Below are 115,343 nucleotides of genomic sequence, written 5' to 3' on the forward strand. Positions count from 1 at the left end.
AGCCTCGGGTTTTCTTAATAGAGACTCAGAATCTTATCGATCTGCGCCTCCGGGAGGATCTGCATCTCCATCAGCACCTGGCGCACAGTCTTGCCTTCCTGCTTGGCTTGCTTGGCAATCGCCGCACTTTTCTCATATCCGATGTGGCTTACTAATGCAGTTGCCAGCACAGCAGAGGTTTCTACCAATTCGCGACATCGATCCGCATGAATGACAATCCCACGCACACAGCGGTCTTCGAATAGCCGGACGACATTAGTCAGGATCTCTAAGGATTCCAGAAGCGCATCCGCGATCAGCGGCATAAAAGCGTTAAGCTCTAGCTGTCCAGCTGCAGCCGCCATCGTTACCGCCGTATCATTGGCGATAACACGCATAGCGACAAGTCCGGTCATCTCAGCTATTACTGGATTTACTTTGCCCGGCATAATCGAGGACCCCACCTGCACCGCCGGCAATTCCAGCTCCCCAAAGCCTCCTGTCGGACCACTGGCCAACAGCCGCAGGTCACCGGAAATTTTCAAGAGATTAACGGAAGCGGCCTTCAGCAGACCGGATACTTCAACAAAAACGTCCATATTCTGTGTGGAGTCCATCGGATACTCGCTCCGTGCCAGTCCGTAACCAGTCAAATCTTGCAACAGATCGGTGATATAAAACGTATATTTTTGCGGTGCATTCAGTCCTGTTCCAATGGCAGTAGCCCCAATATTAACTTCCCGCAGACGTTCTTCGACCTTGTATAGTCGCCAACGATCCCGGGCTATCGCTTTGGCGTACGCTCCGAAGCCTTGCCCTGCCGTCATCGGCAAGGCATCCATTAGCTCCGTACGACCCAGCTTAAGAACGTCTGCAAACTCCTGTTCTTTCTCCTGAAAGGCTTCCTGTAGGGAAGCAAAGGCTTGACTTAGCTGCCGAACCCGAGCAATAGCAGCAATTCTTAGTGCGGTTGGGTATACATCATTGGTGGATTGGCAGCAGTTGACGTGATCCAGAGGATTTACCCGTGAATACTCTCCCAAGACTCCACCCATGAGCTCATTCGCACGGTTAGCTATTACCTCGTTCACATTCATATTCGTGGAGGTCCCGGCTCCTCCTTGCAATGCATCCACAGTAAATTGCTCCTTGTAACCGCCTGCCAGAAGTTCATCACAGGCTTGCACGATAGACTGAGCAATTTCTGCTGGATAGGTGTTCAGCTTCAAATGAGCCAGCGCTGCTGCCTTTTTCACCAATACCATACTATGGATGAGATGAGCATTAACAGCTCTACCGCTTACAGGGAAATTGTCCATGGCCCGTGCGGTATGAATACCGTAATAAGCAGCCGCTGGGATATCCTTAGCACCTAACGCATCCTGTTCACTGCGGGAATGATTTCGGGATTCCTCCATAACATGGCCGTCCTCTATAAGCGGATGCACCGCCGATTATTTATACCTCTCCTAAGCTCAAGCCTTCACTTGCAAGACTTCCAGCACACGTGGCAGAATGCCCCGGAAATAAGCGAACGCAATACCATAGTTGGTAATTGGCACACCTTGTTCGCCGGATTTCATCAGGCGCATCATCAGTTGTTTACGATTAAATATACAACCTCCACAGTGAACAATCAGTTTGTACTCGGATATGTTATCAGGGAATTCCGGACCTACAGTCGTAGTTATATTCAGACCGCCACCAGCCATTTCCTGAAGCTTGGCATGAACTAGCACACGGTCAATCTCTCCGTTATGCGGGTGATGAATACAGGCTTCTGACAGCAGAACCTTGTCTCCAGGTTTCAAGCTTGAGATTACTTCGGCACCAGCCACAAAAGTATCCAAGTCGCCTTTGAAGCGCGCCATCAGGATCGCAAAGGTGGTTAGCGGCACATTAGCGGGAATGATCTCGTTCACTTTATCAAATACCTGAGAATCGGTAATGACCAGGTTCGGCAAGCCATTTAAGCGCGTGAGCAATTCTGGCAATTCTTCTTCGGTAACAGACAAGGCTATAGCGTGATGATCGAGCAGATCCCGAAGAATTTGCTGTTGCGAAGCCACCAGTCGATATTTTGGAGCAGGGATCAACTCAGGCATAACCATAAGAACCAAATCCCCATAGTTAACAAGATCACCTACAATACTGGATCTCTCAAATTCAGCCGGAGCAAATTCACCTATGGCGTGGCGCAGACTCCCGAGGTTGGTGTTTCTTTTCACGCTAATCTTGACGATAGGTATGTTCTTCAGTGCTGCCTTTAAAGAATCAATATCAACATAATGATCATCCGTTTTGGCTATGACCCCGATGACAGGGATATTCCGTTTAGTCAGCTCATGAACCCATTCTTTTTCCAGCTTATAGTCATTGGACTCTTCCGAGAAGATCATGATCCCAAGATCGGTTAAATCCATGACTTCTCTGGTCTTCTGAACCCGGAACAGGCCCTGATCTGTATCATCATCAATTCCAGGTGTATCCACGATAATGGTGGGACCTAACTTTTTCGTTTCTAAATATTGGAAGATCGGCTCAGTCGTCGTTCCCGGCTCATCGCTCACCAGTAAGGTTGCCTTCCCAGTGAGTGCATTTATGAGACTCGATTTCCCGGAATTTCTCCGGCCATAAACGGCAATGTGCATCTTGTTCGATTGTGGTGTAAACTGCATAGCGAATCTCTCCTTTAAATTGGATCTTTAGAAATGCAAATCTCGTTCGCCCTTCTCGATGCGCTGCAGCCGATCAATGGTGGCTTTTCTCGCGGCTTCCTTCGGAATATCATTAACACCCTTACGTATGATTTCATCCCCCAGTGTACGGGTCTCTTCATCCGCATAATCTAGCAAGTATTCTTTAAAGGTTAAAAGAGAGTTCGGTTGGCAGATATTATGAATCTGCCCGGATTTAGCCAAACGCATGAAACGGTCACCTGTACGTCCTTCTCGGTAACAAGCTGTACAATAGCTCGGAACATATCCATCCTGGCAAAGTCCCCGAATAATCTCCTCAGGCGAACGATGATCACTGACTTCAAACTGAGGTTTCTCTTTCAACTGCCCAGTGTCAGCTTGTTTGGCCTCCATGTATCCACCGACTCCCGTACTGGAGCCTGCGCTCACTTGAGAAATGCCAAGCTTGATCACCTCGTCACGGAATGACGGTTCTTCGCGGGTGGAAAGAATCATCCCGGCATAGGGCACTGACAAACGCAGGATGGCCACAAGCTTTTTGAAATCTTCATCCTTCACCAAATGGGGATACGTTTCCAGATCCACGCCAGCCGCCTCACGCAATCTGGGAACAGAGACGGTATGGGGTCCAACACCAAACCGCTCCTCCAAGTGTTCCGCATGCATCAGCATCGCGATTGTATCGTACTTATGGTCATATAAGCCGTAGAGCACGCCTACACCAACATCATCGATACCACCCATTTGGGCACGATCCATGGCCGTAGTATGCCAATCGTAATCGCGTTTGGGGCCTTGGTGATGCATAGCTGCATATGTGGGTCTGTGGTAGGTTTCCTGAAATAAAATGTAGGTCCCTACCTCCGCATCCCTCAGCTTCTGGTAATCCTCAATGGAGGTAGCAGCAATGTTAATGTTCACGCGGCGAATGCTGCCATTCTTCACCTTAACGGAATAAATCGTCTTGATCGATTCAATAACATAGTCAATGTCACAGTTTACCGGATCTTCTCCTGCCTCAAGCACAAGTCGTTTGTGACCTAATTCCTGCAGTACACGGACTTCATTCGCTAATTCATCCATCTGCAGCTTCCGCCGCAGAAAATCGGTGTTGGTGTGTTTATATCCACAGTATTCACAATTATTGACGCAATAGTTGCTTATATATAACGGTGCGAACAATACAATGCGGTTTCCGTAAATTTTCTCTTTAATAACCTTCGCAGATCGGTAAATATTATCCAAAATATCTGTATCTGTAACTTCTAGAAGTACCGCTGCCTCCCGGTGGGTTAGTCCCTTGCACTCCCTTGCTTTCTCTAAAATGGACTTCACATAAGCGGGATCACCTGCTTTCACTTTGGCTTCTTCCAGGCTCCATAAGATTTCCTCATCATCGATAAAATCAGCTGCTTCCCAATCCTTTCGCAATTTCGCCAACCTCCTAATAGTAGACAAAGGCATACTGCTTATTAATACTTGGAACGCTTCACGTATCGAGTGTGCAACAGTTCATGCGCTAGGTGACCGTTAGGCTCCCCTAGGAATTCTGCGTAAAGAGCTTTGATATAAGGATTGTTATGCGATTTGCGAATACTTTGCGCCTCATCTTCGCTGTAGATCGCTTTGGCGCGTTCAGCCTTAATATCGATCTGCTCGGAGGTTCGCGCATCTACGATAGGCTGACCACCACCAGTGATACAACCCCCGACGCAGGCCATCACTTCCATGAATTCATAGCTTTTCTCACCACGTTCCATCGCTTCCATCAGCTTGCGCGCATTGCCAAGACCATGCACAACAGCCGTACGAATCTTCTGGCCATTAGGCAGTTCGATGACATTTTCCTTAATACCTTCCATTCCCCGGACAGCCGTGTATTCGATGGTATCCAGTTCCTTTCCAGAGGTGATCTCGAACACGGTACGAAGTGCGGCTTCTGCAACACCGCCAGTGGCCCCAAAAATAACACCGGCCCCAGAGCCCGACCCAATCGGACTATCAAAGGCTTCACCCTTCAGGTTCACAAAATCGATACCCGCTTCTTTAATCATTGCGGCCAGTTCGCGGGTTGTCAGTACCCAATCCACATCCTGCATCCCTTCATGAGATAGCTCGTCACGAGCACCTTCGAACTTCTTCGCGGTACATGGCATAATCGAGACCACAACAATATTTAACGGATCAATCCCCATCTTCTTGGCAAAAAAAGATTTAACCATAGCCCCTTCCATTTCATGCGGTGATTTGCAGGTAGATAAGTTATCCAGCCTATTCGGAAAGTTATGTTCCATAAATTTAACCCAGCCTGGACAGCAGGATGTCATAAGCGGCAGGTTCTCTCCGCTGGCTAGGCGGGAGATTAGCTCGGTACCTTCCTCCATAATCGTCAGGTCCGCAGCAAAGTTGGCGTCGAACACTTTATCAAAGCCAAGCTTCCGCAGTGCAGCAACCATTTTACCGGTGACACGTGTCCCAACGGGTAGGCCAAATTCTTCTCCAAGAGCAACACGTACAGCTGGCGCAGTTTGGACAACAACATATTTGTTTGTATCCGCAAGGGCATTCCATACATCACTGATGTTCTCATGCTCACTAAGAGCGCCTACGGGACAAGCCATAATGCACTGACCACAATTCACACAAGTGGATTCAGCAAGCGATCGACCGAACGCTGTTGAAATCACAGTATCAAAGCCCCGTTTGGCGAAACTGATAGCATTAACCGTTTGCAGAGTTCCGCAAGCTCCAACACAACGTCCGCATAGGATACATTTGGAGGCATCACGAGCGATCGATGGGGAGGTATAGTCCTTCTCTTGACTGGATTTCTCACCAACGTAGGTAACTTTACGAATATTGAGATCATTCGATACCGTTTGCAGTTCACAGCCCCCACTGCGGGAGCAACTGAGACATTCCCGGTCGTGATCAGACAACAGTAGTTCAACGGATGTTCTACGGGCGTCACGAACTTTTTTTGTATTCGTCTGAATCTTCATGCCTTCTTCAGCGATCAGCGTACAGGAAGCAATGAGTCTTGGACCCACTTCAACCACGCAAACACGACAACTCGAAGAATGATTGATGCCTTTCAAATAACACAGAGAAGGGATATGAATGCCCTGCTCACGGGCCGCCTCGAGCACCGTTGTGCCCTTGGCGATTTCTGTCTCGATCCCATCGATCGTAATTTTAATCGTATCCAAGCTTAATCACTCCTATCGTCAGACTATCGCTACGGCTTTGAACTTACAGACATCGAAGCAGACACCACACTTGATGCAGGCCAGCGTGTCGATGACAAACGGTTCCTTCACTTTGCCCGAAATGGCATTGCTAGGGCATTTCCGTGCACAGAGGCTGCAACCCTTGCAGAGATCAGCATCGATCTGATACGAAATCAGAGACTTACAGACACCAGCCGGACATTTTTGATCATGAATATGGGCCATGTACTCATCACGGAAAAATTTAATAGTCGACAATACCGGGTTTGGAGCGGTTTGACCTAAGGCGCATAGGGAGGCATTCTTGATCTGTAGGGAGAGGTTCTCAAGCTTCTCGAGATCCTCCATCGTCGCTTTGCCTTCTGTGATCAGATCGAGCATTTCAAGTAAACGTTTGGTCCCAATACGGCAAGGCGTACATTTACCGCAGGACTCGTCGCGTGTGAAATCCAGATAGAAACGGGCGATATCAACCATACAGGTATCTTCGTCCATGATGATCATCCCGCCGGAACCCATCATTGAACCGAGACTGGTCAGTGTATCAAAATCGATGGTACAATCCAGATGCTCTTCCGTCAGACAACCACCGGAGGGTCCGCCGGTTTGTACAGCCTTGAATTTTTTGCCCCCTGGAATACCGCCACCAATTTCAAAAATGACTTCGCGCAAAGTAATGCCCATTGGAACTTCAACAAGTCCGGTATTCACGACTTTGCCACCCAGCGCAAATACTTTCGTGCCTTTGGATTTCTCCGTTCCGATACTTGCATACCAATCCGCACCGTTAAGCATAATTTGGGCAACGTTAGCCAGTGTTTCTACATTGTTGATGATCGTCGGTTGACCCCACAGACCTTGAACCGCTGGGAAAGGGGGCTTGGGAGTTGGCATCCCTCGGTGGCCTTCAATAGAGTGCATCAAAGCTGTTTCTTCTCCGCAGACGAATGCTCCAGCACCAAGACGCACATCAATGTTAAAAGAAAATCCGGTTCCAAGTACATTGTCACCCAGTAGACCGTACTCGCGAGCTTGGTCAAGCGCTTTCACAAAACGTTGAACCGCGATGGGATATTCCGCACGAACGTAGATAAAGCCTTGGTTGGAACCGATCGCAAAGCCAGCGATCGCCATCGCTTCAATAACAGAGTGCGGGTTGCCTTCCAGGATGGAGCGATCCATAAAGGCTCCGGGATCTCCTTCGTCAGCATTACAAATCACATACTTTTGTTCTTTATCTTGCTTGGCGGCAAATTCCCACTTCAGACCCGTGTTAAATCCACCTCCACCACGTCCCCGAAGCCCGGATTTCTTCATGGTATCGATGACCTGCTGACGACTCATAGTCAAAAGCACTTTGCCGAGGGCTTTGTAGCCATCGCTGGCAATATATTCATTGATATTTTCCGGGTCGATGATTCCGCAATTGCGCAGAGCGATTCGGACTTGTTTTTTATAGAAATCAGTTTCTTCAAAGTTGAGGATTTTGCCATCCAGCTTGGTCTTCTCGTACACTTTTTTCTCGTATGGCTTGCCATTAAGCAAATGTTGTTCAACCAAGTCTGGAATATCTTTAACTTCCACTCGGCTATAGAAAATACCCTCAGGATAAACGATCACGACTGGACCCAGCTCGCATAGGCCGAAGCAGCCTGTACGCACAACCTCCACTTGCTCCTGAATGCCCTGATTGGTAAGTTCCTGATTCAACGCGTCGATGATTCTATTGGAATCTGAAGAGGTGCAGCCCGTACCGCCACACACCATCACGGATCTGAACTGGATGGAATCCGCGGATTGTCCTGTAATCTTGCGGTTCTCCAGACGACCCTGTGTGAGCGTTCTGATTGCATCAAGATCCGTTAACAGCAACATGCTAAACCCTCCCTATTAAAATGCATGTGTTGCGCAAGAGGCTCACTTGTATTCATTCAGAATTTTGGGCACATTATTAGGGGCTAGGCGTCCATGTACTTTCTCGCCAATAGTCATAACCGGTGCAAGACCGCATGCCCCCAGACAACGGGTCGCTTCAAGTGTGAATTTGTTGTCCTCTGTGGTACCTTGTACAGCCACATTAAGTTCAGTACTCAGGCGGTCAAGCACCGTTTGTGCACCCTTGATGTAGCAGGCAGTACCCATGCAGACATGGATAACATGCTCTCCTTTAGGTGTAAGTGAGAAGAAATGATAAAACGATGCCACACCATAAATTTCACTCATGGGCAGATTAAGCTCCGTGGAAACCACCTTCAGTACGGATTCAGGGAGGTAGCCGTAAATATCCTGTATTTCATGTAACACAGGGATCAGAGCGCCTTTAATCATTTTGAACTGCTGTATAGCGGACTGTATCTTTTCCAATTTCTCATCCGCTTCGGCAACGCCCCCACTGCTGTTTGTTTGTTGCTGTTCCATTGATGATTGCTCCTTTCACTTAAGAATTCAGCATCTTTTGCGCAAAACTGGATATAATGTATTGAGAATGATTTTCAATTGAGAAGATATTTCTAGAGCAGTGAGTTTTCGTGTCTAAGCTTTAGACGGCTCCAACGACGCTCGATTTCGGTTTCGAAATTCTGCAGCAGCTCTTCATCCTTCAGCAGATGTTTGGTTTTCCCCATTCCCTTCAACCATTCTACAGCTGGGATACGCTTGCCTTTTTCTTCTGGATTGTAGGTAATATTGGTGATTCCTTGTTCAATTTCATAGAGCGGGAAGAAGCAGGAATCAACGGCTGCTTTCACCAAATCATAGCCATTCTGATCGGCGGTCTTCCAATTCAGCGGGCAGGCGCAGAGAAGTTTGCCGTAGGCTGTACCCACGTTGTTGGCGTACCACTGTGCTTTTGCTGCTTTTTGCAACAGATCCTGTGGATTGCACTCAGCAGCCGTAAATACATATGGGATATTGCAGGCTGCCAGAATTTGCGCCGTATCCTTGTGATGGCCCTTTTTCCCCTTCTGGGTTTTACCAACACCGGATGTGCTGGTCATGTGACCCATTGGCGTGGAGTAGGACAGCTGTGAACCAGTGTTCATGTAACCCTCGTTATCGTACTCAAGGATAATCATTTTATGGTTGCGAAGGGCGGCACCCACTGTTGCTCCCATTCCGATATCCATCCCTCCGTCACCGGAAACCATCACAAAGGTAACATCGTCGGAAACCTGGACTTCACCGCGGCGCTTCAATTCGTAGAAGGCATCAACCATACCCGCTAAGGTAGCGGCACCATTCTGGAACAGGTTGTGCACAAAGCTTTGTTTATGGGATGAGTATGGATAGCTTGCTGTTACAACATACGCACAACCTGTTTGGAAGAGGACAACCATGTCACCTTCGATTCCCTTAAAGAACAGCTCCAGTGCGGAGAGTGCACCGCAACCAGGGCAAGCGCCATGTCCGGGAGCTAAACGATGCGGTTTTACCGTCAATTGACGAAGGGGTGGAAGTTTAACCTTCAGCAGACCGGTATCTTCATTCTGGGTCACTTGGATTAGTCCTGTCTTGAAGGCATCGCCATGCAACGGTTCGATCACCGGAACAAGCGCATCCTTTTCTTCCCCCGGGTAGTAGCCATAATAGTCAAACGGTTTCTCTGCATAGCCTTTTTCAGCGGCGTAGATAGCCAGTTGGAAGAATGCTGCGGCATCGTCAGCATAGAAATCTTTTCCGCCCAGACCAAAGATACGGGAAAGGATGATCGTCTTATTCTCTGGATCTACTTGCAGCGCAGAACGAATCTCGTGAGTCAGATTGCCGCCATCAGCGCCATAAGAATCAGCGCGTTCACCAACAAGCAGTGCCTTGACGTTCCGCAGTGCTTGGCGCAGCTGTTCCGTAGGGAACGGACGAATGATGTTTGGACGCACCAACCCTGCTTTGATGCCTTTGGCGCGAAGAGCGTCAACGGTATCCTTTGCGGATTCACCTGCAGAATTAAGCAGGAACACAGCTACATCAGCGTCATCCATACGGTATAGATCAAGAACCGGATATTCGCGGCCTGACAAAATCGCATATTCCCGAGCGACTTCCGTATATACTTCACCCGCTTTATTCAAAGCTTCTGACAGCTGATAGTGGTTATTCAGGAGGTCATCGCCACCCATATGCGCACCGATGGTTACCGGGCGAGTAGGATCAGATACGTTTGGATAGTTGTGGTTTGGATTTGGACCTACAAAATCCTGAACAACTTGGTTGTCTTTGAAGTATTGCACTTTGCGTTTTTGGTGAGAGGTGAAGAAACCATCATAAGCAACGATGACAGGCAGACGCACTTCAGAGTGCTCTGCAATCTTTAGTGCCATGATGTTCATGTCATATACAGCTTGCGGTGTACTGGCAGTCAGAATAACCCAGCCTACATTAAGGCCATAATACAAGTCTGAGTGATCGCCACGAATATCTAGCGGTCCACTGATGGCGCGGGTAACGAGGTTAAGGACCATCGGGAACCGTGTTCCGGATTGGGTGGGAAGCTGTTCAAGCATATATAAGAAGCCTTGGGAGCTGGTAGCGTTGATCACGCGTGCACCCGCCATTGCTGCACCATAGCAAATCCCGGCAGAACCGTGCTCACCATCTGCTGCAATCAGTTGAATATCATGCAGACCACGCGTTTTCATTTGATCCAGGTATTGAGCAACTTCTGTAGATGGTGTAATTGGGAAGTATCCCATGATGTGATAATTGATTTGCGCCGCAGCTGTGGCCGCCATTTCATTACCGGATTCGAAGTGGGTGACCTGTTCAGCAGGCAATGCCTCTGACAATTGATTTTCACTTACAGACATTTTTCGTTTCCTCCCTCAATTTACTTGAAAACTTGGGTAACACGATGTTGTTCGGCAAAACCAACCTCTTCACGGACACTGCTAAGAGCATCCGTTGGACATACTTCGATGCATTTCAGACAGCCTTTACAATATTGATAATCGATTCCGCGCAGGAACTGCTGCTGCCGTCCACGTTTGTCTTCAGCCGTTTCCCAAACAAAACAATAGTCAGGGCAAACATTGTCGCAAGCCGCGCAACTAATGCACTTCTCGGAATTCAGCACCGGCAGCAAACCTGCACGCGAACCGCTCAAATCCTTCAAGATGCTATTTCCTTGAGCCGAAATAACGCCCCCAGGCAATTGTGTCTTATAACCAAGCAGGGATTGTGCACGTTTGAAGGGCAGCGCTTCAGTACCTGCTGGCACCTCATAGGTTTTGAATTTCACTTCATTGTACCCGCGATCAAACGTACGAATGTTCGGCTCAACCAAGTGTGGGTATTTCTTCTCAAAGGTTCTGCGGATTACCGTACGCATCGCTTCCGGATCCAGAAAGTCACATACGCGGAAAATTGCACCTAGCATCGAGGTATTTACTTTGGTTTTCTCTTCAACGGCAATACCCATGGCATCTACTAAAGCAATCGTTCCATATTCAAGCTTGAGACTTGTGCGAACTTCCTCGAAGTCACGTGTGGTGTTAACCAGAACAACCCCATCGGGTTGCATGCCGCTAACCACGTTGACATTCTTGTACAGTGCCTCGTGAAAAACCGCAACAAGGTGGGGCTCTTCGATTGGACTGTGATCGCGAATTTCCACTTCTGGATCACAAAAGCGAACAAAGGTTTTGATGGGTGTACCCTTTTTCTCGGAGCCGTAAGACGAGAAGTTGGCCGCGTTAAAGCCCAGTTCGATCGCACCTGTCTCGGCAAGCATCTTACCTGCGAGATTGGCCCCAAGTCCACCAATGGATTCAAGGCGGATTTCGAAAAATCCAAGCGCATTCTTCTTCGGTAAAGTAGACATCTGGTTTCCTCCTTTGAAATTACGTGAAATATTTCACTTTCACTATTAAAACGAGTTTCACAGTATAGACCTTTCTAAGTCTTGCGAAGGAAGTTGCAGTGATCCCCGCGACTGAGTTCAATGTTATATCCAGAGGCTGCGATTCTCAGTTCAATACAATTCCGGCAAAGTGCTGCATCGTCGCCCATGCAGATCTTGTTCTCGTAGAGCGCGTATTTCTTGCGAACCTTTAGGGGGGACAGAATAGGCATGACCACATTGGCTCCTGCCGAGAGTGCCTTCTCCCGACCTATTGGGTCCAGTGTACCCATAGCAGTGGTGGCCGGCATTAGAGCATCCGGTACCAATAATCTCGCCATCGCAATCATCACGAGAGTGTCTTGGACTGTTCCACCGACAGCATCTTTAAGTGGAGTTGCACTATGCGGGATGAATGGACCAATTCCGATCATTTCAGGATGGAACTTTTTCAGAAAAAGCAGATCCTCTGCAAGATGCTGGGAGGTTTGACCCGGTAGTCCAACCATAAATCCAGCTCCAACTTGATAGCCGATTCCCCTCAGGATCTGCAGGCAGTTCATGCGGTTATCGTACGACATCCATGGATGCAAAGATTCGTAGAGCGTGCGCGAAGCTGTCTCATGCCGAAGTAAATATCGGTCAGTTCCTGCAGCGTATAGTGCCCGATAAAAAGCTTCGCTACGTTCTCCAATAGACAAGGTAATTGCTGCATCGGGGAAACGTATCTTCATCTTCGTGACCATTCGAATCATGACTTCTTCTGTGAAACGAAAATCTTCTCCACTTTGTAAGACAAATGAACGATAGCCGAGATTATAGCCTTCAGCAGCACACTCCAGGATCTCTTCCTCAGTTAGTCGGTAACGTTCCACATTAGAATTGGATCTGCGCAGACCACAATACATACAATCCTGTTTGCAGAAGTTGGAGAATTCAATTAATCCGCGTAAGAATACGTTTTCATCATAATGCTTCTTGCGGGTCTCTTCCGCTAAGCGAAACAACCGCTTCGTAAGATCTGGAGTCAGATGTTGAAGGAAATAGATGATTTCTTCTTTAGTCAGCTCATTTTGCTCAAATAGTTGGTTGAGCAATCCTTCCATCATCCCTTTTCCTCCTTCACATGACGGTAGATCCAGCGAAGAACCACATTTTTTAAAATATAAGAATTTATATGTTTCACACGACAACTTATCCTTATATTTCTCGAAGAAACGGGTACGCCTCTTTCAGAGGACGACGAGGTCATTTCTTCTTGTATTTTTAGAATATGCTGCGCTATATCCTTAGATGCCGGATTTCATCCTGAATAAATACTTTTAAATGGACAGCAAGTGATAACTTTCAATCTCGCGTAAAAAGAAGAAAAACCCGCAATATATGCGGGTCTCGTTAGGGATTTCATTCTTAATCTTGTGCTCATTCACTTTCTATTTATAATTTCATTAATTCTCACATTGGGATTTGTATATCTTCCTTTATTTTCAGTTGCTTTTCCATATTGAACAGCTTTCACTGGACAATAATGGATGCATGCCAGACAGAGGGTGCAGCGTTCCCCCCACTGTGGTTTCCCATCTACGGTAATGTTATTCCGATTACAAACCTTTTCGCATGTACCACAACCGGTACAATTATCATTGGCATGAAACTTTGTAGGATCAATGGCTTTTTTATTAAACATCGGATTTATAATGCCGGTTAAGAGCCACGGCAAAATCCCTTTTTCCACTCTGAATTCTCCTGTCTCTCTTCGCTCAATAACTTGATTGATATAGCTCAAAGTTTCATCAGCCGCAGTAAGCTTTTGGGTCGCTGCTTCTTTTGAATCAACATCACCCATTATTATAAAATTATTTGGCATGGTGATGGAGAATCCACTGTCCAATTTAATGTCTTTTTTGCTCAAAGTATCCATCATAACTTTCATCGTATTTCCGATGTTACCTCCACAAGTTGCAATAGAAAAGGCGTAATTTCCCTGGTAATTATTCAGCTTCAATTTCTTAATAAATTCAAGCACGATTCTGGGAGGTCCCCACGAATAAATAGGATGTACAAATCCAATAATTTCATTATCCTTCAGAGTATATTCATTACATGTATTCCCTGTATTTTCGGCGGCAGCAATTGAGACCAACTCTTCATTCGTATGCTGGGCAATATTCTTAGCGGCATAAAGCGAGTTTCCTGTTCCTGAAAAGTAAAATATCATGGCTATCCTCTCCATTCTTATATTGTTATTCCTGTGCTTCGTCAAGCGCTTCTTCTTTCATTCCATGTTAACGTCATTCTGGAGGATTAGTCAGACCATTCATTACAAACTCCGCCATGTACTCCAGAATCTGCGGGAAATACTGAAGCCCAATTTCTTCCTTATGTGTATCTATATTAATGATCGCTGTAAAAAAAGCCATGATAAGCTCAATATCGATATCACTTCTTATTTTTCCTTCCGTCTGCCATTGTTGGAACAACTCCACAAAACTGCCATATAAGAAATCCACTTTATTTACTCCGTTCTCTTCACGGTATTGCTGCTCCAGCTTGCTAAAGACGTCTTTGTTATACCATTCTTTTAAGATTGGATTTGAATTCATGCCATTAATGTTTAATGCTATTAATTTATTGAGCAGCCCTAAAGGAGCATCGTTCAGATCAATGGCTTCCATTATGCTCTTTTTAAGTTTCACGTTTTCTTCCAGGAAAATTTCCAGAAACAACGCCTCTTTAGAAGGGAAGTAATTATAAAATGTGCCTACTCCGATCCCGACCACTTTTGTAATGTCAGAGACATTGGTTTTTTTAAATCCTTTGGAACTAAACAATTCTTTCCCGCAATTAAAAATATCCTTTTTTTTATCTTCCACCTTATAATCCTCCGCTCACTTTATACTTGCTCTAATTTATTATAGGCGTTTAGCCATTCGATGGCCCATGAGATCAAACACGTGACCCACTGTTTTTTTAATGAACCCTAAGGAAACCTGATAGTAATAGTCCGATTCAAACCAGCCCTGTTCTTTGTAATGACGGTAATCCAGGTACTTATCATTGAGCGTAGACTTTATAGTTGTGCGGGATATTCGGAACATCATCAGCCTGAAAAAGGAAGGAACCGGTGGCGTTGTGTGCATAAGCTCTTTGTAAAATCTTGCCGAGGCCTTTTTAATTTCCTTCGTAAATTTTTGCTGTGCAGCCTCGCTTCTGGGCTCCAACGTGTTCAGAACACAGCCTTTTGTGACTCGAAATCCGAAATTTTCTCCCATATTACTTAGGTACTTCACGATAGAGTTGCCTCCAAAGATTCCTTGATTGACAATAGCCGTAAAGGTCTTTCCAAAAAAACGCGGTCTATGGAACACAAAGGCGAGCCGATCCAGCAGGTTCTTCATCGGTGCCGATACATGAAAGGCATAATTGGGGGTGGCGAAAATAATTCCGTCAGCATTGCTCATCTTTTCAATCAGCACATCGCGATCATCCGTTAAGGGGCAATATTGCTCTCCTTTGTCAAAACACTGTTTGCAGCCACGGCAATATTCAAGCCGATAGTCTTTCAAGAATAAGTACTCAAAGTCAATTTCACCGTAAGCTTTTAAATTATCCCCAAATTCACAAACTGCCTCGAAGGTGGCATGCTTTTGTTGATTGCCGATAAAGGCAATAACTTTTTTCATTGGAGTCCCTCCATATACAGATCATTTCACTCACTTCAAATCTTATGAATGAATATTATTATATTCATTCATATTGTGATATGCAACTGCTTTTGTCATAATTAATTCCAAATTAAGTGAGTCCGGTAAGTTCATTCAACTTACGATACTAATACAATGGCCCAACTGCGCCGATACAAATTAGGAATACTGCAAATCCATTTAGCTGTAATGGCGTTTGCCATTCTGCTGCATACTTCGCTCTCGTACCTCTTCCTACTCTCCCACCTAGCAGTCGCAGCTTTTTTTTTGCAGTATCTGCCGCCTGCCGCTCTCGCCCCATTTTAAGTTTCATGCGTTCTATTGTTCGTTTCACCCATTGTGACAAAGGCAAACTTGTCGAAAGGCAAGGACGCAAAGCCATAGGGCCTTCTTCGTTTCCACAATGTGGAAGACGAAGGTGGCAGCCGTGCTGCCGGAAAAAAAGGATGTCTGTTCCACTGCGTACGTTTCAGGTGCATGGATTAGATGTTCTGGGGGAAAAGCTTTTTCAACGAATATAAACCGTTTATAAAAAGTTGTTCCTCCTCCGCCCAAACCGGGCGTTACTTTGCGTACCCTAGCAAGGTGATGGCGTTAAGGGATATTTTAACCGAGGAGAGTTAGTTATGAAATCCAAACGCAAAAGATCCGATCGACCTGCCCCCAATTTATCAAGAACAGTTAAACAAATGGCTCCATGCTCCAGTTTTCGTTTGTTCTCCAAATGCATCGCCCTGCTATTAACACTAGTGCTTGCAATCGGCAGCCCGTTCAGCCCCGCCAGTGCAGAATTAGCATCCGCGCAGCCGGTCGCTGAATCTACACCTCAATCCGTTACCGAAAGTGTATATGGAGCTGCTGCTAACAGCCTGCAGGAACCATCCGGCCCAGTTGGCACAGTCTGGACGATTGGTACCCATGACGGAAGCTCCGCCGAATATTCCGACTTCAAGGCAATGTCCACGCCTTACACCGCACCTGTGACGAAAGAGGTTTACAGTGACTGGAAGACATTTCCGAAAGGCATGAAGGCGAGTGTGAATAAAACGCTCACTATCGATTTCACAATGGATGCGCTGCCCACTTATGGCATGGAATTCGACGTGCATATACTGAACGCGTACATGTCTGTGCCACAGATGGCTGTGTACGCGAATGGAAGGCTGGCCGGGCTCATCCAGATTGCGGGTACAGCCGGCAGCGGTGGTGCCTATCCCTACCGTGACCAATACAGATTATATATTCCAAATGAGCTGATAAATATCGGCACGAACGAGCTGAGGCTTGAGGTATATGCCGGCTCCTATGCAAATAGCTCCGGAGATGCAAATCTATGGTACGAGTGGGATGAGTTGTCGTTGACGGCGCTCTCCTCGCCCGCATCTGAACCGCTCCACGGTCGGTATGTAAATCTTGGCACCGCGATCGCCAATTCATTCGATTACAACGACAATGTGACTCGACTTGTTCCAGATTTGACGAAATGGCTCGGCATTGCCTACAGTGGAAATATGATGCGTGCGGGTCTATGGTCCGATACGAAGCCATTATGGCAGGATGGCATAGATTCTTATTTGCAGACGATGAAGGACATGAATCTGCAGCCAGTGGTCGGTATGTTCGGCACAGATTTTATGAACAGCAGTGAGATGCTAGGCGGTCACATGTCCGAAAGCATGAAGACTTATTACCGCCAATTCATGTCCGATTACGGCTCGGATTTCTCTTATCTGGAAATGGATAATGAACCGGGCGTATTCGGACATTCGCAGTCTTCTCTCGTCGAGCTCGGTGAGTTTCTACAGGCAGAAAAAGCGGAAACCCCGTGGCTTAAGATCGTGGCACCCGGCTGGGCATACTGGCCAACCAAGGGTACGCCGTACGGTTGGGAGCGCAATCCTGAAGAGCGGAAACCGATCGAAGTTTTGTCAGATCTGACGAACGGCCACAGTTATGCGTTGACCGGATTGACACAGGCTCGCGGCGGCGCACTGAACGAAAACCTGCTTACCTACAACGGTGGTACGGAAGAAGGGCTGCCCAAGGAAATGATGATGACTGAGGCAGGTGCTAATGATCTGCATGCCGATCCGAGCGGCTTCGGCGCATCAGCCTACAAGTTCGCAGCCGCTTTCGACCGCGAGCTGCGCGCGGATATTGGGTATGCTGACCATATTATGCAGCATACTGCCTTTGATACGTCGAACCCGAATTATGCACTATTTGTCCGCCCAAGCAATTGGAACACGCACCAAGTGTCCGACACGACAGCTTGGGCCGCCAAGCCAGCGGAGGGCGGCGAAACCAGGTTGCGCACGTTCCGTCGTTTGGCTGCGGCCTACGCGACGCATGGTGCACCTCTGCCCTATTCCTTTCTCAGCGGCGACGAGTCGGCTGGCAGAAAAGTATACGTCCGTGCCGTCGATACCCGTGCGCTCGGAGTATCGACAGTCGGCGCGTCGGCGGACAAGCAGATCGTCAGCGTCGTTAACTTCGAGCCGGCCGGAACCAGCGCACGCCATGTGAACGTCCGCGTAACGCTGCCAGACGGCGGTGTCTACCGGGTCGAGCAGTACCGGGATGGTAATACGGCAGGCTCTGCCTATTCAGTAGAGGAGAGAAACGTATCTCCATATCTCGATCTCGACCTCACCGTTGCTGCGGGCGAAGCAGTGCAGCTGTATTTAACCCTCAAGGAAGAGCAAAATCCGGAAAAACCGGTCATGACGGGCGCTGCAATGAGAACTTGGAATACAGCTATGATCGACTGGAACGTAGCGGCGGACAACCACCGGACGACTACTTATCGCCTTTACCGCGACGGCGAGGAACTGGCGCTGCTGCCATCTTCCGTTACGCGTTACATCGATACGACGATCGCTTATGACCGCACCTACTCATACACAGTTCAGGCCAGCGACGACTCCGGTAACGCATCCGTGCCAAGTGAACCCATTCTGCTTGCAGTCCCGGATATGCCGATCACACCGGGTGGTCCAATCTATGAAGCCGAAAAGGGGCAGCTTACAGGCATCGCCAAAACCGGAACGGATTCTGCAGCCTCTGGTGGAGGTTATGTACGGGATATGCACGGGAACGGAGCGAGTATAAGCATCATTAACATCATGCCGGGTGCAGGCAACTATACGCTGCGTTTGGCTTACGCCACTGGAGTAGACGCTACGTTGAATTTGTACGTAAATGGTATGAAAATCAAGAAGCTGACATTCATCTCGACCGGAAAATATACGGGCACGGGTGCGTACAAAAGCATATCGGCGGCGGTAACGCTTGCGGATGGACCCAATACGATCATGCTGCGCCATGACGGCGACAATACCGGTGCGGTGAATCTCGATTATGCGGAACTGACTTCAATACAAACGGTATCGCCGGAGACTGACTGGCACGACTATACATTCGACGACGAAGACATCTATTATTCGCCGGGTATTCTGACGAATATCAACGGAAGCTGGAATGAAACGATGGAACAAGGTGAGGTTGCTTCCTTCGACTTTACGGGAACTGGCGTCCGCTGGCTGTCGAATGTGCAGGGCAATATGGGCAAAGCAGATGTATATATCGACGAAGTGCTGCAGGACACAATTGACCTGACCGCCGCCGATCTCGAAGGCTACAGCAAAGTCGTGTTTGAGAAAAAGAACCTGAAGGACGGCAACCATACCCTACGGATTGAAACCGTGGGTGGCAAAGTGACTTTTAACCGCTATAGCATTTATGGAAATATACAGCGTTAAAGTAACATTCGATGTAAAATCATGAGCCTCAGCCTAATGTTTCAACGGGTTGAGGCTCAATCTATTTAATCTAAACCATGCAGCCGCTTAAACTCCTCGGGTTTCATTCCGGTAACACTCTTAAACACCGCACAGAAATAACTGGCATGATCAAAACCAGCCAACTGCGCGATTTCATATATATTTTTCTCCCGTCCAGTGAACATTAATTGTTTGCTCCGGTTAATGCGCTGCTTATTGATATAGGTCACAGGTCGATCATGCAAGGTTCGCTGAAAAAGACGGCATAAATACTGCGGAGATACGGAAGCCACCTCAGCTAACTCTTTCAACGGTAGTGCTCTGTGCAAGTTGAGTTCAATATGATGAAGAACCGGCTGAATGCGTTCCAGCTCATCATCCTCTTTGGAAGAGGGCAGCATATTACGTTTCAAATCAAGGAGCAGCGTATATAACAGCTTGGAACGTTCGAGGTTGGTTCCCGATTCATTACCGTCTGACATCGTGAGCATTTCTCTTAAAGGTTCCAGCAATAATTCGTCTCTTAATCTTCCTAGACCTGACTCGCGAATCCCCAAGAACAGCAGCATCTGGCTAGCTTCTCTACCATTAAATGAGATCCATGACAGCCTCCACTCGCGGCTGATCGGAGTATACGAGTGAGCGATATGCGGATATAGAAAGAAAACATCCCCGGGGCCTACCAAATACCGTTTATCTTTGATCGTCAACTCACCTTTGCCCTCGAGAATCTGATGTAATTGATAATCTGGAAATCCGGCCGGACGAACTGTTTCCGTCTGATGCTCCCAATAACCGATTGTTGTAGCATACAACGGCAATAATATCGTCTCTTCCGTTTGGCAAAAGATTAATTTGCTCTTCATGCGTCTCCCCCATTTTTTTACTTGATATCCGCTATAAACTTTCATTCTTATCTTAAACAGCCTCTTCCATTCTACTCTGCTTCCAAAGATGTTTCTAGTTTCATATTATATTATATAAGGAGAAAATCCTTCTATATCCCTTGCAAATTACTCATCTTATAATATGAATATACTAATAGTGATGAGGAGATGTTACTCGTGTGCCACAAGCTTGTCTATCAGCCGCCTGCAAACGGCTACCCGGAATGGAACAACAATCCTGAGATATTTCAACTGAATCGGATGGATGCGCATGCCTCCATGATGTCCTATTCAACGGTGTCAGAGGCTTTACAAGGTGATAAAGAAACCTCCGCTAATTACCAAACCCTTAACGGACTCTGGAAATTCGCTTTTTCCGAAACACCAGAGCAGCGGTGCAAGGATTTTTACAAAGCAGATTATGATAATAGCAGTTGGTCCAATATTCCCGTTCCCTCTCACTGGCAGTTCCACGGCTATGACTATCCTCAATATACAAATGTGCGTTATCCCTGGGCAGAGTCCGAACCCGAGTTGAAACCTCCCTTTGCTCCAACGGTGTATAATCCGGTAGGCTCTTACATACGTACCTTCACAGTACCGGTGTCTTGGGAAGGACAGCCTGTATATCTCAGCTTCCAGGGCGTTGAATCGGCCTTTTATGTATGGGTAAACGGAGAATTGGTCGGTTATGGCGAAGATACTTTTACTCCATCTGAGTTTGATATCACCCCCTACTTGAATCCTGGAGAAAACAAGCTAGCCGTAGAGGTGTATCGTTGGTGCGATGCCAGTTGGCTGGAGGATCAGGATTTTTGGCGTCTCAGCGGTATTTTTCGTGATGTTTATTTGTACACAACTCCCCATGTTCACGTTGCTGACTTTTTTGTACGCACGGATCTGGATAAAGATTTCGCAAATGCGGAACTGAACGTGGACATAAAGGTAGAAAATTACTTCAACCGAGATGTAAATGCTCATACGCTCCAAATACAACTCTATAATGGACAGGGCCAACCGGTATGGGCTGCTCCAGTATCCGCGTTTACTTCGTTTGATGAAAAAGGCGTGCAACAACTCCAACTGGCTGCATTTGTCGATCATCCCTATAAATGGAGTGCTGAGAAGCCGTATTTGTATACTCTGGTACTCTCATTAATCGACGATCAAGATCATCTGTTGGAAGCTGTCAGTTGTAAAGTCGGATTCCGCTCCTTCGAGATCAAAGACGGACTCATGAAGATTAACGGTAAAAGAGTAGTGCTCAAAGGTGTTAACCGGCACGAATTCTCCTGCGATACCGGCCGCGCGCTGGCCAAAGCTGATATGTTACGCGATATCCAGTTGATGAAATCCCATAATATTAATGCGGTAAGAACCTCTCATTATCCAAATCAGTCCGTTTGGTATGAGCTCTGCGACGAGTATGGAATCTATGTCATAGATGAGACGAATCTGGAGACACACGGCACTTGGCAGTACGGGCAACAGGAACTACATGAGGGGAACGTCCCCGGTAGTAAACCAGAATGGCGAGCCAATGTGCTGGACCGCTGTAATTCTATGATGCAACGGGACAAGAATCATCCATCTGTTGTGATTTGGTCGCTCGGCAATGAGTCTTTCGGAGGCGATAACTTCATCGCCATGCATGACCAACTGAGACAGGCCGATCCCACGAGACTAGTTCATTATGAAGGTGCCTTCCACTACAAACCTTCAGCAGCAGCCAGTGATATCGAATCTACAATGTACGTTAAACCAGGCGATGTTGAAAAATATGCGCGAAACCATCCGCAGAAGCCTTATATCATCTGCGAATATAGTCATGCTATGGGAAATTCCTGTGGCGGCCTACATTTGTACTGCGATTTATTTGATCAATATGATATTTTTCAAGGTGCATTCATTTGGGATTGGGTAGATCAGGCCATTCGAACCCACACTACAGAGGGAATTGAATACTTGGCTTATGGTGGCGACTTTGGCGAATCTCCGCATGACGGGAATTTTAGCGGTAACGGATTGCTATTTGCTGACCGGTCGGTAACTCCCAAGCTGCTTGAGGTTAAAAAGTGCTATCAAAATATCAAAATAACCGCAGTCGACATCCACAAAGGCCTCTTCTCCTTCCGTAATAATTTCTTATTTACGAATGTAGAAGAGTATGATCTAAAATGGGATATTCGCTTGGACGGAGAAATAGCGCTAGAAGGGGTGCTGAAGTTTGCTGTTCTACCTGGAGAAAGCGCTGAATGTGCTATTCCATATGAACTGAGCTCTTTTGTAAATGACCAAGAAGCCGTCCTAACTTTATCTTTTGTACAGCGGGCAGCAACTTCCTGGTCTGAGGCCCATCATGAAATCGCTTGGGAACAATTTATCGTATCTCCCCGTATGGTTAGCAACACTTCCGAATCACTAGAAGGAGAGCTGCAGGTAACTGAACAAGGAGATGCACTAACCGTTAAGGGCAGTGACTTTGCTCTGACTTTTAATACGACTACAGGAGATTTATTCTCTTACCTTTCTTCTGGAAAAGAACGCTTGCTTGAGCCCGCAAAACCCAATTTCTGGAGAGGGCTAACCGATAATGATCTTGGCAATGGCTTGGAGAAGCGCTGTGCGGTATGGAAGGAAGCTTCTTACAGCCGTAATATAGTCCATTTCTCCTGCCGAGTTGAAGGTAATCGCTGTTTCGTCTCTATTGCTTATCTTTTGGCTACGAAACCTGATTCCATATTGCTGCTCCATTATGAGATTCGTCCCGACGGGTCGATGGCGATTACGCAGGAACTGAATCCGGGGGGCAGTTCTCTCCCAGAAATCCCTGAATTCGGGATGTTGTTCGTGCTTGATGGAAGCCTGGATACCCTTTCCTGGTACGGCAGAGGACCGCATGAGAACTATTGGGACAGACAAACAGGTGCGAAACTGGGACGTTATAGTGGCAAGGTTAGTGAGCAATTCACTCCGTATCTTAGACCTCAGGAGTGCGGCAATAAGACAGATGTCAGATATGCCTCTCTCATAGAGGGAGCGAATGGTTCTGGGCTTTATTTTGAAAGCTCAGCCCCTCTGGAAATTAATGCTCTACCTTGGAGTCCTGAAGAGTTGGAAGCGAGCGATCATGTTTATAAATTGCCCACTTCCCACAAAACAGTGCTGAGAGTCAACTACAAGCAGATGGGTGTCGGCGGCGATGACAGCTGGGGTGCACGAACGCACGAACAGTTCACACTGCTGGCTAACCGACCATACACCTTCCGATTTATCGTATCCCCGCTCTAAACTCATATTTGCAGCAAATGCGAGATCCCGGATTCGGAGATCTCGCATTTTTTTGTACGCCATGGAAACTTATTTTAGATATAATCTTGCAAAGACTACGGAACTGTCATAAAGATATCACAACTGTTTATCAGTCCAGTGAAATAGGATCGCACACCACGTAAAAAAACGGATTCCCTTTTTGTATACCAGAATGCTTACTGGATGATCAGGCTAAAACCCGTCTGGATGAAATTCAGGTTGGGGTTAGCGATATTCCGGGTCGTCAGATTGTTGAAAGTCGCAGATCCATTACCAGTATAGGTATAGATAGCTGAGCCCTTATGTGCTCCCGAGAACCGTGAGGTGGTTACTCCATCAAGACCAGTACCATCAATGGTGATGTTGTTAAATACGATATTTTGAAATCCACCACCATAGCCAAACTGAATAGCATCGCGTTGTGTGTTAATGATATCGATGTTGGTAAACGTTACATTTTTGATCCCGTCGCCAGAAGCTTCCAGATCGATTGCACCGCGTTCACCGTCATAAAGATCCCTACTGGTACCGCTATTAATTATGGTAGTATCCGAAAAAAGAATGCCGGTATTGTTGTTGAAATGGGCTCCAGGGAACGTGGTATTCAATCTGATGCCGGAACCGCCGACAGTGTCGATGATTACGTTGTGGTCAGCCTTATGGCCGCTTCCTCCAAAAAAGGCAATTCCCCCCGCACGCCAGTTATCCTCAACAGTGTTATAAGAGAAAGTATTGTTTACACCATCGGGGGCGCCAAAGGTATTACTCGGCCATACGGCAAGACCATCATCACCGTTATTTCGCACATTGGTATTTCGTACGGTCGAATTACTAGTCCCTTGCGAGAAGTTGATGCCATCAGCCAGGTTATTCCGAATCCGGCTGTTTTCAACTAGCAACCCATTCGCAAAGATCGCCGGAGTATGTGCATAATCCCCTACCCACATCCCGCACTCAAAATGTTCTACCCAGACATTGTGAATTACCGAATTGGTGCCGAAATTGTCCATGAAGCCTTTATAGATTGCATTTTGGTTATACCGCGACCGCAAATTCGAATTCATATACACATTGCTGAAATCAAGCTTGCCTGAAATACGGAGCGAGATCCCGCCGCCCGCTGAATTGGGATTGGTAAACTGGAGGTTCGTATACCAGAAACCCGCACCCGTGACAGTGAAGTTGTTGATCATATTGCTGACAGAACCGATTTGCCACATGCTGCTGAGGTTGAACGTCCCCTCCGGGATATACAAGGTCTTGCCAGATGAAACAGCCGCAGTAACAGTAGCATTAAAAGCAGCAAGGTCATCCACGCCATCGTTCGCAATCGCACCATAATCCGTTACCGAAACTGAGTTAGCCGGACGAGCTATAGCAGCAGGAAGAGGTTCGATTTCGATGAAGTCGACACCATATTCCAGGTTATCCCCATTGTTCTTCTGGATACGGATCGTGTCGCCAGGCTGAAGTGGAGTGTTCAGTTTCCAGTGCACTTCATCAAATCGGAAGAGTGGACGCCCTGCACTAGGAGCATCTCCAGGCTGATCACCCGAGAAATACTGCCAGCTGTAGTAGGATGTCAATGGTACTGTCTTGGTATTAACACCATTGACGTAAACGTCAAGTGAACCATTAAGTCCCATACCGTCGGATGAATCGGGCATTGTAAATCTCATAGTCACACCTGCTCCACCTTCACCCGGTCTAACAGTCCATTGTAGATTGGATCCGTTCGATGGAAGTGCTACATAGCGCTGACCGGAAGCTTCCGATGCAATCAGTGTTTGATCGAATGTCGGTGCAGTCTTCAGAGTGGCCGAACCACCGCGAGTGGCGTCATCAGTATCATATCGGCTATACGGAACGCTCGCTCCTCGTAGGGCATACACAACCAAGCTGGTTGTACTTGCATTGTTTGCTTGCTTAGTTGTGACTTCGTTAGCATCTACTGCAACGGTTGTGTTCACAGTATAGTTGCCGTTTACGGCTGTCCACGTCCCTGGAATAGCGACATTGACAGATGCTCCCTCAGCTATGACACCGCTATAGCTTCCATTAAAGGTTTGAATCGTTGAACCAGCAGAATTCTTAAGAACTACTGTGACTCCATGAGAACCACTTGCCGAAGCAATAGTTCCTTGATTCTTAAGATTTACGGTAAAGCTTACCGTATTATTGGCAACTGGATTACTTGGTGTCCATGATGCAGTTGCTACGAGGTCCGAACTGGAAACTGGAGCGACAACGAGTGAAGATGGGTTCGTGTAGCTGTTGTTCTCATCATTCTGTTCAATGATCGCGTTGCTCTCGTCTACCTTGGTGTTGATCGAGTAAGACGCAGCAGTTTTCGTTCCGACATTCAGTGATACCGTCGTCGAAGCGCCTGCCGCAAGCAATCCTACCGGAGCGAAGCCAGCAAGCTCGTTGTTTAGGTAGAAGTTGACCGTAGTTGCCGCGGAATCGGCATTACCGTTGTTCTTAACGATTGCGTTCAGCCTAATTGCATTTGTCTCAATCGGAGCAGACGGTGACCAAGAGTTGCTTGTAATCGTCAGGTCTGGATTCGGAGCAGGCGTACCGAATACTTGGAACTCAGCAATTTGTCCGGCTGATGCACCAGAGTTCGACGTAATATTTAACTGCAGACGTTTAACCGTCGCCGTAACCGGAATCGTCACCGTGTTGCTGGATGCAGGATTGAATGTGTAAGTTTGCGCCGAAATCAGATTGCTGAAGGTCGTTGTGTTCTGGTTGTGACCGAGTACTTGAATGTTTTGCGTGCGTGTACCCCATGCAGAAGACGGGTTCAGTTTCAGCACGATGGATGTAATGTTATAATTCGCTCCCAGATCGAGCGTCAGTGTGCTTGGATTGCTGCCACCTTCCCAGTACGTATTGATATCGTTATCGTTAGCATTTGTAGCCACGAACGATAATGTGCCTGAAGATGCAGTAATTGATTTGCCAATTGCGATATTGCTGCCAGAAGGGGGCGTCGGTGTCGCCGATGGTGTTACTGTCGGGGTTACCGTAGCCGTTGGTGTTGGTGTAGCAGTCGGTGTTGCTGTTGGAGTGGAGGTCGTCGTCGCTACCGTGATTTGGTCAAGGTTGATGTTGCCGGAATCGCCCGCATCGTATTTGTATGCGATTGTATTGTTTCCGGCATTCAGGCTAAGTGTTTCCAATACGGTACTCCATGTATCCCAGTTTGCCAGATTAGGCAGCGAGGATTGGCGGATTTTCGTGCCATTGACATAGATACTTATGGTCTTCGCACTGCCGCTCGCGTTGGCATATTTCAGCGTTACGCCTCGGTTACCTGCCTCCGTTACATTGACTGTGAAAGTCGTCGATGAACCTTGCGATAAATAACCGTCAACAAAGCCCGTACCTGCATAGCCGGTGTGGTCCGTATTTACTTTGGCTCCACCCGAGAGTGCAGCGGACTCAGCCTGGTACGTACCTGTTGGCGCTGGTGTTGGTGTTGGTGTTGGTGTAGAACCGCTAACGCCATAAATTTCGAATTCTGAGAATTGCGCTGCCGGCCAGACCGTGTTGCCTGTTACGTTCAGCCGAACGTAACGCGTGCTTGTTGCAGCAAAGTTGATCGTAACTGCGTTGGCGGCAACTGACGGATTGAATATATAATCCGCGGATGCGACAATGTTCGTGAACGTTGTACCGTTCGTACTGCCTTGAACGGCCAGTGTTTGCGTTCGAGTTCCCCAGCTCGCAGGTATTTTTAACACAATCTGATCAATATTCGTATTTGCCCCTAAATCGACTTGAAGCCATTGCGGGAACGCGTTGTTCGTGCTTTCCCAATAGGTGTCTTGATTGCTGTCTTTCACATTGTCAGGACTATAAGTTTGAGATTGACCACTCGCCGTTATGCTTTTGCCCAGCGTCAGGTTCGGTCCGCCGGCGGCAAATACAGGAACGAGAGATCCGACTGCCAGGAATAAGCTTGAGATCAGCATGGTTACTATAAGTGACCATACGACATACTTGTTGCGCATTATATTCCTCCTCAATAATGTGTATTGCGAGAAAAGGTGTAAACCTCCGAAAGTACTTCGAATGGTAGCGTTCTCAAGACGTGGTGTCTCATTTTCCAGCGCTTTCCGTATATCCAGTCTGTTCTCACCTTCCTTGCCGATCGTGGAAATGCAGACGTTCCCCCTCTCAAAGTAATACATCCCCATTATAGAGACAGTGCATCGCAAACAATAAGAGGCAATTCTACGGAAAAGGTATGCGATTCCATGATAGTTAACTAAATCTAATGTAGTACAGGGTTGGTAGTGAATTCAGACCTCATTATGTTCCAGATCACAAGAAAATCCCACTGTTCATTATACCAGTGGGATTTTGATTCTTCTGTGGTTTCTTATTGGTAAAAATTCAACATGGTGATCGAACACCACCATTCTGGAGCTTCCATATTTATGTACTTCATTCGCCTAAATCTTTAATATACCAGGCATCACAGGCAAAATGCTCTGAACCTGCAAGTGGTGCCTCTAAAGACTCAAACCCATATTTCGTATAAAAGCGGTTGGCCGCATGCATGTTTTGCAAGGTTTCCAAATAACACTTATTGTAATGGAGTTTGGCGAAGTCCAAGGCTATCTGCAATAGTTCAGCTGCTGCTCCGGTTCCTCTAATCTTCGAGGATAAGTACATTTTCTGCAGTTCACATATGTTACCTGATTCGGTAAAAGGAGCAATACCGCATCCACCCAAAACTTCTCCCTCCGCTTCAATAATCCAGTAAGCACGGTCTTTTCCATTATTATAATAATGATATAGATCAGGCAGACTGTCATCTTCCCAGGCAAGGCCGGCTCTGTTACCGCCAAACTCGATCAAGCAGTTCCTGATGATGTGTTCGATAGATGCATTATCTATAATTTGGATGGGTCTAATATTCATTTAGTGAACTCTGCCTCCTAGTTATTCGAATTTAATCTTTTATAATTATACCTGTTTGAATGCAGACAGCCTAAGCATTTGTGAGGCTTAAATAGTGCAATTTATAAGTAAAACGAATTAATTCGATATTTTTAGGATTTAGTTAGCGTCTATTCACTAGGACAATAAAGGAATATCTGGATGGGGCTCAATGAGTAAAAAACCACCGGTAAAAACCGGTGGACTATTAATAACTCTTTTTCTTCCGCTTAACCAAGTACTAATACTATAACTTCCCACTATCCACTTTAATTTTTTCTCTGGAGAATAACTGATAATTATGCCCAAGTTGTGATAGTTTCAACCGGCAGGCGGTAGGACGGATAGCTCTCTTTGGCTGCTTTTCCTATCGAGATCAACATGACTGGTTGGAACCGGTCTTTGTCCAGTCCAAAAGCTTCGGCGATCTGTTCCTTCTCATAGCCGGCCATCGGGTTGGTGTCATATCCGTGCGCACGGGCAACAAGCATCAGCTGCATCGAAATGAGGCTTGAATCAATCAGGTTCACGTCACGCAGGTCGGATGCGGACATGTTCGCATAATAAGGTTTTACTTGTTTCAATTGCATATCCATGATCTCCTGTGGCATGTATCCAAGTTCTACTGCTTTGCCGAAAATTTCGTCCATATATTCAATGTTATTTGCATCGTAAAATACCGCAATGACAGCCGAAGATGTTAGAGCTTGTGTCTGGTTGAAGGAGGCTAGCGGTGCAAGTTTTTCTTTGCCTTCTGCGCTGTCGATAACAAGGAAACGCCACGGCTGCATGTTAATGGCAGAGGGGGCAAGGGAAGCTTCCGCCAAAATTTCGGTCATTTCCTCCCGGCTGATTTTCACTTCAGGATCATAGACTTTAACGGAATGGCGCTCCAAAACGATTTCATTGAAATCGTTTGTTTTGTGGAATTTACTGGTGAATTTTAATGATGTCATATTATTAGCTCCTTTTTTATATTTGTGAGATCGTGCTGTACTCCACTTTTCTTCACTATGAGGATTGTAAACTATGAAGTATACTTTATAGCAAGAGAAAAAAATGAGGTGATTCATATGAAGATTAGTGAAGTAGCGGAAATGGTTGACCTACCTATATCAACCATCCGTTACTATGAGAAAATAGGCATTATCCCTGATGAATATATATTGAGAGAACAGAATAATTATCGGAATTATGCTTCAGAAATCATTCATCATCTAGATGTTGTTAAAAATTGTTTAGCTGTTGGTTTTTCAATTAATGATATACAATCCATGATCTCGAAAAATGGCATTTCAAAAGATGAACAAACAAGCATTATTAAAGAAAAAATAGCAGGAATCGAAGACGCTCAAAAAAAATTAGAGGATTCCAAACAATCTCTTTACAACATTCTTGAACTGGATATTACGTGTGAGGATGGATTCGGAAAATATTCCGAGCCAGTTTCAGAGGATTAGTTGTCAGTGCTGCTGAACGCGGTGGTTTTATACGAGACTTCTTTTATCTTTCATTCAAAAAAAAGGATTGAACAGATATCTCTGCTCAATCCTTTTTGCTTATGATCGATTAGGGGAAACCCCCATTTTCATTGGAAGCGGAATGGCTAGATTAGCTCTTCCATCAGCCTTTGCATCCAACAGGCTTGTGATTGCGGGCCAAGTCTCAGCGATGATGCGGCCGCTTCGGAACACGAACCGGGGTGACAGGCGCTGGCGGATCAAGTCGCTTGAGTCCTTGGCGTCGAATAAGAGGAACGAGGCTGGAGCTCCATTTCTAAGTTCGCCACCTTGGAAACTATATTCATCCAGACTCATCGCTATTGCTCCGCCTTCTGTTATCATCCCAATCAGGCTTCGCATTTCGGCTCTTCCGCTCATATGGGCCAGATGGGCACCCATGTGGGCGGCATCCAGCGGATTGCCGGTTCCTAGGGGATAGAAGGGTGAACGGATATCATCGTGGGACAACGCGACGTTAATACCCGCCTGCTGAAATTCTTTGATGCGCGTAATCCCTCTTCCCTTGGGGTAGCTATCATAGCGACCTTGCATAACACTGTTAATCAGCGGACAGGCGACGATCGAGAGACCGGATCGTTTGACCAGCCCCATAATCTTCTGGAAGTACGATTCGTTATAATAAGCCGCGGCGTTTGCATGCGCTGCCGTCACCCGAGAACCCATTCCTGTAGATAGAGCCAAGGAGGCGCAAACCTCCAGATATTTGGAATTCTCGTCATCGGCCTCGTCACAGAACACATGAACATATGCACCGCTGCGCTCCGCCAAATCGAACGCCTTACGCAAGGATTGTACTCCCTCCTCGCGTGTATGCTCCAGATGCGGAACCGCAGACACACCGTCCGCGCCCATACGCAGAGCTTCCTTCATCCGCTCTTCATTAGCTGGACAAGACATGATTCCATCCTGGGGAAATGCGGTAACCTGGATATCTATCAGCCCGCGATAGCGCTCCTTGATCTCTAGTATGGCTTCCAGCGCCATCAGCTTAGGATCTCCTATGTCTACCATCGTTCGCAGATGAAGGGCACCGTAACCGAGATACAGTTGAATCGTGCGCTCCGCTCTTGCGATGACATCCTCCCTTGTGAGCATCAGCTTGCGTGAAGACCAGATTTCGATTCCTTCCGCCAGCGTACCGCTTTCGTTCCAGACCGGATTTCCTGCAGTTAGTGCTGTATCCAGATGGACGTGCGGCTCAACGAACGGAGGTACCAATAGTCTACCTTCCGCGTCGATCGTCTCCGCAGCAGTCTCTTCTGCCAACTGGCCTATCCCTGCTATTCTCCCATCCCGTATCCCAATATCAGTATAGGTGTCGTTACCAATTAGCAGGGCATTTCTCACTATCAAATCATAAATCATCTCATCCCCGCCATTCATTTGATGCCCTTGGTCGCTTCAGCAAATCGTGCTACACGAGCGCCCAGCCTGCCTGCCATAATCAACTCTCGCTCATCGGGTGTTTTCGAACTATCTGGACCCGCCAGGGTAGAGGGCCCATAGGGAGAACCGCCGATCGCATCCGCTGTCAAATATTCTGGATTCTGCGAATAGGGGAGACCGACATAAATCAGACCGAAATGAAGCAATGGCACGATAGAGGTGAGAATGGTTGCTTCATGGCCAGTATGGATCGAACCGGCACTCGTCATAACTCCCGTCGGCTTGCCCTCCAATTCTCCACTAGCGCATAGACTGCCTGACATATCAAGGAACGACTTGACCTGAGCTGGCATCGATCCGTAATAGGTAGGAAAGCCCCACACAATGCCGTCTGCCCAGCGCAAATCGTCATGAGACACTTCAGGAACATCCTTTTGCTCTTCCTGTGAGGCCTCATACTTCTCCCATCTTGCACCGACACGGAACTTGCCGGACAGCATATCCTCATCGCGTTCTTGGCTGTGGCTCGGATGGTCAAGCAGTGCCGTTACGTTGTCGGGAGAACGGAACTCCGGTATGCGTCCCAGTCTTACCTCGTGCCCTTCGTCTGAAGCCCCTTTTGCAGCCGCTTCAGCCATCCGGTGAATATGTCCATAAGCGCTGAAATAGACGATCAAGACCTTCGCCATTCTCGCTCCTCCCTCCATCAGGTAAAGAATCGAATGCAGCCGCGATCAGTGCCCCGCACTGACAACTCATTATTTTCCAGGAAGAAACTCGTTCGTGTATGCTTCGTCGATCGGAGCAGTTTTCTTTAGAATACCGATATCGACCAGTTGCTTTTGCAACCCTTCCCAGATTTCCTTGTTCATGTAGCCGACTCCGTTAGTCTCCGCGTCCCCGCCATAGACCAGTGCCTCCTGAGCCTTCGTGCCAAAGGCCATCGCTTCCAGCTTCAGATCCGGGTTTTTTTCCTGCATTACCTTGTTGATTTCTTCAGAATTATCTTTATAGTAATCCCAGCCTTTGATGGAGGCTTCGACGTAGGCTTTGACAATATCCGGGTGGTTCTTAATGTAATCTTCTGTGGTAAACAGGATGTTGCCGTATTGCTTGTAGCCAAGATCATAATTAAGGAAGTAGTCAACATCTACGCCCTCCTGCTGCATCGTGAACGGCTCGGATGTGACATATATTTGGGTGGCGGATTCCGGGTCGGCAACGAAATTTGCAAGAGAACCGGTATATTTCATCTCTTGTACAGTGTCCAGTTTGTAAGCCTTCTTGAGATATTCCCAGAACGCAACACCGCTGCCCACGTAAACCTTATGACCGTTCAACTCAGAGATGTCCTTGTATTTGTCTTTATGGTACATAATGCCTTGGGGGTTTTTTTGAAAGGTTGCCGCGATCGCCACCAGCGGAATACCATTCTCCCGCGCCAGCAGGATCTCATCCGCCTGCCCCATTCCGAATTCGGCTTTGCCGGAAGCCACGATCTGCGACGCAGAGACACCTGGACCGCCTGGCTGGATCGTCATGTCTAGACCCGCGTCTTTGTAAAAGCCCTTCGAGAGCGCTGCATACTGACCGCCATGCTCCGGTTCCGCAAACCAGTTCGTCACCTGTGTGACTTTGGTCAGCTTGACTTCCGCCTGTTGGTTACCTGTCGATTCGCTGCCCTGAGAAACGTCTCCATTCTTGTCGGAACCGCAGGCCGACAGCGCCATGACAGACGTGACTATTAGAGACAGCCCCCATAACCTGAAATGCTTACCTCTTGTAGTTATTGTGAGCATGTTTCTTCCTCCCTTATCCTATTAATGATATCTATATGTGCATCCGCTTTTGGGCGAACAAGCACTCAAGGAAAACTAACTGAGCAGGCTAACGATGGTAGACTAGACACTTAAGACAGAAGTGCTGCAATCGGGTTCGTCCACTGCTGCTTCAGCTCAGACGCATAAATCCAGCGCTTCTTGTTGTACACCCAGCGTGTGGCAGGAAGCTCCTGAAAGAGTTCCTCTCCTGAGCTTGCATCCAGAACTACGAAGCCCACCGGATTGCCGATAGAAATGCCGTACTCCGAAATGCCAGCGATGGCCGCTGGGAGATGCGTCAGCATCCGTAGTATCGTATCCAGATCCACTTCACTAGCCAGATGTGCAGCATAGGCAGTCATAAGTCCAATCTGCAGCATGTCTCCACGTCCGAATGGGTGAAATGGGTCCTGAATGTTGTCGGAGGCCGCCGCAACGGGAACTCCAGCTTTCAATAGCTCTTTGACACGCGTAAGACCTCGTCTTACATTTCCCTGATCGCCGCGACCCTGCAGATACAGATTGACTACGGGAAGAGTGACTGCGCTAATTCCCGCTTCTACCATCTTACCAATTAGCCGGTCAGCTTCCTTCTGAGCCATCGCGGAGAGTGAACATAGATGACCCGCCGTTGCCATTCCGGCATAGCCGTGCAATAGAACTTGGTCGCTATAGAAATCGATCGTCTTGACTTCGGGATTGTCGGATTCATCGCAATGCAGATCAATCGGCCGGTTAAATGCTGTCGCGAGCTGGAGCGCCCAGCGGATTCCTGCTTCCGGGTCAGGTGCCAGATGGGGGGCTCCGCCGACGCCATCGATGCCCATACGCAACGTCTCCTCAGCGAACTCAGTGATTCCTCGGTGGTGGGCGGAATCGTAGAAATACATGGGGAAATACTGAATGTCGACGAAATCCTTCACCATCTCCCTTGCCTCCAAAGCTGCCTCCACCGTACGGAGTGCAATCTCACGTCCAAGATGAAAGGGGACATCAAGATGACTACGAAGCGTGAGACTACCGAAGGAAGCCGCTCGAAGCGCAGATTTAATGATTCGTTCCCTGATCATTTCCTTGCTGAACGTCGGAACGACGGAACGATAATTCTCGATCGCTTCCATGAGTGTTCCCGAGCGATTGCGAACATGAGCGATAGAATATGCTTTGTCCAGATGCATATGGACATCTACAAATCCGGGCAGCAGCACCCGCCCTTGCAGATCGACTTCCTTGGTTGTCCGAAGCTCATCAAAATTCAGCTTGGAGATCGGCAGGTGCCGATCTGAGACAACGAGCCCTTCCTGAGCTTCAATGGAAGACCAGTTCCCATCCTTGATCATTAACTTGAACAAACCGCCTCCCTCTGCAAGGGGCAACCTTGCATTTATGATTTCCAGATCAGCCAGCATGGTCGTCACATCCTTTCGAGTTGTCGTTTCCCTATCCTTCCGACGATTTCATCTCAGATTCATGCCAAGAGCTGAGCATCCACTTGGAGAACGCGTTGACCAGAAGGAAAAAAGTAATACCGAGCAAAGATGCCGAAAATCCGCAGGCGAACAAATATGGGGTTCGGAGACGGGAGGCGGCGACAGTGATTGCATAACCTAAGCCCCCCTGCCCTCCTCCGATGCCAGCGATATATTCGCCTACGATGGCTCCGATGACAGCAAGAGTACAGGAAATCTTGAGTCCGGCAACAATGTAGGGCAGTGCAGACGGTAAACGCAGCCGGAACATGGTTTGAAATGGCGAAGCGTTATACAGGTAGAACAGGTTCTTCATATTGTGATCGGTTGAGTTAAGTCCGATCAGTGTATTGGACAGCATGGGGAAAAATCCGATTAAGAACGCGATAATGACGATTGCATTGACTCCAGCACCAAACCAGATAACGATGATCGGTGCGATGGCAACGATCGGAATCGTTTGCATAATAATGGCATACGGGTAGATGCTTCTCTCGACAAGCTTGGAACTTGCCAGAATGATCGCAAAGCCAACGCCTAACACGACACTTAGCAGAAAGCCGATTACCGATTCGATGATCGTCGTCCATACCGATACCCACAGATTCGCAGCGTTCTCCGATGCAGCCAGAACGATGTCGGACGGCTTGGGCAGCAAATAAGGCTTTATGTCAGCCAGTCGGCAGAACAGTTCCCACCCTCCAACAAATATAACGAACGCTATGATGGGAGGAAGCAGCGTTTTCCACCATGACCACCCGAATTTATATGCTTTCCTCTCCGACGCGACTCTCGGGTTTGTCTCCGATAGAGAGTAAATACCAGGGTCTGCGGCAATAACTTCTTTCCTCATCTCTCATCACTCCTTTATCGTTTCCTGTACAGCGGGAATCTGCAGCTTGCCTGGATTAAGCAGTGAATGTGGGTCGTTCGCTCGCTTGGCTGCAAGCATGGCATCCATTTGTCCTCGTCCACCCATTTCGAGTCTCCAAGTATGAGGATCGTTGATTCCGACGCCAATAGATAGGAAGAACGCGATAATCTCATATAACCGCTCATGAGTCGTATAGCGGATGATAGGCAGCGCGGCTGGGACAATTACGCCCGCCGAACGCATGAATTCGAGGTGCATAAGAACTTCATCACCAAATTCAGCCTTGATCTGTCTGATTTGCCCGGGGAAATCAACCGGATGGAAGCCCGCCTGGAGATAGGTGAGCGATGGGTCTGTCTTTAGAGCCCAGAGGGTGGTATGGTTCCATGTGAAATCAGATAGACCAATGGTGGTATGATATAGATCAGAGGGGATGACATAGCCGATTCGTCCGCCTACCGCTGCGGCATGGGCTGCAAGCGCCTGCTCGGTGCCTTCCTCAGTCTCTAGTAAGCATGCGCTCGCACCTGGCTCAAGGTGCTTCACAATCGGTTTGAAGAATGAAGGTATTGGCCATTCAACGGGCGTGACCAAACGCTTTCGGATGGAGTCGTCCATGGCTACTGCATGAGAGAAACGGAAAGCCGCTTCGAAATCGTCAAATTGCACAACCGTCTGTCTCCAGGCTACCTTCGTTGAGATGGGAATCTTCAGTTCCGTCAGGATGCCGTTGGTTCCGTAATTATGAATGTATGCGACCAGATCCGGCCCACTGACAACAAGTCTTCGGGGAGTCTCCTCCATCGTGTACACGACAGCCTCGAGCACGTTTCCGTCCCACAGGTTCCCCCAGGTGATGGAGCCGATACCACCGGAGCCACCGCAGACAAAGCCGCCTACCGACGCCTTCATGAATGTACTTGGATAAATCCGCAACTCTTTGTCTTGCTCACGAAGAAGCTTCTCCAATGCCCCTAGCCGAACACCTGCCTGAACTCGGGCGTATTCGTCCGTCACTTCCTGTACGATATTTAGTCGGCTGAGATCCAGCACAATACCACCTTCCAGGGGTACCGACTGACCATAATTTCCAGTTCCCGATCCACGCGTCGTGATCGGAATTCCGTGGCGGTATGCGAATCCGAGTACTAAAGGAACCTGTTCCTCTGTCTCCGGAATGACGATAGCATCAGCTCTCTTGTCCCTGAGCAGCGGCTCTAGGACGGGAGAATACCAATAATAATCCTTCGAGAGTTTATCACGCTGATCGAAACCGAGGAGCAGCTCTTCTATCCCGACTAATTCCGTCAATTCCTGTATCCATCCAACTGTCATCAGCTGATCCTCCTCTCCACATATGTTCAAATATAAGATTTTATAGGTTTCACACGATAACTTATCCTTATATTTCTCGAAGAAGCGGGTACCCTCTATAAAAGGATGGCGAAGCCGCTTCTTCTTATATGAGTCAGTAACTCAGTGCTTCAACGCATCTGAAACGGTACGGACAATCTGCCCAAATTCCGGGGTGGTTCGGAAAGATTCGCTCCGTGGAAACGGGACAGGCACGTCAATTACTGCGGCTACCTTTCCAGGTCTAGGCGTCATGACAGCAATTCGTGTAGACAAAAATACGGCTTCGAAAACATTATGCGTGACGAACAATACGGTCATTTCCTGATCTTGGCTCCAGAGGTCGAGCAGCTCAAGCTGAAGTGTCTGCCTCGTAATCTCGTCCAGCGCTCCAAATGGTTCGTCCATTAGAAGCAGCTTAGGCTTGGATATGAGTGCTCTGGCAATTGAGGCCCTCATCTTCATTCCCCCAGACAGCTGTCTGGGCATGGATTTCATATAATCCTTCAGTCCTACTAACTCAAGTACGCGTTCCGCTTCCAACTGACGCTCTTTACGGGATACACCGCGTAACGCCAACGGAAGGGACACATTGTCAATAACGGAGCTCCAGGGCAATAACGTATGGTCCTGAAAGACAAAGGCTGTATCACTCTGCTTGCGGGCCTGCTTGGGAGTGGTTCCCATAACCTCAAGTGTTCCTCCCGTTGGTCCAGACAAGCCGGTGATCATCTTGAAGATCGTCGATTTGCCGCAGCCAGAAGGGCCGACAAAGCTGAGGAACTCGCCTTCGTTAATGGTGAGATTCACGTCCTTAACAGCGACGGTTCCGTCGGGATACACTTTGGACAATTGCCCCATTCGCACCCTTTCTTTTCTTACCGCAGTCACTTCCATATGCTGTTGCATCTCCTCTCCTTATTCCTTCAAAGATTCCATGTCGAATGCGGCAATCTCCAGCAGAGCTTCAGCCAGAAGGGGGCCCGCCTTGTTCAGCATTGCCTCTCCCCGCTCAGGGCTCGCTTTGGTTGCATCGCCGGCGATTCCGCTGAGAGAGATATCTTTCATCACCCAAGCAAAAGATTTGGAACGGAAGGAGAATGAAGTCGACTGAGGAAACCTCGGCATCTCCCGTAGAGCCAGTTCAGGGTGAACCCATTCCGGGCAGACTGCCATAACTAGGGAAGTTTCCACATCTCCCGCGTGAATGCCGCTTGCCTTCTCTTCGTCGTCTGTAAATGAATCGCTGTAATGGACCGAGCCCGGATCAAGACGATACACGGCAAGTCCAGTTGAGATACGGATCTCCCTCGCCATCATGCCGAGTAGGTCAGCGTTTCCGCCATGGGTATTGAACAGCAGCAGCTTCTTAAATCCGCTTCTGGCGACGGATGCGCCGATATCCTGAAGCACCATCATTAAAGTCTGGGCTGACAATGTTAACGTGCCTGGAAATTCTGTGTGTTCGGTACTTTTACCATAATTAATAGAAGGAATCAGCCAGATGGGGGCATCCTCGGGAAGGTGCTTGAATGTTTCCGCGATCAATGCCTCCCCCAGTAGAGTATCCGTGTAGACAGGCATATGAGGTCCATGCTGCTCAATGGCACCTACAGGAAGGACAATTAGCACATCCTCCTTCGGCATCGCTTTAATTTCCTGAGTCGTCAGTCTTGGTAGAAAATGGCGATCAAAAGCATTTCCGTTATATCTGAATACCAAAACACTCACCTCATACTTCAAATTTTATTTATGTTATATAATATAACATAGTAATGCGAAGTCATTCTCCTATTCGGCCGAAAACCGATATTTAAAGCTGCATTTAGGATTTGGAGTCACTTAAAATAACATTTGTATATCATATATATCACACAAACGAAAGCTTGCATAGCATTAATTCACACCAAACGAACATATTTAGTTAAATTTCTTACTGACAAGGGAACATCATAAAGATATAATTGTTAAAAATACCGACAAAAGTGCGATTGTACCGATGTGGGGGAGGAATCATCACATGCTCATGGGAACAAGACAACATGAAATCATGAAATTGCTTGAGCTTAAGCAACAAGTAACGATCATAGAACTTGCAGAGGTATTCAAAGTCTCGCAGATGACCATACGTCGCGATCTGGACCAATTGCAGTCCGAAGGTAGAATTCAGCGTTCCCACGGTGGGGCGGTTAAAGTTAAAAGATTCATGGGCGCTGATTACGATCAACGATCGAACGAAAATAAAGCTGAGAAGCTTGCCATTGCAAGGGAAGCCGTGAACCATATCGAGGATGGGATGAGCATTATTCTGGATGCAGGGACAACGGTCGCGGGGATGGTAGAAGAATTAGAGAAGTTTAAGGGTCTAAAAATCATTACCCGTGATTTACACACGGCTCTACTTCTCTCCAACGAAGAGAGATTTGGCAGTTTCGACGTCTACTGCACGGGGGGCGGCTAAGCAAGTGGGCTTACAGCTTAGACGGCATCTATACGGAGAAGATGCTCGCTTCTTTGACAGTGGATGTGGCATTCCTTACTTGTGAAGCTATTTCACATGCCAAGGGAGCTATGGCTTGGTCGCCCGTGCTCGTAGGTGCCAGACAGAGCGCGATGAACGCAGCAGACAAAAATATTCTGCTGGTCGATTCGACCAAGTTCAGTTATAATTCACTCGCGATCTTCGCCAGTCTTGACTCGTTCGATGAGATTATTACGGAGAGTGGACTCGATGAAGACGAAGCAGAGGTTTATAGGACTGCCGGCTTTCCACTTCGCATCGTGCCCGTCTTGTAGTCGCCCAACAGAAACTACACCCATAAGAAGACTGTAGACAAATAGGGTTTCAGAACTTGACCCTAAGTTCTGAAACCCTATAAACAAAAATGAAAGTGGATACTTGCCTAAAGAAATATTTGACCTCCAATGATAGGACCAATCATTCTTGCTAAAGCACGAATAGATCAGAGCAATGGACGACGGCCATATTTGTCACTCAAAGCTCCAAGTGCGGGGGCCGCAAAGAAACACAGAGATAAGACCGAATATTAAAGCATGTTTATCTACGGTTTGTTCCTTGTCAACAAAATAATAACAATAAAAAGGCAGTTCGTTCTCCATAGAGCCCGGCTGCCTGTGGTTTCATTTTCATTATTCAAATTTATTCCGACTTTATATCCATACCCAGTTTCTTTATTTCTGCATCCAAATGCTTATTATACTTCTCCATGAAGCTAAGCATACTGTCATATTGTTCCACGGTTACTTGCTCGAATACGGCTTTATCCCGCTCTTGAAACTCTTTGTGCAGCTCCTCATGGATTTTATAAATTACTTTCCCTTGCTCAGTAAGTCTAAAATAGATTTCTTTCTTGTTGTCCGGCTTCTGGTAACTTTCTACAAGGCCTTTTTCCATGAGCTTCTTAGTCATTTTACTTATCGCACCGCGAGTCATATAAAAGGTCTCCGCAAGTTTTGTCACATTGGAATCTACATTTCTTTCAATGTATTCGATGCAATGGACTTCAGAAGGCTTATAACCCTTAAGGCTGTCTTCCATCTTATCCTTATTAAGCCAAACCAACTTGTTAAATACGTCTCTGAAACCCATTAAGACCTGTTCTTCTTTGTTCATGGCCTTATCCTCCCACCCGTTGGTGCATTAACAATATTATATTGAATTTTTGTTTCTATTTCAACAATCTTACAAGATCGAAAGCTTAAAGTGAGCATTTACAAAGTTTAAAAAAAGGGTTGGTATTTCAGGTTTAGCGCTATATAGTACATTTATGAGCAAAACTAGTAACTCTACTCTATCTAAGAGGTGTGAAACCATGAAACTGCAATTCAACCTTTTTCCAGGCGGAATGTCCAAAGCACTCACGATGAGCTATGATGACGGACAACATTACGATATCCGACTAGCTGAGATTTTTGACAAGTATGGAATCAAAGGTACCTTCCATCTGAATAGTTCAACGCTGAATGCCCCAGGATTCTTAACGGGGAAGGAAGTAGAGCGTATTTTCAAAAATCACGAAGTGTCCGCTCATTCCGTTACCCATCCGCATTTGGAAAGACTGCCGTTGCCAATGGTTGTCGATGAACTGCTTGAAGACCGTAAACGGCTGGAGCCTTTAGTTGATTATCCAATCCGCGGGATGTCCTATCCTTTTGGAACCTATTCGCCAGCCATTATCGCTCCACTTCAATCCGCAGGGATCGAGTATAGTCGTACCGTCGCCTCTACTTATCAATTTGACCTTCCGCTCCATTTTATGGAATGGCATCCTACCTGCCATCACAGTGAGGATATTCATAATATCTGGGAACGCTTTGTGCTGCAAGGGCCCTCACAGAAACTGAACCTCTGCTATATTTGGGGCCATAGCTTTGAGTTCGAGCGGCAGAATAATTGGGAACTGATCGAAACTTTTTGTCAGAAAGCCGGGGGACACTCGAATATCTGGTATGCGACTAATATTGAGATCTATGATTACGTCACCGCGCTGCATTCCTTGAAGATTAGCGCTGACCATTCCGTGATCCGCAACAACTCGGCTATAGATGTATGGGTTTCCATTGAAGACAAACCAGTTCACATTAAAGGTGGCACCACACATTACGCTCGTCCTTCACAATAGGACAAATAGGCACAAAAAGAGTGAGCATCCATTGTAGATGCTCACTCTTTTTGTGTTTATATTCCGCCGCGGATAAATGGAGCAACCTGATTCTTGTAAAAAGCGCTCAAGCGGTCCATTTCTTCCGCTGTAAAAGTAGGTACATTCAGTGTTGCGAGGTTATCCTCTACCTGCGCTTCATTCTTAAATCCAGGAATTACACAAGTAACTGCAGGATGATCAAGTATCCAGCGCATCGAGGCTCTCGCCATATTGTCGCGTTCATCCGCAATCCACTCCAAATCTCGAGCCAGTTCCACACCTTTAACGAAGGGTAGTCCGGCAAAGGTCTCTCCCACATTGAATTGTTCACCATTTGCGTTAAAGTTTCGATGATCGTTGGCCTGAAACGTGCTGTTTTCCTTGAATTTACCTGTCAATAATCCGCTGGCCAGAGGTAGACGAACGAGTATGCCCACCCCATTAGCCTGTGCCTGAGGCAACAGCACCTCCGCTGGTTGTTGACGGAAAAGGTTGAAGATTACTTGGAGCGCCTTCACCCCTGGAGACTTCATGCATAACAAGCCTTCTTCTATCGTCTCCACACTTACGCCGTAATGGCGGATCTTGCCTTCCTGCTTTAATTTATCCAGCACGGTGAAGATGCTTCCATCCCGCATTATCTCTATAGGTGGGCAGTGAATTTGATACAGATCAATTCGTTCTCTTTGTAAGCGTTTCAAACTTTGTTCGCAATATTCCCTTACCTTTTGCTCTGTATAGTTCTTAGGATCATGAATGTCGCCGAAACGGCAAAATTTAGTGGCAATATGTATGCTGTCCGCTTTACCTTTAGTAGCTTTGGCAAGCAGTTCCTCAGCATGACCAGAGCCGTATACATCCGCAGTATCAAAGAAATTGACACCCTGCTCCATAGCAAGAGCAAGCCCTTTTAATCCGTCCTCATCCCGACTAGTTCCCCAATCACCACCAATGGCCCATGTGCCAAAGCTGACTTCACTTACCTTTAACTCGGTATTGCCCAATTGACGATAGTTCATGTTTCGTATCCTCCTAAATTAGATTTAGCTATTAGTAGTGTAAGCCAGATACTGAGATTCAGCAATCCGGAGAGGAAATTCGTGAAATCACTTCCAAACTGAAGTAATTGCCTTTGCTTCTGAACTATGACCCAAGGGGCTCAAGTGGTATAGATCTTCAATAGTTCGCAGTACACGGTAATGTGTGATCTTGTCGGAATAGGTTCCTGGCTTAATCATTTGCCCTACAAATATTACAGGGATTCTGTTTTCTTTGGTGAAATCGTCTTCGTCCCAGGTGACAATCAGCAAACTGTTATGTTCTTGCGCCCAAGCAGCGTAACCACCCAAATATTTTTTCAGCCATGTATCTGCTTCTTCAATGGTTCCATCATGCATATCATCCTTTACATTCGGAATTACAAAAGAAACGGTTGGCAGTTTGGAAAAATCCTTGGGGAAATCCGTCAACGGACGATTCCACGTTGTTGGAACATTACTAAACTGAGCCCACGGGTTATGCTTTCTTGCGTAGACGTTGGTTGAGCAGCCTGTATAGCCGGTCTTCGGCAGGTTCTCCGAGTATCCGGTGAATGTGAGCCCTGCTTTTTTCAGTTCGCTAGCCAGATTCCCCCCGGAAAAAGGACCTTTGCAGGAATCGTCGGTTACATTCTGAGTGGAACCCGAGAATAAAGCCAAGTAATTCGGCTGACTGGGATGTGTCACTGCATAAGCTTTGGTAAATAAAGCTCCTTGCTTGATCAGGGACTGCATATAGGGAGCTTTGGAGCTTCCAACAATTTTCTTATAGGAATGATTCTCCTCAACCACGACCACGATATGATCCACAGTCTTGACGGGTAATCCTTTTGCCACCTGAACGAAAGTGTTGGATGTATAGTTGGACGTCAGTAAGGGCATGAGCGTAAGATCCTGCACATTTTGAATAGGCGATGGATTCTCTAACAACTCTGCTTGCTTCAAAGCTAGAACGGAATGGCCGCTGAAAAGGACCAAAAATGATAAGAGTACGCCTAACAGTAACTTTCTACTTGTTGTCAATAACCTCTACCCCCTTGTGGTTTCGTTGTAACATCTAGATGTATTAACTATATCGGTAAGAAATTAAGATATAGTTAAACGTCATGATTAAGGAGAAAGGGGATGCTAATTATCAATTGGATACAGCCCGAAGTGATATGTTAGTTGTCGATACGCTGCGGCTGTAGAATCGCCTGCAACTCATTTTTATTCAACAATAAATCTTGCAGCGTATATTCACTAAGTACATTTAAATAAGCATGTAGTGCTCTGGCAAGAACCCCTTTTAGTCCACATACTTGAGAGATCGGACAGCTGTTGGTAGCAGGATTGAAGCATTCGACGAGGTGAAAATCATCTTCCATCCGGCGTATGACCTCCCCGATATTAATCTCTTCAGGTGCATGTGCCAGCCGGATGCCACCTCCCCGTCCCCTAACCGTTTCGATGAACCCGGCTCTGCCGAGTTCATGGGAAACTTTCATCAAATGATTCTTGGAGATATGATACGCCTCTGATATATCCTGTATAGTTGACAGTTCACTTCGCTCTTTTGCCCCGAGATAAAGTAGAATTCGCAAGGAAAAGTCGGTGTACATGGTAAGTCTCATTTCTTCTCTCCACCTATGGCTTTAGTATGTGATCTATATTACATAAAAGAATGTATTATTTGTCTATTTCGTTAAAGTGGTATTTTAAATATATCTTTTAGGTGAAGATAAGTATATATTAAATTATAGTAATGAAAGGAGTGGTTTATATATTATCCCAAGAAAAACGAGATATCGTCAAATCAACCGCACCTGTCTTAGCGGAGCATGGCACAACTATTACAAAAGTGTTCTACCAGAATTTGTTTAACGCTCATCCAGAACTACTCAATATATTTAATCATGCCAACCAGGCACAAGGCCGCCAGCAAGCCGCACTAGCGAATGCAATATACGCAGCGGCTGTCCATATTGATAACCTAGAGAACATTTTACCTGCAGTTGTCCAGATCGCAAATAAGCATGTCAGCCTGGGGATCAAGCCGGAGCATTACCCGATCGTCGGCGAATTTTTACTGAAAGCGATCAAGGAAGTGTTAGGTGATGCTGCAACAGATGAAATTCTTAATGCATGGGAAGAAGCCTACGGCGTTATTGCCGATGCCTTTATCGGCGTCGAAGCAAATATGTACAAAGAAGCGCGGGAACAAGAAAATGGCTGGAACTTCTTCAAACCATTTACCGTTGTATTGAAGAAACAGGAAAGTGACATTATTACCTCATTCTACTTGAAACCGGCAGATGGGTCCAACGTACCAGATTTCAAACCTGGTCAATACATTTCCCTTCGCGTTTCAATTCCAGGTGAGCAATATACAATGATTCGCCAGTACAGCCTGTCACAGGCAACAAGATCGGACGAATTCCGGATCTCCGTGAAACGCGAAGCCGACAATGATCCGAATGGCGTCGTCTCTGTGTTTCTTCATAAGCAGATCCATGAGGGAGACACTGTTGAAGTGAGCGCCCCTGCCGGTGAATTTTTGCTTGATGTAACAAAAACAACACCAGTAGCCTTTATCTCAGCTGGTGTCGGAATCACGCCCATGATGAGCATGCTCGAAACAGTAGCGACCACAACGCCGGACCGGCCAACTGTTTTCCTACACGCTGCGCGGAATGAAGCGCTCGCCGCTTTTCGTGATGATGTTGAAAAGCATGCTGCGAACATGAATAATGCGAAGTACAAAACATTCTATTCGAGTGAACCTAATGGCATTATCACACGTGAAGTGCTGGAAACCTATGTCGATACCACCGGTGATGCCTATGTATGCGGACCCGTTTCTTTTATGGAAGCTATGATTCGCGAATTGCGAACCCTGGGAATGACTGAAGGGCAAATTCACTATGAGTTCTTCGGTCCAGCCATGCAATTAGATAACAACTAATTTTCACAAGACAAGGAACATTATTCATAATAGCAACCAAGAAGAAACGGGTATCGTCCTATATATGGACGATACCCGTTTCTTCGAGAAATATAAGGATAAGTAGTCGTGTGAAAATTCTAATATTTTCATCAAGACGACTTTCAATTCAGTAACGAATCGAAGATCGTCTTTTTGGGGTTGCCAAGATTTCTCCCCTAATACACGGATCAACCTGGCTATTCCCTATAGAGCAAGAGCTTCTTCAGTTATGCGTTTAATATCAATCGAAGAAATCGTTTCTTCATTTACCATATCCGGTAAAACCTGTTCCAGGAAATACTCCACACATTTTAAATCGATATTCTTTATTTTTATTAAAGCATTACGGTACATGACCACAAATTCTTTTTCGGTGTTTCCTCTCTGCAGCTCGGCAAATGCCTCGTAGACCTGATCCATTTTATCGGCGACTTCCAGAATCAGACCTTCCACAGACTCATCTTTTCCTTCACGCAATTGATTGTAAAAGATACTTTTGAACTCTTCGGGAATATGCTCTTCGATGAAATGATTCACCATCCCTTCCTCAACCTGCTGAATCAGCAAACGCAGCTGCATGGAAGAGTGTTTAACCGGAGTCTTAATGTCTCCAATAAAAATCTCACCGTAATCATGACTACTTGTAATTTCATAAAGCTTCTTCCAATCTATAATTGCACCATTTTTCTCTTCGATATCCGCCAATGTCTTTGCATATTGTACTACTTTCCACGAGTGGGCTGCCACGCTATGCTCTTCGAACTTGAACTTTCCCGGACAGCGTATGATTCTTTCCAATTCGTTCAGAGACCGGAAGTACTTGTGGATTCCCATTATGTCAGCCATCCTTTAGCATTCATAGTTTGTTCCACTCTAGTATATAGGCCCTCTGTAAAGCGTGGATTAACTGTTTGTATGGGATTTATCAATCGCAAAGGGGGAAGATTTGAACTCGCACGAGTTGGTAATCCATCGATATGAATCAGATCCATTATCCCTACTGGAATTCCGAACAAGAGAATCTTGTACTTTAGTGATGATACAGTGCAACTTGTCTTCACAGCAGTTCTCCGAATCTCATTCTTTTATACACTTGGATCCCATTCTGCTATGATGAGAATAGAGGCTGTATTACTCAATTCCAGGAGGGACAAAGTATGATTTTTGAAGCTCTTCCGTTTCCCCTGCTCACCCCTGATCCAGGTCAAATAATAGCGATGCAAGCTCTTAAAGGGAGCGAACATTCTTCCGTTTCATTGATTGCTTTGAATAAAAAAGGAGACCTGTGGAAGCTTGATCTGCATTTGGGACGTGCTGTTAAACTCCTGCATGTTGATATTCCCGATTTAAATACCGGACATCCTGTGCAGATTATCGTCTCTCAGGATGAATGTTTTGTTGGAGTCTCTAATATATTCGGCCAGCATGCCGCTCTGTTTGACTTGCATCTGCTTAAAAAGATTATGAATCTTTCGCGTGACAACTATCATTATCAGACCTGCACGTTTCCACTGGCTTTCGCTGATTATAAAGGCCGAACTTTGCTAATCCATGGGACCGAGTGGAATCGCCTAGATCTGCTTGATATACGATCTGGAACACAGATTACAACACGTCAGACTCCCTTATATGATGCATCTAGTGGACGTAGTGAACATTACCTGGACTATTTCTTTGGTAAACTCCATGTATCCAAGGGAAACGAATGGATTGTAAACACGGGTTGGATCTGGCATCCTTATGGTGAACTCCGTTCGTGGAACCTTCCGGCTTGGGTCATGAACAGCTGGGAATCAGAAGATGGTTCTACTGTCCAAACTCCTTTGGATCCTCAGGAGGACTGGGATCAACCAGTAGTTTGGATCAACGAGCACACGATAGCCGTATGGGGAAGACGAGAAATCGGAATGTTAGAGGAGGAAGAATATACGACAGACAATCTTTCGTTCATGCTTGTATTCATCGATGTACAGACGGGAGAGCGACTAAAGGTTTTTACCCAGATGCCAAGTTATAGCACGAAGTCTTCCATGGAAGAGGTCTTTTCTCATCCGCAGGGGAAAATGGCAGCTGTTGGGGAAATGATCATTCTATGGGACCCGGAAAGCGGTCTGAGTATTTGGAATATGGATACTGGTATTATGGAAACCTCTGAAAAAACAGTTTGCCCTGATTTTTTTCACAGTCATTCGGAATTATTTTTAGAAATTGATGAAACAGGACGTTTTTGGGGCCGCCGCTTGATATAAAAGAGATATATCCTGATTTTTTTTATTATACTTGTCTGTTTATGATATGTTTAGTATTATTCAAGTATATTTAGAGTGTGAATTCATGTTGTACATCCAGAATTGCGACATAGATGCTTATATTAAGATCAGGAGAAAAGGATGGATGAGAGATGAAGATCAGTGCCAGAAATCAGTTCGAAGGTAAGGTTATTTCCATTGAAGAGGGACAGGTTAATGCGAAGGTTGTTGTGGAAACTGCTGGTCAGACGTTAACCTCTATTATTTCTATGGAGGCATTACGCGATTTGGAGTTGAAAGAAGGCTCTAGCGTTACTGCTGTAATTAAGGCCTCTTCCGTTCTATTAATGGCGTAGCTAAGTAAAGACTAATCTTGATGTAAATGAAGATGGACCTGATCACCGGGAATGAACCGGGTCAGGTCCTTTTTCCTGAATGAATTAGGTTGTGATACTTATATCTTTTATATTTTCATAAAATGCCAAGGTTTCCTCCCAAGTCGGGAATGCGGCCTGAGCTATTTTATCACTGCCTCCACCTTTTCCATTAAACGCACCCAAATGTGCTTTGAAGAGCGCTCCACAGGAAAACTCAGTGCTGCCGTTATGTGCCAATACCAGCTTATTCTCTGCAGCCGTTGCTAACAGCACGAGGAAATCACTTGCTGCAACCAGCGAAGTGGCCAAGCTTTGCAGATCTTTAAGTGACTTATCCTCGAATACATGCGCAATGATATTTCCATCAGGGTTGGCTAACAGCTCAAGCGTTATATAATGTTCATTCTTTTCTTTAAGAGATGTTAGTTCGATTTGCAGTGCTTTCTGTTCATTCTCCCACTTCTCAATCCGGTCGATAATCTCATCTTTACCCGTGTTGAATTTGGTGGACAGCACACTCAAAATCCTCAGGCTTTCATTAAATTCTTCCAGAGCGCGTGTTCCACATTTAAAATATAACCGGGTATTCCCCTTTTGCTTTTCTGTCTTCAGCAGCTTGATTATGCCAATTTCGCCTGTTGAGGACACATGGGTCCCTCCGCAAGCATTGTATTCCACCTCTTTGATTTCGACGATCCGAATATTCTCCGTCACCTTTGGTTGTTTAACAAGTGGTAGCGAAGCCAATTCTTCACCAGTAACCAAATAACTGACGATGCTGTGGTTCCGGTAAATCTGTCGGTTCACTTCATTTTCAATGGCTGACTGCTGCTCTGGAGCAAGCTCTGGCAGCTCAATATCGATCGTGCAATAATCAATACCTAAATGAAAGCTAACAGTCATGGCCTGCATAAGATCACGGCATACTGCCGAGAGCAGATGCTGGCCGCTATGCTGCTGCATGTGATCAAATCTTCTATTCCAGTCCAGCTGGCAATCTACTGTAGTCTCGTCGGGCAGACGAGCTAGCTTATGTAATACCTCATTTCCTTCAGTGATTACGTCGAGCACCTGATTGCCCTGAATATATCCTGTGTCACACGGTTGTCCACCCCCGCCCGGATAAAAAGCGGACTCACTCAGGATGACATAAACTCCATCTTCCCTTTCAATCATACTACTGATCTCTGTCTTCCATTCACGTAGATAAGCGGAATTGTAATAGAGCTTGTTAGTCATGTTCATTTCCCTTCTGTTCCATCACGATATACATTATTTTGTAAGTATCGTATCCCATATTTGCTTGAGTATCAATAATTGATGCTCGAAAAAGGCCGCTACGGAGCGAAAACGAGCCAGTCTCCGGATTATTGGAGACTGGCTCGTTTTTTAGCTGTTACAGTTTTGAATCTTTACTGATAAGAGTGTTCATTTTCCTGATATTTCTCGTCACTTCTAATCATGTCTTTACGCAAGTCTTTCTTCTTCTGACCCATTTGCTGGGCCTGCTGACTGGTAACGGGTTCCTTCTCAAGATCCTTGACCGTATTAATTAAATTCTTATCCGGCTGTGGTGTATGCTCCAACTCGTACATTCCTCCTTAGTGAATAGCGATCTTTCACGTTATTGTGGCTATGCATTGAGCAGATTATACATTCTTTCATGAAACGTTATTCTTCGGAATCCACATTGTGGTAAACCTGCTGCACATCTTCTAAATCTTCTAGAGCATCTATTAATTTTGCAAATTGAGCTTGGGTGTCCTCTGGAATCGTTATGTAATTCTGTGCAAGCATAGTAAGTTCAGCCACGGTAAAATCATTTATACCTGCATTCTTGAATACTTCCTGCACAGCGTGAAACTGATCGGGTTCAGCGTAAACGATGACTGTGTCATCCTCTTCCAGAACGTCGCGTACATCTACCTCAGCTTCAAACAACAACTCAATGACTTCATCTGAGGTTTTACCCACTAGACCAATAACTGCTGTAGGCTCAAACATATAGGATACCGACCCATTCACACCCATATTTCCACCATTCTTTCCAAAAGCAGAGCGAACTGTGGAGGCGGTCCGGTTGACATTGTTGGTCAGTGCATCTACGATAAGCATTGCGCCGCTAGGCCCAAAACCTTCATATCGAAGCTCTTCAAAGCTCTCTTCTCCATTGCCTCGTGCCTTCTCCAGTGCGCGATCAATGATCGCTTTAGGAACATTGTAGGTTTTGGCACGCTCCAGCACAACCTTCAAAGCACGATTCGCCTCGGGATCAGGCTCGCCCTTCTTTGCCGTTACATAAATTTCAACACCAAACTTGGCATATACACTACTTGTTTTGGCATCTTGAGATGCTTTCTTTTCTTTAATATTATTCCACTTACGACCCATAATGTTCCGCTCACTTTCGCATTAGATATAAACAATCGTTAGTAATTATAACCTTGTTCAAGTTCTCGCGTCTAGAAGCACACCGTATCTATTTTCAAGCTGAACCACAAAAAAAGATCACTCCTGATACTTAGGAGCAATCCATTTTGTGTTAAATCCATATCTCGTTAGCGGTTTCAATAATCAAGCGAATCTTATCCCACTGTTCTTCCTCGGTCAGCATGTTCCCTTCCTCCGTAGAAGCAAACCCGCATTGCGGGCTCAAACATAGCTTCTCGATGTCTACATACTGTGCCGCTTCTTCAATACGCATCGTAAGCAATTCTTTACTTTCGAGACCGCCATGCTTGGTGGTTACCAGTCCTAGTACGACGAACTGATCCCTAATGAACCGTAAGGGTTCAAAGTCTCCAGAGCGCTCATTATCGTATTCCAGGAAAAAAGCATCCACTTTAGCATTGGAGAACAACTCCTCAGCAATGGGTTCATAACCACCGGTAGCAAACCAGGTTGAACGAAAATTCCCCCGGCAAACATGCAGCGCAATCGTCATATCTTGAGGACGTTCGGCAATACTCTCATTAATTAAACGGACATAATCCTTAGCAAGCTGATCCGGATCAATTCCTCTGCTGCGAAGATGGGCGCGATGCCTACCACTGCACAAGCTTCCCCAGGTTGTATCATCTAGCTGAAGATAGCGGCAGCCTACCGCATACAAAGCTTGAATTGCTGCACGGTAAACGGCAATAATATCCTGATAAAGAGTCTCCTGATCTGGATATACCTCATTACCGTTATAGTCCTCCACAAAGTGAAACAGGGCTGGGGAGGGAATTGTCATTTTCGGCGTTCGATCACCAGCCAACCTCAACAGGTCCGTAAATTGTCTAAGCATCGGATGATTGTCAAAAGAAATTTTGTCGACAATACGAAAGGTTTCTGCACGCTGATTGACTTCCGTCCGACCGCCTACAGGGTTCAAGTTAATCTTCTGCGTACCTTTAATACCCAGAAAAAAGTCGAGATGCCACCAGGAACGGCGGAATTCACCATCGGTTACCCCCTGCAGGCCGAGTTCTTTTTCGATCTCCAGAAGATTGGTAATTTCAACGGTCTCCAGATCATATAATTGTCGGGCTGTAATTTCACCGTGATCATATTGCATACGGGCTGCCTTAATTTTGTCTGTGCGGAGGAAACTACCGACGATGTCGTAGCGAAAGGGTGGAGCACTTCTTCGGGTTCCAAGGACTGGACTAATCATACGTTCCTCCTGCCGTTATAGTAAGAAATGATTTAAATCGAAACTGTTCCGAGAAACCAGGTCATTCAAAATCTCTACATAGGCAGAGGCAATCTCACTCGGTCTCCGGTCTTTAAGGGCGATCCAACCAACTGTAAATACTTCTGTGCTGTCAAAAGGAATCGTCTTCAGGTCATCCCCATTTAAGTCGGATACCAAAATACCAGTACCTATCGTGTAACTATCCGTACCCATCAATAAATTGGTCAGGGTCGCTCGGTCATTGACTTTGATGTTCTTCTCAATTTGCACAAAGCTAAGCATCTCTTCCGAAAAGTGTAAAGAGTTGTTCTCTCCCTGTTCGAAGGTGACATAGGCATAAGGAAGAATATCATAAATGGAAAGGCTCTCTCGATGCGCTAGAGGATGCCCACTTCTTATGTACACATGCGGATTGGTAATGAACAATGGTGTGAATTTAAGATTGCCATCGCTAAAAAGCTTGTTCATCAGCTTATAGTTACTCTCGTTGAGATACAGAACTCCCAGATCGCTGCGCAGAGTTCGCACGTCTTCAATGATCTCATAAGTCTGCGTTTCTCTAAGACCGAAATTAAATTCGGACAAATCACGTTGCTTCATCAGCTTAACAAAAGCATCGGTCACAAAGGCATAGTGCTGAGTGGACACGGAAAAATAGATCGGACTGCGTTTTTTTCCAGTATAACGGTTCTCCATCAAATCGGTCTGCTCAATAATCTGGCGGGCATAACCCAGAAACTCCATTCCCTCAACAGAAATGCTGATTCCTCTGTTCGTCCGCTCAAATATCGTAATTCCAAATTCATTCTCAAGCTCTTTAATGGCATTGGACAGACTCGGTTGAGAAACAAAGAGCCTCTTTGCCGCCTCGTTCATGGAGCCGCTACTGGCAATTTCGATAGCGTAGCGGAGCTGCTGCAATGTCAATCCCATTCCCCCTCTTCCAAACCTGCTGTTCCAGCGTAAGTGGACACCAGTTCATACTTGGAGAATATCGTAGCATAGAATCACTTTTCATTCCAAGCAAATCAATCAGACTTGTTGAATAGTTGGCTTACTTCTTCCCTGCGTCAATGTTTGCAGGATCGAGACCTTCCCATATATTGGGGATATCGACCTGTTCAGGATGCTCAAATACCAAAAATGCTGTAGGCAGATACCGTTCACCGTATTGTGAAGAAGGTTTGTTAATAATTGTATTGTCTTTAACAAGCACGGTGGAAGAACCCCCGTCTAAATTTGCGGCAATCACAGCTCCATGTTTAAGCATTATTTGCTGCACATCATACAGGTTTGCGCCAATGCTGTAGCCAGGTTGTCTTCCATCAATAACAACAAATAGGATGGCTCCATCCGCACGTTGGCCCATAGCCGTCCTTGGAGCAATTCCCCAGCCTTCGGCTGCATTTTTAATCAGTCCTTTACCGTTAACGATGATCCGTGGCTGAAAAGAAACGGCCTCTTGTATTCCCAACTTGCTAAGCTCTTCGAGAGTGTAGTTGCCAGCAAGCATTTTCCCTTGTTTGTCAATGCCTACAATCTGCGTGGAGTGATCTCCGCTCAGTCCATTGTAGTATAGCTTTCCTTGGGAAATAACGACTCCAATGGGCTTAAAGCCGTTACCTTTCCAATTGGGATCAGCAAACCCGCCGCCGTTGACCCCGGCAATGGCACCTGTCCGCTCGACCATACTGGATACTTTTTCTCCGGCCCCCTGTTTGTTTGGGATCCCGAGTCGAACCTTCGTCGGATCATTAACGGTCATCACGAACCCTTTATACCCACTGCCGGAGATATTCTCGATTTCAACAAGCGGCTTCGCTTGTTCCTCAGGAGTAACTTTTATGGAGTGGGTATCTTTTTCGTCACCCATATGTGCAAAGCGAGTATTATACTCCGTGACTCTACTCTTCAATTCCGCTTCACCGATAATATATTTAGCCAAATAGCGATGCTGGGTCGTAATCAATGTATCAGCAATGATATAACGAAAACTTTGAGCTGAAGGTGAAAAATACAACCAGCCAGCTGCTGCAAATAGCAGGATTATGAAGAACAAAAATATTCGTGATAATGTGCGAAAGAATCCCCTTTTCTTGCGCTTGCGATTTGGTTTCTTCTTGCGTACAGTGGCACGCTGGGGTAATGATGGAGAGTTCATTTCTTTGGTTCCTCCCTGAATCTTACCGTCAAATTAAAAAGAGTATAACTCTATCTTTTTTATAATAGTCGAAAAACAGAAATGAAAGGTATCATTTTATTCAACTCTACAACTTGGGGAAACGAGATATTTGATCTGCACCATTACAGCTAAGAACGTTAAGGCTATCGTGAAAAGGCTCACCACGAATGCTAAGGTAGTGGGACCGTATTTTTTTATATTAGTGGACGAGGGCAATATGGCAATCGCTTGCTGAGATGCTATTAACACAATAAGGAGGCACTCCATAAGTCATAAATGGCTTTGGGGTACCTCCTTGTTATTAAGCGGTTCAGCAAAGTCTAATGTCTTCCCGCGCCACCACCACTGCTGGCGCTGCCGCCTCCGCCTTTGGAAGAAGAACCTCCACCGCTGCTGCCACCGGAATAACTGCTGCCGCCGGAGGAGCCAGAAGAGCCAGAGGAATGTCGACCTGCTCCACCTCCGCTGCTTGAGCCACCGCCGCCTTCGTTATCATCATGTGAGGAATGTCGGCCTGCTCCACCGCCATTTGTGGAACCGCCACCTCCACTATTCCCGAAGAAGCTATTCTGCGCTGGAGGCGCTGATTGCCTGTGATGATGGCGATTATACCACCGGCTGCCGTAGCCGTAATCTGCTTGACCCTGCCAATTCCCATAACGCCGGATACTGCGACTACTATATGGATTAAGCGGAATTCCGTACAATCCCAAGTATCTGTTGCGACGTGAAGCAGTGATTCCTGCGATTACAAAGATCATAACTAAACCAACAATTATAGCTACACCAATGATAACTGCAGGCATATTGGTTTCAGTGTCACTTTTTGTTGAACCCGATGCACCAATCGCTTGAGAAGAATTCCTTGTATTCACCGAAGTTCCTAGTGGTTGATCCGCCCGAGATAGAAAGAAATTATAAAAGGCATTGGCGGTAGCGGTTGCGCCCGTTCCATAGTCTTTGTTCACAAAAGGTGCTTCGAGGTTGGCATCTAGAATAGTGCTGATATTCTCATTGGTCAGCATTGTATCGATAACCTTACCTTGCAGTACATGGTAGTTGTCTCCACCAATGTCTAACACCAGCATTACATCCTTCGGGCCAGCACCGATTGAAGCAAACTTCTTATAAGTATAGTCCTGCAGGTTTATTTTCCCGGTATTCTTCACCGTAACTACATAAATACCATTTCCGGTTGTAGCCATATAGCGGTTGCTTGCTTCATTCAGATAATCCTTGGTAACTTTTTTGAATACGCCAGCGTTATCAGAGACATAGTTCTTGGCACTGACCTGTTCTGCCCAGGTTCCGCCCAGGCTCTGAATAAATGCTCCGTAGGCTTTACGGGCTCCAGTGCTATAGGCTTTAACTGCGAAATCCGGTTCGAGTGACTGGGATAGAATGCCCGAGATTTTATCGTTGCTTAAGGATGTCTCCAGCCCTTTGCCTTGAACCGCCCAGTAGTCATCATCTTTTATGGAGAGTAATAGCAGCAGACCGTTATTTTTCTCGGCAGAGCCAATTCCCCAGCTATTAAACAGCGAAGTAGCGTACTCCTCGATCGGTGTGCCTCCAGTAGAATCGACTGTGACCAAGACAATCTGTGCTCCGGAGTCCTTGTGCAATCGGACACCATAGTTCACCAGATAATTCTCTGTCTTCTGGTCTATTACATTTGCGAAATCGTTAAGATAGAAGGAGTCCGAAGGACTCGGAACAGCGTCGCTGGCTAAACTGAATGAAGGTAGAAGCAATACTACTAACATTAGAGTAATCAAAGTGATTTTCAGAGTTTTAAAATTCATTAGTACCTCCTAAGCTTTCTAAGAACCTATCTTCTTTATCGGTTACGTGTGGCTGGCAGAATAGTTCCAATTTATAAGGCAGTCAATTCTTCTTCTAGTAAAATTAGATGCATGCTGATAGACAGAATTTTTGATGGTCACCAACTTTGCAATCACCCGTATATTCTGCCAAATACATAAAAAGACTGTAAAACACTTGGCTATTATTACAAAATATAAGCCATGCGATCGAAATCGTCGCATGGCTTTCAATATATGTATTATTAAGGCTCAATACAAAATCAGCAATTGACCGTTTGTGAATGAAGCCGCTACGGGCTAGATGGTTCTTTCGATCGCTGTTAGAGCTCGATTTCCTGAATGTAAAGGGATTATAGGTGGAAATCGGGCTTTAAAGGCGACTACTACCGTTTCTCCAGAATCCCGCCGCCCCTAATTGCCGGCAGTTGGATGTCGCGCCAGCTGCTTACATCGCATTGGCCATATTCATTATCACCTACAGCAACCACTGTGCCGTCCGATTTAAGGCCGAGAGTGTGAGCGCAACCCGCCGCTACTGCCACCATATCGCGCCAGTCACTTACATTGCATTGGCCATGCTCATTCCAACCTACAGCTACCACCGTACCGTCCGCTTTAAGCCCGATGGTATGATTACTACCCGCCGCTACCGCCACCATATCGTTCCAGCCACTTACATTGCATTGGTCACGCTTATTCCAACCTACAGCCGCCACCGTGCCGTCCGCTTTAAGCCCGACGGTATGCAGGTAACCCGCTGCTACCATCACTATATCGCGCCAACTGCTCACATTGCATTGGCCATACCGATTATTACCCACAGCCGCCACTGTTCCGTCCGCTTTAAGCCCTACGGTATGCCAGTCACCCGCTGTTACAGCCACCATATCATTCCAGCCGCTTACATTGCATTGGCCTTCATTGTTTCGACCCACAGCTACCACCATGCCATCCGCTTTTAGCCCGACGGTACGACGCCAACCCGCCGAGACCGCCACTATATCGCACCAGCCACTTACGTCACATTGGTCATGCTTATTCCAACCCACAGCGACTACCGTGCCATCCGTTTTAAGCCCGATGGTATGAGCATTACCCGTGTTCGTCGCCATATGAACATTACCAGCCGCTACCGCTACAATACCGTGCCAGCTGCTTACATTACATTGGCCATATTTATTATCACCCACTGCCGTCACCGTCCCGTCAGATTTAAGACCAACGGTATGACGACGACCCGCCGTTAGGGGTTCTTTAGACCACCTTTTCACAAGTCCTTCCTCCTCGTATTCTTTTCTTTCCATCCGCTTATATTTGATTCGCAGTGGCAAAAGATTCTTATAATTTAAATAGAAACCAGCTAATGCATAACAAGCACCAGCTGGTTTCTATGAATTGAGTTTAACATATATTCCGCATGCGTCTTCAGCGCCTTAGAAATTAAAAGTATCCGGATTCGAACCAAACCGATGGTTTTGATTCAAGGCGTCAATGCTGGCAATCTCTTGAGCTGACAACTCAAAATCAAATACATCCGCATTTTGAATGATGCGTTGCTCATTAGTTGATTTGGGAATGGTTACAATGCCATTTTGCAAATCCCAGCGAATAATGACCTGTGCCAATGATTTATTATGCTTTAGGGCAATTGCTTTGATCACTTCATTATCAAGCAAATGTCCTTGAGCGAGTGGCGCCCAGGCTTCGATCTGTATGCCTTGCTTGATTGAATATTCACGCAGTTCTACTTGACTGAGCAGCGGATGCAATTCCACTTGGTTAACCATCGGTTTAACGCTCGCATCGGCCAGCAGGTCTTCAATATGATGAATTTGGAAATTGGATATCCCTATAGCACGAACTTTGCCCGCGCTGTATAATTTCTCAAGCGCTCTCCAAGTATCTTTATATTTGCCTTTTACCGGCCAATGGACCAGATACAGATCAACATAGTCCAGACCCAGCTTGTTTATACTTTTATCAAATGCAGCAAGTGTAGACTCATAACCTTGGTCGGAATTCCATACTTTGGTTGTGATAAATAGCTCATCCCGCGCAACGCCAGATTCCTGTATAGCTTGTCCTACACCCTCTTCATTCGCATAAAGAGCTGCTGTATCGATACTTCTATAACCAGCTTTAATTGCTGCTTTGACCGAATCGATAACTTCTTGACCTTCCTTCACTTTATATACGCCTAGTCCTAACCAAGGCATCTGTACTCCATTAGCTAATGTAGTTGTTGATTGTAAATGTTCCATCCTAATCTCGCCATCCTCTTCATGAATTTGTTGTCAAATCTAATCGTTAAAATTGAATAGGGGTGTGGACAAATAACGCTCGCCTGTGTCAGGAAGGATCACTACAATAGTCTTCCCTTTGTTCTCCGGACGTTTGGCGATTTGACCAGCGGTATAGACTGCAGCTCCGGAAGAAATGCCAACGAGCAACCCTTCCGTCTTAGCGAGCGCCCGAGCAACAATATAAGCATCTTCATTGCGAACCTGGAATATTTCATCTACATAATCTCTATTGAAATTGTCCGGTATAAAATTAGCACCAATCCCTTGAATCCGATGTCCACCTGGCTGGCCTCCAGAAAGCACTGGGGAATCAAATGGCTCAATGGCGACGATATGTACGGAAGGGTTTCTTTCCTTCAAGACCTGTCCCACGCCTGAAATTGTTCCTCCCGTACCCACGCCTGCGATAAAAATATCGACGATGCCATCCGTATCCCGCCAAATCTCTTCTGCTGTGGTAGTGCGATGAATTCCCGGATTCGCCGGATTACTGAATTGCTGCGGTATGAAGGAATTCGGCGTGGCGGCTGCCAATTCCTCCGCACGCGCTACAGCGCCGCTCATCCCTTCAGCCCCTGAGGTTAAGATGAGCTTAGCACCTAGGGCCAGCATTAATTTGCGGCGTTCAATGCTGAAAGTGTCCGGCAGAACAATAATCAGTTCATACCCAAGACTGGCCGCAGCAAAAGCAAGCCCGATCCCGGTATTCCCGCTTGTCGGCTCGATAATCACGGAATCTTTATTGATGAGTCCCTTCTCTTCAGCATCCTTAAGCATCCCATAACCGATTCGATCCTTTACACTGCCTGCCGGATTGAAATATTCCAGCTTTGCCAGCACTCTAGCTTCGAAGTTTTGAGTTTTGCTATATTTTGAAATCTCCAACAAGGGTGTATTGCCTATCAACTCTGTTAAACTTTGATAAATATTCGCCACAATGTTCTACACCTCATTTCTTTAATTCCCATCTGTTTACTTAGTATAACATGAAGAAACGGCTTTGCTGTCCTTAAAATATGGACGGCACCCGTTTCTTCGAGAAATCTAAGGTTGCTCAAGCTTTTCCTTCACGATCTTTAATATGGATTAGAATAATGCTAATGGGTTCAGTTTCCGTCCACCCTTAATCAGCGTGGATTCCAACAGTTCGCCTTTATTGCCTCCGAAATACAATTGCCAGTACACGCCAAAGCGGATGCTGACATCATTCTTTACCAGCTCAGGCGGAGTGACGATCAGCCATTGGAATTTCAATGCTTTGGAGATTTCAAATACAGGATCGAGTACGTTATTTGAGACCATTTCCCCAAAAGGATTGTCATATAAAAAGACAGTCCAGCCTTTATTTTCACGGTTGACTCGTTTATGTGTCATAATCATCATCGCTACCAGCAGTTGTACCGATTGTCGCTGACCCCCACTGCCGATCGCCTCATCCATAGCTCCACGGTTAATGACTTCCCAATCAGAATAATGGTAATCCTCCGGCTCGGCATATAGGAAGTAGTTCTCCGTAACCGGCTTGTATACCTGTAGAACAGGAAAGCGATTCTGCATAGCGGCATAGACGATCCGGCCATCATTAATGATCTCTTTGATCGCCAGAACTGGTACCTGCTCAATCTTCGGATATTTACCCAGCAGCTCATGCACAGAACGATTGAAGAATTCAGTCACCAACGGCTCAATATCATCAGTTGTTCTAGGCACGTTTATGTTCTTATAATTCAATCTTACCAGCGGGAACGCGAAGTTGTTCTCGTTATGAATGATCATTCTTCGTTCCATGCGCTTCATGATATCAATGATCTGCACGACTCTTTTGGAGGCTCTTCCTACCCATAGCTTGCGGGATAGCTCCATCCCTTCCTTGTCGTTCTGAATGCTGTCAATCTGGTCACGCGAGCTGCGCAGCATCGAATCAAGTACCTGTTGCGCAATAGAAAAATCCTCCCAGTGGATGGTATTCAGACGCTCCTGAATTTTGGTCTCCAGTTCGGAATTCCAGCCACTTTTGGTTAGTCTGCTGCTTAAAGAATTTTTCTCTTCCTTCACTTTTCTGGAGAGATCCGCTCTGATTGCCCGGCTATCCTTAATTTGCAGCAGCCAGTCAGCTACTAGAGGTTCGCAGCCTGCTCGCACGCTTAAACTGATCTCTTCCGGCACATCACGCAGCAACACATACTCTTCGACATGTGTATTCATAATTTTGCTTTGGTTGGATAGGGTCTGAATAAGAACATCGATCCCTGTTATTGCTTGTTTACATTGATTGAGCAGATGCTCGTTCTCCACAGTGCGCTCATTGATATCTTCTTCTTTAGCGTTTAACGAATCCTGCCAAATTTCCACAGCCCGTTCATGCTTTTCTTTGATCGCTTTTTCTGCTTTGCGCAGCTCTTTCTGCAGGTTGTCCAGCTCGGTCTCGCAGCGAATCCAAGAGTCATGGATCCCCTGATAATCCTCTTCAAGTATAACTGTCTCAGATTTCTGGCGAGCTTTGGCAGCCAGCAGGGACTCCGCCGTTTCTGTTGGGTCAGCAGCCTTCCGCCAATGGTCATCTACTTGGTTGAGGCTAACTTCAAGCTCTGTCATATTCTCTCTGGCTGTTTTGATTTGTGCCGCTCGTGTGCGGATTTCCAATTCATTCTCCGTAAGCGACTGCTGCAGACTATCTAGCCTGCTAAGCAGCTGCAGTAGAATATTCTGCTCATTTGGAGCTACTGCTTCTCCGTCCTCAAGGGTAGAGGAGGGAAGATCAACCGGAAAGGCAATCTCGGGAAACCAATGCTGAAGTTTAGGGAAAAGGGTATACTTAACGTCCCCCATCCACGTTTCCCGTTCGCCCTTTAAGCTGTCAATTTGTGCTTTGAACTGCTCGAGCTGTTGTTCCTTACTTACGATCTCTTTATTTAAAAGACTCTTACGCTCGACCGTCTTTTGCTTCTCCTTATAATCCTGCTCTTGTTTCTTTGTCCGCAGCTCCCAATTGCGCAACGCGACTGATTTCTGTTCGTACTCTGCTCGCTTGACCTCGCAATCCGCAAGTGCTCTGCTTAAGCGGCTAAGCTGAGTTTCGTTCTCTTCAATATCCGCATTTAAATCAGCAAGGATCTTCTCCAGCTCATGCTGTTGCTGTATTAGATGGTTTATCTTGGCTTTAAGCACCATGCTGTTGTCCATGTGGAACAAGCGCTCGTATTCGAGTCGCGCTGATTTCAGCTTAGCGAGATAACCCTCGGAATCTTTAAGCTCTTGTTCCTGTTCTTTGAGCTTGGCTTGAATTCCACTTTTCCACTCATGAAACCGATCGGGCTGCAAGACCATTTGTGGTCCTTGATTCGCTAGAATTGTAAAGGATGCTTGATCGGAAACTGCCATCTCTTCACGAATAAAGATCGGTACTGGAGACTTCAGGAGAGCGTTCACCAGCATATCACCTTGAATTTTATCCGCTTCGCGTCTCGTTACGATCAGGCCATAAGGCAGCAGTGGATGACGCTCCAATTCTTCTTCGCGCTCAATATAAGCTAGATCATTTAGATACGAGCTGCCTGGTAGAGAGTTGATCTTAAGGGAGTCAAGTATGTCCTTGACCGTAAGAATATCTGCATTAGGGAGCCAAAAGGACTGATTCTGCAGCTCCACATCCATCAGTTGATGATAATAATCTCTTCTGAGGCGTTTGTTCTGTTGCTCCATATCATCCATTTTGCGGATAAACCGTCCCATAATGGCTTCATGCACTTCAAACAAAGCGGTAGTCCCCAGACGGTTATGTTCCTCATACATTTCCAAAAGCACCACGAGTTGTGACCAGAGCTGTGATTCTTTAGCCGTCTGACCTTCTAGAGAGAGCTTATGCTCATCCATTTCGCGTTCCTGTGCTGCGCGCTGCTCACTTAGCTTGGAATGCTCCTTATGCAGAGTTAGCTTATTGATTTCAGCGCTCTTGCGCTGCTCGTCCAAGCTGGCCATATTATCGATAATGCCCTTGGCGGAAGCCAAGGTACGCTGCAATGCTGAGCCAGGTGCGTTAGCGGCATCCTGTCCGTGCTGGGCAGCGAATAGGCCCATCTCTTCAGTATATTCCCGGATAGACGATGTTAAATCACGGATGACGATATCCAGACCACCCAGCTCAAGCAACAGACTTTCCCTAGTCTTGCGTAGTCCGATCTCTTCATCCATGAAGGAATGCAGATTCGTCCCAAAGCCTGATAGGGTCTGCTGCCAAAGCTGGAAGACGATCTTCCATTGCTGGCGCAGCTCTTCCTTCGCCGTATGAATAACCTCCTGGCGTTCTTTCATTTCCAAGGAGCCTTCTATCGCTTGAATCTCCTTTTGCCATTGCTCCATTTGACGAGTATGAATAATTCGCTTCGCTAAGTAGTGGGACACTTCAAGCTGCTTTTCTCTAAGTCTAGAATCCTCTACCCTTAGCTTGGCTCGACTCTGATGATCACTTATGCGCTTAAATTCTTCTGTCTTGAGATCGGATTCTTCCTTACTGCGCAGATATTTAACATTATCCGTCTCAAAACGCAGCTGCTTGGCCTCCACATGATGCTGAACCAGCTCATTAGCAATCTTATTCCGCTTGGACTCGGCAGTTCGCAGCTCATCGTGGATAACCGTGTACATCTGCCGACCATACAACTCCGTTTCTTGAACTGCTCTGTCGGCGATAGTTCCCTGCTGTACCAGCTCGTACAAAGGAGCGGCAATACCCAGAAATTCAGCATAGGCCTTCTCCCGCTGCTCCAGCATGGGCAGTCGCTCAGCAACAATCGCTGCGTCGATAAACATCCGCTGCAGCGATTGATCATCCTCCTTCAGCCCTTCATTAAGACTTGCTCCAATCTCCGGAATGATCAGCTTTTCGAACAGATTATGATTGGTGAAGGCTTCATTCTTCTTAAAGTAACCTTTAATCCCGCCCTCTTCGCCATTAATCCTTCTCATGTTCCGCCACTCACCAATATGGATATCCCGAGTAGCCAAGAAATCATAATATTTCTTCAAGTCTGGGCTATGACTGCCGAAGACCATGATCTCGTTACGCCGGTCACGTACATATTGTTGAATGGTTTCAAAGGATACCGGTTCATTCTCTACTGGATCATAGAGCGGTAACGTGGATAAGGTAAGCTCAGCCTCCTCACCGTATTCCAGAAGGGTATATAGCAGATAATCTACTTTGATATCCTGCTGATCCAGCGAATTGTGAGCCGTCATGGCGATACAGGTTGTTATGTATTCATTCCGTTCACTATGATCGAGGCGCCATTCAATAGCTACGTGAAAGGTGTAAGGCTTCAGCTGTTTTTTGTGATTATGAAAAAAAGCCTCAACCTGGTTCTCATTGTCTTTACCCCAAGCCGCTTTGGGAATGAGCAATTGAAAGATGGATTGCAAAAGCACACCCTTCCCCCCGCCGTTCATCAGCGTAATCAGCGTGTTGGCCGGACCTTCTTCGTTACAAAGGTCAAGGAGCATATCATCGTACTTTTTAAGCATTTTCTCGTACTTCAGCCCCACAATGCGAATCCGCTCAATCCGTGGCATGAATGACACCCTCTTTCTCTGCTAACGTCCGTCCGATCAGTGCTTTTAGCTCTTTATAACGATCCACATCATGATAGAGGTAGCGCATTCGCTCGTATAACTCGTCGCGTGGGAAGATCCGTTTCTCGTTGTCTGAGATGAAGACCAGATGCTCCTCCTCCAGAATTTTCATGCCTTCATGAATAAGACCGATACGTGAGCCAGCCCCTCTCGATAGAATATCACTCTCTTCCTGGCTTTTGGTCTGCATATATAGACTTGTCCATACCTTATTCATCGCTTGAATATCCAGTTGCCACTGCTTGCTGAAGCGTCCATCCTCGTCCATCTGAATCCATACTTGAAACAGCGAAGATACCTGATCGGCAATTTGAATGTAAGACATACTGTCTTGTCCCGGCTTAAAATGTGTCTCATCCTGATCCATCTCGGCCAGAAAGACCAAGATAATAATATTAATGGTATGTAAGTGCGCTTTACGCTCAATGCGTGAATATTTATTCTTCAGCTGTGTGAAGTTGGTCGCAAAGACCGAGCCCAGTGGATTTACCAGCAAATGAAGCCGTTGGCCGGAATTCATCACGCGGCAGCCGCCTTCTTTGGCGACGTACTGAAGAGCATCATAAGCTCCTGCATCCTGCAGACATTCGGCAGCTGCCGGGTCATCCAGAGATATTACTTTTCTGCGCAGCAGGTCAAAAAATAGCCGTGAGGCTTGCTGTAGTTGTTCTAATGAATAACTCATGCTGTAGGTTCTCCCTCCTCTATGATCGATATCGTAAATGGGCTCATTTGAAGTCCGGGCCAGCGGACGTTTTCCGCCAACTCATCCTCGATGGTTGTACGGAGCCGCTTACTGCGTAAGCTCTCCAACTCCGGATGATCTGCGAGCAGCTGTCCGATTAGCATTTGGCACTCATCCTGTCCGTGAGCCTTGTCTTCAGTCTGCTCCTGCACTGTAATTTCTGTATGAAAAAACTGCACCCACAGGTCAATGGCGTCCGGTGTACGGGCCCATTTATGCTGTTCCTCTTCCGTAAATGCATCTGCCGCAAACGTAAAGCTACCTTTTTCCGCCAGAGCCAGAAATACAGGTCTCCATAGTTCAGTAACGTCTCCCCATGGGATGCCTTTAGGAGTATATTGAACAGATAATGCATCTAAATCGTCTTCCAACTCCTCCATAACCGTCTCCGGCAGAAAGCCGACATCCTGTTCTTCCCAAGCCCAAGGCAGGGGATATACAAAGTCCTGATTAGGTGAGAACAATCCACTGATTAACAGTTCAAGGCTGTCGCCACTGGGCAGACCCTCGTCTTTAACCCATTCCTCCCACACGTGGGTGCGGAAGTTGAAGCCTGCAGCACCCCAAAACAATTCGGGGAAGTTCAGTCGTAGATTCGTTTCTGCCTCAAAGATGCTTAAGACCACTTCAGCTAATTCATCATGCACACGTCTGGAAAGCTCCACCCGTTCAGAGAGCATCCGCAGTTCATTAAAATCAATAACATCCTTCTCATCATTTGCCAGCCGGGCCAGTGCCCGGTGAATATTATCAAAGTGTGTGCGTTCTTCGTCAAACTGTACTTGTATTTCCTCTAACCGCTGATGCCGCATCACCCCGTATTCACTAAAAATATGCTTAGGATTGCGGCGGAGCGCATTGCGGTATTCCTGCTGCTGCTGAGTCATTTTGCGAACCCGCGAGATCAGTTCATTCACATCCTGCAGCGCCCGCGTAACGCGTCCATGCTTGATATGCATCTGGATTTCCAGCAGCTTGATGCTGATCTGGAATTCTTCAATAATCTCATGGCTCATAAAGATAAGCTCCATGGCATATTCAGAGAGTCGGTAGATTGTCGTGCCGCTCTCCTCCCAGCTGTTCCGGGTAGCATCCTCGTCTACTGTAAAATACTTGTATTTCTGCAGCTCCATCTGTCGGCTATGATCATCATAATAAAAGGATTCGAAATCGCCGCCATTCCCGCTCCATAATAGACCATCTACAAGACGTTCCACAGATTCAGGTGTACCGAGCTTGGGAATATTGAAGCGTTCCAGTGAGCTCCAGCACAATTCCACAATGTCGTCTTTGGATCTTCTTTCACTGGATTCCAGCTCCAGATAATAGACCTGCAGCAGGACGCTTAATGCGATCATCTCTTTATAGGGCTGCAGCTCGCCAAGGTTCATGCCTGCACCCAGATTCCACAAGGGATTCAGCCGTTTATTCCGTTCACCAAAATCTGACCAGTTCATGCGTGCGCCAACCTCACCATCACTTCATAATTTACACCTTCACAAAATAACATAAACCCATATCCGCCCCACGTAGGGTTAAATATGGGCTATGTTGCACAATTGTTAATTCTCAATAACAGGGAATATATGTTTCCATTATATCAATTGTTTCATAATTATGCTATAAAATTGGTTGTACTCTAACCCTTAATCAATTGTTATTCCCTTACGCTTGAGCGAAAATGCTGTATTAAATCCAACAATAATTGTTGAATCTACTCCGTTGCTAGTAAATGTTGGATCAAATCCAACTTTGGCTACCTGTGGAGTTCATTTTGAAATGAAATATTGGATTTCATACAACAATTTAACTCTAGTAGGTGCTTTTCGAGAGGAATGTTGTAAAAAATACAGGATTTAGCCAAGATCAGATAACATTCATCTATATTTACTATTCAGCAGATAATGCAAATTCGCCTTCACCGCAGGCCACTCGTTATCCAGTATGCTATAAACTATATTATCCAGAATCGTGCCATCCGATTTGATTCGGTGCTGACGCAAGACACCTTCTTTAGTGGCACCAATCCGTTCGATCGCCTGCTGCGACCTCAGATTATTCCCAACAATAGAGAATTGCACGCGGATCAGCTTCAATTCTTCAAAGCAATAATGAAGCAGGAGATTCTTGGATTCTGTATTTACAGAGGTTCTCCAAAACTTCGGAGAGATCCAGGTACAGCCAATTTCAGCATTTCGATGAACGAGATCCGGATGCATGATACGTGTGGTGCCTATGATTCTGCCCGATGCCTTCTCGATTATAGTAAAAGGAATTTGTGATCCTTGCTTCTTATCGGCTAACGCAGAGATTATTAATTGCTGCAGCTGTTCAGATGAGGTAATTCTTCTCCAGGTGAATTCCCATATTTCCGGATTTCCCAGCACATGAACTAGCTCTGCCGCATGATGCTCTTCCATCGGAACAAGCTTAATTGCTTGACCTTCTAGTACTTTAATCGCATTCGTGTTCAGACTCACCCTGCACAACGCTCCCTTGTGATCATATCGCTAATTTCCTCTACTCGATAGGCAATTTGGTCGGCACCCGCTTGTCGCAGCTCTTCCTCTGATCCATAGCCGAAGGTGACACCAAGTGATTTTAGACCGCAGCCTATAGCTCCAATAATATCATGTTTCCGGTCCCCTATCATCAGCGCTTGTTCAGGATGAATTGCATTCTGGTCGAGCACATACTGAATGACCTCCTGCTTCTTGGAGCGTGTGCCATCCAGATTGCTGCCAACAATATGCTTGAAATAGGAGTCCAGCTTGTATTCTTTAAGAATCTCTTCGGCAAAAACCGTAGGTTTAGAGGTGGCTACATATAAGCTGTAACCCAGATTCTTTAATTCCTCGAGCAATTGCGGAATACCGGCAATCACCTTATTTTCGAACAAGCCTATAGTACTATAACGTTCACGATAGAAAACAACTGCCTGTTGGGCTTGTTCCGCTGAAAAGGCATGTAACTCCATAAAAGAGTCAACTAAGGGCGGTCCAATATACGGAAGTAGCTCATCCAGATGGTCTACCTGAATATCGAATTTATGAAGTGCGAACTCCACGCTTTTGGTGATGCCTTCTTTGGGATCTGTTAATGTTCCATCCAAATCAAATAAAATACTCGTGAATCTCCTAGTCACGCTGCCGTGCTCCCTTCGTTTCTCCATACTTTCCACACACTTTCCACATACTATTCGTCTACTATCGGTGCTGAAGCTATTTTACCATATTGGAGGACTTATTCATGAACATGACGCACTACATGTCTTTGCTTACGGACAATCAGCCTTGGAACTTGATTCTATTTATGGCGATCCCCGTTATCTTCGCAGAGACGATTACTGTTACAGAATTTATAATTCTATTCACCAAAAATCTCAAGGGTCCATTAAGAGCTTTTAACAGAGTTTGCAGTATTCTGGCTGGTTTGTATTTTACAGGGGTTTTCCTCTATTTGCTCTTTACCGCGTTTATCCCTATAACGGCAAATGGTGAATGGCATACATGGGTAGATGTACTCGCCGTATCGTCCTACTTGAGCGGAGTAATCTTTTTATTACCGCTTGCTCTGCTAGATCTTGGTTTAATTGCCCGCAAGCACTCGGATGAGAAGAAGCTGAAGTTGCACTTTATTCTAATCAGCGGATTTTTAGTGGTAGCACATATTGCGATGATTTTTGGTATGGTCAATCCAGAGATTATGGGCAGTATGGGAAGCATGAATCATTAAGGTCCATGAATGATCTGATACAAGAAACAGCGGTAGTCAAGGACTTTATTTCAAGTCCTTGTCCACCGCTGTTTCTTGTTAAATTGTCATCCCTTTATCAAACGGCTGAGGCACCATCTGATTGCGTTCCATCAGCGCCCATAGTTGTTCGACCACTTCCACATCTGTATAGGGCATTGAGTTGGTAATCCACCATTCAATCATTCCGGCGATAGCCGAGGTTAGGAACTGTATCAACATCTCCTTGTTCATGTCCCGATTCATACCGTTCATATCAATTTGTTTGTCGAGACCCCGGAGCAGCGCGGCCTGCAGACGATTTCTGAACGTTGGAACTCCCTTATTTGCCAACACAGCAGCATAGAAAAAAGCATGTTGTCCCAAATATTGAAATGTGTGAAGCAGCGAAGCTTTGGAAGGGAAAATACCAGTGGCTCCGCAGGGCAGGAAGCTCTCAATTAATTCTACCAGATGAGATTTTATACACTGATCCAGCAAATCGAACTTGTCCGTATAATGCAAATAAACAGTACCCCGGCTTACATTGGCCCGCTCAGCAATTTCATTAATCGTTATTTGCTCGAAATTCTTCTCTGCCATCAGCGCTACAAAAGCCTCGACAATGGCTTCCCGCGATTTAAGAATTCGTCTATCCATAGGTTCCTCCTTTTAGGCTTGAATATAACTGAAAACTGATGTTTTCATATTAATGAACAATCAGCGGAAGTTTGTTTACTAATGAACGAATCCTGCTATTTTAGCAATTGAAGCGAGTTCACAGTGCTGGTACGATCATTATATTGAACGAATGTAATTAAATCAACAAGCGTTCAACAAAAGATGTTAGGGGGAACAATTCATGAAAGCAATCGTTATGCAGAATTACGGAGGTCCTGAGGTTTTCGAGGAACAAGATATAGCAGTACCAAATATACAAGAAACCCAGGTGCTCGTGGAAATGTATGCTACTACGGTAAGTTCGGCAGATGAGCTAATCCGTTCAGGGACATTCCAGCATGTATTCTCGGTCCAGTTCCCGCATGTTCTCGGTGTTGAATTGGCGGGTGTGGTGAAAGAAATTGGTGAGAAAGTTACGTATGTGAAGGTGGGAGACCCCGTCATGGGACTGGCTAGAAACGGGGGCGGCTATGCGGATTACGTGGTACTGGATGAGAGCGCACTCACTATTATTCCACCAACTATTTCGTTTCTGGAAGCCGCTGCGCTGACGGCGTCTGCGCTAACTGCCTGGCAGTCGTTGTTTCAGTATGGAAAATTGCAGTCGGGACAGCGCATTCTGATTCATGCTGGTGCGGGGGGAGTGGGACATATTGCGGTTCAATTGGCCAAACAACAGGGTGCCTACGTGATAGCCACTGCGCGTGGACACAATCACGAATTCGTGCGGCAGTTGGGTGCCGATGAGGTCATTGATTACACCACAACTGATTTTGCAGAAGCTATTAGCCCTGTAGATATCGTATTGGATATGGTAAGAGACAAAATTGTCGAGTTGGATACGGGGATCGGAGAAACGGAACGGAAGAACTACACGGTATTAAAAGATAGCGGCAAGCTCATATCCTTGGTAGCCCCGTCGATTGCGGATCATCCAAAGATTCGTGGAATCGAAGCCCACTTTGCCTATATAGTGCCGAACCACAGGGATTTGGCAGCAATTATTCACAGCGTTGAGGAACAAAAGTTGAAGGTTCATGTGGATGGGCTATTCCCTTTTACTGTAGAGGGAATAGCCGATGCGCATCGTCAGAATGAAACCAATCCTAAGAGAGGGAAATTAGTGATTCAGCGAAAACCTCATTGTTAAAGCTTTAAATGAGGACAATGATTGATAATTTCAGCTACATTATCTTCCGGATGTTCAATATCGAAAATCACATAGTGGTAATGCTCATGTTCCTTCAGTTCAATGATGACATGTGGTCCACGATGCTCGTAAGACAAGAAATACCATTCAGCATTGTGGCGAAAAACGCCTTCGTAAATATCAAATCCAGGCAATGCGGTTCCGGGCATCTTGAGCATCCAAAACGGTGCTGCAAAAGATCCAACATGAACTTTTTGGATTGAACTGTAGGGTATGGTTACGTTTCTTTTTAAAGCAGCTACGCTATGTAACCCTGATAAATGTAAATCCAATTCTGTCTGTCTAAACTCGAGGTGCTTGCTCATAACCACCAACTCCTTTATTGTCGCTGAATATCTGGAATCCGTACTTCACAGCGTGTTCCCACTCCAACTCTGCTACTGATTACGATAGTTCCACCGTGTAGTTCCACCAACATTTTAACAATTGAAAGTCCTAGTCCCGTGCCACCATACGCTCTGGAGCGGGATTTCTCCACCCGGTAAAAGCGTTCAAAAATAAACGGGAGCTCCTCAGCAGGAATGCCGATCCCGGAATCTTCGACAATAAACACAGCTGAATCGGCTTCGAAGTTTACCTGGACATTGATCTCACCCGCATCGGTATAGCGGATCGCATTTTCCAGCAGATTCATTACAATCTGTTCCATGCGTTTCCCGTCACCGCGGATCATTTCTGCTGTCCCTCGATGATGAACCTTCAGCTTAATATTTTTTCCCCGGGCCTTCAGTTCAACCTTACGGACGGCCTGATCAGTCATTTGGGCGAAATCAATCCAGTCCAGGCTAAGCGAGATTTTACCTTCTTCCATCTTAGCTAGATCAAAAAGATCATCGACCAAGTGCTGTATCCGGTGCGCTTCCTGATAGATAATATCTAAATACAGATTTTTCTCTTCTTCAGTCTCATAGAGCCCGTCCTTCACTACCTTAGCATAACCCTCCAGATAAGTAATCGGTGTTCGCAGCTCATGCGAGATATTCGCGAAAAATTCTTGGCGCGTATCTCTGTAACGCTGGAGATCTACAGCCAGATCATTAATCGCATCAGCCAGAAATCCGATTTCATCCTTACTGCGGATAGTAAGCCGGGTCTCCAATTCACCAGCGGCAATATTGCGGGTCGCCTTCTGCATCTGTACTAGCGGACGGGACAAGATTTGGGAGATGATCCAAGTGATGCCTAAAGCCAGGATAAAGGCACCAAAACCCGATAGCAGCAAGATATTCCGGACTGCGGAAAGCGATTGTTCCATATTGGTGGTAGAGGACATTAAGTAGAGGGCTGAACCGACGGACTTCCCATCATAAATAGGTTGTGCTGCTACGAAATAGCGATGTCCAGTCGGATCTTTATAAACAAAGCTTTTCTCTTTTCCGGAAAAAATGTCCTTCAAGCTGGAAGTCTGGATGAATGAATGGTCGGCTGAATCGTGTAGACCTGAATGCAGCTTTACACTTCCGTCCCTTGAAACATTAAAGATGCTTACATCTGAAAATTCAGCAAAGGTTCTCATCATTTGTTCAGTTGTCGTGTCAGGTGATTCGGCCATTACGGCAAAATGAGAGGTGAGCTCCTCCGTTTCCGTACGCATCTCACTAGAATAGAAATTGGTGAACATCCGATCGATAGCAATACCAAGCGATAGCAGCACAATCAAAAATACAGACATGATCACCACTCCAAGCTTGAATCCGATCACATTGTTCCTCATTCGCTCTCACCAGGAGGCTGGAATTTATAGCCTAACCCCCATACGGTTTGAATAGGGCTATATTGGAGGCCTGCCTTCTGTAATTTCTCGCGAATATTCTTAATATGGGTATCCACCACACGGGTTTCTCCACCATAATCATTGCCCCATAACCGTTCCACTAGCTCTTCACGTGTAAAGACATGCTGTCCATATTGCGCTAACAGAGACAAAAGATCAAATTCTTTGAGCGTGAAATCAACTGGAACTTCTTGAATAAGTACTTCTCTCGCTTCCAGAACGATTTTTAACTCGGGGTAGGCTAGAATGTGCTGCGTTGGCTTGAAGTTTTGTGTCAGGGTTGAGCGTCGGAGCAGCGAGTAAATGCGCGCTAATAATTCTTCCGGTTCAAAGGGCTTAGTCAGATAGTCGTCCGCGCCGATTCCCAGACCTCGCACCTTGTCCTTAGTTTCAGTGCGGGCTGTAAGCATCAGAATGGGAACGGAATTTGTCTCCCTGATCGCTTGACAGACTTGCCAACCATCCTTATCTGGCATCATGACATCCAGGAGAATCACATCAAAGGTATGCTTTTCTAGCAAACTCAGAGCTTCTTGACCGGTTGATGCTTCTTTCGTGGCAAAGCCTTCTTTCATTAAATAAATGCGCAGCAAATTCCGCATATTCCATTCATCATCTACGATCAGAACCTGAAGTTTAGCCAAGTCGTCCACCTCTTCGTTGCTAGTCTTTCATCTTATTATACCTATTGAGGTCAGCCAGCGGTATTAATGCCCGGAATGAGGATTCTCTCCCGAGGCAGAAGATATTTCCAGCATGTCATCAATTTCACTCTGAGTGCCTGCTGTAATTGAACTGCTATCCCCTGTCAGCCAGGCATGATTATAGGGACCTTCTGCCGGTGAATCCTTGAATTTAGGCTGCAAAGTCATCATGTATTCCATAACGGCATCGGATAATCCGTCTTTTTTCGTAAATATCAGCGGTGCATGTTTCCCTAAATGTGAAAATGGCGCAGCCGCAATGGCCAGCATCGTTGAATCCGTAGTCAGTAGGGAGAGATTATGTCCTGGAGTGGTGATTCCCCAGCCGAATCCGTTGCTGGAATCCTTGAATTTGGCAAAAGAAATTGCATTCTCATAAGCATCATTTCCATAAACACGTGTCACTGATCCGTACTGTTGCAATTGCTGTTCAACAGCTGCTGAGATTATCTTCTTCGGACCGAGGATATAGATCGTGGCCTTGCCACCACGTTCTTTCAAGGCAGCTATTGTTGGAGCTGGAATCTCGTCTTTGGTTACATACAGCAAGGGCTCGGGCATATGGGCGATCCAGTTCACAGCTGGCAGAGTGAACTCGGGACTGTCCATGGAGCCGATAATGACGGCTTGCGGCAACTTGCCGGAGGCTTTTGCATAATAAGCATCAATCGACTGGGCTATAGCTGCCGGCTCGTCCCCTGTAATCTTGTCGACCTTCAACTTAAGGGGCTTTAGCTGTTCTTCGACGTTTGCCGCCATCGGTCCAACGAGCACAACCTGGACCTCATTGTTGCCAGCGGCACCCAACGGGTTCAAGCGCTTGAGCTCTTTCAATGTAGCTTCAGGAATTCCATCTGGTGTGACATAAAGGACTGGACCGTTACTGGGATGATGTATCAGATCAGTACTAGCTGCAGCAATCTGCCAATTGCTAAGATCGGTTAAGACAACACTTGAAGGCGTATTATTCTTCGTCTGGGCTGACCACAGTGTTTGGGAGACCAGAACCGCTGCCTGAATAGGATCAGAGCTATTAATCCGGGTCGTATTTTTGGTTGCAATCCAAGGTATATCAATTGAAGGTTTTGCACTGGAGTCATTTGCAGCGGTAGATGTTTCTTTCCCCGCTTGACAGCCTGTTAGGACGGCACTTAGCAGCAAGGTTAAGGTGCTTGCCAGTAGTATTTTTCTCATCATTAACCCTCCATTGTAGATTTCTCTCGATTTAAGTAACAGTTTAGGATATAAATGTGTAGAAAGAATGAATTGAATCCATAAGAATTGGAGTTAACCGCTATGAGTGATCTAGATGTGAAAGAACTTATTCATGAATACATAACAGATCCACAATCCGTATTTAACAACTGGTTTAATAATTGTCCTGAAAGAACTGATGCTATTTTCACGGTGAGAGACGGGCTAGTCGATATAATTGAGGACATTGAACTTCGTAAGTTCGGCAATGACTACAAAGGCTCCTCACTAGAAACTGTAATCTCATTAATTTCTGCACAAATACAGATTTTCAAGGGGGCTGCTCACGCCTTCTATTGGAAGCCGAAGCTCGGTATTCCTGATATATACGTGAACGAGGAACATCAGCTGGCCTTTGGCCGATTTCTTAGAGCAGTGTCACAGACTGACCAGGAAGAAATAATCATCGAACAAATCAATCTATTGGACAGTTTACGGATCAAGGGTTTGGGGCCTGCTGTGGCTAATATTCTATATTTCCTGCATCCCACCCTATTCCCGCCCTTTAATACGGCAATTGTCAGAGGCTTTAACGGGGTGTTCGGGAAGAAAATAAAGCTTGGCGACTGGCCCGCCTATCTGGAGATGCGCAGAGATTTAATTGAAATGAATCATAAACAGATTCTACTGCTCGACGATGATCTGGGAGCAATAGGTGGTTTCATGTATGAGATGGGCTGCCGGCGGTTTGTCGTCAGTTAAGATCATGATGATCTTAAAATAATCTAAAAAAAACAAAAAGCTGACCGGGATACTTTCTCCGACCAGCTTTTTGCTTTTGCTATTTTTCAGTTTACCAATGCTTCTTAATAAAAGTATCCCGTCCAGACTGCTCACGGTCTTCCTTATAATGCTTGGGATTCTTGATGTGATAATTCTGGTGGTAGTCTTCAGCAGGGTAAAAGGTTGGTGCGGGTAGAATATCAGTCACAACTGGACCTGGGAATCTTTTGCTGATAATCACCTGGCCCTTGGATGCTAGTGCTGCTAAACGTTGTAGTTCATTATAGTAAAATACGGCTGTCCGGTACTGGGTTCCTCTATCCTGAAATTGTCCACCGTTATCCGTAGGATCGATTTGCGGCCAGTATAATTCAAGTAACTTCTCATATGAAAAAAGTGCCGGATCAAAGGTAATTTGCACGACTTCATAGTGTCCTGTCGTTCCAGTCTTGACCTGTTCATAGGTCGGATTCTCTATAGTGCCTCCGGCATAACCAGATACAATACCGTGAATTCCCGGTAATTCTTCAAAAGGGGTGACCATACACCAAAAGCAGCCTCCCGCAAACATTGCTTGTTCCATATCTTCTAATTCCTCTCTCTAAACAAAAGTCTGTGTATACTATTAAACACATCTTTGCCTATTGAGGTCAATACCTACGTCTAAAAACTATTCCGCTCATAAATCAACTTTATCGGGTGCTAGGAATTATAAATGTCCATGACCAGCTGTAAAGCTTTAATTCCTTCCGTACCATTGATCCAAAAATCCCGTCCTGACTTCACATGCTCGTAGAAATCCTCTATAAGCCGGTTATGTCCTGTGCCCCAATAGGATTTACTATTTAAGGCAGTGGAAAAAGGTTCGAATAACAAGGTTTCCTTGCCCTCCTTGAAGAGATACAGACAATCTCTGCGCAGCAGTAATGTTCCTTGCTCAAACACCAGCTCCAACTCTACAGGAGAGTTCACGAGGTAAGCATTGGTGCCGTAGAATAAGGCCCGAACGTTATTTCGGAAAACAATCACAGCATGTGCTGTATCCTCCACCTCAATGACGCCATTCAATACATCTGTCGTAATACTGCCTTGAATGGAAGCAATATCTCCCCCAAACCATTGGAGTAAATCCAGCGTATGTATCGTCTGGTTGATCAGCACACCGCCGCCTTCCGTTTCCCATTTCCCTCTCCAACTACTATTAGTATAGTAAGCATCATTCCGGTTCCAGGTTACGATGCCTTTCATGCAAATCAGCGGTCCTAAGATCCCAGATTCTATCGTCTCCTTCATGCGGATGGAAGGTTCATTATAGCGGTTCTGAAAGACTACACCGAGCTGTCCCGCGCTGCGCTCTGCCGCTTCCAGCATACGCCATGCTGACGGTAAGTTCATAGCTATGGGTTTCTCGGTTAATACATGTTTCCCAGCGTTTAATAAGTCGATTGCCATCTCGGAGTGCAGATAATGCGGAGTGCACAAGTGTACGACATCAATATCTTGTCTATCCAGAATTTCATTATAATCTGTGAACGCCTGGCAACCGTATTCCCGTGCTGCCTCCGCAGCTTTAGAGGGATCTGTATCTACAACTGCGAGGAGAGTTACTCCTTTCAAGGTGGCGATTGCCTCGGCATGCTTCTTGAAAATAGAACCGCAGCCGATGATGGCTGCTCCAAATTCTTTCATCTATTGCACCATCCGATCTTCTTAGTGCGCTCCTTAGCGCTATCTTAATGTAGCTGGTGTAAGATTAACCGCATGGGCTTGTGCGATCAGACAGAGTTCTGCGGCTTTAAAAGCATGCGCTTGCGTCATGGCCAATTCCGTTCGATGCAGACAATCCAGGATCAGCTCTCCAAAGAATGGAAACCCTATTTTGCCAGCCACATGTTCGTAATGCTCTCCTTGTCCATTTACCCAGTACACATGATCCGTTGTGTTCGAACGTCCGATATCCGTGTATTTACGCAATTCGATATAACCTTCAGTTCCCAAAATCATGGTCCGGCCATCGCCCCAGGTTCCCAAGCCATCAGGGGTAAACCAATCCACGCGAAAATATTGGGTAGCACCATTATCCCCCACTAATGTCGCATCACCGAAATCCTCCAATTCAGGGTAGGTGGGATTGTGATAATTGGCCACTTTGCTATGCAGCACAGAAGCCTCTTTACAATCTGCATAATATAGAAACTGCTCGATCTGATGACTGCCAATATCACAGAGAATGCCACCATATTTCTCACGCTGAAAAAACCATTCCGGACGGCTTGGTGCATTTAACCGGTGAGGCCCAAGTCCAATGACCTGCAGCACACGGCCAATTGCGCCCTGCTGAACTAGCTGTCCGGCATATACCGCGCTCTCCACATGTAGACGTTCACTGTAATAAACCATGTACTTTTGTTTACTACTCTCTACTAAAGTGCGGGCCGCTTCCAATTGCGCAAGTGTTGTAAAAGGAGCCTTGTCCGTAAAATAATCCTTACTATGCGCCATTACCGTAAGGCCCAAAGGCCCTCTTTCTGACGGGACAGCTGCTGCTGCAACAAGCCGCACTTCAGGATCTTCTAATATTTCAGCGGCAGAACGGGCTGCTTGTACTCCTGGATAAGTGTTCATGAAAGCCTTAACTTTCTCCTCGTCTGGATCATACACCCATTTTAACTGTGCACCTGCTTCAATAAGTCCATTGCACATCCCATAAATATGTCCATGATCCAGCGCCATTGCAGCAATTACGAATTCACCGGGTCTGACGACTGGTTTAGCTTCATGGGTTGGGGCGTACAGCATTCCATCCTTTCGGTTCATAACAATCCACCTAAATATCGCAGGCTGATCTCCAAGCTCTCAAAAGGATTACGTCTGCAAACATCCTGTTCAACCACATACCATTCCACACCTGTCTCACGACAAACATTAATGATTTCAGGATAGTTCATATTTCCTTCGCCAATTTCAGCAAAAACCTGGGTTCTGTCGATAATCGCCATATCCTTCAGATGCACGACCTGCATTCTGCCGGTAACCTGGCGAATCCAATCGATCGGATGGGCACCACCTGCCTGTATCCAATACAAATCCAGCTCAATCCCAACCGAAGGATCTGTCTCGTTCAGCAGCACGTCCATCCCGGTGATTCCATCAAAACGTTCATATTCAAAATTATGATTATGATAAACGAACTGTAAATCATATTTCTCCTGTAAAGTGAGTGCGATCGCTGAGATCTCTTTGGCAAAGGTCCGGTAACCGTCCAAGCTAGTTCGGTACTCTTCGGGCAGCGCTCCTAGACCTATGTACTTACAGTTCCAAAGCTTGTGCTCTGCAGCAAGATTCTCCAGGTCATTTTTTAACCGATCCCAAGAGACATGGGTCGCGCAGATAGCAAGTCCTGCTTCATCGGCATAATCCTTTACAAGCTGTGGATCTATGGGGCCGATTCCCGAAACCTGAACGGCTTGATAACCTATGGCAGATACCTTCTGAAAGGTAGATTGTAAGGCCTCTGCAGTTTGGGTGAAATCACGAAGGGTATACAATTGAGCCGCAATGTTTGACTTTTTCATAGGATCGTTCCTCTCTCCTAGTATTGAATTTAGTGGGTTCCTGTGACATCTAGCGTCTTACTGACAGCGTTCTCTATTTGAAAGGTGGAGCTGTTCACTTTTTCCATTAGCAATTCATAATACAAATCCTCATTCAGTGGCAGATCGACCCAATTATCCGTCCACGAGGAAAGATACATAGCATTGGAAAGCGTTAATCCGTGAATCCCTTCTTCTCCTGGGGCAAGCAATGGCTCGTTGTGCAGGATGGCGTTGGTGAAGTTCCGTAGAATTCCTTTATGCTGCTGGCCGCCCCCACTCTCAACCGGAATTTCGCATTTCCAGCATTCCGGGTTGCCAAAACCTCCCGTAAATTCAGCATTGAATTGCGGTTCCGGTGTGCGCAAGCGCCAGAAGGTCAGCGTATCGTCCTCAATGACGATTTTTCCATTATCGCCAGTAATTTCGAAGCGGTTAGTTCCCGGTGCTTCACCCGTGGTTGTAATAAAAAGTCCCGTTGCTCCGTTCTCATACTCTACATAGGCAGTTACATCGTCCTCCACCTCTATGTTGCGGTATTTACCAATATGACAAAAAGCTCTGACACGCTTAGGCATCATTCCTATCGTCCATTGCCATAAGTCCAATTGGTGTGGGTCTTGATTCAACAGAACTCCGCCACCTTCTCCCGCCCAAGTAGCCCGCCAGCCACCAGAATTATAATAGCTCTGTGAGCGATACCAATTGGTAATAATCCAGTTCGTTCTGCGGATCTCCCCAAGCTCACCGGTGTGGATTAAGTCTCTGAGTTTTTGATAAAGCGGATTTGTGCGCTGATTATACATGATTCCGAATTTAAGGTCAGTCTGTGCGGCAGCAGCATTCATTTCCTTTACGGCTTTGGTGTACACACCCGCGGGCTTTTCAATCAGCACATGATATCCATACTGAAACGCTTCAATCGCCAGGCTAGGATGATCATAATGGGGTGTGGAGATTAACACTGCATCTATTGATTTTGACTCAAATAACTCCGTAGGGGTTGTAAAACGCTGCACACTTTCCGGCAGATTCGCCTCTGCCCACTCTAGACGCTCCGTCCGGGTATCACATACGGCTACCAGTTCAGCGCCTTTAATCTCACTGAGTAAACTTAGCGCATGAGTATGACCCATATTTCCAATTCCAATAATTCCATAACGAACCGTCTTCATCTCTCTAACACATCCCTTAAATCAGTTTATGTTATGAGAATATACTTTTTTCTCTGAAGTGAACATGACCGGGACTAAGGAATATTTGTATATAACTAAGATATAATAGATAAATGTTCTCATTTATATTAAAATGTAAACACTACCATAGGGGGGATTACATGAATAATCCAGGCAATATCAGCGGCCGCCTACTCCAGAATTTATCGGTTATGGTGACGCATGCCCAGCTCAGCACCAGGTATCCAGGCTGGAACCGCACGAAAGAAACCCCCTCCTTCAATCGACTCTATTATATAGATGGCGGTGAGGGCAAGGTGATTCTGAATGGTGTCACTTATTATCCTAAGCCTGGACAATTGATGATTATGCCGGCCGGCAGCACGCAAACTACAGAAACATCTCATGACAATCCATATGCTCGTTATTTCTGTCATTTCGATGCCGACATTGGAGAATGGCCTTTATTCCATGCTGCGAATAAGCTGTATATTAGCGATGCCCCTGACCCGGATGCGGTGCGGGCTATCTTTACAGAGATGATCCAGCAGTTTCAGAATAACGATGTGCTCTCCACCCTTCGTATTCAGGCCTCATTGCTCAATCTGCTGGCCTTGTGTCTCGAATCCGGTGGATATAGCGACTTTATGGGTGAATTCATGCAAACGAGCGATCAGGGGAAACTGGCGCATGTTCTCCAGTATATTGATCAGCGGCTGAAACAGCCGATGGAGGTCGAGGAGTTGGCAGAGCTTGTCCACCTGCATCCGAACTATTTCATTCCTTATTTCAAGAAGTTTATGGGTGTTCCACCAATGCACTATGTACAACTAAAGCGTATGGAGCTGGCCAAGAAGCAGCTCTCTTATTCCGACTTCAGTATCTCCGACATTGCCGAACAGGTGGGTATGGAGCTGGCGCATTTCTCAAAATATTTCAAAAAGACCACCGGAGTCTCCCCATCAGCCTACCGGAACAGTACGAAATAGTAGTGAAAAAGACAGCATCACAGCACGAATGAACTGTGCGGTCATGCTGCCCTTTTTTCAAGTATCCACCCTCTTGGACACTTGCTGCTTGCAAAGATTGAGGATGATTTTATTTTATCCCGAAATAAGCATCAGCTTTGCATGAATAGTTCCTCCAGTGTCCATTTTTTCACTATTTAACAGGACTACTAAACAAGTGTGGTAGTATGGTAGTGCTTCTTTAACTACTAACAGGAGGTATACCGCGTGGATTTGAATCACACCACTCAACCTGTATCCACCCGTGATGCTGTGTACGTGTGCTGAACTGGTTGAAGAACAGGATTACAATTACAAGTCGATATTTCAGCTCGATGAGGATTTCCACCATATTATTTTTGAAGGCTGCGCGAAGAAGAATACGTGGGATGTAGTTTAGCAAATTAAAGTTCATCTTAACCGCAGCCTTATGCTGCGACTGGCTGCCGATCATGATTGGGAGCATTTATACAATCAACATCTTCATATGTATGAGTCCATTCAAGCACATGATGCTATACGGTGTGATCTACTTATGAAAGAACACATAGAACTGACCCTGTCTGACCAGGATATGCTAAAGCAGAAATCCCCCAGTTATTACAAATAAATCATGAGGAATGGAGCGATATACAATGGCTGAGCTAGCGTTACTTCCTGCTCTTGCAGGTAAAGTTGCTGTCATCACAGGCGGGGCCGGTTTATTATGCCGGGCAATGGCAATAGAGCTAGGACGTCAGGGAGTAAAAGTCGCTATTCTTAACCGTACCCTAGAAAAAGGCAATCAGGTTGCAGACGAGATTACAGCAGCTAACGGCCAAGCGGTCTCCTTCGCCTGTGACGTTACAGATAAAGAGAGCGTGATTATAGCTGCCGAGAAAGTCCTCCAACACTTCGGACCCTGCGATCTCTTGATTAACGGAGCCGGGGGAATGATCCTTTAGCCAATACAACGAACGAAATTTTCAAAGCTGAAGACTTGGATAACCCTGATACCCATTCCTTCTTCGATCTCAGCGTCCCTGGCTTTCGTCAGGTGATGGATCTAAATCTGATTGGCACTTTGATCCCAACCCAAGTTTTTGCCAGACAAATGCTGGGCCGCACGGGTGCCTCTGTGATCAATATTTCATCCATGAGTGCATTCTCTCCAATGACAAAAGTCCCAGCGTATAGTGCTGCGAAAGCAGGTGTAAACAACTTTACACAGTGGCTGGCCGTCCATCTGGCAGAAGCTGGTATTCGCGTGAATGCCATTGCCCCTGGCTTTTTTCTGACCAAACAAAATGAGAAATTATTGATTCGTGAAGATGGTATGCTGTCGGACCGTTCCCACAAAATTATTTCACAAACCCCAATGCGCCGCTTCGGTAAGCCTGAAGATCTGCTCGGCACCTTGCTTTGGCTTGCGGACGAGACTATGTCCAGCTTTGTTACAGGAATTACGATACCGGTCGATGGCGGATTTATGGCCTACTCGGGAGTGTAATCCAGCATCCCTAGTTACTCAATCTTTGCTGCAGCATGGCTGTCAGCTCCTCGGTTTTCTCCCAGACTAGTGGGCGGATATCACCTGTTTGTACTTTCAGCTTATCCGCATCGCAGCCTCTGACGGTCCAGATTACCGGAATGTCCCTGCCAAGCGCATAACCCGCTGCAAAATAAACCTCGGGCTCCTGACCCGTTAAATCAGCAATCACCAGTTTGCTTGCAGAGACAAGCTCTATCGAGTACGGTTCAACACTATCAATGTTCCGCAGATTTAGCAGTTGGGGAACATAGCCGTACTGTTCGATCTTTGGCAGCACTTTGTCCAGCCATTCACCACCCATTGCTTCTTCATCTGAGATAAGCACACAGCAGGGCTTCAGCTTTCTTCCCCCTGCGCTAAGCGCAGCTTCGCTCCAGCCTTTTGCAGTAAGTCTGAAGGTCATGCCCTCTCTGATCATAAACTGTTCTGTAGCAAGCCTATCGATAATAAATACAAGCTCTTGCAGATTGGGTGAATACGTCAAGTTATAGCTGCGCGAAAGTGGCTGAATGACCACAGGTTCTTCAGCTGCATCGGAATGCCGATACAAATATTGTAATAACCGATTCCCCTTCTCTTCAATGGTCACCGGAATATTTGGCGAATTAACAATGGCATTCATATCTTCGATCGATAGTGCAACCAAGTCATCCCAATCGGTCCGTTCCCGAATATAGGCCGATATTACAGGAAAGATATGGCGTTTCTCTTGATAGGATAATGAATTAATGGGTTCATAGCTTTCTCTTAGAAGGCTGTAGAACCCTTCGGGTGAACAGGCACAACTCATATATTTATCGTAATCCCCTGCGGACTCGATCGGCACGATTTCATCACAGAATAAACAATGTTTCTTTACCATATTCATTTTTCACCTCTACACTTTATATTTACATGTTCTCTACACTACCAAATTTTATCTAAAAAGTAGAGGAGTAGATATTTCCAGCAAGGTGAATATTTGATCTATTCCCTATGCCAGCCCAAAGCCATGCACCAGCAGGAAGCCCAACACGGAAAGCAACACAGAGCCGATTAGTCCGGCTAGGAAAGGCTTTTTGCCCAATCTACGGAAGGTGGCGATATCCACGCCGAGTCCCAGTCCCGCCATAGCCATAGCAAGTAGAAAATATGCCAGTACTATGATCCCTTCAGTTAGTGGTGCAGGCACTAGCCCTAATGTATTCACGCCGCTCATGAACAGAAATCCGAGAATGAACCAGGGCACCGGAATCTCTCTCCACGGTACTACTGCAGACTGCCCCGCTTCCTTACGCTGCTTATACCCATCCCATATTCCGATCACAAGGGCGATTGGAACAAGCATGGCTACTCGCGTCAGCTTAACAATAACCGCCAAATCAACAGCTTGTTGGCCACCTGGTGCAGCCGCAGCGATTACATGTGCGATTTCATGCAAGGTTCCACCGGCAAAAATTCCATATCCAGCAGCACTCAAACCTAATATGGGATACAGCATGGTGTATATAAGTGTAAATATCGTCCCCAAAATCGCAACAGTAGCCGCACCTACCGCCGTTTCAGCATCACTAGCTTTGATTTGCGGGGAAATCGCCACCACTGCGGCTGCACCGCAGATCGCTGTTCCACAAGCGGTTAGCAGCCCTAGCTTCTTGTCGATCTTGAGCCAGCGGCTTAGTCCATACACCGTGAATAGTGTGAATACGATATTAATCACCGCAATCGCAAATACCTTTGGCCCCGCTTGCGCGATATCGAATATATTAAGCTTCATCCCCAGTAGAATAATCCCAAATCTCAACAGCCGCTTACTTGAAAAGCTGATGCCAACCCCTGCATGTTGAGGCACTCCAATAAGTGCTCTCAACAGGATCCCAAGCAGGATGGCCAGTACAAGCTGACCCATAATATTTAAAAAAGGCAACAGTGCCAGATATTTCGCTGCTATTGCGAGAAGTAAGGTCAGACCTACTCCTTGTGCAAAGCCGATGTTCTTTTGTTGTTTAACGACTATTTCAGGCTGAATTCCCATCTTACTCGCTCCTCATCACTATACATAACTTGAGTTATTTATAGCTTCACTATAAGAGCATAAGCAGAGGAAGAGAAATACGACTTTGCTATCTTTATCATTACAAATACTTATGATTGATAATATAAATATGTTAAAATGGCATCATATAGGTCGTATTATAACATAATATCAAATAATAATGAGGGATACTAATGATAGTGGATGCATTACGAGTGTTCGTTACAGTGGCAGAACAGCGACATTTCTCCAAAGCGGGAGAGCTTCTGAACCTGTCTCAACCAGGGGTTAGTCTGCATATTAGAAATCTAGAGAATGAGCTGGGTGCAAAATTGCTGCATCGTTCTCCCAAACAAGTGCGCCTGACTGAAGCTGGAGATATCCTGTATAAACATGCCAAACAAATATTAGCTCATTACCAAGAAGCAAGCCAGGAAATTCAGATGCTGCAGAATGAGGTTACAGGCAGTATACATATTGGAGCCAGCTTTACCATCGGGGAATATATATTGCCGGGGAAGCTTGCGGAGTTTGCTGGGCAATTTCCGCAAGTTAACCTACAGGTTACTATTGGCAACACGGAGGAGATTATTACAGCGGTCCGTTCCAACCAACTGGATATCGGTTTTATAGAAGGGGAGACACAGGATGCTGAGCTAAGTGTTATCCCTTATATGAAGGATGAACTGCTCATCGTCGCCCCTTCTAATCATCCGCTGTCGGAGAACATCGTTGTAGAACAGGAATTGCTGCAGAATCAGATTTGGGTACTGCGGGAGCATGGTTCAGGAACCCGCGCCTATAGCGATCATTTTATGCAGGAGGCCGGTATTTCCAGCAAACGCGCTTATGTCTTTAACAGCAGCCAAGGCGTCAAAGAAGCGGTAGCTGCTGGGCTTGGTATAGCCATGCTCTCCAGATGGATTGTTCGCAAAGAACTGGCGAGTGGTGAAATTCACGAGCTGCGTATCAGACACAGCCATCTGGAGCGAGACTTTTCCATGATCCGCCATAAAGAAAGTTCATCTTCAATGGCGCTCACTGTATTTATCCAAAAGCTGCTTACCCAACCGTCTATCGCGCGTAATAAATAAGGCATAGTTTGGAGCTGCTTTTAATACACTTTTCACAAAATACTCTAATATGAACAATATAGCGATGTCATTAATGCTTCTTTATTGTGCTGTATCCTTATTCTACTAATGTACAGTTACCAAACTCTTTTTCTCAATCAAGTGACCTGCTTCCAGATGCAGCACGCGATCACACCATTCCAACATCCGTTCGTCATGGGTCACCATAACAGCAGCCTTGCCCTCACTTTTCACTTCGTCAGCGATCATGCGTACTACTTCTCTGCCTCGATTGAAATCCAAGCTTGCAGTTGGCTCATCGGCAAACAGAATAGCTGGTTTGTTCATCCAGGCTCTGGCGATCGCTACACGCTGCTTCTCGCCACCGGAGAGTTGTTCTGGATAACGGTCACGCCGCTCCCAGATCTCCAGCCGTTTCAGCAAATAAGCGGCCCGCTGCTTGGCTTCCCGCGTATCCAGCTTCGCAAGTCTGGCTACATAGAGCAGCTGTTCTTCTACCTTTAGGTAGGGAAGCAGTTGTGCACTTTGGAACATAAAGCCAATCTTCTCTAGCCGCTGCTTAGTCAGCTCGCCCTTATCTTTATTCGCAAGTGATTCGCCATCAATGAAGATTTCGCCGCTAGTCGGCGTGAGTAACGCGCCTGCTGCTGACAGAAACGTGCTTTTCCCCGACCCCGAGGGACCCAGAACAGCGACAAATTCGCCTTCATTCACTTGGAGATTCAGGTTACTCAATACAGATAAGGTCGAATCCCCATCACCGTAGGTCTTAGTCACTTGCTTCATTAGTAATTTCGCACTCATGCGCCAGTCCTCCCTATCGCTTCTAATGCATCTACTTTAGCCACTTTAGCAACCGAGATCAGTGCGCCCAGCAATGACATGGCTACAAACAAACAGCTAGTCAAAATAATCGTCGAGGTATCCAACTGGAACGGCATAGATTCCGGAAGAGCCATATTCATCCCAAAGGTTAGCAGCAGGCTGATGAACAGACTGGCAACAGACAAAATCATGACCTGCCCCACTACGCTCCAGGCCAAGTATGACATCTTCGTCCCCATCGCCTTCAGAATTCCGAATTGGCTAGTCTTTTGAATCGTAATGACGTAGAAGAAGACGGCCAATACAAATGCGGCAATCACGAACAGGAACACGATCATCATCAGTAGAGAATTTTGCTCAGCCGAATAACCAGGTATACTGGAAATCGCTTGTTTCTGAGTAATCACTTCTACATTATCCAGCTGTCCGGTAATTTCCTTGACCTGACCGGAATCAGCATGGAGTGCTATCACATTAAAGGGGACAGACTGCGCTTCAGCAGCACCTTGACCTACTCCCTGCTTCATTTCCTGCCAGTCTCTATTATTAATAAATACTACGGGTGTATGGCTGTAGGAGCTGTCCTGAACAAAACCAGCAACTTTCCAACTCATTCCGGATGCCTGATCACGAATTGTGCTGCCTATAGTAATTCCCGACTGTTCTAATTTCTGATCAACAACGACACTGTCTTGCGATTCATTGGAAATCCCGTTTCCCTGAATCACCTTAGGCGCCAGCATGCCGTCCATATCGACTGCAAAAAAAGTAATGTCAGCCTTCACATCGGCATCGGCAGCAGTAATAGTGCTCATCTGTACCGCAAGTGGGGTTGCATTCTTATCGCCAACGACCGCACGAGCCCCCTTGAGCTCCGCATCATTTAGTTGGGAACGTCTGAAAGTATGATCCGCATCTCCCTGTACCACATAATAATTTGAGGGCATATTCTCGACGGCTGAGATATTAGCATAGGCTAATCCCCTAGCTAGCCCTGTTACAAACAGGACCAAAAATGAAACCAAGAGCATAATGACCATTATCAGCATATATCTAGCTTTGGAATGCCTGATCTCTCTTAAAGCTAAAAACATAAAACCACTCCTCCAAATTTCTGTATAACCACAGTTTAGAAGGCGAACATGAACGGAGTATGAATAATGAATTACAAAAGATAGCTCCTTTTAAATTCATCAATGTTATACTATTAGTTAAACGGAACATTAGAGAACATTCAGTGTTCGATAATCTAATTCATGCCCGCTAATACTCTGATTAGTGGGTATTTTATGTTGTTACTTATTAATAACTCAACTTTCGCAGCTCAAATCTTTAAACAAACCCTTGATATAGCTGGGCAAGCTAGCAATCCAATCTTGTAGTTGACAAAGAACAGACGTTTTGTTCTGCTTTGTCTTCGCTTGAGCCATTTCGAGAAATAAAACCATGAGTTGCTGAAGTGCGGTCTGGAAGTCCAAATCACGGACTTCATCGGCAAATAGAAAGAAGAGTCCACCGAGAGTTCGGTCATCATTAGTTTGCCGTCTTTCATATTCCATCGCCAAATAGCGGCTAAATACAATAGTAGTGTGGCTAATCAGTTGGTCAAACGAACGACCTTGAAACTCTGTCCCTAGTTTCAAATAGCTTTTAGTCACTTTGAAAAAGGTCTCTATACTCCAGCGCATTCCGTAAATCCGTACAATTTCAGCAGAATCCAGGGCTACATCTGTACTCAAAATAGCAAGCCATTCCCGTCGTTTGTTCCGGTTTCGTACGAAAACGAGTTTTACAGGCAGACCGCAGGTTGTTTGGACAATCACAGAACCCTTAATGTCCGAGTCCTTCGATTGGGGAAGACTTTGAAAGACTTCACGTAACGTTAAACGCTGTCCCTGAACGAGATATCGCTGCTTCATTTCCTTCACCATCCCAATCACGGAAAGACCTTTATCGGTCAACTGACGAAGGAGTGGAGCCTGAGTGAACCAACTGTCCATTAGCACATAGTCGGCGGTGAATCCAGCAGTTAAAGCCCGGTCTAGCAGGGCGACGACAGCATCCGGCTTCCGAGAGAAAGCCTCCATACGGCGCTTATACCCTATGCTGCGCTTGGACACCTTCGAGGTTATCTCGCAGAGTCGATTCGCAAGTTTGGCTGAAGAAAGCATGACAAAGTCAAGCGGAGCAAAGCTGAATCCGTCGGACCAACCGAGTGTAAGCATGCAGTAGCCTTTGGTAAATCGACCCGTTGTATGGTCAAACACCCGAGCCAATATTCAGCTTTTTTACTCCGATTACGGCTGAGTACAGAATCGTCGACAATGAATACTCGTATACGATTCGCAGAAATGAGCGACTCGAAATGACAAACTACGTGTTGGCTCAGGGCTTGCAGAAATCTACGCCATGCAAAGGAAGAATGATTTAGAAATCGATAGACAACGTCTTTTCCGGGAAGATCATCGCCACGTGAGCTTTCCAGCAAACGAAACCAATTCTTTCCTTCAAAGACAAGGGAGAAAACAATTTGAAAGACCGCGAGACTAGAGAGTCCAAACGATTTGGAGATTCCCGCCTTTCTCAGGAATTTCCCCATTTTAAGGGATGCAAAAAGTTTAGAAAAGCGAGACTGTTCAGACATGGAATGTTGTTGTAACATAGGGTTACACACCTTTCTTGTTGGCATGGTTGGTCGCACTTCCATGATACCAAACAAGAAGGGTGTTTTTTGTCAAGATAAGCCAATGTATTGGATTTATTCTTACTGGCTCTAAGGATTAGATTGATTTTCTAGCTGCGAAAGTTGAGTTAATAATTATAATCATAGGAGGAAATCAGTTGCCCCGATATAATGCCTGGAGTATTCAGACTAAAATCATTTCCGGATTTCTAATTATTATTGGTTGCCTGACCATATCTACAGTTGTCGTACATAGTCAAATATACTCCAAGCAAAATGAGGTAAACGTTATTACGATTCATGACCGTGAAGTTACAAGTCTTACCAACCAGATTGAAAAAAGTGTTCTGGACATGGAGGATGGGGTGCGGGGCTATGTGATTACAGGTGATCCACTCTACCTTGAGCCATATACTCGCGGAAAGACACAGTGGCAAGAATACTTAAATCAATTATATGAAGTCATAGCTACAGATTCATTTGGCATTCAAAGACTGCAAGCAGTTAAGGTTAATATAGAAAACTGGGTCGCACAAAATGTAGATCCCATCATACTAATGAAAAAAAACAATGACGAATCAGGGATAGTTAAATCCTTCAGCAACGGGGCGGGTATGCAACAAGTGGATCAGATCCGCCAGCAGTTTGACACGTTTAGGCAAGATGAGAATCAATCAACAGATAACCGCATCACAGCGCAGAAGAAAAGTAACAATACCTTAATCGCCTTTCTATATATATTTGCTCTAGTTGTTGCCAGCATAGCAATTCTTATCTCTGTAATACTTTCTCGAACTATTCTAAATACGCTGCGGAAAGCAACTTCTACGATTAACGGGATCGCCTTATCCAAAGACAATTTGGAAGAAAGAATTATTGTGAATACAAAGGACGAAATCGGGGATTTGGCGCATGCGACCAATTTGCTTCTGGATAGCCATCAGCATCAGTATTGGATACAGACACAGACTTCTGAATTTGCCGAGATGTACCAGGGAATCGAAGATACCGTTGAATTAGCAGATCGTTTCCTAACAAAAGTGTCAGCTATCTTAAACGGGCAATACGGAGCCATCTACCTCTTTCAGGATGACAAAAGTATATTGATCAAAGCAGCTTCCTATGCGGGTGACGGTACGAACATAGGTAAACAAAGCTTTCGGGTGGGAGATGGCTTAGTTGGACAATGCGCTAAGGAAAAGAAAATCATACACATCAATCAAATTCCTGAAGAATACATCAAGATCGAATCTGGACTGGGTGAGTCCAAGCCTAGACATATACTGCTAGTACCTGTGGTACATCAGGGTAATCTGCAGGCTGTGCTCGAAATTGCTTCTATGGAAGAGTTCAATATGCATCAGCTCCGACTGTTGGATAATCTTCTTTTACCTTTCGCGGCTGCCGCTGAAGTCGTAAGAGCTCGTATGGAAATCGACCGTTTATACTCAGAATCCCAAATTCTTAATAATGAATTGCAGCTGCACGCCAAAGAAACACAGGAGCAAGCAGAAGAACTGCAGGCGCAGTCGGAAGAACTCATGCTGCAGTCAGAAGAACTACAGACTATAAATAATCAACTGCATGAGCAACGCAATCATGCCCAATCAAAGACTGCAGAGGCAGAAGAAGCGCGGGCAGAGATGCAGCTATATGCCGAACAGCTAGTTGTTAGCTCCAAATATAAATCTGAATTTCTGGCGAATATGTCGCATGAATTACGCACACCGCTCAATAGTATGCTCGTATTCTCCCAGTTCTTGAAAGAAAACAACAATCATACCTTAACCGACGACGAATTGTTATATGCAGGCTATATCCAGGATTCAGGAAATGATTTATTGTCCTTGATTAACGATATTCTTGACCTATCCAAGGTAGAGTCAGGAAAAATGGAGCTTAATATTGACGCTATTAATTTATCTGAGATGCCTCAGATCATGGAGCAACACTTCTCCGAGCTAGCCGCAAGAAAAGGACTTGAATTTACGATTATCCTGCACCAGAATACACCTAACCTAATGTTTACAGATGAGCAACGTTTACAGCAGATTCTGAAGAACTTAATCTCTAACGCTATTAAATTCACTACTATCGGTAAAGTAGAAATTACGATTCAAAAAGCCATTATGTCTACTGAGCTTTCGGAAAAGCAAATATACAATTCTAGTGAAATCATTAGTTTTGCCGTGCGGGATACTGGACTGGGAATTCCTAAGGATAAATATGAGCTGATCTTTGAATCATTTCAACAGGCAGATGGAACCATTGAGCGCAATTACGGAGGAACCGGACTGGGGTTATCCATCTCCAAACAATTAACAACCCTCTTGGGCGGTTCACTCTTACTCGAAAGTGAATTCGGAGTTGGGAGTATATTTACTCTATATCTTCCTTCCTTACCCAGCGACTTCGAACAGTTCGAGGCAGCTCCAACGGTAGAGGTTGTGAGTCCACCTGTGCCAGTACTTGAGATACAGCAGTACCTCCCTTCCGAAGGAAACGAGGTATTTCAAGGAAAAAAAGTGCTTATTGTCGATGATGACAAACGTAATGCGATTGCGTTAACGGCGCCTTTGACTCAAAGAGGAATGCAAGTATTTGTGGCCGATTCAGGAAAAGCATGCATTAGTATTCTTGAAAAGGAAAAAATGGATATTATTCTTATGGATATTATGATGCCGGAAATGAATGGCTATCAAGTCATGGATTGGATTCGCAATAGTTTGAAAGATCTTGAACTGCCTATTATTGCAGTGACTGCAAAAGCTATGAAACAAGATAGGGAAAAAAGCCTGGCGGCGGGCGCCTCAGACTATCTAAGTAAACCGATTCAGCTTGAACAGCTTTTTTCACTTATGAGTGTGTGGTTAAGCAAATGATGAATGGTCCGTTGAATATCAATGAACACGTTGAGCATGAAAAAAAACAGATAGATCTTATCCTGGAAACCGTCCACCAGTTAAGCGGATTCGATTTTAACAACTACAACCGCAATCATATTAAAAGACGCTTACATTTACGAATGAGTCAAGAGGGATCCTCTGACCTTACCTCATTACTAAATGAAATAAATTGTAATCCCCAGTTGCTAGATAAAATTTTGAATGATTTTTCAATTCAAGTGACTACTATGTTTAGAGATCCCTTATTTTTCTTGAAATTTCGCAGAAATGTGATCCCTCTCTTGAAGAATTTTCCGGAAATCTATGTGTGGCATGCGGGGTGTTCAACAGGGGAAGAAGCGTATTCCTTGGCCATTCTGCTTAAAGAAGAAGGCTTACTGGAGAGAGCAAGAATTTATGCCACAGATATCAGTGAAGAGGCAATTAACAAAGCCCGAATAGGTAAATTCCCTCTTCACCGCATGAATAATTACAGAAAAAACTATTATGCCGCAGGTGGTGAATTAGAGTTCTCCGAATACTACAATGCGGATGATACGTATGCTTATTTCGATCCATCTATCACTAACTCTATTTACTTCCATCAACATAATCTCGTGGTAGATGGTTCAATTAATGAATTCCATATCATTCTGTGCCGGAATGTTTGTATCTACTTTAATGCGGATTTACAAAATCATGTGCATCAATTGCTTCATGCCAGCTTGCACAATGAAGGATTCTTATGTTTAGGTGATCAAGAATCCTTAATCTCATTGGATAGCAAAAAATACTTCCAGGAATTCGACGCCAAGTGCAAAATCTATAAGAAAAATGATTACTTCAGGTCTGGTTCTTGAATTACTACATGGCAAGCGTGACCGTAAAAGTTGTTCCTTGTCCCAACGTGCTTGAGACCTCAACGGTGCCATTATGTGCTTCAATGATTTTTTGGGCAATAGCAAGTCCCAGTCCACTACTGTTACTATCGCGTGTGCGCGCCCGGTCGACTTTATAGAATCGGTCAAAAATCATCGGCAGTTCTTCTGCAGGAATGCCTTCACCATCGTCTGTAACGGTTACCACACAGTTCCCATCAGCAAGAATTGAAGTAATAACTATAGATCCGCCAGCAGGCGTATATTTGATTGCATTGGATAACAGATTCATCCACACTTGATAGAGCAAATTGGAGTCTCCATGAAGCGTATGTTCTGTTAGATTTAATCTTACCGCCAACTGCTTCTCCGTAAGTCTCCACTCCATAATCTGCACAACCTGGCGCAGCTGCGCCCGCAAATCGAAAGTCTGCTTCTGCAGAGCATTCGCATCATAATCAAGGGATGACAAGGTCAGAAGCTGTTTACTCAGCATCGAGAGGCGATGGCTTTCCTCGTCAATAATGGAGAGGTATTGCAGCCGCTGTGCTTCAGGTAAATCAGCTTCCTTAAGGGCATGGGCAAAGCCTTGGATAGAGGTGAGCGGAGACTCGATTTCATGAGATACATTGGCAACAAAATCCTGCCGTGCCCGATTTGTCCGTTCCAGTTCCCGGCCCATAATCATAAAGTGTGAAGCCAGTTGGCCAATTTCATCACTCCGCCGCGTGTTCAGCTTAATATCATATCTACCTTTGGAGATCCGTTTGGTAGCCGCAGTAAGCCTGGTAATCGGTCTAACCACATGCAAGACGGCGATCATCACAAAACCTAAGCTAAACAATATAGTGAACCCGATAATAACCGCAAAAAAGACCCGCAATTCACCAAACTGCACCTCAGCATCCGGACGCATAAATAAGGCATAGGTATGGTTATCAAGATAGATAGGTACACCTATCGTATTTCTCAACTGGTTGTCAAAAAATCCGGTGACAAAGGCCTTACTCGGAAATTCTGCCACTCCATGAAATACTTCTCCGCTCAATACCTTTTGCAATTGCTGCTTACTCAAATCTTTTTCGCGAAAAGGCATCCCGTAGACACGTTCAATCCCTTGGTCATCTGTTAAATAAAGCTTGTATCCCAGCGAAGCTACGCTTAAAAGATATTCATTCATTGATTCTGGATGAGCTTCGATAAAATGCTGCAGCTCTATAGCCATTCCGGTGAGCTTCGCATCATTTTTAGGCTTGATTTGAGCTTGATAATTCAGGTTGGCAACCAAAAATCCTAGCATGCTGCTGATTATTATCACTGAACAAAAGACAAGACACATACGTAAATATAAGGACTTCATATGTTGCTCAACTCTACTTTATAGCCAATTCCCCGAACCGTACGGATCATAAAATCATCCTGATAATCCAGAAAACGTTGGCGCAGGCGCTTAATATGTACATCAACGGTTCGCTCATCACCCTCATAATCCGCTCCCCATACCAGTTCAATCAATTCGCTGCGTGAAAACAGCCTGCCTGGGTATTGGGCCAGTTGGGCCAGCAGTTCAAATTCCTTCACAGGCAGCAGCAGAATTTCGTTGCCAACGTTTATCTCATAATTTTTCCGATCAATCACAAGCGATTTCAGACGGATTTTATCATTGGAAGCTATGGAGTAACGACGAAATAAGGCTTTAATGCGGAACAGAAGCTCCTCCGGTTCGAAGGGCTTTGTTAGATAGTCATCCGTTCCGCGTAAGTAGCCTTGTTCTTTATCACTAAGCTGCTGCCGTGCGGTTAAGAGAATAATCGGAATATCATAAGTTTCACGAATATATTGACACAGCTCCAGACCATCTACATGTGGCATCATTACATCAACTACGGCCAAATCCACTGTGTTATCTTTCAGCTTATGTATGGCCTCCTGCCCGTCAGCCGCTTCAATGACAAGATATCCATCTCTCGTTAGCACATGCTTTAACAATGTGCGAATATGGGCATCATCATCCGTAATTAGTATGTTTTTCACCAGTTCTCACTCCTAGTTATATTCGCCCATTTTTTTACCGCTCAGGAGCTTAAAATCGATAAAATCCAGAATCGTTTGCAAATGGATCATTTGCTGTTCAATCCTCTGTTTATGGCCTTTCAGTATTTCATCCCGTTCAGTCACAGTGTTGATATCATCATCATTTGTTCTTAGAACATACAGCTTCATCTCATCTAGGGACATGCCCGTTTTCTTCAAGCAAGCAATCAGGACCATCCTGTTAATATCCTCAGCATCATAGATACGATGTCTATTATCCTTACGCTTTACCTCCTGGAGCAAACCGATCTTCTCATAATACCGTATGGCATCCTCTGTGAAGCCGGTTAGCTCTGAGAATTGTTTGATGGAATAGAGCTCACTTACGACGTTCATAGTCATCCTCTCCCTCTAAGAATGTACCTTTAAGCTCAGGTAGTAAGGAATTCTTGCTTATAGATAGTATCTATTTTAGCGAATACATGTGGAATATGCTGATAAAATTTCAACGGTGTAGCTTTTCCTTTATGAATAAAGATACCTACTGTCCCCTTATATTCACCAAAAGCAGCCTCGTATAAGCGTAAAGCCCCTGCACTGGGATGCTTGAATAATAGATGCCGCACGGGTATCAGCCATTTCGGCATGCCGGACCCGGCTGTCATAGTTGTTTTATTAGGACCTGGGCAAACACTTCGAATTTCAATACCTTCCTTGACCGCTGTTGCCGAAGCCTCCTGTGTCCACATGGAGAGGGCCATCTTGGAAGTGGCATAAGAGCCAAATAGTTTTTTGAATTTTGCCGCTTTGCCTAACTGTTCGGGCTCAAACCGCTTCAAGGTTAACAAGGAATTAGAAGAGGTATTGATAACGGTCTTTAACTCTCCCTTAGTCAGTAGATCCTTTAGCTCCATATAGATAATATAAGGTACAACAGCATTCATTTCAAAATCCAGCTCACGCCCTTGAGGTGAATACCGCAGTTCTCCGGTGGAAACGCCAGCATTATTAAATAGCACATCAAGATGAAATTCCTGTGCCTTAATAGCCATTAACGCCTTGTTCAGGCTGCGGAAATCGCTTAGATCAGCTTTATAAACTCTAAGTTGGCCTGCTCGCTGTGCTTCCATGATCAACGGCTCACTTTGCGGAAGGTCTGAACGAATGAAGGCGATAACCTGCCAGTTCTCAGACAGTAGTTTCTTGGTCAACTCCAGGCCAACCCCTGAATTCGCGCCGGTGATTAATGCCGTTTTGTGCTGCTGTTGTATAACCATGTTATGGCCTCCCTTATTGGATCAGATAAATTCTCATCTGTATAAGGTCATGCTACAACTTGGTGTCCACACCAAGTCAAGGATTGATTGCTATTTTACTGGATTGATAAAAGGAAGAATACTGTCCTTCAGCGGAGTAATGGGACAGCCCATGAATCTTTCCAGATCCTCCGAGGTTGAAACCGTATCAATCTTGGATAGAAATGCATAGATCCAGTTCTGAATCCTGGAATCCTCGCGATGCACAACAGGCTTGCCTGCAAGCTCTGATAGTATAGCAGACAGTTCGCCAAAGTCCCAAGGACGCGGGGCAGTCAGTTCATAGATCTGTTGCCGATGCCCTGAGGTTGTAAGAATCTGTGCGGTGCCAAGGGCAAGATCCTGGCGTGTAACGGTGTTGAATTTCCAATTCCCTGGATAAGTAATAAACTCACCACTGCTAATCGCTTCATTCAGACCCAATACACCAACAAAGTCTGTATAAAGAGCATTTCGCAGAATTGTATAGTCTAGGCCAGAATCAAAGATGAGCTGTTCCGTCTGTCTATGCACATGATTAGCTGGAATGGGTCCTTGTCGTGGAAAGGCAAAACTGGTATAGAGCAGTTGCTTCACCCCGGCCTTCTTTGCGGCTGTTATCACATTGCTATGTTGCACAAGACGGACGCTGTCATCGGTATGTGAACTGGAGATAAGCAACAATTGAGTGATTCCGCAAAACGCCTTATCAAGGGATTCCGGCAGGTCATAATCCCCAAATCGCACTTCAATACCGAGCTTGAGGTATTGTTCAGCTTTCTCTGTATGCCGGACACAGGCAATAATCTGGCTGGACGGAACCTTTTGCAGAAGCTGTTCTATAATCAAGCTCCCTAATTGACCTGTTGCACCTGTAATCAGAATTGACATCTTTTTGTTCCTCTCTTTTATGTGGGTTAGTTAAGCTATTAACTATATTCTCAAGCAGAAACGGCTTTGGCATCCTTTTGATGGACGGCATCCGTTTCTGCGAGAAATATAAGGATAATTTATCGTGTGAAATATCTTATATTTCAAAAACCATTTGCACCTTGCTATTTATACTTCTGTTAGCCTCTATTTAGCTTCTGTAACAAAGAAATTAATTGCTGCAGCTCCTGCGTATTCAACCCTTTCATTCCTTCTGCAACGGTCTGACGATTGTTCGGAAGATGCTCCATTAGCAGTTGCTGACCTGCACCAGTGATCGAAATCACGGATTTTCTGCCATCTACATTGTGGCTTGCCCGGATAATATATCCGTCTTTCTCTAAAGGTGTGAGCAACAGACTAATATTAGCCTTGGTAACGCCAATTTTTTGAGCCAGAACCGAAGGAAGAATGGTCCCCCCCTGCTTCGCAATTTCGACCAGAATTCGAATTCGCGCCCCACTTATCCCCTTCGACTGCCAATATTTCTCGGAAACGGCCACTAAATTCGCAGTTGCTTCAACCAAGGTGAAAAAAGCCTGTGTATGCAGTGGCTGGTCCAATGCATATTTTTGCAAATTATCCATAGTAGCGAATCAGCTCCAATTAGTTAAGTGCTTAACTATAATGAAGATACAATACTTCGTCGCACTTGTCAAAGGGACCCTTTCTGGGAAGCCAATCCTTATCTTTTCAAAAAAAAAGAGTGTCTTCCAGCCAACTGTATGGCCTTGGAGACACTCCTCAAGAAGGAAGAAGGATTGAATTAGATCAGCACCGTTTGGGCTGTCAATATCTCATCGCTGTATTTCTTGCTGCCTTCCAGCATAACCTCCAGCTTAATAAGCTCCGAGCGGCTGGCCCAGCGTATCGGGGGTCCCCAAGTTCCGTAACCCGAGGAGACAATGACATGCAGCTTATCCTTGCGAAGATAGCCCCAATCCAGCTCAAACAGCCGCTTGGTGATCCAATGATTGGGAGCAATCTGCCCACGGTGCGTATGCCCGGAGAGCAGAATATCTACTCCCGCCTGTGCAGCGGCATCAAAGCCAGTCGGCTGATGATCCATCATAATCACCGGACGAGTAAGATCAAGGCCTTCCAACAAGGATACGACACTTTTTCTTCCCCCTGCTTCCATGGACTCTGCGGTTTTGTCCTTGCGACCCACAATATAGGTGCCAGCCACTTCCAGTACTTCATCCTGAAGGACTTTGATCCCAATGCTGCTCATTAGCTCGGTATATTGACTAATTGATCCTCCATAATACTCATGATTGCCCAAGACAGCATAAACGCCATGCCGTGCCTTTAACTGTTTCATCTGATCACTCATATGATTGCGGATAAAGGGCTCAATACTGTCATCTAATACATCACCGGCTAACAGGATCACATCTGGGTGCATGTTGTTGATTTCCTTGACCATTTTCCGAAGATGCCGATTGCCGACGATATTTCCCAAATGTAGATCCGAAGCTACCGCGATGGTCAGCGGAGTGCTAGTTCCAATCGACTTGTCGATGGGTATTGGATGAGTGCGCACGATCGTGCTCCAGGCATTTCGCGAACCCCAAATGAGGAATACAGCCAGCATTAGCAGCAATGTAACACCCGCTTCGGAGGTGAACTCAGTTAGGCTATAACCCATTAGTCTCAGCACCCAGTGCAACAAGTCTGTCAATGGCAGAAAGATTATAGCAAACTCCATACAAGCCAAATAGTAAGAACCGATGACTTTGAAGAATCGGGCTAACGGCTTCACTGACTGTGGCCAAGGAATCATGGCGATCATATATGCAAAAGCCACAATCAAGAATACCGGCCAGAATACAGCGGCGGGTGTACCCGGCATCCAATCCTGAACCAAATACCAAGTGTGAAGACCAATGTAAAAGTTAACAAGGACCAAAACGAGCAGCATAATGGTCGCTGAAGCTATCATTCGAAGTTTTTTCATGGTTTCTCCCCCTTTGCCAAGACGATTTATCAACGTACTCTATTTCAAATCATAACACAAACCATTAGCACAGTATAAATTGCAGTAACGAGACGGATTAAATCACTACAAAACATAAAGAAATCACTCTTTCAAAAGAGTGATTTCTTGGAATATCCTGGACCCTATTCACCAAGGAAACTGTTAATTGGTAATGGTTGCGCCGGATGTTCCATCCACTGCAGCTCTACCATCCGACCCCTTTTTTCCATGATCGCCTTGGTGACCTGATCCACCCTTGCCTGCACCCGCTTCTTTACCAGTAAAGGTGCCGTTCACGAATGCTGCGGCTTTTGTGGAGATTGTTGCTTTTTGCTCATCATATTTTGCTTGAGTAAGCGTGCCGTCAGCCAGCTTCTTATCCAGTTCAGCCGTCAAAGTAGCTGTAACCTGATCAATCACGGTTTTCACGGTGATCCCTTTTTCGCTTGCCAGAGTAGCTAATGATTTACCGGATCGCACTGCTGTTTCCAGCTCATCAGTCGTTACTCCTAATACCGTAGCCAGAGCACTGTCCTTCAGGATACCCACATGTCCGAAATCACCAGCGGGTTTGTTGCCTTTTTCACCTTTAGCCTCATTCTTCCCTGGGGAAGTTGCATTGATCTGCTCCGTTACTCTCGTAACAAGGGAAGCTTTCTGAGTATCATATTGGGCTTGCTTTATTTTCCCATTAGCTAGTTGTTTATCCAGAGCTGTAGTTGCTGCTGTTACTTCAAGGTCAATTACCTTTTGTACATCTACGCTTTGCTCTGCGGCAATAGTTGCTAATGATTTTCCGGCTTTACGTTCTGTTTTGAGTTCATCTGCTGTTAGACCCAGCAAAGTTGCCAATTCAGTATTATCTATCATGGAATGAAACTCGTTCATCCCTCCAGCATGTCCGGTATTCTTCTGCACTGTGGTTGCTGCGGCATTAACACTCCCTGAGCTAAGTACTCCACTGCCCGCCGTAACGGCAAGGGCTAATACACTGGCCACTAATAATCTTCTATTCATTCTCATTCTTGTTCCTCCTATAGTTTTGATAGCATACCATCCTTGAATTACTTCGTACAAAACTTGCTAAGTTAGCAACTGTGTCTGTGTGTACAAGTTCATCGTATAGGAGTTGTCTGAAACCCCGCTGAGTTCCAGCTGAGAATTTCCTGAGTATTCCAGCGCAGAATGAAACAATGGGCTAGAGTAAAGGGCTGAACAAATTCAGCCCCTCCTCATCAAACCGTACGTGAGGTTTTCCCTCATACGGCTTTCCGATGTTCGTCATTCATGGGCATGCAGTTTACAATAGCGTTTTTAGTCCATACTGGACGGCAATATATCTAACCTCTGAGAGTGAACCCATCCATCTTCTGCGTTGTCTTTTCTTGGCATACCACCGGGTTAATCGCTGCAAAATATACCAGTCCAACTTGGCTAATCTTTTTTGGCTGTAGTTCGTGTAGTAATAATTTCTCCATCCTTGGATCTTTGGATTGAGCCATTTTACCTGTTCCGCAAACGATTTCGAGCGCATGCTCGGGGGTGCTAATCTTTCTTTGACCACCTCTCGAATGCGTTCCTCTGCCTTTTTCGTTAGCCACTGTTGGGTGGTGTAGTACACCTTACCTTGGGAGGTTTCTGCTTTGGTTTTTCGGTGATGCATCCCTAAGAAGTCGAATCCTTCGTCTCCCGTCCATAATCCAACAATGCGGGTTTTGGTCGGGTGTAGGGTTAACTCCAAACGCTCCATAATTTTGCGTATGAGCTCATACGCATGTTCCGCGTCCTTCTTGGTTTTGCATACCACTACAAAGTCGTCTGCATACCTTGTGAGCTCCCCTACTCCTTTTCCGTGTTTCTCCCACAGTTGGTCGAAGTAATTTAGATAGATATTCGCAAGGAGCGGTGAAATCACGCCTCCTTGCGGAGTCCCTAAATCCGAGCGTCTTACCGTTCCTTCTTCCATAACTCCCGCTTGTAGCCACTTCCTCATTAATTTCAGTATCCTCCTGTCATTGATACGCATCTGCACCAATTTCATAAGCTTCTCTTGATTAATGTTGTCGAAGTAACCTTGGATATCGACGTCGACTACCCAATTCCCTTTACGGTTGCAGGCTTTACGAATACGTTCCAACGCCCCTTTAGCACTTCGTTTCGGGCGAAACCCGAAGGATACTTCCTCAAAGTCAGCTTCAAAGATAGGCTCAATCACTAGTTTGGTTGCCATCTGTAGGACTCGATCCCGCACAGTGGGTATACCTAATGGCCTTTGCTTGCCATCCTTCTTCGGGATATAGTGTCGCCGTACAGGTTGCGGATGGTAGTTGCCTTCTTTAAGCTCTCGCTCACATACCTTGAGAAACGGTATTTCTCCTTGTTCCTCAATATCTGCTAGCGTCACGGCATCTACTCCTGCGGCCCCCTTATTGGCTTTCACTCGTTTCCACGCTTCGCACAGTACATCCCACCGATAGATCTTGTCATACAATGCATGGAATTTACGCTTTTTGTTCGCCTTGGCCGCATGACCTAGCTTTTCTTGGAGTTGTTGAACTTTTTCCTTGGGTGTCGTTAGCCGGTTGGCATTCACTCACTCGTACCTCCTCCAAAAGCATAAACAAAGCAGGGCTCCTTCCCTCCCTAAGGTTATGTTGTCCTTAGGTTCTTCGGTACTATGAGCCCCTCGGACTCCCTTCCCACAGACGGTTCACTTCGTCTTTTGGGCTTATAGAGCGTCTCTTTACGGATTCCGAAAAAAAAATTCCGTGTGGGGGAGGGTCTCCCCAGTTCACTGCATTATCTTTCAACCCATGCCGTTCCCTCTACGCCGGAGGGTTCTTCACTGTTGTCCCAAGTTCTGCACAGTTTCCTTGGCCTTCGTCTATGTTCGCGAGACTCGGCTCCCTCTTTTCCCCCTTGCAGGGCCTTTTTGACGACGCGGCAGGATTCACTTCATGTTGCGGCCTGGATTGTCGCTCGCCCTGTCTCAGACAGGTACTTTTGTCGATGCGCTTTTACACACAGATTTCGCCATGTGCAAGCATCCTAGCTACCAAGGTGGCTTGGCCCCTCCTTGGGTTGGACTTTCACCAACTAGATAATGCGTGCCTCTGGGCACGCCAAAAAAAAGAAAATGCCCTGCGGCATCTTCGAATTATTATGTATTTATACGGCTTTGTCACGCTTGGCAATACATTCACCAATCAGTTTGTCACATTTGTTAATGTGATTAAGCAGCCAATCTGTGAGTGTGCGGTTCAGCTTAATGGTGGAGAGAACGGATACTCCTTTGGTATTAAGAGTTTCCTCTAATTCAAGAACGGTCTGTACGAACTCAGCATGGATCTTCTGGTGCTCCGTCAATTCCGGGAAATCAATATCCTTCATCAATTGTTCTTCGCTGCCAAAATGCTCTAAAGTGTACTCCTTCAGGAATTTCAGTGTTTCCCCAATCTTCTCTTTCCCCTGCTGTTTTGTGCAAGCTTCAAAAAACTCATTCAGCTTCGCTAACAGTTCTCTATGCTGGCAGTCAATCTTCTCTACACCAATGTCATACGAATCTTTCCAAGCGATCATGGACGTTACCCTTCTTCCTTCCAGAATTTGCATAATGGTAAATATAACTTATTCTCCACCATTACGCTCAAAAGGTCAGTTAATAACATCACAAGGCATTTTTCTAGTTTCTCAGTAGAAGATTATCCCGCAGCTCCGTCAAAATCTCCCCAAGCCAGTTCGTTCCGCGCCATGTGGCTCGATTAAGAATGCGTGGATCATCCTCTGTCAGACCCGCGCCCCAGATCCGGTCTGTTGGACTTGCCTCTACCAGTGAGGTTCCCTTAGTATTGAGCAGAATCTGCAGTAGATCTTTATTCTGACTAAACTTTTCATAGTTCCCTTCATATACGAAGGCTTTACAATTCTTTTCCCAAATGGCTTTATCGAATCCGCGAATCTTACGTCCTAACTCTTTTTGCTCTCTGGGCGTCTGCGTACGCAAGATAAGCTGGCTTGAGGTTACATCTTTAAACAATACGGCTTTGCAATACATCATATATTGCTCTGCACAATTAAATAGATGGCCATCAATGTAGAAGTTCGCTGGATACCACTGCGAAAAGGGCGACTCACTCCGATAGAAATAAGTAAAAATTTCCATATTAACTCCGCTCGCCTTCTGTTAGATTGAATTCCGGTTCATATTATACCGGTAAAGCTTGGATGGACGATGTCCTGCATCCTTAGTGTATTCATCCGTCTCGGTAACCGCATCCGCTATCTTTCGGCGGAAAGCAGCTGCCAGCAGGTCTTTGCCCAGAATAATCTCATAAACTCTTTGCAGCTCAGACAAGGTGAACGTCTCTGGCATCAGATTAATAATGATATCTGTATACTCAACCTTGTTACGCAAGCGCTCAATCGCATACTGGATCATGGTGACATGATCGAAGGCAATACCATTACTTTGGAGTATTTCACGTGTCAGCTTTCTGACGTGACCCTGTACGGTTTCGACAATTCTAACTACTCCGGACAACGTCTCATTCTTAATCTCATTATGGAGGGTAATGCTTATCAGTTGGGTAGCTTCACAGCCTTGAACACGTTCTTCACGATTCTCTTCTAGCACTTCATAATTTAACTCAAACCAGGCCGCATCATCGGCGTCTTCACCAGCCTGAACATTGAGGTGGGTACGGTCAACTAATGCCATATAAGAACAGCTAATGACACGTGTGCGCGGATCACGTTCTAAATCTCCCCAGGTATAGAGCTGCTCCATATAAATGTTAGAAATATTTGTTTCACTGAACAATTCTCTTCTAGCAGCATCTTCGATACTCTCATCTACAGATACAAAACCGCCTGGCAGTGCCCATTGACCCAGATAAGGATGCTCCCCCGCTTGATTAACAGCAATTGCAGAGATTTCTCCGGCAGTTTCCGATAATTGCCCTGCTCCCTGTCCATGACGGTGAAGATAAGCATATCGACCGTAACGGACGGTCGCTCATACATGCTGACATCGTAAGCTTTCAGAAATTGTTCTTCAGTCAAGCCGTGGCGGTCAGTTATGGGTTGATTAGACATGTGAAAGCTCCTTTATAAACATTAATGTTCAATTAATATCAATGTGTTATTATCATATTGTTATTATATGCATACCTGACATCTAAAAGTCAACCTCAGGCCTCCATATAAAAAACAGGACTCGTCAGAGCGATTTGCTCTTAACGAATCCTGTTGGAGAAGAACCTATAAACAAACAATCTGATGATTCAGGCTTTAGCTTCGATCAACCGTGCATGTTTCCCTGATTTCACAATTCTAATGGCCATCAGAGAAGCGAAGGCAGAGAAATCCTGCTGTCATTACCAGCGGTATATTGAAATCGCCACAAGCTGGAATCAGATGTGTCCCAATCAAACCATTAGTAGAGAAGCCACAGAGGAAAAAGGTCGCTGCCAACAGCCAAAAGGTACTATTCTTAATTGCAGCACCTGAGACTGCCGCACGACTCCAACCAAATTCATCTTCAAATTACAGCATCAGGACACTGGGTACCGAGCTGATTCCGGCAGCAACCAGTAATTCGAGGAACACTATGGAGACAACAACCCATCCGTAATATGGTCTTTTTACCAAGGCAGTACCTTATCCAGATGAAAAAATCCGCCATTAGGGCCATCATCGGGAATGGTTGCCAGTCTTACAGCTGATCGAGCGCCATCTACGATAGACAGGTCTGCGGTTGCGCCCCCCATATCAGTTTTGACTAAACCCGGATGAACGGAGTTAACTTTTACCGATGTGTCTTTTAGTTGATTGGCCCAATATACGGTCAGCATGTTCAGTGCTGCTTTGGAAGCAGCATAGCCCGGAACCGCAAACTCCTGTACCCGTTCGTTAGTAGACATGACCTCTAAGGAGCCGATGATACTACTCTGATTTACAATTCGTCCCGCATCGCTTTTGAGTAGTAGCGGAAGTAATATTTCTGTAAGAATGTATGGGGCAATCGTATTTGCTTCAATAGTCTTGCGGAACGCATCCTTCTCATCTACTGATTTCTCAAGTAACACGCCGGCATTGTTGATCAGAATATCCAGGTAACCATATGTCTTGTCAATATAGTCGAATATTGCTGAAATATGTTCTTCGTTTGTAACGTCAAGCTGCACGCCAATGACATCCAGTCCTTCCTCTTGCAGCCCTTTTGCTGCTACCTCTGCTGCGGCTAGAGTGCGTGATGCTAATAATATGGTAATGCCTTGCTTTCCTAATTGTCGCGATATTTCCAAACCTAATCCCCGATTAGCACCTGTAACTAAAGCTATTTTCTTCGACATCTGAACTTCCTCCTCCATTAGTTTAAGAATGTTCATTCTTTAATTAAACAAAAAAATTTACATGAAGAATGACATAGCGATCTTATAAATGTCCTGCAAGGTTGTCCGATCAGTGGCTGTCTTGGACATGACATGCATGCCCTGCTTGATCCCCACCAAAAATCTGGACAGCTCACGCAGGTTATAATTACTTTTCAGCTTTCCTTCTTGTTGTGCCCGCTGCAGAAAAGTGTAAAACATATTCTCCATATCTTGCAAATTCGCTTCGACACGGCTGGCAACCTTGACGTCAAATGCCGCTAAATCCATAGCCGTATTGGCAATAAAGCAGCCTCTCCGTTGCTTCCCCGTGTCTAGAGCACCGTCGATAATATTTTCAAAAAAAGTTATGAGTTGCTCCTTAGGATCTCCGGGCTGCTCCAGCACAAGAAATAATCTTTCTTTGGAAAGGTGGCGAAAACGGTCCAGACTAGCCAGAAACAGCTCATTCTTATCCCCGAATGTATCGTACATACTGCCTCTATGGACTCCTGTGTACTGGCACAGATCTTGGATCGAGGTTCGCTCGAATCCTTTAGTCCAGAATAACTCCATCGCTTTATCCAATACTTGTTCTTCGTCGAATTCCCGAGGTCTGGCCAAGTTGTAGTTCTCCTTTCCTGATCTATAGTTACTAATATAATCATTTGGGAACGATCGGTCAAGTATTATTCCAATTCCTTAATTGGGTTCGATATGTACAAGAACATTGGAAACCTGATGCCGCTCTTTCAATTGCTCTTCAATTTCTTCCGTAATGTCATGGCTCTGAACTACATTCAGTTGTGCATCTACCAGCACCGTTGTATCCACAAGCACATTGTTCCCATGGATGCGGGCTTTAATATCTTTAATCGATTGCACACCCTTAATATCAGCCACGGTTGCCTTCATCAGTTCAAGCTCTGTGGCGTCAAACCCATCTGTTAAATCATGTGATGCTTTGCGAAAAATATCCCAGGCCGTCTTACAGATCATTAGACCGACAAGTGTTGCGGTTAGCGGATCTAACCAAGGAATACCGAACTGGGAACCAATGATCCCGATTAATGCCCCCACACTTACTAGTGCATCGGAACGGTTATCCAGCGCTACTGCCTTCATAGCATTACTCTTGATAGCGCGAGCTAGTTTAATATTGTACCCATATACAGCCATCATAACGAGGGCGCCACCAGCAGCGGTCCAAGCCGCAAGGAGATCAGGAGTTTCATGTACAGGCTGAATAAATGTATTCACTCCCTGAAACAGCACTTGAAGACCTACAGCCATCATAATAAAAGAGGCGATTAACGCCGCAACTGTTTCTGCACGGAAATGTCCATAACTATGGTTGGAGTCGGGAGGTCTTCTGGATATTTTGAGACCCACTAGTACGGCTATTGAAGCAATAATATCGGTGCTATTATTCAGTCCGTCTGCAAGCAGCGCCTGTGATCCTGAAATGGTTCCAATAAATAGTTTGATAGCAGATAACACTATATAGGCTGCTATACTAAGCCATGCACCTTTTTCGCCTTGCTTGATGTCATTGTAGTTTTCCAAAGAAAAGACCCTCCAAAGAATAGTATTGTTCCATACTACACGTAGGATGTCGGGTGGGTCTAGAGAAACAGTGTTGCTGTACGGCGTAATAGTTACCCCTGCCAAATAGAGTTGCAGGACGGGAATTGTGTTGTAGTATGTAACATAGTTTGCCCTTGACCAACTCTGCCGTCTATTTACTCCTTTTAAATTCCATTGTATTCCTTTATATAGAAACTTTTTCCTATTTTTAGAGTCTAATAAGAGATCTGAAATTCAAGCTTCATTATTACAACTAGCTTTCCAAAAGGAGACTGCTCTAATGAATATCTCTATATTCCAAAAGATTACCGCCATCCTGACAACTATCACTATCCTCCTACCTCTAACTGGCGATGGAGTTGCATCTATGGCTTTTGCAGAAAAAGCTGAATTAAGTACGGGTTATTCTAATTATAGTAAGGTCGTAGCTCCAGTACTAAAACCTGCGTGGTCCTCACCTGTTGCTATACTGGATAATGGTCCAACTGGACGGCAAGTCACTGCCCTCGCAGAGAATGGCAAAGTCTTTGTATTGCAAAAAAGCAATAAGCTTGCAGCTTTAAATGCTTCTTCAGGCAAAAAACTGTGGGAATTCGGAACCACCTTGGCTCCTCTTTTCACTTACAGCAACGGCTATGTGTACGGGATGACCAGAAGCGGTTCACTATATGCTATTTCCGAGGCAGGGAAACAGATCTGGTCCACTGCTTTGTCCTATCCCCATGCCGACAGCATAGAGCATATCGGGTCCACTCTTTATGTTACACAAGCTGAACAGTTAGCAGCGGTTGATGCTGCCACTGGCAAGATCAAATGGAAAATTTCCGAAAATAGCAATATTTACATAGGATTAACCGATGTCATGGAAACTGAAGGAGTACTCATCAGGAATTATATCTCAGAAGGAGTCATCTCCCTTGGGGAGATAGTAGCTTATGATGCTAAGACAGGCAAGAAGCTATGGGAGAAATATCGTCAAGACATGCCGCTTGCCATAAAGAACGGTCTCCTGTATTCAATCACGGCTACAGAGATGTTTGAGGATGATCCGGTCAACCGCAAAATTAAAGTTTCTGTATTCAACCTGAAGAGTGGGGAATTAAAGGGTGAACGTCAATATAAATGGACTGATACTGAGAGTGATGGGGGGTTCATATCAGGAGGTGCTTATGGATCAGCATTTCTGGACGGAAATAACTTCTATGTATTTCAGGGGAAAATGCTGGCTAAATATGATTTTTGGAATTATACGGAGGAAGGAAAACCCGTTCAAGAGTGGCAACAGACCCTCAATAAAGAGGACTTTCCGTTGAATAAAGTACTTCAGAACCGGATGTTTTATAAAGATTATGCTACAGGTGCAATATGGGCCATCAAGCTAGCCAATGGGGCGAATGGACAAATAGTCCGCTTTAATCAGGGTGAGAATCCCACCGTACAGACCGATATCTTCGGCAGTGTAGTTTATACAGGACAGTCGGATGGTTTATTCCATGCCTATGACATGTTATCTCTGAAACCTATCTTCACAGTCAATACGGGTTCCCGCGAGTTTGGACCTTCGCTCAAAACAGGAGCTATGCTGATCGTCCAGACGGGTGGGAAACTGCTGGGGATCAAGCTGCCCGCTTCCATAAAACCCTAAAATATATAAAATCTAGGGTGCATCTAATTATTTTGTTATTTTTACATTTGGATGTAACGGGTCTTCCAAATAAATTTCCCGTGCTATAAATTTGATCACAACTTCTTGATAATCATTATTTTCGTTTGCAGAATATGCGGAAAACAGAAATAAAAAATGATCCTCAATATCCGTTTGCTCCACTTTCAAATAATTTATACTGTCGTTTAGAATAAATCCGCTTGGCTCAAATTGTATAGATTGAATACCAGAAAACACAATAAATCCATTTTCAATATCTTCGTCTAAGTAATAATTCCAAGTTTCGCCTCTAACCCTTGAAATTGAGTCGACTTGAATTTTAACCAACTCATTCCAACCATCAATAAGTATACTTTTACAGGCTCTATCGCCAAGATATATCGTATTAATTAAATCGTTAGGATTCGTCTGGTTGTCCATCATAAATACCTCCCCTTGAAGAAGAAACGGCTTCGCCGTCCTTAATGCGATTCTCCGAACATCTACCTACGAATTGGTCAAAAGAAGGGAGGTGTCCCAAAGCCATTTGCATGGATTTTGGGACACCCCCCTTTGAAAGAGCTTTATTTCCAACCGTAATTTTATTCCGCAGGTGGTGTAAATGAACGTGCGGCGAACTCGGCATCCAGCATGTAGAAGGCATTGCTATCTTTTTCGATACGCTTAAGCTTTTGAATGATGTTGCTGAAGAGGGCTTCTTCTTCGACTTGTTCATCAATGAACCATTTCAGGAAGTAGATAGTCGCATGCTCACGTGCATCAAGCGCCAAATCTGCCAAGTGATAGAATTTCCCTGTATTTTGCTGTTCATGGGCAAAGGCTGTTTCAAAGGCATCCAGCATAGAAGAATACTCATTCTTCGGCTCCGGCAATGCTGCGAGCGTAGCACGATTATCGCGATCATTGAGGAATTTGAATATTTTCATGGCGTGAAACCGTTCTTCTTCTGCCTGCACGAGAAAGAAATTCGCGAACCCATCCAAGCTTTCACCTGAACAATACGCAGCCATTGCCAGGTAAACATGAGCGGAATAGAATTCAAAGTTCATCTGATCATTTAGTGTTTTCACTAATTCATCCTTCATTAGACCGTCACCTCATCCTTCAAATTTAGTATTATGTAGCTGTTCCGTTTCATCTTAACATCGTGACAGTTAGGCAGCAAGCCCCTCTCTAATACAATAACACCGCCGATTCAGATCACTTCGACGAAGTGTCTTGCTTTGGCTTTAGGTTGATAATTAAGCCCTGCTGTATTCCTGCAGCATATAGCTTCTCTAAGGGTATGCCCATCCCCCTTCGTAAGCCTCATATTCAGAGCTGAAAGATATTCCTCCAAGCCAACCGGAAACATTCTTGAACACTAGTTCCCCTAGACAAGCCTTGGACGACAAACTCACCGTTAAAGACATCGAGGTAGCCTGCAATTCCTTCTGATTAATGCTCCGCAGCGTGGTCTCCAGGACAGCCCGTTGAACTTTATTATAGTTCTGAAACATCATATCCCTCCAAAGTAGGCGGATTAAATTAAATTCAAGCTAGAACGATCATTCTAGTCTTAACTTGCTTAATGCCGCTTGTCAATCTGTCAGCAGCAGGTATAGTGGTATGGTAGACTTTACTGCTGGACAAGATATATTGATCTATCTCGCATACCCAATAAGTTAGTATGAAGATGAAAGGATGATAAATTCCAGTGATAGGATTAAGCCCCCGAAAAATAAAGAAATCTCATTCTAATTCACTCAATATAGCTTCAGTTCTACTATGTTCACTACTCATAAGTGGATGTAGTGGCACGAATGTGCAAGCTGTCACAACGGCAGCTCCAACTGCTACTATGGAGGCTACGCCGGTGCAAACGGATGCTTCATCACCCACACCCCCAGCAACTGAGTCGCCAACTAGTGTTGCTACACCCATTCCCACCCAAAAGGGTGATTCGCTAGCACAAACAATAGCCGGGATGACTCTGGAAGAAAAGCTCGGACAAATGCTCCTTGTAGGCATTGACGGTACAGTCCTGGATGCCAACGCAAAGAAGATGATCACCCAAGACAAAGTTGGTGGAATCATCCTCTATGCTGCCAATATTAAGGATCTTAAGGGTATGGTCAGTCTGGTGAATTCCTTGAAAAAAAGTAATTCCACAAATCCGGTGCCACTCTTTATGAGTGTCGATCAGGAAGGTGGAAAAGTCAGCCGGATGCCCGCCGAATTTGCCAAGATTCCCTCAAACGGTGTTGTTGGGGCGTCCAATAATACCGCTGCTGCCAAGACAATGGGCACACTGCTCGCCAGAGAGATCCGCTCCGCAGGCTTTAATATGAACTTTGCTCCCGTGTTAGACATTAACAGCAATCCTGACAATCCCGTCATCGGGGACCGCTCGTTCGGAAGCTCGGCCAGCAAGGTCATCAAGCTGGGGATTGCCGAAATGCAGGGCATTGAGAGCGAAGGCATTGTGCCAGTTGTAAAGCATTTCCCTGGACATGGCGACACTTCTGTCGATTCCCATCTTGAACTGCCTGTGGTGAACAAAACTGCGGCCCAACTAGCCAAGCTGGAGTGGCTCCCTTTTCAAGCAGCCATTAAAGCAGATGCGGACGCCGTAATGGTTGCTCATATTTTGTTCCCTAAGCTCGATCTGAACAAACCAGCTTCATTATCTGACGTTATTATCGGGAAGCAACTCCGTGGAGATATGGGCTTCAAGGGTGTCGTGATTACGGACGATCTGACCATGGGGGCAATCACCAAACACTTTAATCTGGGCAATGCAGCAGTCGATACCGTTCAAGCAGGCAGCGACATTCTGCTCATCGCACATGAATATGATAATGAGCAGATCGTCCTTAAAGCACTGCAACAAAGCGTGAAGAAAGGTGAGATTACAGAATCACGGATCGATGAGAGCGTCCACCGGATTTTAGCCTTAAAGCATAAATATAACTTAAGTGACAATCCCGTTCCTGTACCGGAAATCACCAAACTAAATAGTGATATTAAAGCTTGGCGCAAGAGTGTTGCAAGATGAAACGGCTTCGCCGTCCTTTATATGGACGGCACCCGTTTCTTCGAGAAATATAAGGATAAATTATTGCGTGAAACATATAATTTCTTATATTGTGAAATAGAACTTGCCCTTACTGAAGAACAACAGTGTCTCCTGGCTTCAAGCCCGAGAGTATTTCTGTCTTCTCCGTGGTTTCCAGACCGATTGTAATCTCTCTTCGTTCATATTGGCCATTGCCCAAATCCAACATACAATAAGCAAGGTCACCCTCGTGCATGACAGCAATGCTGGATACGACGGTGGCCTTTTCTTTGCGTGTAGTCTCGATCTCACCATTCAGACTGAGTCCGCCGATCAAATGCTCATCAGGCTGCAAAGAAATGACTACTTCAAATTGCGGCACTTGGGTTGAAGCGCTGTTCTGTCCGGCAGCTGTCGTGGCGAATTTGGATACCTTAGTTACCTCGCCGGCAAGCTTTAAGTCCTTCAAAGCCGTCATATTCACTTGAACCTTCATGCCCGCTTTAATGCGGAAAATATCCTGTTCGCCCACAAGAGCGATGAATTCCAGCTTGTTCAGATCCACAATTTTACCAATATATTGATTGTCCGTCACGGTCTGCGGCCGTTCGCTTGTGCTGTCATCATATAGAAAAATACCGGTTGCCTGCGCGTGATAGACAGCTGTCTTTAGCTTGGCTTTTTTGTCAGTAAGCTCACGTGCCTGAATGTCGGCATTTACCTGGTTAAGCTCGTCATTCAGTCGGGCCGTCTCTTGTGACGCTAGTGTCTTTAGACGATCTGCCTCTGTCGCGCCTAGGACTGCTGTCTCATCATCCTGCTGAGCGACAAAATCATTTAACTCCGCTTCCAGCTGCGCCTTGCGAATGGTGGCCTCTGTCGTTAAGATTTCGTTCTTTAACGTAGTTTGATCCAGAGTGAACAGCACGTCCCCTTTCTTCACCTGCCCTCCGTTCTCCACTTTCCATTCGGTTACCTTTGAGGCAAACGGGGCATAGACCAGCGTCTCTTGTTCATATTGCGATTTCCCTTTTACCTGAACAGAATTGGCAATAGGCTCTTGCGTCACTTGAAAAGAAATGACCTGCGGCGGCTCAATGGACGCCACTTCCCCCTCGGGTTTGTACATTTTGGAATAGAGCAGGTAACCGGCAACTATCACGATTCCTGCGATGATAACCCACTTTATAATCTTCCTTATTTTGCTCTTCATCCATTCTGCATCCTTTCAACTTAAAGTTCCTAATCTCGCTTTATGGCTGTTAGCGCATCTGTTCTGGAGGCGCTGATCGCCGGATAAATTCCTGACAACACACCTGTCATGATGGCAAAAGCAAGACCAATTGGAATGGTCATTAGCGGAATGTAAATGACAAGGCCCGCTTCTCCTCCTCCAGCTGTACCGATAAGCCTGTTAATGCCCATTACGATCAGGTAAGAAAACAGGATGCCCAGCATACCACCCAGCATGCCGAGCAACGCCGCCTCTGTAATGAACATGTTACGGATTTGCCCCATGTTGGCGCCAAGCACCTTCATAATTCCTATCTGTCGCCGGCGTTGATGCGTTGACATCGTCATGGCCACGATAATGGAAATCGAAGCAATAATCAGAATGAATACCCCTGCGCCGAGCGCTGCCATTTTGATCATATCGAAGGTCTGCTTAAGCTGCTCCTGTTGAAACAGATTCGTGCTGGTCGATAAGGTAAGCTTCTGAATCAGCTGTTCAACCTGCGCTATATTATCAACGCTATCTACCTTCACAATGACAGAGTTATAGACACCCGCTTCTCCACTGGTTCCAGTGTTCAAATTCAATTCTTCTGTGAGCCGTTCAGCCGTTTCCAGGGACACATAGACTGTTTTCTCAAAAGATGCTCTTTCGTCACTTGTTCCGGGTGGATTGCCCAGTATTCCATTCACCCGCAGTGCCGAGCTGGTCTTGGTTCCGCCTGTTTGTGAGGTGAAATCCTGTGACTGCAGCTGGATTTGCTGCCGATACATCTCTGAAGGCAGTAGACTTAAGCTGTTATACTGCTCCATAATTTTGGTGTTGTACGGATCGGTTCCTAGCTGATCATATAGATTCTGCCGGGTCTCAGCGTCAATTAAGCCTATCGTGGCTCCATAATTCAGGACAGCCATTCCTGGTAAGTCGGAGGGTCCACCCTGCTTAAAGGTCTTGTCATATTTAGTGAGCAGATTCAGATCCGTCCCAATAGCCTGCACATCAGCTATTTTGTTGTCGATGGTGTACATCTGGATGTAACCCAATTGTTGAAAAGGTGCCGCTGCGGTCACATGCTTCAATCCCTGTATAATCTCCAGCTTCTGGCGGGTCAGCCTTCCCGGATCTGGTTTACTTGACCCGGAAGCTGCGGACTCCCCGCCTTGTGACGGAATGCCTCCGTTAGGTGTAACCGTTATTTCGTCCATTTTGAAATTCCGATTCACTTCTTTGGTAACATAGCTTTGCGCAGATTCACCAAGGCTCAGAGCCACGATGATCGCGGCGCAGCCAATAGAGATGCCAGCCATACAAAGAGCGGTAACCACCTTTCGCCGTTTGACCTGATCCCAAGCCATTCGTGAAATATCACTGATTCTCAAGACGTTTCCCCTCCTGCGGGTTCAGGTTCCACTTCGGCAGAAGCATGCTGTTCCGTTACCAGAAAACCGTCTCGCAAGGCGAAGATACGCTGCATCTGCTCGGCCACATCAGTCTCATGTGTAACCACAATAAATGTGGTCTTCATCGTCTTGTTCAAATGCAGTAAAATGCTAATAATTTCTTCTTCGGTCTTGGAATCCAAATTCCCAGTAGGCTCATCCGCGAAGATCACAGATGGCTCTGTAATCAGTGAACGGGCAATACTTACGCGCTGCTGCTGTCCTCCAGATAACATGGATGGGAATAAATCAGCTTTATCAGGAATCCCTACACTCTCTAGCAAGGCTAACGCCTTCTGCTTGCGGACGGATGGAGAAACAGATTGAAAGACCAGTGGCAGTTCGACATTCTCGCGAACAGTCAGACTGGCGATCAGCTCATAGGCCTGAAAAATAAAGCCAATATGCCTTCTCCGGAACTCCGAGAGCTTGTTCTCGCTCATCTTCACGATATCCTGATCGGCAATGTAGATATGGCCATCACTTGGCTTCATAAGGCCAGCCATCAGATTCAGCAAGGTTGATTTACCAGAACCAGAGCTGCCGAGTAGAGCGACCATCTCCCCTTGCTTAACGGTAAAGTTAATATTATGAAGGACCGGAGTGACTTCATTGCCATTCTTAAAAGCATGCGTTACATTTTCGACTCGCAACATAGGTGCTGCTCCTTCTTGTACTTTGATATAAATGAAGTCCTATTTCTCGATTACCGGAAGCATCTCATAGGTTATTGTGTAGGGCTGGTTAGCCAGCTCCATCCGTTCCCCCTGAAACTCATCATAAAGCGTTACTCTGTAGGTCCCGCCATGCAGGTTCTTGTACAGATTGCTGCTGAATGCCATGGTGAAGCGGTTATTACTGCCTTCAGTCAGATCCGTACCTAGAACTAAGGCTCTTTCCTGCGACTGGCCGAAAGGGTCTGTAAACTTAAGAATCAGCTTATGTCCAAAGGCTCCCATGTCGTAGCTGCTGTCTCTAAGCAGGTTATAATTCAGAACCAAACTTATGGTATCGCTGCCTTCAGTAAGTCTGCCATCTGAGCTTATAACAGATAAGTTGTAGGGATATAGGGCGATTTTCGATAAATTAATGGCTGGTTTAATGGCCTGTGGATTCAGCGCCAAGGCAGCAATGTTGATAAATCCTGAAGCCTCTTGTCCGGGTTCACTTAGCTTATTCCCGGTAATCCCTGGACCTAGATAAAGAGCAACGTCTGTAAGGCTTACGGACTTAGGCAGCTTAGCCCAGAAGGAGATTAATTCAGTACCTCCTGGCGAAGCTGATGTATCCATTTGATTAGACAACGCTTCATAAAACTGACCATCTGCTGTTCTGAAGTAGGCTTGCAAGCGTGCCATTTTACTTTGTCTTTTCTCTTCGCTGCTCATGAGCAGCTCCGTATACACGATTTTGGAGCTAAACCCTTCGTAAACAGTGGTCTTGTTCTCATGGACCTTGGCCTGCTTGCCTTTACCGGTAATGGCATAGCTTCCTCCACGTTCAATGGTGTCTACAGAATTCAATGTGTTATTTGTACTTAATGT

General features: G+C 45.7%; 98 protein-coding genes, 4 pseudogenes and 1 riboswitch (1 of these 103 cut by a window edge). Of the genes and pseudogenes, 19 read left to right on the forward strand and 83 right to left on the reverse strand.

Going from position 1 to position 115,343, the window contains the following annotated elements:
- Positions 1-14: 14 nt before the first annotated feature.
- The 13 genes from H1230_RS17770 to H1230_RS17830 all read right to left on the reverse strand — a co-directional run bounded on the left by H1230_RS17770 (position 15) and on the right by H1230_RS17830 (position 15,758).
- Positions 15-1,397 carry an aspartate ammonia-lyase gene (locus H1230_RS17770; RefSeq protein WP_239711217.1) on the reverse strand — a complete coding sequence of 461 codons (1,383 nt, stop codon included), beginning with the start codon at positions 1,395-1,397 and terminating at the stop codon, positions 15-17.
- A 57-nt stretch (positions 1,398-1,454) separates the two neighbouring features.
- Complete coding sequence (gene hydF / locus H1230_RS17775; RefSeq protein WP_239711219.1) at positions 1,455-2,657, reverse strand: [FeFe] hydrogenase H-cluster maturation GTPase HydF; 1,203 nt, start codon at positions 2,655-2,657, stop codon at positions 1,455-1,457.
- Between the two features lie 27 nt (positions 2,658-2,684).
- Positions 2,685-4,142 (reverse strand): [FeFe] hydrogenase H-cluster radical SAM maturase HydG, encoded by a 1,458-nt coding sequence (hydG, locus tag H1230_RS17780; protein ID WP_481857081.1) that lies wholly within the window; start codon positions 4,140-4,142, stop codon positions 2,685-2,687.
- Between the two features lie 8 nt (positions 4,143-4,150).
- Entirely contained in the window at positions 4,151-5,887 is a 1,737-nt protein-coding gene (locus tag H1230_RS17785) for an NADH-dependent [FeFe] hydrogenase, group A6 (RefSeq protein WP_239711222.1), read from the reverse strand.
- An 18-nt stretch (positions 5,888-5,905) separates the two neighbouring features.
- Positions 5,906-7,783: an NADH-quinone oxidoreductase subunit NuoF gene (gene nuoF / locus H1230_RS17790; RefSeq protein ID WP_239711224.1), complete on the reverse strand. Its 1,878-nt coding sequence runs from the start codon at positions 7,781-7,783 to the stop codon at positions 5,906-5,908.
- A 42-nt stretch (positions 7,784-7,825) separates the two neighbouring features.
- Positions 7,826-8,326 carry an NADH-quinone oxidoreductase subunit NuoE gene (gene nuoE, locus H1230_RS17795; protein ID WP_239711226.1) on the reverse strand — a complete coding sequence of 167 codons (501 nt, stop codon included), beginning with the start codon at positions 8,324-8,326 and terminating at the stop codon, positions 7,826-7,828.
- A 92-nt stretch (positions 8,327-8,418) separates the two neighbouring features.
- Positions 8,419-10,710 carry a thiamine pyrophosphate-dependent enzyme gene (locus tag H1230_RS17800; RefSeq protein ID WP_239711227.1) on the reverse strand — a complete coding sequence of 764 codons (2,292 nt, stop codon included), beginning with the start codon at positions 10,708-10,710 and terminating at the stop codon, positions 8,419-8,421.
- Between the two features lie 20 nt (positions 10,711-10,730).
- Positions 10,731-11,723: a 2-oxoacid:acceptor oxidoreductase family protein gene (locus H1230_RS17805; protein ID WP_239711229.1), complete on the reverse strand. Its 993-nt coding sequence runs from the start codon at positions 11,721-11,723 to the stop codon at positions 10,731-10,733.
- Between the two features lie 74 nt (positions 11,724-11,797).
- Positions 11,798-12,847 (reverse strand): [FeFe] hydrogenase H-cluster radical SAM maturase HydE, encoded by a 1,050-nt coding sequence (hydE, locus tag H1230_RS17810; protein ID WP_239717394.1) that lies wholly within the window; start codon positions 12,845-12,847, stop codon positions 11,798-11,800.
- A 320-nt stretch (positions 12,848-13,167) separates the two neighbouring features.
- Complete coding sequence (locus H1230_RS17815) at positions 13,168-13,959, reverse strand: EFR1 family ferrodoxin (RefSeq protein WP_239711231.1); 792 nt, start codon at positions 13,957-13,959, stop codon at positions 13,168-13,170.
- A gap of 73 nt (positions 13,960-14,032) precedes the next feature.
- Positions 14,033-14,614 carry a TetR/AcrR family transcriptional regulator gene (locus tag H1230_RS17820; protein ID WP_239711233.1) on the reverse strand — a complete coding sequence of 194 codons (582 nt, stop codon included), beginning with the start codon at positions 14,612-14,614 and terminating at the stop codon, positions 14,033-14,035.
- 39 nt (positions 14,615-14,653) lie between these two features.
- Complete coding sequence (locus tag H1230_RS17825; RefSeq protein ID WP_239711235.1) at positions 14,654-15,424, reverse strand: flavodoxin family protein; 771 nt, start codon at positions 15,422-15,424, stop codon at positions 14,654-14,656.
- A 148-nt stretch (positions 15,425-15,572) separates the two neighbouring features.
- On the reverse strand, positions 15,573-15,758 hold the full coding sequence (locus tag H1230_RS17830; protein WP_239711237.1) for a hypothetical protein: 186 nt from the start codon (positions 15,756-15,758) through the stop codon (positions 15,573-15,575).
- Between the two features lie 24 nt (positions 15,759-15,782).
- Positions 15,783-15,883: riboswitch (cyclic di-GMP riboswitch) on the forward strand.
- Positions 15,884-16,071: 188 nt separating this feature from the next.
- On the opposite strand from H1230_RS17830, the gene H1230_RS17835 reads away from it, so the two are divergent.
- Positions 16,072-19,206, forward strand: a complete 3,135-nt coding sequence (locus H1230_RS17835; protein ID WP_239711239.1) for a polysaccharide lyase family protein — start codon at positions 16,072-16,074, stop codon at positions 19,204-19,206.
- 65 nt (positions 19,207-19,271) lie between these two features.
- Here H1230_RS17835 and H1230_RS17840 read toward each other — a convergent pair whose 3' ends face one another.
- Entirely contained in the window at positions 19,272-20,093 is an 822-nt protein-coding gene (locus H1230_RS17840; protein ID WP_239711241.1) for an AraC family transcriptional regulator, read from the reverse strand.
- 198 nt (positions 20,094-20,291) lie between these two features.
- On the opposite strand from H1230_RS17840, the gene lacZ reads away from it, so the two are divergent.
- The gene (lacZ, locus tag H1230_RS17845; RefSeq protein WP_239711242.1) at positions 20,292-23,405 is read left to right on the forward strand and encodes a beta-galactosidase, LacZ type; all 3,114 of its coding nucleotides are present in this window, start codon (positions 20,292-20,294) and stop codon (positions 23,403-23,405) included.
- 197 nt (positions 23,406-23,602) lie between these two features.
- On the opposite strand, the gene H1230_RS17850 is transcribed toward lacZ, so the two are convergent.
- The 3 genes from H1230_RS17850 to H1230_RS17860 form a co-directional block, all read right to left on the reverse strand.
- Complete coding sequence (locus H1230_RS17850; RefSeq protein ID WP_239711244.1) at positions 23,603-27,448, reverse strand: discoidin domain-containing protein; 3,846 nt, start codon at positions 27,446-27,448, stop codon at positions 23,603-23,605.
- 436 nt (positions 27,449-27,884) lie between these two features.
- Complete coding sequence (locus H1230_RS17855; RefSeq protein ID WP_239711246.1) at positions 27,885-28,364, reverse strand: GNAT family N-acetyltransferase; 480 nt, start codon at positions 28,362-28,364, stop codon at positions 27,885-27,887.
- A 317-nt stretch (positions 28,365-28,681) separates the two neighbouring features.
- Positions 28,682-29,338 carry a nitroreductase family protein gene (locus H1230_RS17860; RefSeq protein ID WP_239711247.1) on the reverse strand — a complete coding sequence of 219 codons (657 nt, stop codon included), beginning with the start codon at positions 29,336-29,338 and terminating at the stop codon, positions 28,682-28,684.
- A 117-nt stretch (positions 29,339-29,455) separates the two neighbouring features.
- Here H1230_RS17860 and H1230_RS17865 point away from each other — a divergent pair, with 117 nt between their 5' ends.
- Complete coding sequence (locus H1230_RS17865) at positions 29,456-29,842, forward strand: helix-turn-helix domain-containing protein (protein ID WP_239711249.1); 387 nt, start codon at positions 29,456-29,458, stop codon at positions 29,840-29,842.
- 99 nt (positions 29,843-29,941) lie between these two features.
- On the opposite strand, the gene H1230_RS17870 is transcribed toward H1230_RS17865, so the two are convergent.
- The 8 genes from H1230_RS17870 to H1230_RS17905 form a co-directional block, all read right to left on the reverse strand.
- Complete coding sequence (locus tag H1230_RS17870; RefSeq protein ID WP_239711251.1) at positions 29,942-31,270, reverse strand: amidohydrolase family protein; 1,329 nt, start codon at positions 31,268-31,270, stop codon at positions 29,942-29,944.
- A 14-nt stretch (positions 31,271-31,284) separates the two neighbouring features.
- Positions 31,285-31,980: an NAD(P)H-dependent oxidoreductase gene (locus H1230_RS17875; protein ID WP_239711252.1), complete on the reverse strand. Its 696-nt coding sequence runs from the start codon at positions 31,978-31,980 to the stop codon at positions 31,285-31,287.
- A gap of 69 nt (positions 31,981-32,049) precedes the next feature.
- Entirely contained in the window at positions 32,050-33,090 is a 1,041-nt protein-coding gene (locus tag H1230_RS17880) for an ABC transporter substrate-binding protein (RefSeq protein ID WP_239711253.1), read from the reverse strand.
- A gap of 110 nt (positions 33,091-33,200) precedes the next feature.
- Entirely contained in the window at positions 33,201-34,520 is a 1,320-nt protein-coding gene (locus H1230_RS17885; protein WP_239711255.1) for an amidohydrolase family protein, read from the reverse strand.
- 31 nt (positions 34,521-34,551) lie between these two features.
- The gene (locus tag H1230_RS17890; protein ID WP_239711257.1) at positions 34,552-35,433 is read right to left on the reverse strand and encodes an ABC transporter permease; all 882 of its coding nucleotides are present in this window, start codon (positions 35,431-35,433) and stop codon (positions 34,552-34,554) included.
- Between the two features lie 6 nt (positions 35,434-35,439).
- Positions 35,440-36,789: an FAD-binding oxidoreductase gene (locus H1230_RS17895; protein ID WP_239711259.1), complete on the reverse strand. Its 1,350-nt coding sequence runs from the start codon at positions 36,787-36,789 to the stop codon at positions 35,440-35,442.
- Between the two features lie 141 nt (positions 36,790-36,930).
- Positions 36,931-37,716, reverse strand: a complete 786-nt coding sequence (locus H1230_RS17900; RefSeq protein WP_239711261.1) for an ABC transporter ATP-binding protein — start codon at positions 37,714-37,716, stop codon at positions 36,931-36,933.
- 9 nt (positions 37,717-37,725) lie between these two features.
- A complete protein-coding gene (locus H1230_RS17905; protein ID WP_239711263.1) occupies positions 37,726-38,538 on the reverse strand; it encodes a creatininase family protein in 813 nt (270 codons plus the stop codon).
- A gap of 295 nt (positions 38,539-38,833) precedes the next feature.
- On the opposite strand from H1230_RS17905, the pseudogene H1230_RS17910 reads away from it, so the two are divergent.
- Positions 38,834-39,603, forward strand: a pseudogene (locus H1230_RS17910) (DeoR/GlpR family DNA-binding transcription regulator).
- A 364-nt stretch (positions 39,604-39,967) separates the two neighbouring features.
- Here H1230_RS17910 and H1230_RS17915 read toward each other — a convergent pair.
- Positions 39,968-40,441: a MarR family transcriptional regulator gene (locus H1230_RS17915; RefSeq protein WP_239711265.1), complete on the reverse strand. Its 474-nt coding sequence runs from the start codon at positions 40,439-40,441 to the stop codon at positions 39,968-39,970.
- A gap of 199 nt (positions 40,442-40,640) precedes the next feature.
- On the opposite strand from H1230_RS17915, the gene H1230_RS17920 reads away from it, so the two are divergent.
- Positions 40,641-41,450 carry a polysaccharide deacetylase family protein gene (locus H1230_RS17920; protein ID WP_239711266.1) on the forward strand — a complete coding sequence of 270 codons (810 nt, stop codon included), beginning with the start codon at positions 40,641-40,643 and terminating at the stop codon, positions 41,448-41,450.
- A 56-nt stretch (positions 41,451-41,506) separates the two neighbouring features.
- Here H1230_RS17920 and H1230_RS17925 read toward each other — a convergent pair whose 3' ends face one another.
- The 3 genes from H1230_RS17925 to H1230_RS17935 form a co-directional block, all read right to left on the reverse strand.
- On the reverse strand, positions 41,507-42,490 hold the full coding sequence (locus H1230_RS17925) for an aldo/keto reductase (RefSeq protein ID WP_239711268.1): 984 nt from the start codon (positions 42,488-42,490) through the stop codon (positions 41,507-41,509).
- Between the two features lie 87 nt (positions 42,491-42,577).
- Positions 42,578-43,531, reverse strand: a complete 954-nt coding sequence (locus tag H1230_RS17930; RefSeq protein ID WP_239711270.1) for an alkaline phosphatase family protein — start codon at positions 43,529-43,531, stop codon at positions 42,578-42,580.
- Between the two features lie 140 nt (positions 43,532-43,671).
- Entirely contained in the window at positions 43,672-44,121 is a 450-nt protein-coding gene (locus tag H1230_RS17935) for an RrF2 family transcriptional regulator (RefSeq protein ID WP_239711272.1), read from the reverse strand.
- Positions 44,122-44,270: 149 nt separating this feature from the next.
- Between H1230_RS17935 and hmpA the strand changes: the two genes are divergently transcribed.
- Positions 44,271-45,452 (forward strand): NO-inducible flavohemoprotein, encoded by a 1,182-nt coding sequence (gene hmpA / locus H1230_RS17940; RefSeq protein WP_239717395.1) that lies wholly within the window; start codon positions 44,271-44,273, stop codon positions 45,450-45,452.
- 225 nt (positions 45,453-45,677) lie between these two features.
- Here the strand turns inward: hmpA and H1230_RS17945 are convergent, their stop codons facing one another.
- Positions 45,678-46,307: a YfbR-like 5'-deoxynucleotidase gene (locus tag H1230_RS17945; RefSeq protein WP_239711273.1), complete on the reverse strand. Its 630-nt coding sequence runs from the start codon at positions 46,305-46,307 to the stop codon at positions 45,678-45,680.
- A 323-nt stretch (positions 46,308-46,630) separates the two neighbouring features.
- On the opposite strand from H1230_RS17945, the gene H1230_RS17950 reads away from it, so the two are divergent.
- Together H1230_RS17950 and H1230_RS17955 are read left to right on the forward strand one after the other, a co-directional pair.
- Positions 46,631-47,722 carry a hypothetical protein gene (locus H1230_RS17950; RefSeq protein WP_239711275.1) on the forward strand — a complete coding sequence of 364 codons (1,092 nt, stop codon included), beginning with the start codon at positions 46,631-46,633 and terminating at the stop codon, positions 47,720-47,722.
- 152 nt (positions 47,723-47,874) lie between these two features.
- Complete coding sequence (locus tag H1230_RS17955; protein WP_239711276.1) at positions 47,875-48,078, forward strand: TOBE domain-containing protein; 204 nt, start codon at positions 47,875-47,877, stop codon at positions 48,076-48,078.
- Positions 48,079-48,162: 84 nt separating this feature from the next.
- Here the strand turns inward: H1230_RS17955 and H1230_RS17960 are convergent, their stop codons facing one another.
- The 15 genes from H1230_RS17960 to H1230_RS18030 all read right to left on the reverse strand — a co-directional run bounded on the left by H1230_RS17960 (position 48,163) and on the right by H1230_RS18030 (position 67,607).
- Entirely contained in the window at positions 48,163-49,338 is a 1,176-nt protein-coding gene (locus H1230_RS17960) for an alanyl-tRNA editing protein (RefSeq protein WP_239711278.1), read from the reverse strand.
- Positions 49,339-49,511: 173 nt separating this feature from the next.
- Positions 49,512-49,685: a hypothetical protein gene (locus H1230_RS17965; RefSeq protein WP_239711281.1), complete on the reverse strand. Its 174-nt coding sequence runs from the start codon at positions 49,683-49,685 to the stop codon at positions 49,512-49,514.
- Between the two features lie 85 nt (positions 49,686-49,770).
- Positions 49,771-50,490: a YebC/PmpR family DNA-binding transcriptional regulator gene (locus H1230_RS17970; RefSeq protein ID WP_239711282.1), complete on the reverse strand. Its 720-nt coding sequence runs from the start codon at positions 50,488-50,490 to the stop codon at positions 49,771-49,773.
- Positions 50,491-50,641: 151 nt separating this feature from the next.
- On the reverse strand, positions 50,642-51,757 hold the full coding sequence (locus H1230_RS17975; RefSeq protein WP_239711284.1) for a 5-methyltetrahydropteroyltriglutamate--homocysteine S-methyltransferase: 1,116 nt from the start codon (positions 51,755-51,757) through the stop codon (positions 50,642-50,644).
- Positions 51,758-51,772: 15 nt separating this feature from the next.
- Positions 51,773-52,705, reverse strand: a complete 933-nt coding sequence (locus H1230_RS17980) for a LysR family transcriptional regulator (protein WP_239711286.1) — start codon at positions 52,703-52,705, stop codon at positions 51,773-51,775.
- Between the two features lie 127 nt (positions 52,706-52,832).
- Complete coding sequence (locus H1230_RS17985; protein WP_239711288.1) at positions 52,833-53,939, reverse strand: phosphodiester glycosidase family protein; 1,107 nt, start codon at positions 53,937-53,939, stop codon at positions 52,833-52,835.
- A gap of 341 nt (positions 53,940-54,280) precedes the next feature.
- Complete coding sequence (locus H1230_RS17990; RefSeq protein WP_239711290.1) at positions 54,281-55,765, reverse strand: TPM domain-containing protein; 1,485 nt, start codon at positions 55,763-55,765, stop codon at positions 54,281-54,283.
- Between the two features lie 404 nt (positions 55,766-56,169).
- Positions 56,170-57,090, reverse strand: coding sequence for an RCC1 domain-containing protein (locus H1230_RS17995; protein WP_239711292.1), 921 nt, complete (start codon positions 57,088-57,090; stop codon positions 56,170-56,172).
- Between the two features lie 129 nt (positions 57,091-57,219).
- Complete coding sequence (locus H1230_RS18000) at positions 57,220-58,047, reverse strand: aldo/keto reductase (RefSeq protein WP_239711294.1); 828 nt, start codon at positions 58,045-58,047, stop codon at positions 57,220-57,222.
- Between the two features lie 39 nt (positions 58,048-58,086).
- The gene (cysK, locus tag H1230_RS18005; protein ID WP_239711295.1) at positions 58,087-59,025 is read right to left on the reverse strand and encodes a cysteine synthase A; all 939 of its coding nucleotides are present in this window, start codon (positions 59,023-59,025) and stop codon (positions 58,087-58,089) included.
- A gap of 150 nt (positions 59,026-59,175) precedes the next feature.
- A complete protein-coding gene (locus H1230_RS18010; RefSeq protein WP_239711296.1) occupies positions 59,176-63,657 on the reverse strand; it encodes a coiled-coil domain-containing protein in 4,482 nt (1,493 codons plus the stop codon).
- Positions 63,644-64,402: a DUF6063 family protein gene (locus H1230_RS18015; RefSeq protein ID WP_239711298.1), complete on the reverse strand. Its 759-nt coding sequence runs from the start codon at positions 64,400-64,402 to the stop codon at positions 63,644-63,646. The genes H1230_RS18010 and H1230_RS18015 overlap by 14 nt, the downstream gene beginning before the upstream one ends.
- Positions 64,399-65,919, reverse strand: coding sequence for a hypothetical protein (locus H1230_RS18020; RefSeq protein WP_239711300.1), 1,521 nt, complete (start codon positions 65,917-65,919; stop codon positions 64,399-64,401). The genes H1230_RS18015 and H1230_RS18020 overlap by 4 nt, the downstream gene beginning before the upstream one ends.
- 420 nt (positions 65,920-66,339) lie before the next feature.
- Positions 66,340-66,942, reverse strand: a complete 603-nt coding sequence (locus tag H1230_RS18025; protein WP_239711302.1) for a GNAT family N-acetyltransferase — start codon at positions 66,940-66,942, stop codon at positions 66,340-66,342.
- Positions 66,939-67,607 (reverse strand): HAD family hydrolase, encoded by a 669-nt coding sequence (locus H1230_RS18030; RefSeq protein ID WP_239711304.1) that lies wholly within the window; start codon positions 67,605-67,607, stop codon positions 66,939-66,941. The genes H1230_RS18025 and H1230_RS18030 overlap by 4 nt, the downstream gene beginning before the upstream one ends.
- Positions 67,608-67,711: 104 nt before the next feature.
- Here H1230_RS18030 and H1230_RS18035 point away from each other — a divergent pair, with 104 nt between their 5' ends.
- Positions 67,712-68,197: a DUF6803 family protein gene (locus H1230_RS18035; RefSeq protein WP_239711305.1), complete on the forward strand. Its 486-nt coding sequence runs from the start codon at positions 67,712-67,714 to the stop codon at positions 68,195-68,197.
- A gap of 78 nt (positions 68,198-68,275) precedes the next feature.
- Here the strand turns inward: H1230_RS18035 and H1230_RS18040 are convergent, their stop codons facing one another.
- The gene (locus tag H1230_RS18040; protein ID WP_239711307.1) at positions 68,276-68,854 is read right to left on the reverse strand and encodes a TetR/AcrR family transcriptional regulator; all 579 of its coding nucleotides are present in this window, start codon (positions 68,852-68,854) and stop codon (positions 68,276-68,278) included.
- A 202-nt stretch (positions 68,855-69,056) separates the two neighbouring features.
- On the opposite strand from H1230_RS18040, the gene H1230_RS18045 reads away from it, so the two are divergent.
- Positions 69,057-70,025 (forward strand): NADP-dependent oxidoreductase, encoded by a 969-nt coding sequence (locus tag H1230_RS18045; protein ID WP_239711309.1) that lies wholly within the window; start codon positions 69,057-69,059, stop codon positions 70,023-70,025.
- On the opposite strand, the gene H1230_RS18050 is transcribed toward H1230_RS18045, so the two are convergent.
- From H1230_RS18050 to H1230_RS18065, 4 genes are all read right to left on the reverse strand, one after another.
- Positions 70,022-70,390, reverse strand: a complete 369-nt coding sequence (locus H1230_RS18050; RefSeq protein ID WP_239711310.1) for a hypothetical protein — start codon at positions 70,388-70,390, stop codon at positions 70,022-70,024. The genes H1230_RS18045 and H1230_RS18050 overlap by 4 nt on opposite strands.
- Before the next feature lie 14 nt (positions 70,391-70,404).
- Positions 70,405-71,799: a sensor histidine kinase gene (locus H1230_RS18055; RefSeq protein ID WP_239711311.1), complete on the reverse strand. Its 1,395-nt coding sequence runs from the start codon at positions 71,797-71,799 to the stop codon at positions 70,405-70,407.
- On the reverse strand, positions 71,796-72,503 hold the full coding sequence (locus H1230_RS18060) for a response regulator transcription factor (protein WP_239711312.1): 708 nt from the start codon (positions 72,501-72,503) through the stop codon (positions 71,796-71,798). The genes H1230_RS18055 and H1230_RS18060 overlap by 4 nt, the downstream gene beginning before the upstream one ends.
- A gap of 63 nt (positions 72,504-72,566) precedes the next feature.
- Positions 72,567-73,760: a cell wall-binding repeat-containing protein gene (locus H1230_RS18065; RefSeq protein WP_239711313.1), complete on the reverse strand. Its 1,194-nt coding sequence runs from the start codon at positions 73,758-73,760 to the stop codon at positions 72,567-72,569.
- 99 nt (positions 73,761-73,859) lie between these two features.
- On the opposite strand from H1230_RS18065, the gene H1230_RS18070 reads away from it, so the two are divergent.
- Entirely contained in the window at positions 73,860-74,519 is a 660-nt protein-coding gene (locus H1230_RS18070) for a hypothetical protein (protein WP_239711314.1), read from the forward strand.
- A gap of 91 nt (positions 74,520-74,610) precedes the next feature.
- Here the strand turns inward: H1230_RS18070 and msrA are convergent, their stop codons facing one another.
- The 5 genes from msrA to H1230_RS18095 form a co-directional block, all read right to left on the reverse strand.
- Complete coding sequence (msrA, locus tag H1230_RS18075; protein WP_239711315.1) at positions 74,611-75,123, reverse strand: peptide-methionine (S)-S-oxide reductase MsrA; 513 nt, start codon at positions 75,121-75,123, stop codon at positions 74,611-74,613.
- A gap of 119 nt (positions 75,124-75,242) precedes the next feature.
- A complete protein-coding gene (locus H1230_RS18080) occupies positions 75,243-76,229 on the reverse strand; it encodes a Gfo/Idh/MocA family protein (protein WP_239711316.1) in 987 nt (328 codons plus the stop codon).
- A gap of 39 nt (positions 76,230-76,268) precedes the next feature.
- Positions 76,269-77,357: a Gfo/Idh/MocA family protein gene (locus tag H1230_RS18085; protein ID WP_239711317.1), complete on the reverse strand. Its 1,089-nt coding sequence runs from the start codon at positions 77,355-77,357 to the stop codon at positions 76,269-76,271.
- Positions 77,354-78,115, reverse strand: a complete 762-nt coding sequence (locus H1230_RS18090) for a sugar phosphate isomerase/epimerase family protein (RefSeq protein WP_239711318.1) — start codon at positions 78,113-78,115, stop codon at positions 77,354-77,356. Before H1230_RS18090 ends, H1230_RS18085 begins: the two co-directional genes overlap by 4 nt.
- A gap of 29 nt (positions 78,116-78,144) precedes the next feature.
- Positions 78,145-79,308 (reverse strand): Gfo/Idh/MocA family protein, encoded by a 1,164-nt coding sequence (locus tag H1230_RS18095; protein ID WP_239711319.1) that lies wholly within the window; start codon positions 79,306-79,308, stop codon positions 78,145-78,147.
- Positions 79,309-79,469: 161 nt separating this feature from the next.
- Between H1230_RS18095 and H1230_RS18100 the strand changes: the two genes are divergently transcribed.
- Positions 79,470-80,297: an AraC family transcriptional regulator gene (locus H1230_RS18100; protein ID WP_239711320.1), complete on the forward strand. Its 828-nt coding sequence runs from the start codon at positions 79,470-79,472 to the stop codon at positions 80,295-80,297.
- A 220-nt stretch (positions 80,298-80,517) separates the two neighbouring features.
- Here H1230_RS18100 and H1230_RS18105 read toward each other — a convergent pair whose 3' ends face one another.
- A complete protein-coding gene (locus H1230_RS18105) occupies positions 80,518-80,781 on the reverse strand; it encodes a hypothetical protein (protein WP_239711321.1) in 264 nt (87 codons plus the stop codon).
- Between the two features lie 169 nt (positions 80,782-80,950).
- On the opposite strand from H1230_RS18105, the pseudogene H1230_RS18110 reads away from it, so the two are divergent.
- Positions 80,951-81,804, forward strand: a pseudogene (locus H1230_RS18110) (SDR family oxidoreductase).
- 10 nt (positions 81,805-81,814) lie between these two features.
- On the opposite strand, the gene H1230_RS18115 reads toward H1230_RS18110, so the two are convergent.
- Together H1230_RS18115 and H1230_RS18120 are read right to left on the reverse strand one after the other, a co-directional pair.
- Entirely contained in the window at positions 81,815-82,708 is an 894-nt protein-coding gene (locus H1230_RS18115; RefSeq protein WP_239711322.1) for a hypothetical protein, read from the reverse strand.
- Positions 82,709-82,819: 111 nt separating this feature from the next.
- Positions 82,820-83,854, reverse strand: a complete 1,035-nt coding sequence (locus tag H1230_RS18120) for a YeiH family protein (RefSeq protein WP_239717397.1) — start codon at positions 83,852-83,854, stop codon at positions 82,820-82,822.
- 200 nt (positions 83,855-84,054) lie between these two features.
- Between H1230_RS18120 and H1230_RS18125 the strand changes: the two genes are divergently transcribed.
- Positions 84,055-84,954 carry a LysR family transcriptional regulator gene (locus H1230_RS18125; protein WP_239711323.1) on the forward strand — a complete coding sequence of 300 codons (900 nt, stop codon included), beginning with the start codon at positions 84,055-84,057 and terminating at the stop codon, positions 84,952-84,954.
- Between the two features lie 105 nt (positions 84,955-85,059).
- Here H1230_RS18125 and H1230_RS18130 read toward each other — a convergent pair whose 3' ends face one another.
- The 3 genes and pseudogenes from H1230_RS18130 to H1230_RS18140 form a co-directional block, all read right to left on the reverse strand.
- Positions 85,060-85,758: an ABC transporter ATP-binding protein gene (locus tag H1230_RS18130; protein WP_239711324.1), complete on the reverse strand. Its 699-nt coding sequence runs from the start codon at positions 85,756-85,758 to the stop codon at positions 85,060-85,062.
- Positions 85,755-86,873 carry an ABC transporter permease gene (locus H1230_RS18135; protein WP_239711325.1) on the reverse strand — a complete coding sequence of 373 codons (1,119 nt, stop codon included), beginning with the start codon at positions 86,871-86,873 and terminating at the stop codon, positions 85,755-85,757. Before H1230_RS18135 ends, H1230_RS18130 begins: the two co-directional genes overlap by 4 nt.
- Positions 86,874-87,089: 216 nt before the next feature.
- Positions 87,090-88,441, reverse strand: a pseudogene (locus tag H1230_RS18140) (IS4 family transposase).
- A gap of 179 nt (positions 88,442-88,620) precedes the next feature.
- Here H1230_RS18140 and H1230_RS18145 point away from each other — a divergent pair.
- Together H1230_RS18145 and H1230_RS18150 are read left to right on the forward strand one after the other, a co-directional pair.
- Positions 88,621-91,344, forward strand: a complete 2,724-nt coding sequence (locus H1230_RS18145) for a response regulator (RefSeq protein ID WP_239711326.1) — start codon at positions 88,621-88,623, stop codon at positions 91,342-91,344.
- On the forward strand, positions 91,341-92,207 hold the full coding sequence (locus tag H1230_RS18150) for a CheR family methyltransferase (RefSeq protein ID WP_239711327.1): 867 nt from the start codon (positions 91,341-91,343) through the stop codon (positions 92,205-92,207). Before H1230_RS18145 ends, H1230_RS18150 begins: the two co-directional genes overlap by 4 nt.
- Positions 92,208-92,211: 4 nt before the next feature.
- On the opposite strand, the gene H1230_RS18155 is transcribed toward H1230_RS18150, so the two are convergent.
- From H1230_RS18155 to ltrA, 9 genes are all read right to left on the reverse strand, one after another.
- The gene (locus H1230_RS18155; protein WP_345773364.1) at positions 92,212-93,525 is read right to left on the reverse strand and encodes a sensor histidine kinase; all 1,314 of its coding nucleotides are present in this window, start codon (positions 93,523-93,525) and stop codon (positions 92,212-92,214) included.
- 56 nt (positions 93,526-93,581) lie between these two features.
- Positions 93,582-94,259, reverse strand: a complete 678-nt coding sequence (locus H1230_RS18160) for a response regulator transcription factor (protein WP_239711329.1) — start codon at positions 94,257-94,259, stop codon at positions 93,582-93,584.
- 12 nt (positions 94,260-94,271) lie between these two features.
- The gene (locus H1230_RS18165; protein ID WP_239711330.1) at positions 94,272-94,655 is read right to left on the reverse strand and encodes a MerR family transcriptional regulator; all 384 of its coding nucleotides are present in this window, start codon (positions 94,653-94,655) and stop codon (positions 94,272-94,274) included.
- Positions 94,656-94,690: 35 nt separating this feature from the next.
- Entirely contained in the window at positions 94,691-95,536 is an 846-nt protein-coding gene (locus H1230_RS18170; RefSeq protein ID WP_239711331.1) for an SDR family NAD(P)-dependent oxidoreductase, read from the reverse strand.
- 90 nt (positions 95,537-95,626) lie between these two features.
- Positions 95,627-96,445 (reverse strand): SDR family oxidoreductase, encoded by an 819-nt coding sequence (locus H1230_RS18175; protein ID WP_239711332.1) that lies wholly within the window; start codon positions 96,443-96,445, stop codon positions 95,627-95,629.
- A 179-nt stretch (positions 96,446-96,624) separates the two neighbouring features.
- Positions 96,625-97,071: a MarR family winged helix-turn-helix transcriptional regulator gene (locus H1230_RS18180; protein ID WP_239711333.1), complete on the reverse strand. Its 447-nt coding sequence runs from the start codon at positions 97,069-97,071 to the stop codon at positions 96,625-96,627.
- Positions 97,072-97,250: 179 nt separating this feature from the next.
- Positions 97,251-98,444, reverse strand: a complete 1,194-nt coding sequence (locus H1230_RS18185; protein ID WP_239711334.1) for a metallophosphoesterase — start codon at positions 98,442-98,444, stop codon at positions 97,251-97,253.
- A 183-nt stretch (positions 98,445-98,627) separates the two neighbouring features.
- Positions 98,628-99,488: a hypothetical protein gene (locus tag H1230_RS18190; protein ID WP_239711335.1), complete on the reverse strand. Its 861-nt coding sequence runs from the start codon at positions 99,486-99,488 to the stop codon at positions 98,628-98,630.
- Between the two features lie 277 nt (positions 99,489-99,765).
- Entirely contained in the window at positions 99,766-101,058 is a 1,293-nt protein-coding gene (ltrA, locus tag H1230_RS18195; RefSeq protein ID WP_239711336.1) for a group II intron reverse transcriptase/maturase, read from the reverse strand.
- A 364-nt stretch (positions 101,059-101,422) separates the two neighbouring features.
- Between ltrA and H1230_RS18200 the strand changes: the two genes are divergently transcribed.
- A complete protein-coding gene (locus H1230_RS18200) occupies positions 101,423-101,569 on the forward strand; it encodes a hypothetical protein (protein ID WP_239711337.1) in 147 nt (48 codons plus the stop codon).
- Between the two features lie 64 nt (positions 101,570-101,633).
- Here the strand turns inward: H1230_RS18200 and H1230_RS18205 are convergent, their stop codons facing one another.
- The 6 genes and pseudogenes from H1230_RS18205 to H1230_RS18230 form a co-directional block, all read right to left on the reverse strand.
- The gene (locus H1230_RS18205) at positions 101,634-102,044 is read right to left on the reverse strand and encodes a bacteriohemerythrin (protein WP_154120632.1); all 411 of its coding nucleotides are present in this window, start codon (positions 102,042-102,044) and stop codon (positions 101,634-101,636) included.
- A gap of 103 nt (positions 102,045-102,147) precedes the next feature.
- On the reverse strand, positions 102,148-102,627 hold the full coding sequence (locus tag H1230_RS18210; protein WP_239711338.1) for a riboflavin biosynthesis intermediates N-glycosidase: 480 nt from the start codon (positions 102,625-102,627) through the stop codon (positions 102,148-102,150).
- Positions 102,628-102,648: 21 nt separating this feature from the next.
- A pseudogene (locus H1230_RS18215) lies at positions 102,649-103,559 on the reverse strand (NUDIX hydrolase).
- Positions 103,560-104,107: 548 nt separating this feature from the next.
- On the reverse strand, positions 104,108-104,818 hold the full coding sequence (locus H1230_RS18220) for an SDR family oxidoreductase (RefSeq protein ID WP_239711339.1): 711 nt from the start codon (positions 104,816-104,818) through the stop codon (positions 104,108-104,110).
- A 57-nt stretch (positions 104,819-104,875) separates the two neighbouring features.
- Positions 104,876-105,460 (reverse strand): TetR/AcrR family transcriptional regulator, encoded by a 585-nt coding sequence (locus H1230_RS18225; RefSeq protein ID WP_239711340.1) that lies wholly within the window; start codon positions 105,458-105,460, stop codon positions 104,876-104,878.
- 78 nt (positions 105,461-105,538) lie between these two features.
- Positions 105,539-106,402: a cation diffusion facilitator family transporter gene (locus H1230_RS18230; protein WP_239711341.1), complete on the reverse strand. Its 864-nt coding sequence runs from the start codon at positions 106,400-106,402 to the stop codon at positions 105,539-105,541.
- Positions 106,403-106,703: 301 nt separating this feature from the next.
- Here H1230_RS18230 and H1230_RS18235 point away from each other — a divergent pair, with 301 nt between their 5' ends.
- Complete coding sequence (locus H1230_RS18235; RefSeq protein ID WP_239711342.1) at positions 106,704-108,068, forward strand: outer membrane protein assembly factor BamB family protein; 1,365 nt, start codon at positions 106,704-106,706, stop codon at positions 108,066-108,068.
- A gap of 27 nt (positions 108,069-108,095) precedes the next feature.
- Here the strand turns inward: H1230_RS18235 and H1230_RS18240 are convergent, their stop codons facing one another.
- The 3 genes from H1230_RS18240 to H1230_RS18250 form a co-directional block, all read right to left on the reverse strand.
- On the reverse strand, positions 108,096-108,512 hold the full coding sequence (locus H1230_RS18240) for a DUF6258 family protein (protein WP_239711343.1): 417 nt from the start codon (positions 108,510-108,512) through the stop codon (positions 108,096-108,098).
- 158 nt (positions 108,513-108,670) lie between these two features.
- Positions 108,671-109,174 carry a ferritin gene (locus H1230_RS18245; protein ID WP_239711344.1) on the reverse strand — a complete coding sequence of 168 codons (504 nt, stop codon included), beginning with the start codon at positions 109,172-109,174 and terminating at the stop codon, positions 108,671-108,673.
- Between the two features lie 192 nt (positions 109,175-109,366).
- Positions 109,367-109,591 carry a hypothetical protein gene (locus tag H1230_RS18250; protein ID WP_239711345.1) on the reverse strand — a complete coding sequence of 75 codons (225 nt, stop codon included), beginning with the start codon at positions 109,589-109,591 and terminating at the stop codon, positions 109,367-109,369.
- Positions 109,592-109,893: 302 nt separating this feature from the next.
- On the opposite strand from H1230_RS18250, the gene nagZ reads away from it, so the two are divergent.
- Positions 109,894-111,126 carry a beta-N-acetylhexosaminidase gene (gene nagZ / locus H1230_RS18255; RefSeq protein WP_239711346.1) on the forward strand — a complete coding sequence of 411 codons (1,233 nt, stop codon included), beginning with the start codon at positions 109,894-109,896 and terminating at the stop codon, positions 111,124-111,126.
- A 109-nt stretch (positions 111,127-111,235) separates the two neighbouring features.
- On the opposite strand, the gene H1230_RS18260 is transcribed toward nagZ, so the two are convergent.
- The 4 genes in view from H1230_RS18260 to H1230_RS18275 are tightly spaced (at most 39 nt apart) and all read right to left on the reverse strand, a layout consistent with a single transcriptional unit that may run on beyond the window.
- Positions 111,236-112,339 carry an efflux RND transporter periplasmic adaptor subunit gene (locus H1230_RS18260; protein WP_239711347.1) on the reverse strand — a complete coding sequence of 368 codons (1,104 nt, stop codon included), beginning with the start codon at positions 112,337-112,339 and terminating at the stop codon, positions 111,236-111,238.
- A 29-nt stretch (positions 112,340-112,368) separates the two neighbouring features.
- The gene (locus H1230_RS18265; RefSeq protein WP_239711348.1) at positions 112,369-113,739 is read right to left on the reverse strand and encodes an ABC transporter permease; all 1,371 of its coding nucleotides are present in this window, start codon (positions 113,737-113,739) and stop codon (positions 112,369-112,371) included.
- The gene (locus H1230_RS18270) at positions 113,736-114,455 is read right to left on the reverse strand and encodes an ABC transporter ATP-binding protein (protein WP_239711349.1); all 720 of its coding nucleotides are present in this window, start codon (positions 114,453-114,455) and stop codon (positions 113,736-113,738) included. The genes H1230_RS18265 and H1230_RS18270 overlap by 4 nt, the downstream gene beginning before the upstream one ends.
- Positions 114,456-114,494: 39 nt before the next feature.
- Positions 114,495-115,343 carry the final stretch of a hypothetical protein gene (locus H1230_RS18275; protein WP_239711350.1) on the reverse strand. The gene runs 1,716 nt beyond the window's last position, so only the last 849 of its 2,565 coding nucleotides appear in the window; the start codon falls outside the window, past its right edge; the stop codon is at positions 114,495-114,497.

This window comes from Paenibacillus sp. 19GGS1-52, from assembly GCF_022369515.1.
Taxonomy (GTDB): domain Bacteria; phylum Bacillota; class Bacilli; order Paenibacillales; family Paenibacillaceae; genus Paenibacillus_AQ.

What these genes read in the sequence shown, in the direction of transcription:
- H1230_RS18100 (WP_239711320.1), top strand. Translation starts at nt 79,470, where the DNA reads ATGAATAATCCAGGCAATATCAGCGGCCGCCTACTCCAGAATTTATCG.
- H1230_RS17860 (WP_239711247.1), bottom strand. Translation starts at nt 29,338, where the DNA reads ATGACATCATTAAAATTCACCAGTAAATTCCACAAAACAAACGATTTC.
- nuoE (WP_239711226.1), bottom strand. Translation starts at nt 8,326, where the DNA reads ATGGAACAGCAACAAACAAACAGCAGTGGGGGCGTTGCCGAAGCGGAT.
- H1230_RS17815 (WP_239711231.1), bottom strand. Translation starts at nt 13,959, where the DNA reads ATGATATTTTACTTTTCAGGAACAGGAAACTCGCTTTATGCCGCTAAG.
- H1230_RS18260 (WP_239711347.1), bottom strand. Translation starts at nt 112,339, where the DNA reads ATGAAGAGCAAAATAAGGAAGATTATAAAGTGGGTTATCATCGCAGGA.
- H1230_RS17995 (WP_239711292.1), bottom strand. Translation starts at nt 57,090, where the DNA reads ATGGAAAGAAAAGAATACGAGGAGGAAGGACTTGTGAAAAGGTGGTCT.
- hydF (WP_239711219.1), bottom strand. Translation starts at nt 2,657, where the DNA reads ATGCAGTTTACACCACAATCGAACAAGATGCACATTGCCGTTTATGGC.
- H1230_RS18205 (WP_154120632.1), bottom strand. Translation starts at nt 102,044, where the DNA reads ATGATCGCTTGGAAAGATTCGTATGACATTGGTGTAGAGAAGATTGAC.
- H1230_RS17935 (WP_239711272.1), bottom strand. Translation starts at nt 44,121, where the DNA reads ATGAGACTTACCATGTACACCGACTTTTCCTTGCGAATTCTACTTTAT.
- H1230_RS18085 (WP_239711317.1), bottom strand. Translation starts at nt 77,357, where the DNA reads ATGAACCGAAAGGATGGAATGCTGTACGCCCCAACCCATGAAGCTAAA.
- H1230_RS17985 (WP_239711288.1), bottom strand. Translation starts at nt 53,939, where the DNA reads ATGAACTCTCCATCATTACCCCAGCGTGCCACTGTACGCAAGAAGAAA.
- H1230_RS18040 (WP_239711307.1), bottom strand. Translation starts at nt 68,854, where the DNA reads ATGGATAGACGAATTCTTAAATCGCGGGAAGCCATTGTCGAGGCTTTT.
- H1230_RS17850 (WP_239711244.1), bottom strand. Translation starts at nt 27,448, where the DNA reads ATGCGCAACAAGTATGTCGTATGGTCACTTATAGTAACCATGCTGATC.
- H1230_RS17900 (WP_239711261.1), bottom strand. Translation starts at nt 37,716, where the DNA reads ATGCAACAGCATATGGAAGTGACTGCGGTAAGAAAAGAAAGGGTGCGA.
- H1230_RS18000 (WP_239711294.1), bottom strand. Translation starts at nt 58,047, where the DNA reads ATGGAACATTTACAATCAACAACTACATTAGCTAATGGAGTACAGATG.
- H1230_RS17960 (WP_239711278.1), bottom strand. Translation starts at nt 49,338, where the DNA reads ATGACTAACAAGCTCTATTACAATTCCGCTTATCTACGTGAATGGAAG.
- H1230_RS18270 (WP_239711349.1), bottom strand. Translation starts at nt 114,455, where the DNA reads ATGTTGCGAGTCGAAAATGTAACGCATGCTTTTAAGAATGGCAATGAA.
- H1230_RS17890 (WP_239711257.1), bottom strand. Translation starts at nt 35,433, where the DNA reads ATGAGGAAAGAAGTTATTGCCGCAGACCCTGGTATTTACTCTCTATCG.
- H1230_RS17770 (WP_239711217.1), bottom strand. Translation starts at nt 1,397, where the DNA reads ATGGAGGAATCCCGAAATCATTCCCGCAGTGAACAGGATGCGTTAGGT.
- H1230_RS17865 (WP_239711249.1), top strand. Translation starts at nt 29,456, where the DNA reads ATGAAGATTAGTGAAGTAGCGGAAATGGTTGACCTACCTATATCAACC.
- H1230_RS18090 (WP_239711318.1), bottom strand. Translation starts at nt 78,115, where the DNA reads ATGAAAAAGTCAAACATTGCGGCTCAATTGTATACCCTTCGTGATTTC.
- H1230_RS18245 (WP_239711344.1), bottom strand. Translation starts at nt 109,174, where the DNA reads ATGAAGGATGAATTAGTGAAAACACTAAATGATCAGATGAACTTTGAA.
- H1230_RS18095 (WP_239711319.1), bottom strand. Translation starts at nt 79,308, where the DNA reads ATGAAGACGGTTCGTTATGGAATTATTGGAATTGGAAATATGGGTCAT.
- H1230_RS18175 (WP_239711332.1), bottom strand. Translation starts at nt 96,445, where the DNA reads ATGTCAATTCTGATTACAGGTGCAACAGGTCAATTAGGGAGCTTGATT.
- H1230_RS18170 (WP_239711331.1), bottom strand. Translation starts at nt 95,536, where the DNA reads ATGGTTATACAACAGCAGCACAAAACGGCATTAATCACCGGCGCGAAT.
- H1230_RS18155 (WP_345773364.1), bottom strand. Translation starts at nt 93,525, where the DNA reads ATGCTAGGATTTTTGGTTGCCAACCTGAATTATCAAGCTCAAATCAAG.
- H1230_RS17925 (WP_239711268.1), bottom strand. Translation starts at nt 42,490, where the DNA reads ATGAACTATCGTCAATTGGGCAATACCGAGTTAAAGGTAAGTGAAGTC.
- H1230_RS18045 (WP_239711309.1), top strand. Translation starts at nt 69,057, where the DNA reads ATGAAAGCAATCGTTATGCAGAATTACGGAGGTCCTGAGGTTTTCGAG.
- H1230_RS17950 (WP_239711275.1), top strand. Translation starts at nt 46,631, where the DNA reads ATGATTTTTGAAGCTCTTCCGTTTCCCCTGCTCACCCCTGATCCAGGT.
- H1230_RS18105 (WP_239711321.1), bottom strand. Translation starts at nt 80,781, where the DNA reads ATGCTCCCAATCATGATCGGCAGCCAGTCGCAGCATAAGGCTGCGGTT.
- H1230_RS18210 (WP_239711338.1), bottom strand. Translation starts at nt 102,627, where the DNA reads ATGGAAATTTTTACTTATTTCTATCGGAGTGAGTCGCCCTTTTCGCAG.
- hydE (WP_239717394.1), bottom strand. Translation starts at nt 12,847, where the DNA reads ATGGAAGGATTGCTCAACCAACTATTTGAGCAAAATGAGCTGACTAAA.
- H1230_RS17915 (WP_239711265.1), bottom strand. Translation starts at nt 40,441, where the DNA reads ATGAACAAAGAAGAACAGGTCTTAATGGGTTTCAGAGACGTATTTAAC.
- H1230_RS18010 (WP_239711296.1), bottom strand. Translation starts at nt 63,657, where the DNA reads ATGCCACGGATTGAGCGGATTCGCATTGTGGGGCTGAAGTACGAGAAA.
- H1230_RS17955 (WP_239711276.1), top strand. Translation starts at nt 47,875, where the DNA reads ATGAAGATCAGTGCCAGAAATCAGTTCGAAGGTAAGGTTATTTCCATT.
- H1230_RS17975 (WP_239711284.1), bottom strand. Translation starts at nt 51,757, where the DNA reads ATGATTAGTCCAGTCCTTGGAACCCGAAGAAGTGCTCCACCCTTTCGC.
- H1230_RS18050 (WP_239711310.1), bottom strand. Translation starts at nt 70,390, where the DNA reads ATGAGCAAGCACCTCGAGTTTAGACAGACAGAATTGGATTTACATTTA.
- H1230_RS18220 (WP_239711339.1), bottom strand. Translation starts at nt 104,818, where the DNA reads ATGTCGAAGAAAATAGCTTTAGTTACAGGTGCTAATCGGGGATTAGGT.
- H1230_RS17875 (WP_239711252.1), bottom strand. Translation starts at nt 31,980, where the DNA reads ATGGCGAAGGTCTTGATCGTCTATTTCAGCGCTTATGGACATATTCAC.
- H1230_RS18250 (WP_239711345.1), bottom strand. Translation starts at nt 109,591, where the DNA reads ATGATGTTTCAGAACTATAATAAAGTTCAACGGGCTGTCCTGGAGACC.
- H1230_RS17825 (WP_239711235.1), bottom strand. Translation starts at nt 15,424, where the DNA reads ATGAAAAAAGTTATTGCCTTTATCGGCAATCAACAAAAGCATGCCACC.
- H1230_RS18240 (WP_239711343.1), bottom strand. Translation starts at nt 108,512, where the DNA reads ATGATGGACAACCAGACGAATCCTAACGATTTAATTAATACGATATAT.
- H1230_RS18125 (WP_239711323.1), top strand. Translation starts at nt 84,055, where the DNA reads ATGATAGTGGATGCATTACGAGTGTTCGTTACAGTGGCAGAACAGCGA.
- H1230_RS18180 (WP_239711333.1), bottom strand. Translation starts at nt 97,071, where the DNA reads ATGGATAATTTGCAAAAATATGCATTGGACCAGCCACTGCATACACAG.
- msrA (WP_239711315.1), bottom strand. Translation starts at nt 75,123, where the DNA reads ATGGAACAAGCAATGTTTGCGGGAGGCTGCTTTTGGTGTATGGTCACC.
- nuoF (WP_239711224.1), bottom strand. Translation starts at nt 7,783, where the DNA reads ATGTTGCTGTTAACGGATCTTGATGCAATCAGAACGCTCACACAGGGT.
- H1230_RS17970 (WP_239711282.1), bottom strand. Translation starts at nt 50,490, where the DNA reads ATGGGTCGTAAGTGGAATAATATTAAAGAAAAGAAAGCATCTCAAGAT.
- H1230_RS18115 (WP_239711322.1), bottom strand. Translation starts at nt 82,708, where the DNA reads ATGGTAAAGAAACATTGTTTATTCTGTGATGAAATCGTGCCGATCGAG.
- H1230_RS17945 (WP_239711273.1), bottom strand. Translation starts at nt 46,307, where the DNA reads ATGGGAATCCACAAGTACTTCCGGTCTCTGAACGAATTGGAAAGAATC.
- H1230_RS18235 (WP_239711342.1), top strand. Translation starts at nt 106,704, where the DNA reads ATGAATATCTCTATATTCCAAAAGATTACCGCCATCCTGACAACTATC.
- H1230_RS18070 (WP_239711314.1), top strand. Translation starts at nt 73,860, where the DNA reads ATGAGTGATCTAGATGTGAAAGAACTTATTCATGAATACATAACAGAT.
- H1230_RS18150 (WP_239711327.1), top strand. Translation starts at nt 91,341, where the DNA reads ATGATGAATGGTCCGTTGAATATCAATGAACACGTTGAGCATGAAAAA.
- H1230_RS18135 (WP_239711325.1), bottom strand. Translation starts at nt 86,873, where the DNA reads ATGTTTTTAGCTTTAAGAGAGATCAGGCATTCCAAAGCTAGATATATG.
- H1230_RS18015 (WP_239711298.1), bottom strand. Translation starts at nt 64,402, where the DNA reads ATGAGTTATTCATTAGAACAACTACAGCAAGCCTCACGGCTATTTTTT.
- H1230_RS17835 (WP_239711239.1), top strand. Translation starts at nt 16,072, where the DNA reads ATGAAATCCAAACGCAAAAGATCCGATCGACCTGCCCCCAATTTATCA.
- H1230_RS17895 (WP_239711259.1), bottom strand. Translation starts at nt 36,789, where the DNA reads ATGACAGTTGGATGGATACAGGAATTGACGGAATTAGTCGGGATAGAA.
- hydG (WP_481857081.1), bottom strand. Translation starts at nt 4,142, where the DNA reads ATGCCTTTGTCTACTATTAGGAGGTTGGCGAAATTGCGAAAGGATTGG.
- H1230_RS17885 (WP_239711255.1), bottom strand. Translation starts at nt 34,520, where the DNA reads ATGCTGGCTGATCTGGAAATCATAAATGCAAGGTTGCCCCTTGCAGAG.
- H1230_RS18190 (WP_239711335.1), bottom strand. Translation starts at nt 99,488, where the DNA reads ATGAGAATGAATAGAAGATTATTAGTGGCCAGTGTATTAGCCCTTGCC.
- H1230_RS18080 (WP_239711316.1), bottom strand. Translation starts at nt 76,229, where the DNA reads ATGAAAGAATTTGGAGCAGCCATCATCGGCTGCGGTTCTATTTTCAAG.
- H1230_RS17870 (WP_239711251.1), bottom strand. Translation starts at nt 31,270, where the DNA reads ATGATTTATGATTTGATAGTGAGAAATGCCCTGCTAATTGGTAACGAC.
- H1230_RS17830 (WP_239711237.1), bottom strand. Translation starts at nt 15,758, where the DNA reads ATGAAACTTAAAATGGGGCGAGAGCGGCAGGCGGCAGATACTGCAAAA.
- H1230_RS17840 (WP_239711241.1), bottom strand. Translation starts at nt 20,093, where the DNA reads ATGAAGAGCAAATTAATCTTTTGCCAAACGGAAGAGACGATATTATTG.
- H1230_RS18020 (WP_239711300.1), bottom strand. Translation starts at nt 65,919, where the DNA reads ATGAACTGGTCAGATTTTGGTGAACGGAATAAACGGCTGAATCCCTTG.
- H1230_RS18035 (WP_239711305.1), top strand. Translation starts at nt 67,712, where the DNA reads ATGAACATGACGCACTACATGTCTTTGCTTACGGACAATCAGCCTTGG.
- H1230_RS17800 (WP_239711227.1), bottom strand. Translation starts at nt 10,710, where the DNA reads ATGTCTGTAAGTGAAAATCAATTGTCAGAGGCATTGCCTGCTGAACAG.
- H1230_RS18130 (WP_239711324.1), bottom strand. Translation starts at nt 85,758, where the DNA reads ATGAGTGCGAAATTACTAATGAAGCAAGTGACTAAGACCTACGGTGAT.
- H1230_RS17990 (WP_239711290.1), bottom strand. Translation starts at nt 55,765, where the DNA reads ATGAATTTTAAAACTCTGAAAATCACTTTGATTACTCTAATGTTAGTA.
- H1230_RS17805 (WP_239711229.1), bottom strand. Translation starts at nt 11,723, where the DNA reads ATGTCTACTTTACCGAAGAAGAATGCGCTTGGATTTTTCGAAATCCGC.
- H1230_RS18185 (WP_239711334.1), bottom strand. Translation starts at nt 98,444, where the DNA reads ATGAAAAAACTTCGAATGATAGCTTCAGCGACCATTATGCTGCTCGTT.
- H1230_RS17855 (WP_239711246.1), bottom strand. Translation starts at nt 28,364, where the DNA reads ATGAATATTAGACCCATCCAAATTATAGATAATGCATCTATCGAACAC.
- H1230_RS17880 (WP_239711253.1), bottom strand. Translation starts at nt 33,090, where the DNA reads ATGCTCACAATAACTACAAGAGGTAAGCATTTCAGGTTATGGGGGCTG.
- H1230_RS18055 (WP_239711311.1), bottom strand. Translation starts at nt 71,799, where the DNA reads ATGAGGAACAATGTGATCGGATTCAAGCTTGGAGTGGTGATCATGTCT.
- H1230_RS18200 (WP_239711337.1), top strand. Translation starts at nt 101,423, where the DNA reads ATGTTGCGGCCTGGATTGTCGCTCGCCCTGTCTCAGACAGGTACTTTT.
- H1230_RS18165 (WP_239711330.1), bottom strand. Translation starts at nt 94,655, where the DNA reads ATGAACGTCGTAAGTGAGCTCTATTCCATCAAACAATTCTCAGAGCTA.
- H1230_RS18065 (WP_239711313.1), bottom strand. Translation starts at nt 73,760, where the DNA reads ATGATGAGAAAAATACTACTGGCAAGCACCTTAACCTTGCTGCTAAGT.
- H1230_RS17920 (WP_239711266.1), top strand. Translation starts at nt 40,641, where the DNA reads ATGAAACTGCAATTCAACCTTTTTCCAGGCGGAATGTCCAAAGCACTC.